We start from the raw sequence: 115,343 nt of genomic DNA, 5'->3' as shown, positions 1-115,343 counted from the left end.
GAAAATCGACGACATACTCGGCACCGCGATACAACTCGGTATGCCCTTTCTGACGACCGAAACCTTTCACCTCAGTCACAGTAATTCCTTGCACACCCATTTCTGATAAAGCTTCTCGGACTTCGTCGAGCTTAAACGGTTTAATAATGGCAGTAATCAGTTTCATGTTGTTCTCTCATTTCAGAAAGTTTTTACAGCGGTCAACAACAGGGTAGTTTTACCGGTAAATTTGCCTGCTGGGGTGACATACAGTTTTTTGTCAGCATTAGTACCGACTGCGGCCAGACTGAAATTCACACCAAAGAATTCTTTCGTGACGCCCACTTTCCAGTCGTTATACGAAGACGCCGAATTATTTTTAATCATCTGGCGACCAACATGCAAGTTCAGGGTATAGGCATCCGGTAACTCAATGTTTGCCCCCAGATCAAGGTAGCCGCTGTTTTTGCTATTCACAAAGCCGAACAGATTTGTAACGGAGTGAGAATACTTCGCGTACACAGGGCCAGTGCCGATCTGTCCATAGATTTCAGTCGTGTTCGCATCAACAAAGCCCGGAACCTTATCCAGACCGTTAGAGAGATAAACGTAGGTCAGGACACCGGCGTCGTAGCTGACATCTTTAGTGATTTCGCCTTTCTTACCGGCGTAAATGTCCCACTCAACATCACCGCTGCCACCGGCATCTTTTACCCATTTAATGGTCGATAACCATGTACCGGCGTAAAAACCGCTAGGATTGTGAGTGTAGTCGGCGCCACCTTGTAACGCAGGATCCAGACGTGTCTGCGCGATACCACGATAACGATATTCACTGGCAACACCAACGTTAAAACTCAATTCATTGTCTGGTTTTGGCTCATCTGCGTAAGCGAAACTGCTTAACAATGTTGCGGTCACTGCAGCGGCGAGTACTGATTTTTTCATTATGCTTCCCCTTGTTTATATATAGTAAACATCGATTTGTATAAGAAACTGGACTGAACTCACTTCATCAACCACCGGTACGCAAAGCCAGAAGATCGTTCGTGGCCTTGCAGGAAATGAACTTCGAAAAGTTACGAACGCTTCACTATTAGCAGAAGTCGTGCCAACTGTACTTTTTCACATACAGCCCACCTGTAGTGCAGTCATGGATGTATAACAATCAGGTATAGGAATACAATCAAATGAATACGCTGGTGGGCACATCCACGGCTTTACGCTATGATTTCTGTTTAATAGCGAAGTGGTAAATAAAATACTGGCGCTCCATCTCGCACCGTTTTGACGCGGGATGCGCAATGTGTTTTATGGCTGCACTTTTTTCGCACTAGTAATGTGCAATCGCAAACTCACTTACAAATACAGGCAGGGATATGATGGATAAGCAAAATTTCTTCAGTGATGTACAGGCAAAAATCAGTCAGGCGCTGGAAAACTCTCCTGCCAAAGACATAGAAAAAAACGTCAAAGCCATCATGACACAGGGTTTCTCTAAACTGGATCTGGTAACCCGGGAAGAATTTGATATACAGGCACAAGTACTGGCCAAGACGCGCAGTAAGCTCGAAGCACTGGAAGCGCGTGTCGCGGCTTTAGAAGCGCAGATAACGGAATAACAGGACGTTCCGGATATGTCGCTGGCGGTTCTTAAAAGTCGCGCACTCAATGGGATGGATGCTCCACAAGTGACGGTGGAAGTCCATCTGGCCAACGGTTTGCCTGCTTTTACCATCGTTGGTCTCCCGGAGACAGAAGTAAAAGAGTCCAAGGACCGCGTCAGGGCAGCATTACAAAATGCCCGTTTTGAGTTTCCGGCAAAGAGAATCACCGTTAATCTTGCTCCGGCAGACTTACCAAAAGAATCCGGCCGTTTCGATTTGCCTATCGCCCTTGGCATTCTGGCCGCATCCGGGCAGATACCCGCAGATGCCCTCGCACAATACGAATTCGCTGGCGAGTTATCACTGTCGGGTGAATTACGGCCCATCCGTGGCGCACTGGCGATGACCTTCGCTATCTGCAAAAGCACGGCTGACGGACATACAAAACCCGCATTTATTTTACCCAGAGCGAATGCCGATGAGGCGGCTTTGGTGACGGAAGCGGCCATTTATCCGGCAGATTCATTGCTTCAGGTTTGCGCTCACTTCGCCGCCATTGACGAAGAAAACAAGCTGCAACGGCATCGCCCGCAGGCTGCAATTCAACGTCGCACCTATCCTGATTTTTCCGAAGTCAAAGGTCAGTTACAGGCAAAACGTGCGCTTGAAGTTGCCGCAGCAGGAAATCATTCTGTGCTGATGGTAGGGCCGCCGGGAACGGGTAAATCTATGCTGGCGGCCCGTTTCCCCGGAATACTGCCATCAATGACAGATCAGGAAGCGCTGGAATCAGCCGCAGTACAATCCCTGACTTCGGGTTTCTCTATCGATAAATGGAAATCGCGCCCTTTTCGTGCACCTCACCATACAGCCTCTGCCGTTGCACTGGTTGGCGGCGGTTGGTGCAATTATCGCTATTTAAGAATTTCACAAAATTAATTAAGAATTATTGCTATTTAAGAAAAATTACTTAATTAACAATTTAATACGCATAAGGGGCATGCCGACATCGGTATATCAGCCAATGGTTGAATAGTGTCAATCGTCACTATTTGTTTGCCATTCTCTTAACAGACGCGCGCTCTGCAATTCGATCTGGTCATTTGATACACCATTTTCCTGAGCAAAACTCTCCATCTTCAGTCCGATCATCTTAAGCAACGCAGCCGCTTCATCTGCGATGGCGTCAAGTCGTAGGAGGAGTTTTTGCGCAATAAGCTCATGGTGAATTGCCCCCCGGCTATCGGTGCGTGACCGATGAACAAGCCAGTTGCGTTCCTCCAATAACGATATGTAGCGTTTCGCCAAATCTGTAGGTAATAAATTGGCTTTTTCCAATTGCTTGATGGTGGCACCAAACGTCTTACTTTGCGCTTTCTCAACCAATGCCTCACCAATACTCCTGCCCATTCCTTTGCTTGCTTGCGTCAGGAGAACAAAATAAATGGCTGTACAGCCCTCTAACTCCTGTAGCTGCCAGAGAGCAAATCCTATCTGCATACAAATCTCTGCCAATCGATCTGCTCGTTGAGTTTTTTCTAGCATGTGAGAACTCCTTATCACATTCATAACGCCGATAATTTACTATCGATAAAATATGTTTTCAATAACAAATATAAAAGCTATCGAATAAATTAAATCGATTAAAAAATATATTTACCAAAAACCAGTGATTTTCTCCTGCAGATACCAATTTCACGTCGCCTTGAAAAAGCAGTCTAGTAAATACGCTGACCTGTTTTGCACATGGTGTGCAATTTCAAGGCTAACTAAGGAGATTTACCATGCACCACGAACTCAATCCTATGCATTTGCTCAAAGCTCGCACAGCAATACTCGACGTCTTCCGTAAAAAGAATATTGCTCCTGAGTCGGTGGTCAATATTCATGCTTTCATGAACGAGAGGACGGTATATACCAATGGTTACTTCAACGAGGCATTACTAAAACTCGAAAAAGACACCTGTATCGAAATACTGATGGGTGGACGATTTTTGCGTTTGACTGATTTAGGTTATGAGGAGGCCAACACAATGTAAGTAAAAAAAGCCCCTGCTATTTTTGAACTGCACCCCAAAAGTTGGACACCCGTCCATACTTTTGGGGTGTTTTCATGAGTAAATATACAAAGCAATTCAAACTACAGGTTATTGAGTGCTATCTGCAGGAGAGCGCTGGCTGCGCTCTGGTAGCCAGGCAGTTTGGCATCGATCATTCCATAGTTCGTCACTGGGTACGCCGGTTTCAGTTGCGTGGTGCCGATGGCTTAGATAAAAAATACAGCCACTACAGTGCCGAATTCAAACTCTCTGTGTTGCAACACATATGGCTCAATCGGCTCTCTTATCAGGAAACAGCCCTGCTGTAGCAGTGTTCTGCTTATCCCGATATTCACGAATAATACCCAACGCTCGGGTAAATTCTTCTTCATAAATATCCTTCGATGACCGCAACATATTCTCGATTACTTGGCGATGGACTTTGTCGCTAGTCTGAAATTCGATGGCACCGAAACGACCAGCAATATCTTCAATCGAGGCTTTACCCCAGGCATCTTCCCCCGTGCCGTCTGGATGCAGCACTAAGCTGTGGAAGTAGCCATTTTCTGCACGTTTGGTTGCGGCAAACTGCCGAGAAAATTTCGTCGCCAATAGGGCAACCGGTGGCAACCCAGTCAGTTCATGCATGGCTTCAGCAAAAGCCGAACAGCGGCCGAAAGTATAACGAGCAGCGTCATACGCAGGAATACATCGCATCGCTCTTTTGGGGATGGCCGCGAGATAAGCGGGATTTTCCTTGATCACTTCCATGGCTGCTGCCACTTTAGTCTCATCCGGCTGGCTCCGTAAAGGCAGTGATGGCAACCTTTCTTCGTTATAATATCGAGTGAGAATTCCACCCATCCCTGTGCCCACTTTATTGGCAATTTTAATGATTGTGCTTTGGTTAAATTCGTAAATCGTTTTGACGCCGCGAACATCAAAAATTTTATCCCGATTATCAGCGACGTAAACTCTTAGCGGCTTGAGTTGATCAATAGAAATTTCTGCGCCTGGCGGAGAGGTCGTCCACCAGTCGACGTGTAGTAACCAACCTGTTATGCGCGCCAATGCAACTGCGAAGTTAACGCAATCGTCAGCTTCCCATTCTTCGATAAGTTGGACTGGAAAATTTTCACTGCGCTTTATTTTTGCCTGCCCCATCTTTTAGTTCCTATCAAGTCTTTAGATGTAACACTATATTCCCATAGCACTTCAAACGCGCGTCGACAATTGGCGCAATTATTACAATTTAAGAAAATGGTTCCTGCTGTAATTTTTAGAAATAAGTGCGAAATAATCCCAATTTTCATGGGAATATGAGAATGAGCACATTTCGACATCCAACTCCAGCAAACCCTCTAGTTCGAAATTTCTCCCAAGTACAAGAGGTATTACTGAAAAGGTGCCAAAATTTGGTACGTACAAATCGAGTTTGGAACGGAATTTTATGGAAATGCTTCTATTTGATCCAGAAATTGAAGAATTTACACAACAACTTTTAACACTCGAATATCGTGATCAAAATAGAAATTTACGCCGTTAGCCACATCAATATATTTATGCGAAATGAAGACCGGGGATCAAAAAAAGAAATTCGAGTCCGCTAACCGTTATCAGAAGGCCGCACAAGCTGTTTTGAAGCGGAATAGAAAGTGGACTTGCCTGCATTCTGGATGTACCAAAAGAAGCATTTATTCCCATGCTATTTCGAAAGCGATCGCTCTCTCGACCATCGCAGAAGAAGAATACCTATCGACTATTGAGTCGCGTCGGCAATATGATACGAAAATTTTGCAATTCGGACTTATAAGTATTAACGAAGCGACCGCTTTTAACGGTTTTTGCGAAAAACATGAGGTACTGTTCTCTGATCTGGACAACTGGGAAATTACTCGAGCAAAGAGCTTACTGATGCAAGCCTACAGGTCAGTCATTTCACGCTGTATCAACGAATCTCGGCTTGCTGAATTAAATGGGGACTGTGACGTTGCACGCGCTATTGAAGACCACGCCGTCGACCAGCCATGGCTGTTAGAGGAAGACGAAAAAAATCTGTTTCTAAGCGACCTAAAGAAATCTGCCGAAGTGCATAAGCGCAGAGCGCGAGCGTTGATGGAATTGCCGACAGAGTTATTGAGAGTCAGGGCGGTCATTGAGGACCGCCCCCTCAACAGTTTTGGTTTTGTCACCACTGAGAAATCGAGCCATTTCGTGACCTTTCGGCGTCTAGAGTTCAGAATCCCTGTTGCGGTGAATTGCTTCATCCCTATGGTTGCAACAGATCGGCAGCTTGACTTTTATTTTTCCGTCATACCATATAAGGATTCCAGTCTGGTCTTTGGTGTCATTCCAAAAAACACTGACTCATCGCTGATCGATATTTTGGATCAACGCTTTTCTTCAGAAGTGGGGGTCCTGGATCTGGTGGAGTCGATCATAGCTTGCAGTAACGAGTGGTACATGAGCCCGTCGGTTCTAGATGAGATGCCGATTGGGAAGCGTGAGGTGTTCCTACAAGATTCTACCTTCCAAACCGAGCAACGTATTTTTGATATCTACGACATGACTCTGTTCGACAATCTGCGGCGAACACTTGGGGAACAGCGGCCAGAACTTAAAGCACAACTACGGCTGGAGAAGATTAATGATATTCCTATACGGGAGATTTTTGAGGTACGTCACAAAAAAATGATCAATAAAATCGAAACGCAGTGCTTGAAATTACTCGATCTGTAACGAAAGTACGCATCTCATCGCACCACCACGATCCTGACTGAATACTCTCATCAAATCAGGCACACGTTCGCATTATAATTTAGTCACCCACTCGCATCGTAAAGTGGTCACCTTGACGCATTTCAAAATGGGCAGCTATTGGTGAAGTTAACGGTATTTTAGAAATACATCAAATTAATTAAGAATCTCGATATTTAAGAAAATAACTGTATTTATTTTAATAAAAATATTTAGCGGCTGTATTACTCGGTGGTGTACTTGACTATGTATTTTCATTTATTTCCACCGGCTGTTCTCGCAAAGCGGACGTTCGACTCCTTCCCGAAGCAGTGATCTGCATAACTCCGCTTCCCGCTAGAACACGGCAAAGTGCTTGGCGTTCCTAGAATCCAGAATTAAAAAGCAGCGTTAGGCAGAGAGGCACAGCGGTTAAATGCACTGATCTTGAAAACCAGCGACAGACGACAAAAAAGCTTTGAATCTGGTGCCTTCTTTGTTTTTGCCAAGCTGAGTTCCTAAGTGCACCATAAGTCATCAATGGAGAATATATTTCGTGTGCTTATTGATATTCAGTAAAGTATTCACATGTAGAATAGTATTGCACGAAAGGAAATAAGGTCTTGCTTGAGGGGAATGGGATGCATGAGACGCTAACGACAATTAATAGGCAATTGGAGCAGGTCATTGCCCAAGTGCGATCCGTAGTTCCGAACGAGGAACCCTTTGGAATTGCGCATGGAAACTGGAGCTTTCCTGGTCTCACACGGGCTGAACTAATCGAAGAGGCGCAGTCCATCTTTGACTTGATCGAGAGTCAAGGTGGAAACGACGTTGGTGACCACGATGCCAGATTGCAGGATTACATCCGTCGCCTTCAGTTCCTTCAGCAACACACCGTTGCCCAGCTATGGGGTAATGCTGGGCAAGCGGTGCCTGCGTACCTCTTTACCCTTCAAGGGCTTCGCAAAGCGCTTGCGCCAGTCCTGACCAATGACGGTCATGCGGATGCCGTAGTCAAACTGAAAAAATTGGCAAACCAGCTTCGTAGCATGGAAGCACGGTTAAATGGGCTGGAACCTCGTACCGTATCCCTTGGCACGATGGTCGAACGCATAGAGCAAGCATACAACGCGGCGGATCAACTGCCTACAGACTTGGAGTCACTGTCCGAGGCGCGGCAAAAAATTGCTGACCTTGTCAAAGATGCGACGCGAGACCAAACCGATGTCCTGCGGATACGAGATGAAGCTGATGAAATCGACAAGCAGCTCAACAAAAGTGCTGAAGACGCAAGAGCGGTGCTTGAGCGCTGCGAAACTGCATACTCTGCCGCAACCAGCGTCGGGCTGGCTGCGGCGTTCAGCGAACGTTCAAACACGTTGTCAACGTCCATGTGGTTCTGGGTTGCTGGATTAGTTATGGCCTTGGCTGCCGGAAGCTATTTTGGCTCAGGCCAACTGCACGCTTTATCGGAACTTTTCAAGGTTCCAAACGCATCCACTTCGGTGATCGTTCTCAACCTACTTCTTTCTGTACTGTCAGTTGGTGCGCCAGTGTGGTTTGCATGGCTCGCAACAAAACAAATTGGACAGCGTTTCAGGCTTGCTGAGGACTACGCATTCAAGGCTTCAATCTCGCGTGCCTACGAAGGATTCCGGCGTGAAGCTGCAAGGTTTGACAAGGACATGGAGGCCAAACTCCTTACATCTGCACTGACCCGCCTCGATGAACTCCCCCTTCGCTTAGTGGAGACAGACAGTCACGGCAGCCCATGGCATGAATTAGCCTCTTCGGATGTTATGAAGAAGGCAATGAAGGTGGTGCCCGGCTTCGCAGAGCAAGTGAAGGACTTGGCGAGCGCGGCAATTATTGCTGTCACTCCTGCCAAAGCCCAGCCGAAGCCAAAAACCAAGACAGCGCCGGAAGAAGAGAGCGAGTAAGCGATTCAAGCCTGCGCTGATGGAAAGTTGATTGCAAAAGATCTGAAATTTAATAATCCCTGCGACTCTCCCCAAATTATTGAATCGATTCGCTTCCTGCCAAAGACGGACTTAGCGATAGTTGGCACTCATAATGAAAATTATCTTGGTGACGGCGAATTGCGCGTCTCAACAAAAATGCCGTTGACCGTGGGGAGATTGTTCAATGAAAGATAACACCTCTAACTTGTCACTCAACCCGGAAACGCGATATAAAGCTGCCGCTTCGCGCCACAATGTTGTGCGCATGCTAGTGCGGCGTTAGACCACTTACTTAGGATAGAGAATGACCGCCACAATTAGCAACATTGAGTCAAGCGAAGACGGCAAGCGCCAAGCCTATCAGAGAATTCAACAAGAAGATCTGGCAGGCTATGTGATCGGCGCCACAGACGCTAGCGGAAATACAATAAAGAAGATTTTCGCCAGAGGAGACGAATATGTAATTTACGAAGTTGAAGAACTTCCGCCAATAGAGTCCATAAAAGTCAGAATCTACACAAAAATTGAAGAAAATGACTTGCCGGTGATGAATTTTCAAAAGGCCAAAGACGCCTTTGATCGGGTAAAGTCAGTAATGTACAAAACTGGCGCTGACTCAAGTTACCGCCAACGCGCAGCTTCCGCGATTGTTTGCGCAATATTGGGTCAAGCAGAGGAAGCTAAAAAACAGTTCGAGAACATAGAAAGGGACGCGAACGAAGACTATCGACATAAAGTTTATGGCCGCCTTTTCTACCTGCTAGGCGCCACCATATTTACTCTCCTTCTTGGGTTCGCATCAGTTGTACTGTATATCTTTCGCGCAGAGCGAGCCCTACTCGACAACCCGCAAATAGCCCAGCTGATCTACGCAATGTCATTTGCAACGCTTGGCGGACTGATATCCGTATCATACAACGCTAAGGAGGTTATTGGTCAACGAGCAATAAGCTACTGGATGTACTCAGTCTATGGCATTGAGCGCCAAATAATTTCCGTTGTGGCAGGAGTCGCCATCTATGTCTTGGTGAAATCTGGAATATTTCTGCCAGCTTTCGCTGAGGGAAAAGGTGGCGCGTTTTTCATGGCTTCAATTTCCTTCCTTTCTGGATTTAGCGAAAAGTTGATTCCAAGCTATATGGAGCGACTTGAGAAATCGGCCTAACTGGCTGGCCAATTTAGTGTCGATAACTTTCAACTGTCGGCTGCCCCCTCCCGCGCTTCGCCGCGGCTTACCCCAGGCGTTAGACGCCTTGATATAGGAGAATCACTTGGTTCCTGACTATCAACAGACAATTAATCGACTTGAAGAAATAATTAACAATGGAAAAGCTGCGCTCAAGAGTGAAACTACGCGAACGGATCCAGATGACCGAAAGAGCACGATCACTGAACTCAACTATCTGAAGTTTCTCCCCTTCCGAGTTGCGTCTCTTAATTTCATAGAAAGGACGCTTGGAAAGGATTCACCATATTTGGAACACTTCCGCCAGCACTGTCAATCAAACCATCGCGTTCATGTCGAGCGTGGTGTCGCACTCTTGGAGGAAGTGAACGCTGAACTTCGGTCCCAATGGCTGTGGTCGGTACGAGGCATTGTCGCATCCGAGTTCTACGCTGACTTTTTGACCATGGCTGACGACCTGCTTGCTGAAGGTCGAAAGGATCCTGCGGCGGTCATAGGCGGAGGTGTGCTGGAGGAACACCTCCGTAGGCTTTGCGGCAAACACTCCATTTCAACAACGCAAGTTCAGCCGGATGGCAAGATTAAGCAACGGAAGGCAGACGCACTTAACGCAGATCTCGCAGCTGCCAACGTCTACGACAAAATGATGCAGAAAATTGTCCTAAGCGCGTTGGGAATCCGGAACGAGGCTGCTCATGGTCATTTTGAAAAATATGACGCGCAACTGGTTGCAACATTCTTGGCTCAGGTTACCGATTTCATCAGAAGAGTCCCGGCGTGACGGCGTCTGACAATCTGTTCAAGGGAAAGTCTAAACATCAGCAGACGCTACGCATATGGCTATCGTCGCTTCGCACGGGCCAATGTTTAGGTGCGGCTTAACCCTGTAGTTATCTCCCATTTTTGCGTTGCAAATGTCTGCTTTGGGGCGAAAGCCACCGATCATATAAAATCATCATTCCAAATTCATATGATCACTCCTGGCGTGTCGGTATCCGACTGAAATCATTGGATTACTGCGGATCAGAATCACTGGCCGCCATTGAACGAGAATGGTTGGCTGGTTTTTACTGGAATACGCACTTGACACTAATTAAGACAAATTACTCAATTAGTAATTGAGTACGCATGGGCGCAAAACATTTGAACCAGTGCTAATTTAAACATTGAGAACAAAAGTTTTCAGCATGACTAAAGCCGGTGACCACGCCACCGTGACGGGAGCACGTTCCTCGATGTTTTTTACTAAAACTATAAGACCCGTCACGGCATCGAGCACTGACACCTTGAGGAATTTTGTTGTCGATACTCTTGGCCGGCGCGTGCACGGTTTGCTGATCAGGCAGTGCAGACAGAACAGTCAGACGGACAAAAAAAGGGGAATAAAATTCCCCTTTTTTTTATTTCAACGCTTTCTATTTTTATGTACCAAAAGGCTATTGCTCGTTTGGACTTTCAATTGTCGAAAATACCCAACCGAGTGAACGCGGTCTCTAATTAGTCTTCAATTATTTACCTTAAAGCGTTCGAAAATACAAATTTCAATCTTAATCTGGTTATTACTATCTAGTACAAAATAGAGCAGTAACTGTTAGGATGAATCCAGTGCTAGCAAACATAGAACGACGCTGGTGAGATGGCTCAGAATCACAGGATACCGTCTATGCGTTATCCTTATGACTAGGAGTAAGTATATGAGTGCCCGATACATTTGTTGGAGTTAATAGATGCTAATTGACCGTCAGTTACCATTTGAGGCAGTCAAGGACGAGTCTCGCGTCTGGGAGGAACTGATAGCGCCGGGATTAAATTTGCCCAAGAATGTTTTCAGTATTTGTCATTACGGATTCATCGAAATGCTCAATAACGTGATTGATCATTCTGTTGCCACGAACGTGTCGATTCGTTGCGACCGTAATGATCTGCAAACGAAATTTGAAATTATTGATGATGGCATCGGTGTGTTTGAAAAACTAAAGTCTCATTTTGACTTGGTGTCCGATGTTCATGCGCTCATGGAACTTGTAAAGGGGAAGCTCACAGTGGCTCCCGAAGTTCACCCGGGTGAAGGCATATTTTTTGCCGGCAAGATGTTTGATCGATTTATGATCGAATCTGGTGGTCTTTCCGTCGTTTTTGAAAATGACACCTGCTCAGTGCATGCTATCGAGAACCAAAGCGGAACACGTTTCAGTATGAAGATCGCCAACAACAGCAACAGAACGACGCATGATGTTTTCTCGCGCTTTAGGGATCCCAACGACCTTACCTTTTGCAAATCCAAATTTTTCATTTCGCTGGCTGCATTCGAGGGCGAGCTGACATCTCGCTCCCAAGCAAAGCGCGTAGTTGCGCGATTTGAGGACTTCAAGGAAGTTGAGCTTGATTTTGCGGCGACAGATGATATCGGACAGGCATTTGCTGATGAGCTTGTTCGGGTATGGCCACTGGCGCATCCCAGCACACGACTGAGGATTGTTAATGCAGGTGAATCGGTCAAAAAAATGCTCAAGCACGTCATGGGTAGGTCGGACCTGCCACAGCCCCAAAATGCTGTTGAAATCAATATCTGCTGACGCGTACTTTCACCGAATTACTTCGCGGTGCCACTGTAGTGAGCCAGTCACGTAAAGTAGCTCTTGCTTCAAAGCATAATTGTCGCTCCGGAAGACCTTCCGTGGCCCGAGAAATTCTAGAATGAAATGTCTCCAAGTATGCCGTTGCTTCGCGGTTTAATCTAAATGACTCTCAATTGACGAAAAAATTTTCGGATCTACCAACTCCTTGAGCTCAACGCCAAGTGCCTCCGCCAACAAGCCCATATTGTCGATTGACACATTTCGAATTCCCCGCTCGACCTCGCTAACATAGGTGCGACTCAGTTCTGAGCGCAATGCCAATTCCTCTTGCGAAATATCTTTTAATCGCCGAAAACGGCGTAGGTTTTGACCGAAGACTTCGCGTGCCGACAAGATTTTTTGTGACTTTTCCATAGTCACTAGAATCGTTTTCTGCGCGCCTACAGTCTACCAACTTAACGGAACACAATAATAACTATAAGTGACATTGTGGCAAATAAGAGCTATATTTCGACTTTTCTTATTTCTCCTTGTCACGGAATTATCTGATTATGGTTAAACCTACAGATCGTCAACATAACATTGGTTTTTTTCTGTATTTTATTGTTTTCATTATTGGAAGGCTCTGCGGATTGTTTTCTCTATTCTTGCTGATCTGCCTTCCGTTTGGTGGGTTCGGCTCATATTGGTTTTTACCCGTCATGTTCATTATTGGTTATATCGTTCTGCTTCGTGGCGAAAGCAAAAAAATTGATCAACGGATAGAAAAGATAGCGGCATTGGTGAACTCGCAATACGGCACTAAATTTCAGTTGGGAAAGTCACTAAGTTTTAGAGGAGCCACTGATATCACTCTATTTGATCTGGAAGCAAAGAAAATGCTACTCGTAAAGATGAATGGTCGGGTTTGGTGGTTAATCGATTTTAAAGAAATCGATACTTGGAAGCTTCACTGGACGGAATCGACGGATAAATCAATGACAGGTAGATACTTGACCAAAGCGAAGGATGCAAAAATTGAATTCTATTTCTTTTGTGCAGAGCAAACACGGCTCAGCATGTCACTCAAAAATATCGACGAAGGTAATTATTGGTCGCATCGCTTATCAGCTCTTGTCCGTTGAAAAGCAATATAAGGAATACTCCAATTATCTGACACTGAATTGGATTTTGAACTGATCAAAATAGCTGTGATCTCCCAAGCTGCAGTCGCCAGAGAATAAAACTGACGCAATTGTTTTTCGTATTAACGTGTGGCGACCTTATTCAATAGCGCGATCGCCACACATGATGTAATACCTATGACTTCTATCGAAAATTTAGTAAATCAGAATTTTTTGCTGCGCTTTAATCGATTACAAGCAGAATTAGACCAAACGCTTACAAATCTATCTCAATCGTATGCGATCACGTTGCAGCAACAAGACCAGTTAATCATGCACCTTGAGGACTGGATCAACAACACAGCCAATCTGCATTCGTTACCTGATCATGATCTCGATATTTTTCAGGAGACCTTATCAATTAACCGTGAAGTCTACCGAATGAAGGTTCTGAGACTGCACAATTTGGAAATTCCAGCACAAGAATCTGACCTTGTACTTCAAGCGATGCGAATGTTCCATAAAAAAGTTTTGGCGGCGACTATGCAATACTCGGGCGAATCGCCACGCGTTTCATGTATAAAGAAATCATTGCATACTGACGATCTACAATTCAGCAAAAATTAACCAACACAATTTTATGCGTATCCTGCCCCTCTCCGATTTACATCTTGAACTGTGGAAAGAGTTCGCACCAAAGATTGATATCGCGATCAGCCGTCCTGATGTGATTATCCTGGCTGGCGACATCCATACAGGTGCTAAAGCAGTGGAATGGGCACACCAAACCTTTGCAGATGTTCCTGTTTTGTATATTCACGGGAATCACGAAGCTTACGGTAAAAATCTCGAAGATGTACAGGTAGAGATCGCAGAAGCCTGCAAGGCGACCGGGCACGTGCATTTCTTAAACGAAGGCGAACTCGTTGTAGATGGCGTTCGTTTTCTTGGTGCCACCATGTGGACGGACTTTGACCTGTTCGGTACCGACACCAGACAAGCTGCGATGCGCGCAGCTGAGGCGGTCATAATGGATTACAAGCGCATTCGTCTGACAAACGTCAGCGATCAGAAGTTAAGAGCAGCCGACACCGCCAAAATGCATGCAACACAAAAACATTGGCTTCAAACGAAATTGGCAGAGAAATTCTCAGGTAAAACGGTAGTCGTTACCCACATGGCACCGTCTACGTTGTCTGTTGCTGAGCGATATGCAAATGACATAGTCTCTGCCGCGTTCGCGTCCAACTTAGATGACCTCGTGAAGCAAGCAGATATGTGGGTGCACGGTCACATGCACAATTCATTTGATTATCAACTGGAAAAATGCAGGGTTGTTTGCAACCCATGTGGATATATGACGCGTGGCGGTGGTGTGGAGAATGGTAGCTTTGATCCGAATCTCGTGGTGGAGATTTAGTGGCTGACAAAAATAACTCAATCGAGCCAAAGTTTGATGAATTGGGGCGGCGGATCTAGTAAATGATTTGAATCGTCACAGTATCGGCAACCAACTCGCTTAATCTTGTTCTATCGGTCTGCGGTAAATGCCACCCCTCTCAATGTGGCCTGTTTTATTGCATCCCAAATCCGGACATTTTTCATCACGCGATTCGATTGCGGTTTTTCCTAGACGCCATATCCAATGAAATTTACTTTTTAGACTCGGCACATGCCAGTTAAGCGATATTTGTGTCGGCGAATATGATAAATGTGTAAATCCTCCCCCAAAAAAATCTGTGGCTATGGTCTTGGGAATGTTGACTTCTCACCTATACAGCGCGATAAAAAATGCTATTAAATTACATACATGCGAAGAGAATTGCATAAAAAATAACTTGAGAAGTTAATATGCAAATTATCATTTTGTCTTCTTAAAAATTTAATTATGCCATATAATTAATTGGGTCTTTGATAAGTTTCTTTAAAGACATATTTTGTCAATTAATTACTAGGAAGGCTAACATGAATTTACGTAATTTGCTTATTGGTATTTCGCTTCTGTCAGGACTCGCTTTTTCGTCCGCACAAGCACAACAGATCAAAGTTATTTATCGAACACAGATTCAGGACAAAGTGGCTTTTGAAACAAACGATATGTACGAAGCAATAAGAGTAGGGGGGAGTAATATACAGTTGGTTATTGCGTGGAGATCTGTTTCTGGAACAGCCGGACCGACTGCACCTGTCTACCGTTGTGTTATACCTAATCGCGGTGGAGAGCACCACTTTGCATCAAGAGATATAAATTGCGAGGGGCAACTAAATGAAGGTATATATGGTGTTGTTTACACGAATCAAGTTCCAGGAACAGTTCCACTCATGAGAGTTTACGCAAACCCAAATCTTGTCGGAGCCAGTAGCCATGCAACTTGGACAAGATATCCAACAGGTCACGCACTGTTTTGGCAAAATTATATAGTTGAGGGTATTTTGGGATACGTTGCTCAAGAAGAAGAGTTTTATTAAAAATTTCACTCTTTTATGTAGCTAGTATAAGACTTAGCAATCTGCATCTTTGTGCATTTTCAATAATGCCATTTCAAATGGTCAAAAAATCTAGGTCGCTACAACACTCAAAAAAATGTTTCGTACATTTGTTTTATGCGAAACATTTTTGCGTCCCACTTGAATCATCGGATAACGATAGCACACCACCTATGATTCCGAATATATTAAAGTAAGGATGAATGTGATTTCAACGACCCACAAGAAGTATTTCTTAACATTTTGCATAACTACATTAATAGGTGCATTGATTTACTTTTCTTTTTTAGATGACACATCTGACACCTTATTAACAAACAATCACGAAGCTAATTCTGCAAATGTGATACCAGCATTCCATCAGGAAACAAATAACATTGGAAAAATTAAGTCTGAAAATACGTGTGTAGAAAATCCCAAAACTTCTTTAATGAACAGCAATGAATTTACAATAATAAAAGATGCACGTAAAAACATTTTAGAATTAAAGGAAATGTTGAAAGCGAACCCAAAAGAGCTTCAATCGATCCTTAATGGTAATGCCCCTCCTAGCAAGTCTGATATATATACATTGGCATTATTTGAAATTGCAGCTAGTTGCTTAAAACTTTCGCTACCAATGGAAGTTTACTCAATTAATCAAGAGACAAAATACGTTCAGTTTACTTCATCACAATGTAACGTTTTTCCAATTGAAACATTAAGTAAGCCCCTATCTTTTCTAACTAAAGAAATCTCAAAGGGATCAACACTTGCAAAAACCTTCTATCTTTTAAACGCCCTTGATTTAGCCCCAATCTACAAAAAAATGCACTCTGCAGAATATGACGCCTACTCGGAGGAAATATTACGGAACGCGGAGCAATATGGATTCGAAGCCGCGAAAGATGGTGCTGTAGAAGCGAATTATGTTATGTCGCGGGCTTATCGACTTGGGGAGTTCGGGAAAAAGGATATCTCAATGGCGGTATCATATTTAATACCTTTAGCAAAGCATAATAAAAATCAAGAAATTACCGAGACATTTAATAAACTGAACTCTCAGTTAAGTAAGTTGGAACAACAAAAAGCCTCGGATTTTGCACTAGGCTGCAAAAATCAAAAGGACAATTTAATTCTTGCCAATCCATTTAATTAAATAACTTACTGTTAATGCAAGTCATTATAATTTGTCATTTTCTAGAAAAATACAAGAATGAAATTATCGGAATATGCTAACTGTCGCGAGAACAACTTTAATCTTATACGGATGATCGCAGCAATTACAGTGCTAATTAATCACTGCTTCCCTCTACTCGGTTACCCAGAACCATTTGGGGAAAAGTTGGGTTTCACTTTAGGTACAGTTGCGGTCGATGTGTTCTTTATCACAAGTGGCTATCTGGTTACCGGAAGCTTGTTTAGAAAAAAAGATGGTGTTGAATATCTCTGTTCGAGAATACTAAGAATCTATCCCGCATTAATTTTTGCTACCTGTTTTTCAGTCTTTGTCATCGGCGCTTGCCTGACAACACTCCCGCTACGTTCATTTTTTTTGGATCCACTTACGCTACATTTTTTATTTTCGGGATCGACAATTATTGCCGGTATAGGAATGCATTTACCCGGGGTGTTTACTGATCGCCCTTTTATTGCTGTCAACGGCTCTCTTTGGACTTTGTTGTATGAAATTAAAGTGTATTTAATACTGTTAATTTTATGGTCTATTTCAACGAAAAAAGAAAATCGATTGATCAGTAAACTATTGTGCTCAAAAAATATTCTGCTAGCGTTGTATTTAGTGTCTGGACTAATGCTGATCACAAAAACAATTTTTGGGCAGGAGATAGGCCATTTAAACCGCTTCATTTTCATTTTTTTCGCTGGTTCAGCGCTCTACAACTTCAGTAGACACATATATTTAAGTAAGTGGATTTTTTTCGCTATATTGTTATGCGCGTCTATTTCATTACTATTTAATAAAGCTATTTTTTCAATTTTCTACCTCATTTGTATACCCTACGCCACTCTTTTTTTCGCATTTGTTCCAACTGGAATTATTCGCAAGTTTAATAATCTAGGTGATTACTCTTACGGGACATACATTTACGCATTCCCTTTTCAGCAATCAATTGCAGCGATCTGCCCTGAAATCTCGGTGACTAAACTAGCACTTTCATCACTTGTAGCTACATTAGTGATGGCTTTTTTTTCTTGGCATTGGATTGAAAAACCCATTTTAGAAAATAAAAATCGATACATATCTAATATCCGAAAAATTTTTTCAAGTTTTAAAATTGGAAAATTTCTTCCTACTAAAGCGAAAAAAAAATAATATAGTTACAATGGCTACAACTCCCCGACACAATTAAACCTTGCATAACGGGAGTTCTTGAGGCAAACGGTTACGTATTGAACAAACGCCACCAAACAATATGTTTGTCACGACAAGAAAATCAAGACAGACTTTAAAGGGGCATTCCATTACCTTGACGCCAATTTAGCCCGCCTCGATCTGGTTGTAAGAAGCTCAAGGTCTTTTCTAGCAACATTAAGGTCCCGTTGTGGGAGCCACGTCTCCATCCAATAGCGAACGAATGCTCTTCGATAGTTCCTGGTTTTGAACGACGTAGAATAGCCCTCCTCTGCCATTCTGACTGCTTCCGCAATTGGTACCGGACAGCACACCTTGTTGATTCATATCCCCAAAAATAGCAAAATCGGATGCGTCATCGGATACACCAATCTTTGCATGATTAAAGTTGGGACCAGCACCGCCTTTTAAACCAATCTTTGTCCCTTCCCACTGACCTGACATTGCGATGGTCACAGGGCCTGGTTGATTTAATGTGTTATCCCAGCAGGCGATTTCTGTACTTGCTGTCGTTGAGTAAATCTTAGGGCGCATCCACCAGGTCGCTGTTTTAATTGGAACTGAACCGAGTAATGAGGACACCATCTGCCATGGTGGTACATGTTTCTTGGACGGTTTAGAAATCAGACCAATGCCACTGGAGAGCTGAAGACGGGTAATCTCCGTGCTGGAAGATCTGACACCCAACCCGCTGACCAGTTGCTGAATGTCATCAGGGCCGCCGTTACGGACGATTTGTGGGTTATTGATATTGGTGACGACACTGGCATTTTTCAGTCCTTTTAAGACGCCAATGACATCCGACTTGGTGAGTTTGACAGAAAAGAAATGTTGGCTGACCTTGATATTGTCATCTTCAACGCATCCTAAGGTATTGCCATCTGTCTTTCTGGGAAACTGCTTACTTCCGGAGGCTGGCCATGAGGGTGTTGAGACCTGCAGTACGACGCCATCTCCATCCTGGTTCCACGCCAGCATTCCTTTTGAATGCCCCCAAGGTGCACCACAACTCTCGCCGCATCCGGCGATCTGTGGATCATCATAAAACTGGTCGTTCCAGACGACATAGTAATAAGCACCGTTATAGAGCTGATCAAACGTCGCTCCTAAGGGATCAGTGACGGTATCGCCAATACACTCACCACCTTTTTTCAAACTGGGGTTTTCGTTTGTTGCATAGACAAATTGCTGACTATAAACATAATCCTGAACGTCTCCACCAAATCGGCACACCCTTTCGGTCGGTGCTTTAGCGCCGCATCCCGGAAATGTTCCAGCGTTAAATTTAAATGCAAACCACCAATTCACTGGATGACCCGCTTCAATGAGTGGGGATGGTGATCCCTGACGTTCAGCGTCCTGGGCATAAGTAATCCCCGAAGCAATCAGAACAAAGGTGGGAAGCAATACCAGCAAGCTGACTTTGGCGCTGTATCGGCGGGCGGTCAGAAGGAAATTCTTTAGCATTTCAGCTCCATTCAATAATGGGAACGATGACAATCTTTTTTTCTAAATTCACTGCTTTCATCTGAACCGTGGAAACAGCAGATTATGTAAATTCCTGGCGGAACCAGTTCGGCATTGCCTGAGGAAGGTGATTCAAAGGGAACACGTGCAGAAGTCGGAACACCATATAGTATTGACAAAAAACTTACCAATACAATTAGTTTTTTTGATAATTTAAATATTGTTGTTAAAACATCTCAAAGGCTATGCGGCATTGAGTTTCGTAACTCTCCTTTCTGATCTTTCAGTTTGAAATTACTTGTACATTTTCAAAAACTGGCCACGCTATTTAAAAACATTTGTTCACTACTAAGTCATTTCGACGTGATTCGTAAGAGGAAAATCTACTTCTTCTTTTCTAATTTCGAATCTTGATAAAAATTCTATTCTTTGCAAACAATTGCAAATTCATCTTGCCTTTTTAATAAATAAATATAACCATTGGTTATTCAATGATTAATTGCTTCGCGCGGCACCAATTCGATTGTTTTTTCGAGGATCAAAAATGCTTAGAAATTTCTTCTTGTTAGTGTCTGTACTGGGCTTTTTGTCCGGTTGCGCGCAGGTTCCCAAGCAGTCGATTGAATTGTCAGCAACTCTTGGGCGAGATCTCACCGAAGTTCAAGCGGCGCATTTAAAACTTGTGGATATCTATTTCGCGAAAATAGAGAGTGACACAAATCATTTTGTTGACAATGTTTATGCTCCATACCAGATACAAAAAACGCTTAGTGAATTTCAAGTGCCGATAACCCGAGCAATCGAAAAAGGTGCAGCTTCAACGAGTAACGTTGAAGCACAAAAAGAGGCAATAGAGTTTCTTTCGATTTATCTGACAGAAGTACGAAATAACATTGAACAATATCGTGCAAAACATCTTGCTCCCATACGTGCACAGCAAAAACTCGTCGTTCAACAATTGAACTCGACTTATTTGAATATGCAACAAGCAAACACTGTTTTGACTGGCTATCTGTCTTCGGTTGTACAAGTGAAGGATATGCAAAATGAGGTGCTTGCAAAGCTCGGAGCTCCAAACCTTCAAAACCAGATATCCACAAATTTGAGCAATACAGCAGAGCAAATTGAAAACTTAAATCAACGTGCTGCATCAGGAAAAGAAAAGGTTGCGGATCTCGTCGCTGAATTCGATAAGTTGAAATCTAAAATTGAGAAAAAATAAGGAGAAATAAGATGAGCGATCTAACTGAATTTCAAAAAGCACTACGAGACAGTTTAAAAAGAAACGAAGAAGTATTTGAAAGCAGTTCTGAAAACAAGAAATACTTAGATGACTTGCTGGGGTTATCAACTGACGAAATTAATAGCGTGGTGCCAAATGGTACAAACTCAAAAACTTACGCGGATCTTATTTCGGTTGTTAAAGAAGCGACTCGCCATAACGTGAGCCAAGCTCAATTAATTGCCTCGATAAAAAAACTTGGAACTGAGACCGTCACACTTGCAAAGCAAGTGAGCTCGCTCGCGGTATTACTGTAAGACTCGCGTTATGGAATATGACACTCATACCATGTCGACGAAAAACTGATATCTATGCTCTTATAAATTTAATTAAGCAATCTTATGCAAATTGATTTCCACAATGCAGTAACGTACGTGGTGGCGCGTCTTGCAGGTTTTTCCCACGATAAAGCACATATTGTTGCGTATAGCGCTCAATACGTCGATGACGCGACCAATGATGGGTACGTAACTTTCGATACGGGAGCGATGTATGCGCGCATCGCATCAGCTCACAAGATGTTGGACTACACGAATTTTGATGCTCTGGCGAACCATCATGCATGGATACCATTTCATTTTCTTCCCGGGAATAATGGACTTCCCAGTGATCAAGGTGGAGATCTCGATTTCATCCAAAAAATTGTATGTCGCCCCAATAGCCATATTGCTCAAGATATGGTTCGAGAATGCATACACCGCAAAGACGATAAAAATGCGCTTCACCGCTTAGGTATCACAATGCACGTGTACGCAGATACATGGGCACACCAAGGTTTCGTAGGTACCGTGCATGAAATTAATAAGACAACTCAATTGAAGAGTATGTCTACCGCGATCTCGACTAATGCGATGATCGCTAAGGTTAAAGATTACTTTTCAAATTTAATTGATCATACAACCGGTAGCTTGGTCGCAAGTGCGTTACCACTCGGGCACGGCACTGTCTTAAGTTATCCAGATCAACCATATCTAAAGTGGAAATACACAAACAGCAATGGTGAAGAAATTATTAGAGATAACCCAAATGATTTTTTAGAAGCCGCCGACCGTATGTGCATTGCCATGAGGAGCTTCATCGCTGGAGATGTGTCCTTGAGTCAATCCGGGTTAGACAGCATCGATAAATCCACGATTAAAAATCTCATTCTTAAAATAGACGACAACGATGGCGATGTACGGCACACTAAATGGGTAAAAGCTATCAAGGATGGTGACTTTAGCTTTGGAAAAAGTGATTTAGCGTACATCGCTAAAGGTGAAAAATCCTGGAAATATCTCGCACTCGGTACCAAAGAAAGCACAGATTCCCCTGGAGAGACGTTTGCGTACGACGCAAGTTTTTTGGACAGCGACTGGAAGCGATTTCATGACGCACTTCAAATGCATCAACTTTATGTCGTACAAAATCTTCTTCCTCGGTACGGTATTTGTGCCGCGTAATTAGAGAATCCACGGCGATAAACACTTCTATAGAAAGGTCATATGCGCCTGATTACTTATATGCTTTTGTTGGTCTACGCGTTGCCAATTTTCTTAATTTCATACGCGGCATACTCTACCGAATGGTTTTCAAGCAGAGAAGGTACTGTCTATGTGGCACATGCAATCTCTGGTCCTTTCTTTAGCCTTTTCCGCGACACCTTTGGCAGCATCATTGTTCCATTAATTACCGCATATTCAATTACAAAGCGGGAAAACGAGATGGAGATTCCCAAAGCGACAATCTGGTTTTTGATGGCGCTTATTATATTTTTTGTGATAGTTACCGGACTCTACGGCATTGTGAAATATAACGAGGAAGGCCTTGCGAATTTTAATGTTGGCACATCTGATATCCCGAAACTTTTTCAAGATGTAATTTTGATGTACGCAAAAGAGACATTAGCCTACATCGCGTTAGTTCTCGGCATTTCTCTTAAAAAATAACATCGCTATGGAGTTAAGATGCGACTCATCTCTTCAATGAAATCAGTTTCCTTATTTTTTGTATGGCCAATATACATTTTAGTATTCAATGCTGTTGGCTTAGTCCACAGCGCGGAAATTAACATTTCGATGGCGGTACATGAGACGGTTGATCCGCGCTTGCTTGATGCCGCGGTAAATGTTCAGATGGGCGCGACCGATCAGACATTACAAAGAAATCAATTCGGAAAATTTCCGTTTAAGTCAAATGTATCCATTAAAGACAATCCGATTCTCAAAATACAAATTACGCCTACCACTAACTATAGACCACGCGAAATATTAATTCCGACATCCACTATGCTCGCGAACAATAATACTAGCTATGATTTTTATTTAGCCAAAAATAGTCCATCATTAACATACGAATATTTGGACAACGGCGTACGTTTTCATGCGAAGGAATTCGATAAAGCTTTTGCATACTATGACGTAGCTTATGCAAATCGAGAGCGAAAAAACGTGATTCGCCAATTCGATATTAAATTAGACTACAACTATGCAGTCAGTGTGGCGAACACTTGCCTGAGATTAGGTTACGCGACATGCGATGATGCACGCGATCTATACAAAAAACTAAAAGAAGATGCGATTTCTCATCGTAATTGGTTTGACAAGGAAAAAATCAATTTAGCGGAATTAGACAAAACGCTAAATGACCTTTCTATTGCCAATATTAATGTCCAATATAAGACTTTTAAAACACTGTTTGATAAGAAAAAATATCTGGATTCTGTCGAAATTGCGACTGACTTATTAGATAAATTCAATTCCGACGAAAGTGGATTTTCTGGTGCCAGGATAACGAAGGACAGACTATTAGAGGATATTGGTGCCGCATATGTACAAGCATCTATGGTTTTGTCACCGGATAATAAATCAGACGACGCAAAAGATTTTCTACAAAAAGCCCACCGATATTATTCAGAAATCTCTGTCAAATCTTCACAAGTGACACGAGATATAAATTACATCAACCAAATTAAGTAATCTATCGAACGCTCCTATGAATATGGCAAATATAGTTTTCTAAATTTGATAATTCCTGCCTCAAAATTAATTGCGGTACTAAATTTGGGTTACGTGTTTTGAGAAAATTCTGCCTATCGTATCTACCGAATTGTCTATCCTAATAGAAATTTACCATCACAGTTTGCTTGGGTCGACTTCGCTAGACTGTAGGGTAGCTTGATGGGACTGGTTTTCGTTAAACGTAATATCTCGGATAAGTGTAGCTGACGTTACCAAGTTCAAGCCGAACTCCAATGGCATATATTGAAATTTAGGCAGTAGTCCCAATATCGACTTTCTTGGTGCGGTACGCGAAAGGGAGGGATCTGCCAATTGTCGGCCGTATATTAAAAACATGCACAGCGGGCCTGCGATAAGGGAATATATGACTAAACGAACTTGGAATGAAGATAAGGCAAAGTCAAGGATCGCGACTCGCCTGAAAGAAGTCAGCAACGTCGTCATCAAGGACTATGTGCGGGACTCGGACCTAACCAGCTTAGCAACCAACGTCGCGTACCGTGTTGACGGTGTTCACCTGTATATTGACATCATCAACATCAACGAGTTGTTGGAAACGACGACCGCCGATGGAGAGCGTGCGCACAAGCGTGCGTTGAGATTCCTCAACAACCACTACCGTGCTGTTCGCAATATTCTTCTGGATGTCGATGCTATTCAGGTTGACTTCCATAACCAGCGTCTGCACGCAGTGTTCGCGAAACCGTACGACGACGAGGCTGCTCGAATTCATAAGGCGGTAGCGACCGCACAGCTCGTGCGTGATGTACTAGCCAAAATCGGTGAAAACGAAGACGATCCTTTGCCCACCGCCAAAACACGCGTGGGGATTGATACCGGTAAGGCCCTAGCTGTGAACAACGGCCGCCGCCGAAGCAGGGAGCCACTGTTCCTTGGTAACGCAGCGAACCAAGCGGCAAAGCGAGCTGGCTATGACACAGGGGTCGAGGGTATCTTCATCACAAACAGCGCACGCACTAAGGTCAGTTGGGATAAGGTACTAAACGACTTCTCGACTGCGCTAACTAACGAACAGATTTCGAAGTCCCAAGAGAAAGCGGATCTCACTGTGACAGTGGACAAAGTCGTCAAAGACTGGGAGATGGATCTCCAGAACAATCCCATAGGCAAGTTCGAGTTTACACGTCACACGCCCCCATATCGCGACCTCGACTTGGAAGAACTGACGCCGCGCAATTCTCGCCGACAGGAAGCCACATCGATCTATGCTGATATCGACGGCTTTACGAGCTATGTTGCAAGCCACATCAATGATGAGGATGGAGCCATTGACGTAGTAAAAGCTCTCCACATTCTGCGTAGTGAGTTAGACGCCGTATTGTATGAGGATTTCGCGGGTAGGAAGGTACGCTTCATCGGCGACTGCATTCACGGTATTCTGGTTGAAGGAACTGCGGCCAACACGGACGACAAAGAAACTACAAAGAATGCGATGATCTGTGCTGCAGCTATGCGCAGCAGTTTCGGCGTTGCGTTAAGGGAGCTTAAGGCCGAAGGCATAGATGTCGGTGATCTCGGTCTTGCCATCGGCCTTGAACACGGTTTTATCGCAGCAACAAGGTTGGGGATGAAAAGCGAGATGATACGCTGCTGTATCAGCCGGTCAGTGCTAGCGTCCGAAGCCGAGCAACTAAGATGCAATGGTCGCCAGACTGCCATCGGCCCGAAATTCAAGGAACATGCACCGCCGCAATTCCAGAATTTGTTCAGAAATGATCGCAGGCATTCCGACTTTGACTTTAACGCGGCCATGGAAGCGTTGAATCCAAAGGATGAAAACAAGAAGGCCTCGGCCTCCGGCTCATTGCTCAAATCTTCTACAGCCGCATCAGCTGGGTTTTCGTTTGGCGCAGCTGCTGAACCTTCGCGGAATCTCGCCGGTTTCTCGTGACGGCTTGGTTTGAGCGGCGTCCACTCCGTTTGGACCACGAGCGCAAAGTACTTGATTCCTTACTTCAGGAAGGATGGGTCAGGTTCATAGACTGGATAACCGACGCTGAGGCAGGTACCGTACACGTCAATATCGACTTTGAAGCCGGTGGGCGGGTCAGGCAAGCTCGTCTCGAGTACCCGTTCATATACCCATCTGCGCCGCCACGGCTAGTACCAAGGGCAGAGGGGCAGCGATGGTCTCTCCACCAGTGGGGCACGGGGGAACTATGCCTGCAGATTCGCGCGGACAACTGGTTGAAGTCGTTTGACGGCGCGGACATACTCCGAAGCGCTCGGTACCTTCTCGATACAGAAAGTATATATGATGAGTCTGGGCGTCCAGGAGTAGTCCCATCCGAGCATCGATTTACAGAAGGCCAATTACTTCGCTGGGAGTATGCAAGACTAGTGTTGAACAATGAGCTATTGGCCGAAGTACAGCATAGGGGTTCCGGCGTCTGGGTGCTGGATATTCAAGCGAACGCTTTCGACAATTCGTGCGTCTGCATAGGTGTAGGCATTTCCGGCTCATCTGAATATGATCGTTGGACGGATCCAACCGTTCCAGGCTCTGTGGGCGTTCCACGTTACGGGATCGGTCGAATTGCAATCGTAGAGCCCGGCGACACAAGGTTTCATGCACTAACCAGCAAGGACATGTCGTGCGACGAGCGCTGGGCAGCTTTTTCGTCGATTCCATTCAACGAATTCGGGATCATTGTCGGCTTGGTTGATGGACGAGTCATTGCCAAGTTTCTTAGTTCCAACAAACATACCCTCAATATCATCAACATTCTCATGGATAAACAACAGCGCTCACCGACGCGCGATGCAGTTTTAGCGAAAAAACGGGTTGCCATACTGGGATGCGGGTCAATGGGCAGCAAGGTTGCCGTGTCTCTGACCCGTATGGGCGTGGCTAACTTCTTTCTAGTCGATTCCGATGTTCTCAAGGAGAGTAATCTCGTCAGGAATGAATTGGACTGGGAGGGAGTCGGCGCTCATAAAAGCGACGCATTGACACAACGGCTGAAGCGTATCAATGCGCAGGTCAAAGTTAAACAGTGGATCAATCAACTGGGAGGGCAGACTTCGATTGACACATTAACGGCCTGTTTGGCGACTCTAAAAGAGTGCGACATAATCATCGAGACAACCGGCAGCGGACAAGGGTTTGTTTATGCCAGTTCGGTATCGGAGGACGAAGGCATTCCCATGGTATGGGGACGAGTGTTTGGCGGAGGTTTCGGCGGCTACATCGCACGGAGTCGCCCGGGGATCGAAGCATCGGCGTTGGACGTGCGTGACGCTATTTATCGGTGGTTCCAGACTCCTGGTTTCCCCGAACCTCCTGCCGACACAGGGATTGACTACGCTGCTGCTCCGGACGACCAAGCACCCTTGATCGCGGATGATGCAGATGTATCCGTTATTTCAGCACATCTCACCCAATTCACAGCCGACGCGTTGAGGGATGCGGCGGAGTCAGAATATCCACATTCAGTGTATGTCATTGGTCTGCGCAAAGAATGGGTATTCGAGCAACCCTTCGACACCCGGCCAATCGATGTGTCAAATGTCAGGACCAGTGACATTGCTAAAGAATATGAAGAGGACAGACTTGGGCAGTTTGGCGAGACCGGGCCATGATTAACGTCGTCCTTAACAGTCACTGTATCCGCCTACTAAGGAGTGAACTCCTCATCGCCGGATCGAATGAGATTGGTGGTGTCATGGCTGCAGAACAGGTCGGAGACGGGAGTTTCATAGTTGTTGACTTGTCCGTGCAACGCAACGGTACGAGCTCTCACTTTGTACGTGACCCTGTTCCGCACCGGGAGTTCATCAGAAGCTTCCATGAGCGAATGGGAAACCAGCCAGAGCGCTTCAATTATCTGGGCGAATGGCACTCGCACCCGAATTACTTGGCAACTCCGAGCGACGAAGATTTCAGCCAAATGCAGAAACTTGTCGAAGACGAAGAGCAAAATTCCACATTCTTAGCGCTAATGGTTGTTAAACTTAATATGGGTAAATTACTTCGGGGTTCTATATACGGATTCCGGCCAGGGTGCCGTTTTGTACGTGGCCAGTTGCAAGGCATTGAGGAAGGGGCCGTTGAAGAAGAATATGTCCCTTTGACATTAAGTTTTAAGAGACATTGAGGAAAAATATGACATTGATTGATCGATTTCAAGACAAGGCTATTCTTATCGAAGCCTTACTGGCGCAAGTAATCGTACAAGGTAACCTTGAAGTGGCTAAAGCTCTTGCTGAGTCGGGTCAAGTAGTTGAGTTCGCTGCTGGCGAGGTGCTCATTCGCGAGAATGCAACAGACCGAGACATGTATTTCCTGCTGTTTGGAAGAGTGGGACTCTCGGTCAAGGGTAAATACATTTATGACAGGGAGAGGAATGTGGCTGTTGGAGAGATGTCCGCGGTGAATCCATTCATCACACGCAGCGCAACAATTACAGCCACGGAGCAGACCATCACGTTGAAGGTTTCTCCAGAAAATCTCGATCAAATTGCACGAGAGCATCCATGTGTGTACCGACTTATCGCTGCGGAACTTGCGTCTCGCCTACTCCAGCGCAATTCCCTTATCCGCCCACCTAATACTCGACCTCGTGTGTTCTTCATCAGCTCAAAGGAGAGCCTCGTCGTTGCAAAGGCAATCCGCCATGGGCTAAGACACATGGTTGCGGATTCTCTACTCTGGTCGGATGAGGACATGTTCCCACCAGGCTCCTATCCGCTGGAGGTGCTCGAACGAGAGGTAGATCAGGCAGACTTCGGAGTAGCCATCGCACACCCGGATGACATTGTTCGTTCAAGACGTAATCAGTCGGCAGCCCCGCGCGACAACGTCATCTTCGAGCTCGGTTTTTTCATGTCCCGGCTCGGCCGCCACCGCACGTTCCTGCTGGTGCCTCAGATGGATGCCGACCTTAAGCTCCCATCAGATTTCAAGGGACTGACACCCATCATGTATCCGCCAGTCACAGGCAAACCTGGTGAAGTTACCGGTCAACTACTGCACGCCCCAATCTATGAGCTCGAACAGAAAATTCAGCAGCTGGGTTGTCGTGAACGGTAAGTCTTCAAGTTGCGTGCTCCGCGACGGACACCTGCAATTTCCCAGCTATTTCTGCACAGGTCTGACTACTATACATGCCTCGGCGTTTTTCATATTCAAGGTTTGATGGGAGCGTCGATGTATATAAAAATAAATCCAGTTGCCAACCCATCGGCTACAGCAAAGGCAGGACAAGGTTTTCGAATTTGTCTACATGCTTAATCAAAAACAGCTATACGTACTCCGAAAGATTGAGTTTAATAACAATGAGGCATGCGTTTGAAAATGTGCCTAATATTGATCATGCACACTAAATAATCTTTAAATTACATCCCCTAACAATAGCGAAGCCACCATCAAGAACCGAGCAGTGAAGAGTTTGCAAACATTTTCCATGGTCATGGTTGGCTGCATCAACTTTAATTTTTCTTTAAAAGTAGCAATTCAGAAAAAATAGGAATAACAATTGATCGATGATAAATTTTTACCAGAAATAGAAAAGCGTGTTCATCGCCGATGGGAATTTCTATCGAATCTAACAAATACTAATGCGGTCGAGGGCTTAAAGTACTTAACTTTGGTTCACTTAGGTGGCATGGGAGCAGTTCTCAGCTATATGGGAGCAACAAAATCGACCAACCTCGCACTGGTATTAGCCTTCTTTTCATTCTTCGTTGGTGCAACAAGCGTTGGACTGACCTACTACCTTCGGGCGATTCACTATTCTCGCCTATTGAAAGGCTGGAACTCAGATACGAAAACCATGTTTTCGTCGGAAGAGATGACTTGGGAAATGGTACGTTTGAACGATGCTAAACGAACGCAGGCAACCGATTGGGCACTGCGTTTCGCTCTTCTCTCGTTAGTATGTTTTACTTTTGGAGGAGTAACGGCGTTTTTCGGTGTATTAAATCAGATTCGATAATTGTCAAAGTTAGCTACATTTTTATCAGTTTGCTTATGGGAAAAGTGAAATTCATGAAATTGCTGCTGTCATACTTCAACAAGGGATTGCTTGTAACACGTTAATACATATCGTTGGCGATACTGATGATGTCATTTTCCAATATTTTTATTGGTAGTTTAATCAGTCATGCTCCGTCAAAAAAAAAAGTAAAGAAAAGCTTAATTTTTATCACAGATAATACTTAAGAGAACTTCCGCCAGCAATTGCGGATTATCTGCTTCTTTTGCTGAAATCAGGTGGTTCACGCCAATAGAATCCGCATCGTCAATTGGACAAATACCTGCAAAGTGCCTTGCCATAATCCAAAGCGAAAATAGCGACCAGCATTGTTCAGATCTACGCCTTAGAACATCCGGCATGCCGACGATGATGGCAGCAGGCTCGTTCTGCTCACATGACGGGGATTCATAAGTAAGCAAAAGAAACTCTCTCGGCTGGTCGCCATTTCCAACAGAGAGTTGGACACCTGCCATGATGGGGTATTTATGCTGAGCCAACGGCCCAACATACTTGATCTGCTTAAAAGGCTCAACCGTTATTGGCAACAGGCCAGGGAGTGGGGCAAGGCAGGCATCTATAGCATGATTACTTCGCAGGACTCCTATCGCCTCCAATATTGCGATCTGCCCTGACTTGGAATTTTCCATGCTCTGCTCTGGAGCCGCCGAAATATCAACATTTCTGTAGGGTCCACTAGTTTCTCTCGGTCCCACTGCCAACAAAGGATTTTTTGTACTTCCAACAGAAGCGACCACGGGATTTGACATTTTTCGACGAATTAATTTACCACTTAGATCCGGAAATGCTTCAAGACCCTCTTCGAAATTAATTGTCGCAGTTGCCCAGGTTGACTTGACAGCGCCCTCATTCAATTCACCATCGCCCGTATTGCTCGTCGCATGTCGGCGAGGCTGGGCACTACTTGGAGACACCATTCCTTTTGAGTTGGATCTTTTTTCGCTTGGATGAAGTTCATAGAACAGGGATCGAAAAGGAAAGGGGTAAGTGCAAGACAGCAGTCGGTCCACGACAAAGACGTCATAACCTGACGCCTTGACCCACCGTCCTACCGCCGAGAGTGTAGTGCGCCCCACGAATGGAAATTTAGTGGCCGGATAGTGTGGAGCCCCATTCGCTGCCGCACTTACTCCTGATTTGACAATCCAATTTGCGGCACTCGCCGCATGACGGTCCAGCGCAATACGCGCGACGGTCGCTGCTGCTATTCCTGGGATTCCCGGTGAAAGTCTTACGTGTGCTACGCCCATTAAGTTTGTTTTCGCAGATTCGTAAAGATCGTGTCCGCTTATCGGACCAGAAAACAAACGAGCAAGGAGCGCGCCGCTTGATCCGAAATAAAACCGAATCAACTCCATACAAGGTATTAATATGAATGTCTTCTCATCAATACGAACACGCGCTGCATACGCCCCTGTATGTCGACGATGCGAACAATACTGGTCAAACGGGAGCAGAAAGCAAATTTCGTCGTCTACGGCAACAGGTAATCCTACTGGTTTTACATCAACTGTTTCGCTGTTGATCTCAACATTTGAAAAACTCAGCTGCTCGCCGTCGCCACCATTTACGCGTCGCCCGTATTGCCACATATCCCCAATTCGCAGCAAACGAAGGTAGGCAACAGGAATAGTCAGTTCAACCTGAGTAAAACCTTCGCCAACACGCGTATCATGCAAAGACGACCGAATTGAAACCACAACGTTGACAGAAGGAGTTGCTGCGGCCTTTAGGCTCCGTGACACAACATTACCGATCCAGTCGATTCGAAAATAAGCGCTCCCGAGATCTTTCAAAGCTTTGAGTACAATCGGCATATTCAAAAAAATACAGAAAGGTTTTCGTAAATATGGTTCGGAGCAAATACGAACCATATATTGAACATCCAATAATCGCGGTAAAAATAATGCCAATATAAGATGCGTCGATACCATTTAGCACGTCAGTCGAACAATGGCATCGCTTCCAATAGCCAGGTATTTCTTTCGCCTCGCTCAGGCGTAAATAAACATGGGTAGATGTTCAGCTCCCGTATCGCACAATTCAGACGATACGGCCAGTCGCACAGTAACCAAAATGCCGCCTCCAGGAGGCGCGCTCTTTCCCATATTGGCCGATCATCGAACTTGTTGACGCGGCGATTGATCTGCCGCGTCTCGTGAGGTCTGATCTGCTCTTGAACCCAGTCATATAACTCACCGGTACGGCGTGATGAGCCAATGCGATTGCACAGTAGGTAGAGCACGTCGAAAAAAGTTTGCGCCGATTCGAAGGTACGCTCATGCAAGAAGGCACTGTGTCGAAAGTGACTAAATATGGCTGCCTGTGCAGCTAGCATCGCTTGCTGGTCAGCCCAGTCATAGGTTTGTGCGCCGGCCCAACTCAAGTTGAAGCAACAGCGAAAACAATTGACGGTAGGAGGATACCCGCGGCGATGTCGATGCCCCAGTTCTGCACGATGAAACATCACAGGTGCTTTACAATTGGGACAAGCATCCAACATCAAAACATGGTGGTGATCACACTCAACGTAGAAGGACAGCCGCCAGCACCGCCTAAAGTACGGTACATCCGAACGCAAGCATAGTGGACAGAATTGCAGGCCGTGTCTGCGAGTACGGTGATACATCCCAAGCGGCAAAATCCAGCGCGTATTACCAAAAGGATTGTGTTTTGCATAGAGATAGTCACCGTAAGGCCTCAGCGTCAGTCGCAATAGATCTGCTGGTACTTGACCTGTCACTTCGGCAAGTGCGTCGATCGCCTGTTGACTCGCCAGCTTATCTTGATCTCGCGCCCAAAAAGAACTGGGATAGCCGAAAAGACGATCCGCAAGTGTCTGCACCTTTAATCCATTCGAATGTGATAGACGCGTAAACCAATGTGTAAAGAGCTCATCTGGAAGCGGCTGAGGATGGATTGGCAACTGACGTCCGGTCAAACCATAAATTCTGGTCATAATGAATTTAAAGATCGACGATATCGGTGATCTCTTCGCCAATACATTGCATGATTTCCTCTTCGGAAATCAGTTCATTACCGGATTTGATAGCAGTAATGGCAGCCTTATTCAATAAATCAGATACGTTTCCGGTAACACCTAACGTCGCACGATGAATAAGAGAGGCGAGACTAGATTCATCTAGTGCAGAAGGTCGTCGTAACGGCAATAGCATTTCGAATCCCGCGAGCAGCTCCATGAAATCCTCATCATCCTTGAATCGCTTTAACGGCAATGGCTTGAGCCTGCTAGAAATTTGTTCGTCTGAGCGCACGGCATTGATTGCTTCGGCAGTACCAGCAGCTACGATTGGACGCCTCAATTCATTCATCAAATATTTGATGGAATTCATGCCCTTTCTCTGCGATGTTGCACTACCTTCTAATAGATTGTGGATTTCATCAACAATGATAATCCGGCACCCTACAGTTTGAACCAGGCTGATCGCGTCGGCACGCACTTGATGTGGTTTGGCATTCGAAGACGGGACAGCGTTCAGTTTTCTCAGTATCTCGGGGTAAATACCTTCCTTAGCCGTATCTGGATATTGGATCGACAGGACTGGCACGACTGCAGCTGGGCCATCTGGGTTATCAGTGGCACGGTGATTTTTCATGAACTGATCGAGGATAGCGCTCTTTCCCATCAAAGACCGACCGATGATCAATCTACCCTGTGGTCGTACGGAATCTTCCATGCGATAAAGAGTTTCAAGTTCATTTAGGATTTCTTCAGCACGGCGATGCACGACAAAACGATCTTGTTCGATGTATTTGATTCGCCTTTCGTTTGATTGCTCCGCCATCCGAGCAACATTGGGATGGAGATGGGGGTAACGCTCTTCACGTGTCATCTTTATGTATCCCTTCTAATATATCGTTTGGAACTGGTGCCTCTCTAACCAGACTTTTCAACCTAGCTAGGCGAGTTGGATCTAGCCCTTGTTTTTTGACCTGAGTGCCAACAGATGGCTTCGGTGCGGGAGGAGGCTGCACTAGAGCAGTTCGTTCACGACGCGTTGCTTTTTCAATTTCGCGCCGGGTCTGTTTGGTCTTTTTCACCGATTCTTCCACCATTTCCAGCCGACGGATCTTGCTCTGATAGCGCTCTTCCTTGAATTCCTCCGCTGGGTTGCCGCGCCGGCGCTTGCGCGCGTCGTTTTCCCATTTGCTGATAGGTGACTTGCGCAGATCGGCAAACGGTACCTCTATATAGGCGGATGTAGAGTCGTCGTAGAGCCAAATTTTTGATATGTTGCGCGGATCGTAGCGTACCTCAAACTTGCGATCAGATAACGGCTTAGTGAGGTCGATACTGTCGCTCAGGAGGGTCAGAGCCCCGCTGTAGTATTCCTCGCCCAGGATTTTGACTTGCCCTTGGCGCACTGTGCGCATCTCGAATGGCATCAGAGACAGCCGCAAGGATAATTCTTCGATGGGTCGTTCAGGCAGTCCTCTAGGCGGCATAACGTCCCCTTCAAAAATCCCCTTACGCCAGCGCTGCAAAGGCGTCATCTTGTTCATGCCATCCCCAGAATGTTCATCCAAGTGGTAGTCATTGACGAGGAAGTCCGCGAAAAGACGGTCAAATTCCGCCAGTGTCATGACTGCCCGCCCCTCGGAGTCGTATTCCGCCCGTTCGGTAGGATTAGAGAATTTAGTGCCAGGCAAGCTCTTGATCTCGAACATGAAAGTACGGAACGCGCTTTCGACGTGGCCGCCGAAATTGGGACCGCCGACCGGCCGATTGCGGATATTAAAACGGTATTTGCGCCTGGCGCCATGCATCATGCGGCCATTCAAATCTCCGCCATTGTCGACATGAATGAGGTCTGGGAAGCCCCAGCAAGGCCATTCTCCGGAGACACCCAGGTCGCGCAAGTATTTTTCTTTCGGAAGGAAGGCGTGTGCCAATGCCATGCCGGTCGACAACGTGGACGGCGCCTCAAATGTCACGTAGTAACCCAAGATCATTCGGCTATACGTATCGATCACGATGGTCAGCCAAGCATCACCGATCGGCTGGCGATCGATCTCGTCGACGAAACAGATTTGGCAGGGTGTGTGGTCGACCTGGACAATGGCGAGAGGGTAGTCGTTACCGGGTAAATGGCCGGCCTTGGGCCGATACTGATCGCGCACCTGGTTCTTACGGCCCTGGAGCTGCAGGCGATTTTTGAGTGGGGTACGTTGCTCGATGTTGTAGATGGTCGACTGGCTAATTTCCGACAAACCAAGCTCCCGGCATTTGCCATTGAGGAGCTCCGTGACCTCCCTCATCGACTTGGGTGTTTCAACAAAACGGTATTTCCTGAGATACTCATCGATTAGGCCGAACACTTCCTTGGGCAGCCTTTTGACGCCGACGTCGGCGCGCACACTGCGATGCAAAGCATCGGCGCTGTTGCTTTGCTGGAGAATTTTGAGGCGGCGGTAGGCGCTTGGCGTGCTATAGCCGAATCGCTCGGCCATCTCGGCGATCAGCTTCCGCCTGTCTTGCCGTGGTGCCGCAAGCACCGTTTGCGCGAACTGGAATTCATCCGAGGTGGATACGCTCGCTTGTTTTTGTGCATCCGACAAATCGTGTTCGACAGGTTGAACTCGTAATTGGCGTTGTTTGAGCCGGACTGCGTACGTGCTGGTTGCTGGCGAGATTGGAGGTGACGTCTCAACGTCAGCCGTTTGAGCTGGGGGATTGGCTGGCCATTCGACCACTTTCAGGTCAGCGATCGACAAATATTCCCTGCGGTTGTCCACAACACGCTCCGCCAGAACCCTGTCGAAGCCTTCAATCCAGACGATGCGCCACTGCGCGTTTGCGCAGTTGACTATGACACCTTCACGAAGAGGGAGGCTGGTTACCTGCATCAATTGAAGTCAGGATCGTCTGTAAGGTAAGGCGTTTCGTTAAATCGACGTGAATCTGTTGGGTTGCAATTAATCGATAGCAATTCGGAAATATTTTAGCGCGAGATTCCAAATCTTGGGCAAATTTTTTAACAAATTCCTCCAGACTGATCGCCCCCTCCTGCTTCAAGCAAGCCAGCATTTGTGCATCGATCTGGCTGGCCGGCGTGTGCTCCAGGTAACGCATCAGGAACTTGGCATTGTCGAGATAGGGAGTACGGATCTCGCGCTCGTACACAACGGAAAATTCCCAGCCGCGCATTGCCGCAAGGCGCGAGGCGGCAGCCCATTTGAGTTTATTTTCTGCTGCATTTTCGGTGCGAGGAGGATATGGGCGATCTTTCTTATTGTCCTCGTCGAGATCCGGTTTGATCTCGCATAGCTTTGAGGGCAGATCCCTGGATTCGGCCAGGTCCTTGCGGAAATGAACCAACACATCGGGGGTATAGGTACGCATCTTGCCCGTCCCGTCTTCCCAATCCACATTGACCGACTGCGTCTCGATACGCTCGCTGTCGACCAGGCGGTTGAAACGCATCAGGACCAGAAAATCTTCTTCCAGCGTCGACTCGAATTGCTGGTCGTCCGGGGTGGTACCGGTGACTTTGACAGGGCTGCGGGTGATTTTTCGGGTGGGCATTTTCTTCCGTCAAGAGATGATCCTAAAATTTCCGACTCATTCTAGACGGAATCTTGTAATACAATTTTCATTGCGCGAAAATAAACTTGGGTGAGCCATGGAAATTTTCATCACAGCTATGCACCACCGTTTCAAGGACGAGGCGCTCGAATCGCGCATGCTGATGGAGGATATCTGTGACTTGTTTGCTTTCTCATCAGACAGTATCGTTACGTGACGTGGCTTTTTGATAATAAGATATATGAAGAGCAAAGAATATAAACAATCGAGCTATCCCAAGGGCTCCGAATGGCGGAGGTGGGATCTGCACGTTCACACTCCAGAAAGTAAGCTCGGGACATCTTTCAAGGGCGTTTCCTGGGACGAATATCTGGATGCGCTCGAGAAGGCGTCAATTGAAGACGAAATTGCCGCTATTGGCGTGACCGATTACATGACGATTGACGGATACGAAAGAGTCCTTGCAGCCCGCAACGACAACGCGGCACCACGTTTAGGGTCGGTTCGCTTGGTACTTCCGAATATCGAGCTTCGCGTCATGCCAATGACGAAGGACGGGAAGGCGCTGAATGTGCACGTGTTGGTTGATCCGTCCGACCCGCAGCATGTAACTAAAATAAAGGACGCATTTCGTCAATTGCGATACGAGAACGGCGGTCAGACGTACGGCTGTCATCGCGACGAGCTCGTTCGTTTCGGTAAAACGTTGAAACCGGAACTGAATGACGACGACGCGTACGCTCACGGAATTTCTCAGTTCAAGCCGTCGTATGAAAGCTTGATGAAATGGTTGAGATCGGAGAAGTGGTTACGCGAAAACTGCCTGATCGGCGTCGCGAACGGGAAGGACGGTATCAGCGGGCTTCCAACGGATGGATTCTCTGCGACGCGCGACGAATTGTTAAGATTCACCGATTTCGTTTTTTCGGGGAACCCAAATGATCGTCAATACTACCTCGGACAGAAAGCGGGCGATTCCCCTGAGAATATCGTCAAGCAATACGGAGGGTTGAAGCCTTGTCTTCACGGAAGCGATGCACACGAAACAGGGAAATTATTCAAACCTGACGAGGATCGCTTTTGTTGGATAAAGTCGGATCCGACGTTCGAAGGGTTGCGGCAGGTCCTTTGGGAGCCGGAATCGCGCGTGCATATCGGCAAGGTGAGCCCCGGACAAGTCGACGTAAGCAAGGTGATATCGAGCCTGGAGATCGCGGACGCGAATGGTTGGTTCGAGGCAGGAGACATCCCTCTCAATCCTGGCCTCGTGGCGATCATCGGCGAGAAAGGCTCAGGAAAGACGGCCGTCGCCGATCTGGTTGCCTTCGCTTGCGGCGCGCCTTTGAATGACTCCTCTCAGGCTTCCTTCGTGACGAAGGCGCGATTGCATCTTGGCGGCGTGAAACCCGAGGTCACGTGGGGATCGACCGCAAAGACTTTCGGCGTTCTCATCAACTCGCCACACGACGTCGCGCGCCCGTTAGTGAGATATCTATCGCAGGACTTCGTCGAACGTCTTTGTTCCTCTGATACCCAAGGCGCCGATTTACAGAAGGAAATCGAGGAAGTCGTCTTCTCGTATCTGAACGACGCGCAAAAGGAGGGTTCCTCTTCGTTCGAGGATTTGCGATCATCACGCGAATCGGCGTCTCAGGCGAGACGCGAGAAGTTCCGAGGGGATTTGGCGACCCTGCATAAGGAGATCGAACGGCTCCAAGATGCCATCGCGCAAAAGCCCGCGAAGATCGCACAAAAGAAGCAGGTCTCAGGCGAAATCGAAGAATTGCAAAAACAACTCCCTACCGTGACCGCGCATGCCGATCAGGTAATCCTCGGAAAGCTCGCCATCGAACGAATATCGCTCGCGAGCGCCGAGCGAGAGCGTAACGCCAAGAACAAACGACGAAGATCGTACGAGCGCGTTCTCTCGGAATACGACTCGATCAAGGCGAACGTCGGAAGTCAGATCGATGCGTTGTTCGAATCATCGGAACTCGATGGCCTTGAAGAGAATACGCGCGCGCGATTCAAGCCTCAATGGGATGCCACTATCGAAACCGACTTAAAAAAGGCCGTTGAGGCCCTTAGTTCGGAAATCAGGGCGATACAAGGGGACGAGAGCGCGATCGCTCCCAACGGAACGGCGATCTTCGACATCACCGCTCGCATCAATTCTTTGAATGAATTCGTGTCACAAGACGACGTGAACAAGAAACGTCTGGTCGAATTACAGCGGCAGATAGGCGAGAAAACCTCTGTCGTCGAACGCTTGACCAAGGAGATCGAAGAGCTCGAAGGTGGTATGAGCAAGTTGCTCGATAAAAAAGAAAAGGACCGGTTGGATTGCTACACGAACTTCTTCGCTTCTTTGATGGAAGACGAGAAAGGGCTGGTAGAACTCTATGCCCCAATGAAGAAGAAGCTCGAGGCCCTGGGTCAACACATGATGTTCGAACTATCGGTCGGTTATCGCGTCGATCATAAGCCGTGGTTGGAAAAGGCTTCGCGCTTCTACGACTCTCGTAAGAGCCACTCTTCGCAAACACGAGACGAGATCGAAAAACTCGTACTCGAGTCGATGATACCGGCGTGGAAGAGCGGCGACCTCGCCAAGATCGGCGAGACTTTCACGAAGTTCGCGAGCGCAGTCGATCCGGTGCGATTCATGTCGAGGTGCGCCGCTCCACGCTTGAAGCTCGTGGATTTATACGACTGGATGTTCTCCGTCGACCATGTCGAAATCACGTACAAGATACGTTACGGCGGAACGGAGCTGGAATATCTTTCACCGGGTACGAGAGGTATCGCTCTTTTGGTGCTTTATCTCCTCATGGACGAAGACGATAGTCGCCCGCTCGTGATTGATCAGCCAGAAGGGAATCTAGACAATTCATCCGTGTACGAGCAGCTCGTGCCGTACATTCGTAGAGCCAAAGAGAAGCGACAGATCATCCTCGTCACGCATAACCCGAATCTGGTCGTTGCGACCGACGCGGAGCAGGTGATCGTGGCGACCGCGTTGCGCCGCGACGATCAAACTTATCCGCGAATCAGCTATCGATCCGGGTCCTTGGAACACGTCGGAAACGCGGATGAGCCTGGGATGCGCGACGCGGTGTGCATTTTGCTCGAAGGAGGAGCGCGCGCTTTTCAAGAGCGCGAGGCACGCTACTCGCTTCCGAATGCCTGATCCGAACGCCGTTAATCAATGTCACGGCGAATGAAGAAGCCCCGGCTACTCCATCCTCGTAGTCGGGGCCGTTTGCTGCAAAAAAAAACATCTCTAAAGTCGCACACAAAGACACAAGCAAGGAAAGTGTGAAAAGGGGCTCCAAGCAGACAGTTCTCAACAACCCTGGAATAGCATTGCTTGGCCAGGAGATATAACTCCTGGCCACCAGTCGATTTTCTTAAATAATTTTGCGAAATTCTTAAATAGCGATAATTTGACCAGCGGTGGCACGCCACGTCCTGGCGAAATTTCACTGGCTCATCAGGGCGTTTTATTTCTTGATGAGCTTCCCGAGTTCGATCGGCGCGTTCTCGAAGTGCTGCGGGAACCGCTGGAATCTGGGCACATTACTATTTCCCGCGCTGCCCGGCAAGCGGATTTTCCAGCCCGTTTTCAGCTGATCGCCGCCATGAATCCTTGTCCCTGCGGCTACTTCGGCCACAGTAATGGCAAATGCCGTTGCACGCCGGACAATATTGCTCGTTATCAGGATAAAATTTCTGGCCCTTTACTTGACCGCATCGATTTGCAGATTCAGGTCGCGGCATTACCGCACGAGGATCTGTTGAAACAAGCGACAGGAGAATCCAGCCCGGTGGTGGCGCAACGTGTCGAAGCCGCATTTGAGCGCCAGCAACGACGTCAGGGCAAGGTCAACAATTTACTCACCACGACAGAAATCGATACTTACTGCCGCCCGGACAGCAGTGCAGATCAGTTACTGAAAAATGCCATGAGTAAATTTAACTGGTCAGCCCGCGCCTATCATCGCGTATTGAAAGTAGCACGTACCATCGCCGATCTGGCCGGTGCAGATCACATCAGTTCGGCCCATGTCGCGGAAGCAATACAGTACCGGCGGGCATTACGCGAGCATTGACTATAAACATCCATTGAAAAAGCCGATGCCATGACCAGATAGTGCCCATATCGCTTATTTCAGGAGAAAACGATGTCGCCACAAGAAATGCAGGTTCTGCAAAATTTTCTCGCCCAGCTGGTTCAGGTACAAGGCGTCGCCAAAGACCCGCAAGCCGCCAGCCTGATCAGCGAGGCAATCAGCAAGCAGCCGGATGCAAGCTACTTATTAGTACAACGGGCCTTATTACTGGAACAGGCTCTGGCAAATGCAAACAGTCAGATTGCCAGCCTGCAGGCAGATTTGCGTGAGCAACAAGCACTCAATGCGACACAAAATCCGACGACACCCACACAATTTCTCGATCCTGCCGCAAGTAATTGGGGCAACAGTGCCAGCAGTCGCCCGCTAAACATTCCATCCAATACCAGCACCTCAGTCACTGGCGCACCTTTAGCGGCCTATCCGGCGATGGCCGCCGTGCCTGTCAGCGAGCCAACTGCCGTTGCCACAGCGCCTGCAAGCAGTTTTTTCGGTAATACTAGCGGTAGCATGCTGGGAACCGTAGCCGCAACAGCCGCGAGTGTGGCTGCGGGAGCCTTTTTGTTTCAGGGCATCAGCCATCTGATGAATGGCAATTCGCATCAGACAATGGCAGACAACTCCTCAACGGCCAATCTCAACAATGCTGACGGCGGGCTGCTCCCTGGCTATTTTGAGCAGGATCAGGCCGACAGTTCGCCACTGGAAAGTCTGCCTGACGAGAGTGACGACGTCATCTGACCTGTTACTCTTAATGAGGTAACGCTCACACTCGGTTGCATTTCGTCACTCGCAGGTCATCCAATTGCCGGACAATCCGTTGTATGCTGATGGCCATCGATAGTGCCCGGAGAAGTGACTTCCATGTTGAGCGACTCACCTTTACAGCGTCTGCTGGCTTTAAGCCCGGTTTTCATCCTCATTTTCGCAATGTCAGGATGCACGACGTCACCCGCGCCAAACAAGATAACGGATGCCGGGCCATCCAGATTTCTTCCTCCCAGCAGCAATACTTTTGCGAAAGCGAACGTCCAGCCAGAGCTGCTGCTCAACCGGCTGACCTGGGGTAGTAACTTCTCTACTTATCAACAATTGCAAGCGGTTGGCATGGACAAGTTCCTCGATCAGCAACTCCGTGGACGGGCCAGCGTCGTGCCGCCAACAGTGCAGGCGCAAATCAGCGCGATGACGATTTCTCAGCAACCGATAGAGAGTATCGTCAGGGAGCTGGAGCATAAACGCATCGTCGCCGAACAGCAAAAGGGCACCGATGACAGCCTGCGGAAAGAGTATCAGCAAGAGTTGAACCGTCTGGCCAAAGAAGCTGCAACACGCTCGCTTTTACGCGATATCTATTCACCGAATCAGTTGCAGGAACAAATGACCTGGTTCTGGATGAATCATTTCAACATCCACGCAGGCAAACATAATCTGAGGGCCATGGTCGGCGATTTTGAGGAACACGCGATACGCCCGCATGCTCTGGGTAATTTCCGCGAATTACTCAAAGCCACCGTGTATCACCCGGCGATGTTGCGCTACCTCGATAACGAACATAATGCAAATGGTCGCATTAACGAAAACTATGCCCGTGAATTAATGGAATTACACACGATGGGCGTCAATAGTGGCTATACCCAGAAAGACGTGCAAGAACTGGCGCGGGTGCTTACTGGCGTCGGTGTTAATCTGGGCACAGACACACCAAGACTTAAAGCCGAATTAAGTAAATTTTATCTGCGTAAGGGTTTGTTTGAATTCAATCCGCAGCGACACGACTTTGGCAACAAGCAGATATTAGGTAACAACATCAAAGGTCGCGGTATCAATGAAGTTGAGGAAACACTGACATTGCTGAGCAGGCAACCAGCTACGGCGCGCTTTATCAGCCGGAAACTGGCGACGTATTTCGTCTCTGACACGCCGTCAGAAAACCTGATACAAGCGATGGCTAACAGCTTTCTGCAAAGCGATGGCGATATTCCCGTCACCTTGCGCACGATGTTTGACTCACAGGAATTTATTGCTTCCTTAGGACGCAAATTCAAAGATCCTGTGCACTACGCTGTTTCCTCCATGCGGCTTGCGTACGACGGGAGTTGCATCGTCAATGCAGCTCCGATCATCAACTGGCTCAACATGATGGGGCAGCCATTCAACGGCAGGCAGACGCCGGACGGATACGCCATGACAGAAAGTGCCTGGGCAAGCCCCGGACAAATGACAGTCCGCTTTGATGTCGCCCGCAGTATCTCCTATGGCACGCCTGCACTCTTCAAAACAGATCTGCAGATTTCAGCAGAAAAACCGCGTACACCGGCCATTGCAAGCTCGCTGTATGTCAAAAACTGGGTGCAGACATTCAGCAAGGACACACAACAGACATTACAACAGGCAGCCACACCCGCAGAGTGGAGTACCTTATTTCTCGCCTCACCGGAAATGATGCGCCGTTAGTAAATAAACGCGGGGACAGCGATCGACAACTGACCATATGATGAACAAGCAGACCGGATGAAAATCAACATGAATCGTCGCCAATTATTGCAGTGCCTGGCTAGCATGGCTGCGTTGCCGGGTATCACTTACAGTAGTCAGTTACTTGCGGCACCGGCTACGCAAAACCGTCTGTTGCTGGTATTTTTACGTGGCGCTTACGATGCCAGCAATTTTTTGGTGCCGACGGCCAGTGATTTTTATTATGAATCCCGTCCGACCATTGCAATCAGACGCCCCGGCAACGAACCAGGCGGTGCTATCGCATTGAATGCCGACTGGGGCTTACATCCGGCATTGCGCGACACGCTCTACCCCATGTATCAGAGTAAGGAAATCGCCTTTATTCCTTTTGCCGGTATCGACGATGTATCGCGCAGTCATTTTGAAACGCAGGACAGCATAGAACTCGGGCAAGCACTCAATACCACCCGGAATTTTCATTCTGGCTTTTTGAACCGCCTGGCAGCCGTAATAAATGGCGGGAAAAATGACGGAAAATCTGCACCGGCAATGGCATTTACTGATCAACTGCCACTTATTCTGCAAGGTAATGTACAAGTCGGGAATACAGCATTAAAAAGCATTGCGAAATCCGGTCTGAACGAACATCAGAATCAGCTGATAGAACAAATGTATCGTAAGACCGCGCTGGCGCAGCAAGTCAATGAAGGCTTCGCCGTTCGCCAGGAAGTGGTGAAAGAGATGCAGGAAGAAATGAACGCCGCCAACCGCAATGCGATCAGCACTAAAGGATTTGAACTGGAAGCGCAGCGCATTGCCAGAATGATGCGGGAAAAATATGCACTAGGATTTATTGATGTCGGTGGCTGGGATACCCATGTGAATCAGGGTGCAGAAACAGGCGTGCTGGCAAATAAGTTCGAGGAACTCGGACGTGGTCTGCTCGCCTACAAAAATGCCATGGGCGACCAGTGGTGTAACACGACTGTCGTTGTGATCAGCGAATTCGGACGTACGTTCCGTGAAAATGGAAAACGTGGCACTGACCACGGGCATGGCAGCGTTTATTGGGTGCTAGGTGGAGGCATACGTGGAGGCCAGATTTCCGGGGAGCAGATACAACTGACACCCAGCCAGTTATTTCAAAATCGCGACTATCCGGTATTGAATGAATATCGTGCCGTACTTGGCGGTCTGTTCAGTCGTATATATGGACTCAATCCCCGGCAACTCGACACCGTTTTCAATGGAATCAAAGGACTGGACTTAGGTTTGATATAAGCGATTGCGACGCCGCCACAATCGGCAAATCAATGTAAAAATGAGCACCGCCGCCCTGCTCAGGGGGCAAGTTATAAAAACCTATTTCACCGTGCATTTGCTGAATAATCACTTTGGAAATCGCCAATCCCAGACCGGTTCCGCCTTTAGCTCTCGTATCAGACGAATCTGCCTGAGAAAATTTCTTAAAGATTCTGTCTCTGAAGTTTTCCGGCACGCCGCCGCCCTGATCGGTAACCAATACACGTACCGAACAAGCGCTGACGACTAACGCAATAACACGCACGACACCACCTTCCGGTGAGTATTTGCAGGCATTCGAGATCAGATTAGCGAGTACCTGCTGGAAACGTCCCTGATCGACATTAATTTCAATGGGCCGTATTCTTGGCAAATCCACATCTATTTCCAGCCGGACGCCGCGCCCCTCTGCAATACTTTGATTTTGTTGCACAGCAAGTTCGAGCAAGCTGAGTAAATTCAGGCGTTCAAATGCGAAATCCATTTTCCCGGCCTCAATTTTCTGAATATCAAGTAAATCATTGATCAGGCGCGTCAGACTTTCACTATTTTTATGCGCCATCAAAATCAAAGGCTGCAGCTTTTCTGGTATTGATCCTGCCGCCCCTCCGACCAATAATCCAAGAGCGCCGCGAATCGCTGTCAAAGGCGTGCGTAATTCATGGCTGACCGTAGAAATGAATTCATTCTTCATGCGATCTATTTTGCGACGCTCAGAAATGTCACGCACGATAGTAATCAGCTTACGTTTTCCAGCCAGACTATATTCACTGATCGACAGTTCAGCCGGAAACAAGCTGCCATCTCTGCGCAGGCGCTCCGTTTCTATACGCAAACGCCTTGTTTGCTGGAAATCGTCGTTATTGATCGCAATTTCCAGCATATCGAGCTTGCCATCGGGTGAGAACAAATGATTTGCCTTGCCCACCACCTCCTCGGACGAATACCCATAGATGGCAACAGCAGCAGGATTAATGGCTTCGACAATGCCGGTATCATCCGTCATCACAATACCATCAGCAGCATTCTGAAAAATCGCCTGCAAGCGGTCGGATGATTCTTTTAGTGCTTTCTGCTGTTCCGTCAGATTTTGCAACAGTCTGGTCTGGTTCCGGTTAATAACATCAGCCTCACGTTTCAGCTCCGTCATCACCTGCATATCACTTTCTTTTTGTATGAATAACTGTATCAATACACGAAATGCAGCGATCACGGCGGCAATGGCAGCAACAGTCACTATAGCAACCGCCAGGCTGATCGCATGCCAATCAGATAAATACAGATTTTCATCCACAGAAAAATAAACAATCAATGGATATTTCTCAAGATATTGGATAGCCGTTATGCTGGGCTTCCCATATTCAAGAGCGGAAGTATCGGAGGTGATCACAAGCGATTTTCTATCGTCTGCATCGATACTGCGATGGTGAATGCTGGCTGCAGCGTGCTTCGTTCCCATGACTGCTTCAGTGTCCGGCCAGCGGGCCAGGTAAGTAAAATCGTCTCTCAGCAGTGAAATGGAGACATGACCATCAACGTTCAGTTTTTCATAAAATTTAGTGTAAAACTTCGGTGAGATGCCGATGATGGCAACGCCAATAAACTCACCATCACTGCCAGTCAGGCGATGGCTGAGAAAAAATATCCAGTCGCCAGTTGTTTTGCTGCGCACCGGATTACTGAGATAAATTCCCTGCGTAGGATGATCGCGCTGCACCTGGAAATAGTCGCGATCAGCAAGGTTATAGGCGGGTGACGGAAAATTTCTGGACGTACTGATGACATTCCCATTGACGTCGAGAATAGAAATGACCTCAATCGCCGGAAACAGGGCAACCTTTTCTTTCAGAAACTGATGGAAATCGTAGGTGCCAAGTTTGGATGACAGGTATTCTGCGCTGATACTCCAACGGTCTTGTATTCGTTCAGCGATATTACCCAGGGCAGTGTAAGCAAAATCCATCTGCTGACTGGTATTTTCTGCCAACACAACGCTGAAGGTTTCGGTCTGCTTTTCCCACTTATGTATTTCTTGCAAACGCAGCGTCCAGACAAATACGCCGGCAGCAAGCACAATTGCCACCACCAGACTGATTGCAAATGTTTTAGCAATACGACTGGTATGTAGTCCCGTTTGTATCATGTTGAAAATCAGTCTTAATCATGTTGGAAATTCAAAAATCGAATCTCAGCTCGGGCAAATTCAGCTCTGCAATGCGCGCATTAAAACAAAAACGTTCATCCATACCTTGCATAACTTACCTGGAATCTGAAATTTGTGAAATGATAGGCTGTCTAAATTGGCAATTTATCCTATTCAATGGGAAAGTACCATGATCAAGCGGATTTTTTTATTTCTCATCATTGTCCTGCTAAGTTTAGTTCTGGTCATTGGCGTAAATACGCTGCGTCAGTCTTCCAGACAAATACCGGTACAACCAGCAGCCATAGTCAAGCTTGACGAACAGGCGGCAGCGCAACGTCTGGCAAGTGCCTTGCGTCTGCCAACAATAGCAAATGCCGACAAAGTGCAAACGCAATCAGCGGCGTTTAACGCGTTACATGCCTTACTGGAAAAGTCCTTTCCTTTGGTTCATGCAAAATTACAACGCGATATCGTCGCGGAACATAGTCTGCTGTATCGCTGGCAAGGCACGGATACCAATGCCAGACCGATATTGCTGATGGCGCATCAGGATGTCGTACCGGTAGCACCCGGCACAGAGCACTTGTGGCAACAACCGCCATTTGCAGGCGAGATAAAAGATGGTTTCATCTGGGGACGCGGTGCGTGGGACGATAAGGGCAATTTGTTTGCCATGATGGAAGCGATAGAAACAGCGCTCGCTTCCGGCTTTCAGCCTCGCCAGACAATTTATCTGGCCTTCGGGCATGACGAAGAAGTCGGCGGTCTGCATGGTGCGAAAGCGATTGCGGCATTGTTAGAAAGCCGGAACATCCGCTTCGAGTTCATACTGGATGAAGGAATGCTGGTCACCGAGGGTATATTAAAAGGTCTGGACCAGTCTGCTGCACTGATAGGCGTTGCCGAAAAAGGTTATGCCAGCATGCAGCTGAGTCTGGATGCCACGCCCGGTCATTCATCTATGCCGCCACAAAAAACAGCCATAGGTATGATGAGCAACGCGCTGAGCAAACTCGAACAACATCAGTTGCCAGCCAATATTCGTGGCATCGCACTCGATATGTTTGAAACAATAGCGCCTGAAATGCACGGTCTGAACCGCGTCTTATTATCTAATTTGTGGTTATTCGCACCGCTGGTACAACATGAACTTGAAAAAAGCGCCAGCACCAACGCAACACTGAGAACGACCACCGCACTGACGATGGTTCGTGCCGGGAACAAAGATAATGTCCTACCCGGACAAATTCAGGCAACCGTGAATTTCCGTACCTTACCGGGTGATACTCAGACCAGTGTGATGGAACACATCAAAACCACCATCGGTAATGATGCTATCCGCATCAACTCACTCAACGGGAATTCTGAACCATCCAGAGTGTCACCAGTAAATTCTGACGCATACCGGATGCTGCACAAGACCATACGTGAAGTCTTCGCCAATACCATCGTCGCGCCAGGCTTAATGCTGGGCGCAACAGACTCAAGACATTTCGAAAAACTGAGTCCGAATATATTTAAATTTTCACCAGTCAGGGCAACTAGTGAGGATTTACCACGTTTTCATGGAACAAATGAACGCATCTCTGTTAAAAATTACCTAGAAATGGTACGGTTTTATCACCAGCTTTTAATTAATAACAGTAAATCATCCATGGAAAAGGAGAAGACAAAATGAGGAATCCCATTTTTACTAAGAGTCTGGTATCTGGCTTACTGCTGTGCAGCGCATCCAGCTGGGCAGCCGTCACGCCATGCGAAGCGATCATGGACAAAATCAATGCCAAGTTAGAAGGCAAAGGTGTTAGTGATTACGCTCTCAAAGTCGTACCAAAAGATACAGAAACCAAGTTGCGCGTCGTCGGTGTCTGTGAAGGTGGCAGCAAAAAAATCATTTACCAAAAACAGAAAACCAAGAAAAAAACTGAAGAATAAACCGTCTCTTCTATTCGTCTATAGCTGCTTCACACAGTAATGAGCTAAGCCAGAGTATGTCATCAGTGCCGATGTCTGCTCTGGCGATAAAGCTGTCACTTCAACAAAACCCTGCTTTTGCCAGAACGCTTTCGTACTTTGCACTGAGACCAGATGCATTGTCGTCCAACCTGCACTGAGAGCGTATGCTTGCGCATGTTCGACCAGACGCACGCCTACGCCGCGTCCATGCATCGCCGTACCAACGGCCAGATCGTGCAGATACAGACTATCGGCTTCCCTTGCAGGGTCAAAATCACTGCCAAGAGATGAAATCTTCCCGCTGCTTGAAGGATAAGTCATCAGATATGCACAGACACCCACTTCCGCATCGTCCACAACCCAGCAGGTATCGGGCGCCGCTCTCAGTCGCGCATGAAAAATGCTCTCAGCCTCGACCATCGCACTCACATAGGCCTGCGTCTGCACCTCGAATACCGCAGCGATATCCTGTTCACGCATCAAACGAATTTGTAATGACATGCGACGCCAAGCTATTTTTTTGATTTGGCAGACGCGGATTCCGAAGCAGACGCAGACTCTGAGGCACTGGCATCGTCTTTAACAGGCGGCGCGTTTGACGCAATTTCTGGTTTGACGTTGTCTATCTTGTTTTCACGCATATAGTCGTTCATCTCTTTCCATCCGGCGTACACGGACGATCGGGCGGCATCGGGATTGAGCGCATAGCAGTCTTCAATCGCACGCCCGGCATGCCGACAAGCGCTGCCGGTAGCACGCGCATCGGATTCCTTTTGTGCCGCTTCTTTCGCCGGATCGGCAATGCCCAGACGTTCGCATGCACTCAACAAAAATAAAGGAAACAAAGCCAACAGGACGGAATGACGAAGCGACATCGCAGCACCAATGAAGAAGGAGAAAATCGTAAGCTTCATCACCATCTGACGAAGCAGTTTTATCGTTCTCTATGATACCCCACTGTCATCACAAAACCATAGAGATCTATCCGATGGTAAAAGCATGCACTTTGTTGTGTTTGTGCCGATATGTCCTTTAACAATATCAAAGCTACTATGATGTCAGCTTGATTGAATAAGCGAGATCTTTTGATGAGTGTGGCAAGATGGTAGGCGGCGTCCTCGCTGCTCTGGGTGCAGGTTTATTGTGGGGTCTGGTCTTTATCACGCCCTTGTTATTGCCGGATTATCCCGGCGTGGTGCTTTCATTTGGCCGCTATCTGGCATTTGGCCTGATCGCACTGATTCCGGCATGGTTTGACCGACGCCGTATTCTTAGCCTCAGCAAAACTGACTGGTACAGCGCACTGAAACTGGCAGCAGTCGGCAATATCATTTATTACGCTGCGCTGGCCAGTGCGATTCAGCTTGCCGATGCGCCGCTGCCAACCATGCTCATCGGCACCTTGCCAGTCATGATCGCGGTCTTTGCGAACTGGTCACCACATCATCCGTCCGAATCAATCGCCTGGAAAAAACTCGTGCTGCCGCTATTGCTGATTTTTTGCGGCATCATGCTGGTCAACAGCGAAGAATTGCGTCATCTTGATGCCCAACGCTCGATCAGCGATTACGTGAAAGGTGCAGGCCTGGCATTGATTGCCGTCACTGCATGGACCTGGTATCCGATCATGAACAGCCGGTATTTGAAGAATCATCCACAAATTCAATCCGGCACCTGGGCAACTGCACAAGGATTAGCAACACTGCCGCTCGCCCTGTGTGGTTTTCTGCTCTACGGAATGGTTCAGACGATGCAGCCAACGCCAGTCTATGATTTTCCATTCGGCAGCAGCCCCGGTAAATTTATCGTCGGTATGCTGACACTGGGATTACTGGCATCCTGGCTGGGCACGCTGTTATGGAACCAGGCAAGTCAAAAATTAGCCACCAGCCTCAGCGGTCAGTTGATTGTGTTTGAGACTCTGGCGGCGCTTTTGTACGCATTCATTCTGCGTCAGACTGTTCCTGCTCCGCAGATACTCCTGGGAGTATTATTACTTTGCCTTGGTGTCGCCTCTGCTTTACGCGGGTTTCAGAGTAAGCAGGAGTGATACTCCCCCTATTTCTATTATTTGCCAGTGAAACTATGTTGACTAAAAAAATCCTGAGCACTGCCGCGATACTGATGCTCCTGGCATGCAGCCCGCAGTTTGACTGGCGCGAAGTCCGCGGCAACGATGCACCTTTCCGTGTCCTGATGCCTGCAAAACCTGCTAGTTTCGGCCGGGACATGCAACTCGCCGGGCTGACGCTGAACATGCAGATGACCGCCGCCGATGCAGCAGGCGTCAATTTTGCAGTCGGCAGTGTCAGACTGGATGATCCCGGCAAAGCTGGTGTCGTGGCAGAAGCAATGAAAGATGGGATGCTGAAAAACATACATGGGCAGATCACGCAAGCGGCCAGCAGCCCCGACGGTATCGTTGAAATGCAGGGAAAATTGCCCGATGGCGAAGTAGTCACTATGGCCGCTCGCTTCATCATACGCGGACCACGGGTATATCAGGTGATTGCGATTGGTCCGGCAAAAAAACTGAAACAGGACGTCATCGATACTTACATGAGTTCATTCAAAACCGACTGAAGCACAAACCACAAAAATCAGGCAATTGCGATTATGATAGCTTCAGCAACGTTCCCTATCATCCGCCATTGTTTCCCGGCATCGTTTTACACTGTAATACCATGCCTTACGTGAACACTGTGTCTGACAAAACCGCCCTGATACCCCAAAAAGGAGACCCCATGCTGATCACATTCAAATCAAAAGCGGCCGCAGAAATCGTCATGTACAAGGAACATGCACGACGTATTCTCGACCTGCTGCACAAGGATGTCGAACAAGGCATCATCACAACCGCTGAATTACCCGCAGCTATCGCCAGCATCGAAGCCGCCATTGCTGAGAGCAAAATCCACTCCGTTTCCACTGAAGTCGCACATGATGTCAACACGCATCAAAATGAGAACGACGACGAACATGAAAAGCCAGCAACGGTATCGTTCGCCACACGGGCATTTCCTTTACTCGACATGCTGCAGGCTGCACAAAAAATGCAAAAAGACGTGGTCTGGGGTGTCTGATTCATGACGGCTCATATCGAAAACACCCGGGAATTTGATTTAACGACGCAAGATGGCACCCGCCTGTTCGTCCGCGACTGGCCGCTCTCCCCCAATGGCGATCAGTTGCCGCCAGGCGTGCTACTGATGCACGGCCTGGGCGAACACTGCGGCCGCTATGCGCACATTGCCCGGTTTTTTAATGCCCTTGGTTTTGCTGTCCGCACTTATGACCATCGTGGTCATGGCAAATCCTCTGGCAATGCCGGAGATGTCCCTGACGACGACGCGATATTGAGAGATGCGCAAACCATCATTCAGGATTTCAGTCAGCAACTGGCGGCACCGCCTATTCTGCTGGGACATAGTATGGGAGGCTTATTCGCTGCCCGTTTTGTCGCCGCGAATCTGGCACCGGTCAGGGCGCTGATACTTTCATCTCCTGCTCTGGCAATACGTATGTCCGGTTTTGAGCAACAACTAGCCAAAGTGGCACTGGCGCTGTTTCCCGGAACAGGGCTGCCGAATGGACTGAAAACCCGCTATCTGTCACATGATGCCGAAGTGGTTCAGGCATATCAGAATGATGCGCTGGTACACCCTAAAATCAGTGCCCGTCTGCTGCGCAGCATGCAGGCAGCAATCGCTTTTACCCATCAGCATGTCAGCAATATTGCTGTTCCGGTGTTGCTATTGGTCGCCGAAGACGACCATCTGGTTGATCCGGATGGCAGCCGCCGTTTCGAAAAGGGCGTCGTCCCAACATTGATGACCGCGCATTATTACGATGGCTTTTATCACGAAATTTTTAACGAGCTTGATGCAACGCCAGTCTTTGATGATCTGCGTACATGGCTGGAACAACGACATCTGACGCCGCTCACAGCAACGTCCCATGTAACAGGAACCTGAGCCACCAACTGAATCACCAGGAAATAAATATGGAACAATTTGGCATCATTCATTTTGGGTTATTTTGTCTGGCAGTGATGTTGCTCAATGCAACGCCCGGGCCTGATACCGCCTATATCGTCGGGCGCAGCATCGCTCAGGGTCGCACTGCCGGTCTCATTTCCGCACTCGGCATCTCGGTTGGCTGTCTGTTTCACGCGTTCGCATCTGCATTCGGGCTGACCGCAATCATTGCCACCTCGGCGCTGGCATTCACCATCATTAAACTGGCGGGTGGCGCCTATCTGATTTACCTGGGTGTCAGAATGTTGTTCAGCAAACCGGCAGTCTTGATTGCACGTTCAACCGAACCGGAACGCCGCCCGCTGCAGAAAATTTTCTGGCAAGCGGTACTCACCAATATTCTCAACCCGAAAGTAGTGCTGTTTTTTCTGTCGTTTTTCCCGCAATTTGTCTCAACCGATGCAAATCACAAAACCTCTGCATTTCTGCTGCTCGGCGCAACCTTTGTCCTGATGAGTACGCTCTGGAATAGCGGCACCGCCTTTCTGGCTGGTACACTAGCGCGCCGCGCAAGTCAGAATCCCCGCTACAAACTCTGGCTGGAGCGCTTTGTCGGAACAGCATTTGTCAGTCTGGGAATCAAATTGCTACTCACCAAACATTAATATGCAAGAACAACCAAGAAAAATCCTCGGCAAACCTGCCATCAAACTGGCTCGTACAGTCGCTGCGGCACCTGAAGCTCAGCCACAAGCGCCAATGCTGGAGCTGAAGCCGGATTCACTGGCTTTCAGCCTTTCCGGCGCTGCGCAGGCGGTGGCCTATGTACTCGAAGGCATGGCGTTACCACAAGCATTGGCAAAAGTTTTTTTACAAACCAATGCATTGCCGCAAGCGCGTGGCGCGATACAGGATATTTCTTACCGGACGATGCGTCAGGTCGGGCGCGTTGACGCGCTGCTGAAAGCCATGACAAATAAAGCGCCAGAACCAGCATTGTTGTACGGCTTGCTCTGCTGCGCCCTGACTTTGCTGGTGAAAAATGAAGGCGAAGATGCGCCGTACGAGGATTTTGTCGTGGTTGATCAGGCCGTCACCGCCGCCAGCGCCAATGCTCACATGGTCTTTGCCAAAGGCATGGTGAACGCTGTATTACGCCGCTATCTGCGTGAAAAAGAAGAATTACTCAAGCTCGTCATGAAGCAACCTGCGGCGGTCTGGAATTATCCGCAGTGGTGGGTAGACCAGACCAAAGCAGCCTATCCGGATAACTGGCAAGCGATTTTAACGACCGGCAACCATGCACCGCCGCTGACCTTACGCGTGAATCGCCGGATCACCAGCACCGCCGCCTATTTGCAATTACTAGCGGAACAGCAGATTGAAGCCTCACAAATCGGGCCGTTTGCGGTACGTCTGGCCAAGCCTTTGCCAGTCAACAGCATTCCGGGCTTCGAAGATGGCATGGTATCGGTGCAGGATGCGGCAGCGCAACTCGCCGCGCCACTGTTGGATGTGCAAGACGGAATGCGGGTGCTCGATGCCTGCGCGGCACCGGGCGGCAAAACCTGCCACGTGCTGGAACTGGCCGACGTCAATCTGCTGGCGCTGGATATCGATCCTTTGCGCGTCAAACGCATTCAGGAAAATCTGAGCAGACTTAAGTTATCTGCGACCATCAAAGAAGGCGATGCCAGCCGTTCGGGATGGTGGGATAACAAAGCGTTTGACCGGATACTTGCCGATGTCCCCTGTACCGCCTCAGGCGTAGTACGCCGTCATCCGGATAGCCGCTGGTTACGCCGCAAAACCGATACCGCGCAGCTCGCGGCTTTATCGTCACGCATACTCGACAATCTGTGGCGCATGCTGGCACCCGGCGGCAAAATGCTGATGGTCACCTGCTCTATCTGGCCTGCTGAGTCGGAGGCGCAAGCTGCCGCATTTGCTGCCCGGCATGGCGCCATCCGTCTCGATGCACCAGGCCAATTATTGCCAACCATGGCGAATCCGTCCGATGCAAACAACGAACACGACGGTTTGTTCTATGCCTTGTTTCAAAAACCCGGGCAAAGCTAACGGAAAACACGAGCTTCAAGTTATCATTGGGGCTACGATTTTTATTTCCTGATTGCATGCTCCTTCGTCTGAACGATCACCTACGCCGCTTAGCGCTGACACTTGTGTTAGCGCTATTGGCGTTGCTCATAGTTCCGACTGTGCATGCGGCGGAAGCTGAAGTCACCTCAGCCAGAATCGAAGCAAGCGATGAGGGCTATCGTCTGGCAGCCAGCTTTTCGTTTGAACTCAGCCATGCGCTGACCGACGCAATCGCCAAAGAAATCCCCATCTCATTCACCACCGAAGTCGAGCTGACCCGTCCCCGCTGGTACTGGTTTGATGAAAAGACCATACGCGCAGTACAGACTGTCCGCATCGGCTACAACCCCTGGACACGACAATACACCGCCACCATCAATCAGGGTTTACAGCAAAATTTTGCCACGCTCGAAGATGCACTCGCGCTGGTATTGCGGCCACGACGCTGGATCGTCGCCGACAAAGGCACGCTGACTGCCGGTGCAGTCTATAACGTTGCCGTCAAACTGAAACTCGATCTGAGTTATCTGCCCAAGACTTTCCTGATTACCTCGCTCAATAACAGCGACTGGCGTTTTTCCTCAGACTGGAAACGCTTTACCTTCAAGGCTGAAGACAAGTGACAAGATTTTTGCGGTATGCCTTGATTATCGGCGGTGCTCTGATGAGTATCCTGCTGTTTTTACTGACTACCGCTTCTGAAAATTCCGCTAATTTTGAGCCCTACTATGGCTGGCTGCTTGGTGCCAATGCCGTCGTTGCCTCCGCTTTATTGCTGCTGATTTCCGCTTTGGTATGGCGTTTATTCAGTCGTTTCCGCAGCCGTGAATTCGGTTCCAAACTGATGACGAGGCTGGTATTGCTGTTTGCGCTGGTGGGCATACTGCCGGGCTCAGTCATCTATGCGGTGTCCGTCACCTTCGTGTCGCGCTCGATAGAATCCTGGTTTGACGTCAAAGTAGAGTCTGCTCTGGATTCCGGCAAGAATCTCGGTCTGGCGGCGCTCGATTTTCTGCTGGCCGATCTGCAGGCAAAAGCGCGTGAAATGGCGAGCGAGTTATCAACGCCGTCAGACACGCCTTTATCCATCAAGTTATCGCGTCTGCGCGAACGGGCGCTGGTGCAGGAAGCCACGATTGTTAACAGCCGCGGCAGGCTGGTTGCCACCGCCAGCCAGAATTTTGGACGGCTGGTACCGGAACTCCCGACCGCCGACATGCTGAGGCAAGCACGTAATTCGCGCATCTTTGCCGCCATCGACGAAAAAATTAATACGCCGGACCCCGCCGAGGTGAATAAAAATGCCGGGTTGAGCGACGCAAAACGTCCGATTCTTCCGCAAGAAAACAATAAAACCCTGCGTTCGCGCGTTGTCATACAGTTGCAGGCAAGTGATATGGCGCTGTCCTTGCAGCGGGAAACCTATTTTCTGCAATTGATACAACCGGTTCCGGCAAATCTGGCAGCGCACGCCGAAGCACTGCGCAATGCGTCAACGGAATATCAGCTGCGTTCGCTGGGTCGGGGCAGCCTGAAAACCATGTATATTTTTACGCTGACACTGACCCTGTTACTGGCTATTTTTGCCGCCATTGCCAGTGCCTTCCTGATTTCTGGTGAGCTTGCGCGTCCCTTGCTGTTGCTGGCGGAAGGAACGAAAGCAGTCACCGAAGGTGATTTTTCACCGCGCCCTATCGTCACCAGTACGGATGAACTGGGCAGCCTGACGAAATCGTTTAACACCATGACGCGCCAGTTATTCGATGCCCGTGCCGCCGTCGAAAAAAACCGCAGTGAACTGGAAAATGCCAAGGCCTATCTGGAATCGGTGCTGGCCAATATGTCGGCAGGTGTGATGGTGCTGGATCAGGCTGGCCACTTGGTCACTTGCAATGAATCCGTCGAACGCATACTGCAACGGCCATTAGAAGCAGAGATTGGTCAGCCACTGGCGGATATCAATGGCATGCATGATTTTGCCGACGCCATCGACAAAGCCTTTTCAGAACAACATGCGCAATCAGCAGCCGGTGGTAAAGAGCAGCAGGAACACTGGCAACAACAAATTGAAGTGCCCCGCCCTGATGCAGTCAAAACAGCGGAGCCAGCCTCAGGTGCGATGCCAAATGACGATAAACAGACGATTACTTTGCTCGCCCGTGGCTCACATTTGCCGGTCGGCGCGGGCAACGGTTATGTCATCGTGTTTGATGACATCAGCAATATTATCTCTGCCCAGCGCTCGATCGCCTGGGGCGAAGTGGCGCGACGGCTGGCGCACGAAATTAAAAATCCGCTGACGCCGATACAACTATCTGCAGAACGTCTGCAAATGAAATTGCAGGATAAGCTCAATGAAGCGGATGTCGCCATTCTGAATAAGAGTACAACGACCATAGTGAATCAGGTGTCATCGATGAAGCGCATGGTCGATGATTTCCGCGATTATGCAAAAACCCCGCCCGCAGTATTGTCGCAGCTTGATCTCGGTGAACTGATCGATGAAGTGCTGCATCTGTATCTGGCGGGCGATGACCGCGATATCATCCGCCTGCATCTGGCACCGGATTTACCGAAAATTATGGGCGATGCTACGCAACTGCGCCAAGTCATCCATAACCTGTTGCAAAATGCACAGGATGCCGTTGCCGATCAGCCGCAGTCCGATGTGCCGCCACGCATTGATGTGATCACCGAAGTCGTCCATTACAACAGCAAAGCGCAGGATGTCTGCAGCGCAGTGAAGCTGTCAATTATCGATAACGGCCCCGGATTTTCCAGCAAAATTCTGGCGCGCGCATTCGAACCTTATGCGACATCGAAACCACGCGGAACCGGATTAGGACTTGCCATGGTGAAAAAAATCATCGACGAACACGGTGGTCGTATCGATATTCAGAATCGCAGTGATACAAACGGTGCAAAAGTAGCGATTTTGCTGTTAAAGTTAGCACCGGACTCAAAAACAGCATGAACAGGCTGATTTCCATTCGACATTAACGAAGATTAATGCGGAAGAGTAATGCGGAAATAAGAAAGAAAAAAACCACAAGGGCAGTAATAGGGTAGATTTATGGCAAATATTCTGGTCGTAGATGATGAAATGGGTATCCGGGAATTACTCTCGGAAATTCTGGGAGATGAGGGACACGTGGTGCAACTCGCGGAAAACGCGCAGCAGGCACGACTGGCCCGACAGGAAGCAAAACCCGATCTGGTGCTGTTGGATATCTGGATGCCGGATACCGACGGCGTCACCTTACTTAAAGAGTGGCAGCGCGACGGTTTGCTGACCATGCCGGTGATCATGATGTCCGGTCACGCGACCATTGATACCGCCGTCGAGGCAACCCGTATCGGTGCGCTGAACTTTCTGGAAAAGCCAATTGCTCTGCAAAAACTGCTCAAAGCCGTGCAACAAGGGCTGACCCGTACACCTGAGCCTGTACGTCCGGCAGCGCCAGCGTTGCGCGTCATCAGCAGCGATCACAACCATCCCAGCCTGACTCAGGGCGGCATACAGGCAAGCAGCGGCACCTTTGAATCGCGCCAGTTCAATACCGCTCCTGCCGCAGCAAGTGCGCCGGCAAATCAATTCGCCAGTCTGTCGTTTGATTTACCTTTACGCGAAGCCAGAGATGCGTTTGAACGGATTTATTTTGAATATCATTTAAATCGTGAAGGCGGCAGCATGACGCGGGTTGCCGAAAAGACCGGCCTTGAACGCACCCACCTCTACCGCAAACTCAAACAACTCGGTGTCGAGTCCGTCAAATACGCCAAACGCGGCGAATAATCTGCAAACTGCCGTGCCGCTGACGCTCGTCAGCGGTGGCAGCTATCGCCAGCGGGAAGCTCAGATCGCTGCCTGTATCGACCATGATCAGAAGCATGATAAAAGCATCGACCGCGTCGCCGTCCTGCTGGAAGGTTTGCCTGAGGGCGATCTGCTGCTGAGCGATACCCAACAACTCCATTTACAAAGAATTGCCCCCGGCTGTTTTTGCTGTATCGGCAATCTGACCATGCGGGTCAGCCTCAACCGGGCGCTCCGGCAACGGCCACAACACATTTATCTCGGCGTTGCCAGTAGTGAGCATCTCGCCAATCTCAGGCTGACGTTACAACAAGCACCCTATGACCAGTTACTGACAACAGACGAATTTATTTCCATGTAAATTTCCTGAATAAACTAAAAATAAACTAAAGCTATTCATCGCGGCACCGTAACCTCTATCAGGCAGCACGTTTTTTGCTTACTTCTGGGACTTGCGCAAAGTTGTCCCGGCAAGGCGTGACGACGAAGGCAGTACGAATAGTACGGCTAGGAGCCATAACACCGCTGGGGCGACTTTGCGCAAGTCCTAACTTGAAATTTGCTGCTAACAGCACCATGTCCGGTTTATATGAGGAAGTCATTTCTCCAGCCAGAAAGGATGCAAAATGAATCTTATTTATAACAGTGAAAATTACAGCGTCGTTGAATACAGTGAAGATGCGGAGCACGAAGCTCTGCGTTTTGGCGGCTACGAAATTACCGACAAAGCAGTACGTCGTGAATGGTTTATCGGTGGTCCGCAGGCGCTGAATTTCCGGCATGGTGTCACCGAGCTGATCGCGAGCGAACCCAGCATAGAAGAGATCGACGATTTTCTAGGTCAGTTTGATGGCTATATGCGGCAAAGCGTTCTGCTGCACTGACCCACCGTAATATCCACCCATCAATACACGGCATCAGTTGCCGTGTATATCCATACTACGGCAAGCTGCTATCTTGCTGTTTTTGCTGTTCAGCGCCACTCAATAACCTGGTCATGCCTATTAACTCTCATACAAGCTGGCTGGAAAGTCTGCAAGCGCTGCCAGAGAATGCGCCTGCGATCCTGATCACGGTCACGGCAGCTAAAGGCTCGACGCCGCGCGGCACTGGCACGCGCATGCTGGTCACGGCGCAGCACCAGTACGACACGATAGGCGGTGGTCATCTCGAATGGAAAGCCATTGCGCATGCCCGTCTGTGGCTGGCGGAAAGCGCTGAGCATAACGCCGCCGCCCGGCATCTCGATCTGGCGCTTGGCCCCAGTCTCGGTCAATGTTGTGGCGGCGCGGTCAGCATCATGCTCGAACGCACCGATAGCTGGACGACCGAACAAAAGCTGGCGCGCTATGCGGAATTTCAACAACAGCAAGCGCAATTACCGCATCTGTACCTGTTCGGTGCCGGTCATGTCGGTAGTGCGCTGGTCAATGTATTACAGCAAACCCCTTGCCGCATCACCTGGGTCGATGAACGCGACCATTTGTTTCCAGCGCATTTACCACTATCGGTACAAACGGAAGCCACTGACTGCCCCGAAGCTGTCGTTGTTCACGCCGAAGCAGGCGCTTACTTTCTCGTCATGACCCATCACCACGGTCTGGATTTGCTGCTGAGCGAACATATCTTGCGTAAGAATGATGTCGCATGGTTCGGTCTGATCGGCTCACAAACCAAACGCGCCCGCTTTGAACACCGTTTGCGCGAGCGCCAGATAAGCGCCGCCCGGCTGGCGACGATGGTCTGTCCGGCCGGTATTGACGGCATCACTGGCAAAGAACCCGGCGTCATCGCCATTGCCATTGCGGCACAGTTATTGCAACTCTGGGCGAAGACACCTACACTGCCGGACTTCGCCTCTATCACTCACACAGCGGAATAAACAGCATGAGTAACTCTTTACACGACTTTATCCGCGGCTTGCCGAAAGCCGAACTCCATTTACACATCGAAGGCTCGCTGGAGCCGGAAATGATGTTCGAGCTTGCCCGGAAAAACGGCGTCAGCCTGCCGTATGCCAGCGTCGAAGAAGTCCGTGCCGCCTACGACTTTGAAGACCTGCAATCATTTCTGAACCTGTATTACGCCGGTGCCGCAGTCTTGCAGACCGAACAGGATTTCTTCGATCTGACCCATGCTTACATACAGCGCGCCCGCGCCGACCATGTCTGCCACGTCGAATTATTTTTCGACCCACAAACCCACACCGAACGCGGCATCGCGATAGCAACCGTATTTGCCGGCATTGCCCGTGCCTTGCGCGAAGCAAAAGCGGCGGACGGTTTTTCCGGCAGCATGATACTGTGTTTCCTGCGGCATCTGAGTGAAGAAAGTGCGCTGGCGACGCTGGAAGCCGCATTGCCGCTGCGTGAAGCCTATGCCGACGTGTGGACCGGTGTCGGTCTCGATTCGGCCGAAGTCGGCAATCCGCCGGAAAAATTCGCCCATGTGTTTACGATCGCCCAGGCGATGGGTTTCCGGCTGGTCGCCCATGCGGGTGAAGAAGGCCCGCCAGCGTATATCCACAGCGCGCTGGATGTGCTGGAAGTGGAACGTATCGACCACGGTGTACGAGCAGAAGAAGACCCGGCGCTGATGCAGCGTTTAAAAGCCAGCCGTATCCCGCTGACAGTTTGCCCGCTGTCGAATCTCAAATTATGCGTCGTGAAGGATATGCGCGAGCACAATCTGGCGCGCATGCTGCGTGATGGCTTGTGTGTGACGATCAATTCGGATGACCCGGCCTATTTCGGCGGCTATATGAACGCGAATTTCATCGCCACCGCCGATGCGCTGGCATTGAGCCGCGAAGAACTGGTGCAACTGGCGCGGAATAGTTTTGAAGCATCCTTCGTATCTGATGCACAGAAACAAATCTGGTACGACGCACTCGATGCCTATCTGGAAAACGCTTAAAAATCGCCTGAAAACGCCAAAAAAACAGTGAAAAATGGGGAGTATGTGCAAAAACTGCCTTTATCTCCCTATAAACAAAGGGCTTTAAAATATACTGGTGGGAGTATATTTAGAGCCCTGAACGCCTCCAAACCATTATTTCCGACTCGCATTGCGTGCCCGGACAAATAATTTTAGCTGGCAAAAGCTGTGCTCTCCTTTCAGTCCGACAAGGCTGGCCTGCATCAACACCACGCTAATTAGCTCACCGTCCGGGTGGATATATTGATAAAATGCGTCGCCCGGACCGATGTCCGCATGCTTTTCTGAGACAGCGCCAAGGCATCTGTGGACGCTGCACCTCACGCCTGTTTTTATGGAATCCCTATGCAAATCCCCCCACTCGGCACGTTGATCAAAGATGAAGAAAATGACTGGCTGATCAGCGACGCGTTCAACATCGCGGCTTTTAACAATACGGCATGTGAATTTCTGATTGAAGGCTACGAAGTCGATCCGCATCCGCAGGATTTTTCTGATGCGATCAGCAATTTCATCACGCTCAGCAGTGCCGCGCTGAAGGCCGCAGAAACCCCGGTTTTTAACTATTACCTCGATTGGGCACGCCTGGCCAAAGCCGAAGGCCAGCCCTGCGTAGAAATCACCGAACCAGCAGATATCTGGCAGCATATTCAGTTCGGCAATGAGGCGCTGGTTTGCCGCCGCAGCAATGGCGATCAGGCGGTTTATGTGTTGTTTGAATGCGATTGCGACTGGAATCAGGAAGACGGTTTGCAGATCGTTTTCAAACACGGCAATCAGGTCAGCAAGGTCGGCCCGTTTGATGATTTTTTAAGTAATGAAGATGTGTATGGCTTGCCGGAACTCGATAAAGTGATTTATCAAAGCCCGGGTTAAATATGGCACGCAGCAGGCTTGCTGCAAAATCGCGTCACCATAAAAAAAACCGCGTGATTCATGCGGTTTTTTGTTTCATGCCTGACGACTGAACATCAGAAACGGTGACGGATACCGGCAGCAACGCTGGTTGCACGGTCAGCCGTGTTGAGTTTGTCGCTCATCACTAATGCGTAGACATCAGTACGTTTGGACAAATTGTAGTCATAACCTGCGGAGAAAGTATCACGCTTCAGATCCGCACCAACCAGGCTGCCTGTACGTTTAGTATTCGCAAACGCCAGCAAAATGTCGCCGCCGCCAGCCGGTGCTTTCACGCCCAGACTGTAAGTTTTGTCATCCAGTGATTTCGGGCTGGTCGTGTCATCTTTGCTCGAAGAATACGTCGCAAACAGTTTTGCTACTGTCAGGTCATAGCTACCGGCAACAAAGTAAGTTTTCTGATTATTGATCGACGCATAATTCACAGGCGCTGCTGTTGCATCCACAATCGCGCCACCACTGAGCGGATTGCTGACCTGCACCTGATGATAGTAAGCACCCAAAGCAAGTGGACCATTGAAATACAAGGCATTGATACCGACGTTTTTAGTACCTGTACTGCCTGCTTTTTCACCGAACTGGTAATGCACATTCGCACTCAGACCATCAAAATTCGGTGTCGTGTAAACGATCTCGTTACTCCAGCCAGAGTCTCCTGCGGCGGAATTGGCCCAGGTGCGGGCAGCATAATTACCGCTGGAAACCCAGGTGTGTAATACCAATGGCGAGAAGCTGAAAGAATCGCCGAACGGATTGAAAATCACGGTAGGTAAAAAGCTTGGTGCCAGACCGCGACCCAGCGACACTTTACCGAAAGAGCCGGACAAACCAACGTTCGCATCGCGCGAAAACATGGTGTCACCGCTGAAACGGCCAGAGGCGCCAGTATCTGCCTGCAAGAAACTGGTCAATGCAAAATCAGCTTTCAAACCGCCGCCCAGATCTTCAACACCTTTGAAACCGACCCACGATGTCGTCATACCGCCACTGTTAACTGCAGCCTGACGACCACTGTCGCCACTGTATTTAACGGAACCCAGAGTCACGTCGAGCAAACCTTCGACGGACACCTGTGATTGTGCAGATGCACCGCCAGCAAGCAGACAAGACACTGCCAACACCATACTTTTCAATTGAAATTTCATCGGTTTTCCTTGATTGATGTGATAAAAAATTGTTTCGTATGCGGTTACCGGCAATCAGCGTCGCGTCCTGTACAGTGTGTCTGCTGTGTATTCAGGTGCTGATGAGATCAGCCAGCCGGAATTCCCCGATACGGATAATCTGTTCTATGCATTCCCGCATTTCGTCGGCGCGACTGGCTGCCAGACGTTGCGTGAAGTTGCGGATAATACTTTGCCGGTCATGATTGCGTACAGCGATGATGAACGGAAAGCCGAATTTTTCCTTATATTCGGCATTTAAACGTTGTAACTGCGCAAATTCTTCCGCGCTGCACTGGGTCAGGCCAGCACCACTTTGTTCACGACTGGACTCTGCCGTCAGCTCGCCACGTATCGCTGCTTTTCCCGCTAATTCAGGATGGGCGCGGATCAGTTTCAACTGTGCACTTTCCGCCGCAGTTCTGACTGCATCCGCCATCGCCTGGTGTAAGGCTACCCTGCTGGCAAATGGCCGCTGCGCGACAACCGCTTCAGCCACCCACGGCGAGTGTTCAAAAATACCGCCCAGAACATCGACAAACGCCTGCGCAGAACAAAGGTTCAATTCATCTAAACTGTAAGTCTTGCTCATGCTGCGGCTCCCTCTGTTCCTACGGCTCCTGCAGCTTGTGGCTGGTAAGGATGCGTCTTCATCCAGTGCTGCGCGATATCGATGCGGCGGCAAATCCATACCTTGTCGTGTGCCTGTATGTAATCCAGAAAACGCTGCAAAGCGCGGAACCGCCCAGGCCTGCCTAACAAGCGGCAATGCATGCCCACCGACAGCATTTTCGGCGCATTGTCGCCATCCGGATCACCTTCTGCATACAGCACATCAAAACTATCTTTTAAATACGTATAAAAATGATCGGCAGTATTGAACCCCTGCGGCGTGGCAAAACGCATGTCATTACTGTCCAGCGTGTACGGCACCACCAGATGCGGTTGCTGCTCGCCTGCGCTGGTGCTGACTTCAGTCCAGAATGGCAAATCATCGCCGTAGTAATCGGCGTCATAAGTAAAGCCGCCATGCTCAACCAGCAAGCGCCGCGTATTCGGCGAATCACGCCCGGTGTACCATCCCAGCGGCGCGGTGCCTGTCAGATCACGCATGATCTGCACTGCCTGCTGCATATGTTCGCGCTCGATTGCCTCATCCAGATTCTGGTAATGTATCCAGCGCAAACCATGACAGGCAATTTCATGTCCGAGCGCGCTAAATGCCTGCGTCAGTTCAGGATGCCGCTGCAACGCCATCGCCACGCCGAATACCGTCAGCGGCAATCCGCGTTTTTCAAACTCGCGCAAAATCCGCCAGACACCAGCACGCGAACCGTATTCGTAAATCGACTCCATCGACATGTGCCGCGCTTCATATGCTGCCGCACCGACGATTTCTGATAAAAACTGTTCCGATGCCTTGTCGCCATGCAGCACGCAGTTTTCACCGCCTTCTTCGTAATTCAGAACAAATTGCACCGCAATTCTTGCCTGACCCGGCCATTGCGCATGTGGTACCTGCGCTCCGTAGCCGATCAGGTCGCGTGGATAAGCTGCTGTCATACTCATAAATTAGTTGCTCCGTGAATGCCCGAGAACGGCTTTTAAATCAAAACCCTTGCCAGCATTTTTCGGCGTGCGACAGGCACACTGATGCAAATGTTGTGCCATTGCGTGCAAGGCTGCTTTTTTATCCTGACGCTCCAATGCCGCCAACACCTGAAAATGCTCATCAAATGAACAGGGGCGCGTCGTTACCACTTCCTTATTCGAAATCATCAGCGTCGTGCGCGAAACGAGGCGGCGCAGCATATCGACCAGTAAATCATTGCCGCTCAGACGCGCGAGTGCGATATGAAAATCAGCCGACAGACGTATCCATTGTGGCCGGTCGCCACTTTCATAGGCGTCCCGTTCACGCTCGACCATGCGCCGCAGTTCAGCAATCGCGCTGGCATCAGCGTGCTGCAAAACTTTTTCCAGCGCCATCTGTTCCAGCGTCTGGCGCAATTCAAACATGTCGTGCGCCTCTTTTTCGCCCGGGCTGGCAATAAACGCACCACGGTTGGGCTCCAGATCGACCAGCCCGTCGGCCGCCAACTGGCTTAATACTTTACGCACCCCGTGTCTGGCCATCTGATAAATCTGGCTCAGAGATTGCTCAGTCAATTTAGTCCGCGCCGGCAAACGGTGATCCATGATCGCATCATAAATATCGCGATACATGTGGTCTTCCTTCTCTGCCAGTGTCGATGTGCGGCGTGTTTCAGATGAATTCATGCTGAGTGAAGAATAAAAATAGTGAGGCATATTTAATCACGATTGTCGACAATATTAAATATACCGCAGTATTATTTACGAAATCACTTACATAAATAGCTGTTTTTATTCGATTTTATTTATTTTTATTTGACAGGCTTAAATTATGGCAATTAAGATTGTCGACAATATTTTCAAATCAATGAAACAAGACTTACGCAATTTGTCCCGGCAAGACATAGCTACGAAGCCGGGGCTGCTCTGCGTAAGTCCTATGAAATAAGGATCACATGGGACGCCTGACCACACATGTACTCGACACCGCCCACGGCAAGCCCGGGCGAGGTATCAGCATTGCGCTGTATCGTGTCAGCCCGCAGCAACGCAGTTTGCTGTGTGAGCGCGTCACCAATGCCGATGGACGCTGCGATCAGCCCTTGTTGGAAGATAGCGCCATGCAAACCGGCACCTATGAACTTGATTTCGACATCGGCACTTATTTCGCTGGTTTGGTACCTGATCTGCCGCAACCAGCGTTTCTGAGTATCGTGACTTTGCGGTTTTCTATCGCCGATGCCAGTGCGCATTATCACGTGCCGCTGGTCGCAACGCCGTGGAGTTACTCGACCTATCGTGGTAGTTAAGGTGGCAGCGAAGGTGAGAAATAAGACACAAGACGCAATAAATTTCGGGTAATGCTGACCCTGCCTCTGTATCTAAAAAAATAATCTGGAAAAAAAATGGAAGCATATTTATTTGACTGGGCAAATCTGTTGCTGCGCTGGCTGCATGTCATCGTCGCAATTGCCTGGATAGGTTCATCTTTTTATTTCGTCTGGCTGGATAACCATCTGACTGCGCCAAGTGATCCGCAACTCAGGGCACAAGGCGTGGGCGGCGAATTATGGGCGGTACATGGCGGCGGCTTTTACAATCCGCAAAAATATCTGGGCGCCCCACCGAAATTGCCGGAACATCTGCACTGGTTTTACTGGGAGTCTTACAGCACCTGGCTGTCGGGATTTAGCCTGTTTTTGCTGGTATATATTTTTAATGCCCGCACTTATCTGATCGACCCGTCTGTTGCCAATCTCACACCTGCAGTTGCAATCGCAGCGGCCTTAGGTTTTCTGGCACTCGGCTGGCTGGTGTATGACTTGTTGTGTCGCTTATTAGGTAAGAATGAAAAACTGTTGTCAGCATTGATTGTCGCTTACGTCATCGCCGCCGCCTGGGCTGCCTGCCATTTATTTTCCGGTCGTGCTGCCTTTCTGATTACCGGCGCGATGATCGCGACCATCATGAGTGCGAACGTGTTTTTCTGGATTATTCCGGGACAGCGCAAAGTCGTGGCGGCGATGAAAGCAGGAGCTCCGGTTGACCCGGTGCACGGTCAGCGCGGTAAACAACGCAGTGTGCACAACACCTACTTCACACTGCCAGTGCTGTTTGCAATGCTGTCGAATCATTACAGCATGACGTATAACCACGCGCAAAACTGGCTGGTGCTGGTCTTGATCATGATCGTCGGCGTTCTGGTGCGGCAGTTTTTTATTCTGCGTCATAAAGGCAAAACCAGCCCCATTTATCCGCTGCTGGCCATTGTCATCCTCGCTGCGCTGGCTGCGTGGATGGCACCAAAGTCCGCGCCTGTCAGCAGCACAAAGGAATCACCGGCAGCGCAGTTTGCCCAGGTTCAGCAAGTAGTGCAGGCACGCTGCATACAATGTCATGCAGAACACCCAACGCTGATGGAATTTCCCGCTAAAGGACTCATGCTGGATAAACCTGAGCAGATCAAGGCGGCATCGCAACTAATTTATCAACAAGTGGTGCAACAAAAGCTGATGCCGCTGGGAAATCTGACGCATATCACCGACGAAGAACGCGCTGTCATCGCGCGCTGGGTAGAAAACGATACGGCCAATATGGCTGGCACAAAATAATCGAGAAAGACACACTATGGCCATCATCACGCTCGACCCGAATGCTCCTGAATTTACCCGCCGCTATCCGAATCTCGCTGACCCACGCCTGGGCGCCAAAACACTAGCCTGCAGCGATGATTTTTTTGCCGAGATGGCGCGCATGTTGAATCCTGAACCCGCTGTCTTCATTACCGGCAAGTACGATACCAATGGCAAATGGATGGATGGCTGGGAATCCCGTCGCAAACGAGTCAATGGTCATGACTGGTGCGTGTTGAAACTTGGTCGCGCCGGGATACTCAAAGGCGTCGATATCGATACCAGCCATTTCACCGGCAATTACCCGCCTGCCGCCGCAATTGAAGGCGCATTTCTCGCCAGTGGCGAACCTGATGACCAGACCGTTTGGCAAGAAGTGCTGCCATCCGTGAACCTGCAAGGCAACAGCCATCATTATCACGAGATCAGCAGTACGCAAGTTTTTACACACTTGCGTCTGAATATTTATCCGGACGGCGGCGTCGCCCGTTTGCGCGTGTATGCACAACCGGAAAACGACTGGGCAAACGCTGATCCGCATGCGCTGCACGATCTGATTGCGATGGAAAATGGCGGCTATATTGTGGCAACGAACAACCAGCATTTTGGGCTGGCATCCAATCTGCTGATGCCGGGACGCGGCGTGAATATGGGCGACGGCTGGGAAACGCGACGCCGCCGCGAGCCTGGCAATGACTGGTGCATCATCGCACTGGCACACGCCGGTATCGTGCAAAAAATCGAAGTCGATACCTGCCATTTCAAAGGCAACTATCCAGACAGCTGTTCGATACAGGCCGCATCTATGGCGGGCGGCACGGACACTTCGCTGATCACGCAATCGATGTTCTGGCCTACGCTGTTACCGCAACAAAAGCTGCAGATGGATCATCAACATTATTTTGCTGAAGAGCTGCAGTCGCTGGGGCCTATCACCCATATTCGTCTGAATATTTTCCCGGACGGCGGCGTCTCGCGTTTGCGTCTGTTGAGTAAAATCGCCTGACAACCTTCACCAAATCACAACGCCAACGACATGAAAAAACTTAGCATTTCCCCTCTGACACGGGCGGCGTTTGCGCCGTTTGGCGAAGTAATCATGACGGATGGCGCGCGCCATTACCCGATTAATCAGGGCACTACCGAGCGTTTTCATGCCCTCGCCTGCGCTGACACGCACAGTGAAAACGGACAGACCATACTCAGCCTGTTTCGCGCGCAGCCACGCCAACTGCCGCTGCCAATCACCATTATGGAAAGGCATCCGCTAGGCAGTCAGGCATTTGTCCCGCTGACACAAAATGAGGAAGACGAATATCTGGTCGTTGTCGCACCGGCGGGGGAATTTGATGAAAACAAGATGCAGGCTTTTTTGTGCAAAGGCTTGCAAGGCGTGAATTACGCTAAAGGCGTCTGGCATCACCCGCTGATCGCCCTGCATAAAGTCAGCGACTTCATCGTCATGGATCGCATCGGCCACGGTCACAACTGCGATGAAATCACGCTGGATGGCAGTTGGGTACTCGCCTGAGAGTTTCACACACCGCGCATTAAATCAACATTCGCAAGCGCCCTGCGCTATTCCTTTCGCGCATCAGAGGGAAGTACAAACAAAAACGCAGGCAAAAAAATAGCCCGCTAATAGCGGGCTTAAATCCAAACCTTAGGAGGTGTTGGAGGAGACGGGTGCAACTATATCGCACCGCAACAAATACGCAAACGACTATTTTTGCATATCAAACATTCACAAATCAGATATCTGAAAACGATAACAAATTACCTAGAAGAAATCTTATTTCAAATTTTTATCGTTTCTATTGAATTTTTTAATGCTTACCGGAAAAAGGACAAAAAAAACCCGCGACCTTGCGGTTGCGGGTTAAATCCAAACCTTAGGAGGTGTTGGAGGAGACAGGTGTAACTTTACTGCAGTGCAGCAAACATGTCTGCTTTATTTTCGATATATCAATCATCACCGCAAAGAATATCTGCGCACCATGCTCTGCGAATGTCTGTTGAAGATGTTTTCTTATACCGACTATGCATGCGGGTGAATGAAAAAATCAGCACAACACGACCTTCGCGGCTCAAGATCAGGCAGTGGCCTTGGCGTCTGAACGACTCAGGAACACTTTCCTTGTTTTTATTCAAATTCCACGTCAGTGCTGATGCCCGCCTCTGTGGAATCTGGTATCGTTCTCTCTGATGTGCTTGCTGCAGACGATGCAGCGACTTCACGTCGAAAAATTAAATTGCGTCCTGCTGCAGCTCACTATCCATCCCGATACCAGCCAGCACATCTGCAACGCAATCCGGAGACTCGTATGAAACTGATAGATCCTATTGTTCAATTCCAGGCAGAAATTCAACAAATCCGCCGTGATATTCACGCTCACCCTGAGCTTTGTTACGAAGAACACCGCACCGCAGACGTCATTACGCGCCAGTTGCAACAGTGGGGCATTCCAGTTGTTTCGGGTTTAGGTGGCACTGGCGTTCTGGGCATCATTAAGAACGGTAACAGCACGCGGGCGATTGGTTTGCGCGCCGACATGGATGCCTTGCCTATGCAGGAAATCAACAGCTTCCCGCACCGCTCGCAGCATGAAGGAAAAATGCATGCCTGCGGGCATGACGGGCATACCGCGATGCTGCTGGGTGCCGCACATTATCTGGCGCAACACCGCAATTTCGACGGCACGGTATATCTGATTTTTCAACCGGCAGAAGAAGGCGGCGGTGGCGCGTCGGCAATGATCAACGATGGCCTGTTTGAAAAATATCCTATGGAAGCAGTGTTCGGCATGCATAACTGGCCGGGCATTCCAGCAGGCTCGTTCGGGCTGACACCGGGGCCGATGATGGCCTCATCAAATGAATTTTATGTCACGGTCAAAGGTAAAGGCGCGCATGCAGCGCAACCGCACAAGGGCATCGACCCTATCATGATCGCGATACAGATTGCGCAGAGCTGGCAAACCATCGTCAGCCGTAACGCCAGCCCGCTGGAATCAGTGGTGCTGTCGGTCACGCAGATTCACGCGGGCAGCGCCACCAATGTGATTCCTGACGATGCTCAGCTGGTCGGCACCGTGCGGGCCTTCAGCAATGACATGATTGATCTGGTTGAACAACGCATGCGGGCGATTGCCACACACACTGCAGCGGCGTTTGATGCCGAGATTGATTTTGAATTCCGGCGCAATTATCCGCCACTGATTAACCATCCGGTGGAAACTGCATTTGCAGCGGAAGTGTTACGTTCTGTGGTCGGTGACGAGCGCGTGAATGCGCAGACCGAACCGACTATGGGCGCGGAAGATTTTGCGTTCATGCTGCAAGCGAAACCGGGTTGTTATGTCTTCATCGGCAACGGCGAAGGTGATCATCGCGATGCCGGTCATGGTCTGGGCCCCTGTAATCTGCATAATCCCAGTTACGACTTCAATGATGATTTGCTGCCGATCGGCGCGACTTACTGGGTCAGGCTGGCAGAAACCTACTTGAAAAAAGCCACCGACGCAGCCATCTGAGACAGCAGACAAGCTACAATTTCAACCTTCATAACCGGACACGATTTCACATGGCAGACGAAAAAGACAATAACGACGTACAACGCAGCCCTTTCCTCGAAGAGAAAGCATTTAAATCCCGCACCGTGCTGGTTTTCGGCACCATCAACGATAAACTTGCGGCCGATGTCAGCAAGCGCCTGATCGCGCTGGCGGCCGAGTCAAAAGACCCAATTACTTTGCTGGTTTCTTCGCCAGGCGGTCATGTTGAATCCGGCGACGTGATTCATGACATGATTAAATTCATCGATGTGCCAGTGAATATGGTTGGTACTGGTTGGGTAGGCAGCGCTGCCGTCAGCGTTTTCCTGTCGGTGCCAAAAGAACGCCGTGTCTGTTTGCCGAACACTCGTTTCCTGATTCATCAACCCAGCGGCGGCTGCGGTGGTCAGGCAACAGATATTGCGATTCAGGCGCGCGAAATCGTCAAAGTGCGTGAACGTATCTCGGCATTGATTGCACGCGAATCCGGTCAGACGCTGGAACGCGTGACGAATGATATTGACCGTGATTACTGGATGAGCGCAGAAGAAGCGCTGGAATATGGTCTGATTTCACGCACCATCATCAAACAAAGCGACATCGCTTAATTGCCATTCATCCTGATTCCTGTATTTCAGGGCTTAATTCGGGGGTAAATATACTCCCCCCAGTATATTTTGAAGCCCTTTAAACATAAGGACATGAGCGGTGAATACTAAAAAAGCAGGGGGGAGTATATGCTCCACCCTGCTTTTTTTATGCCACGGCTATGCCTGCCAGTACAAGACTAAGCAACATCAAAACTCTTCCCACTCTGCTGTGTCGCCTGCTTTCTCAACTGCTTTCGCTGCTCGCTGCGGACTTTGCCGGACACTGACTGGCGCAGATTTGATTGCCGTGCTGTTCGTTTCCTTTTTGCCCGGCTTTGCCATCGTCTTTTTTGTCGCGTCAGCAGTATTGCGATTCACCAGCATTGCAGATGCGTTCAACGCCGCCGTCTGGCTCTGATCTAATTTAAACACGCTGACGACACTGCTGAGTTTTTCTGCCTGCCCCTGCAATCCGGCAGCAGCAGCGGCGGCTTCTTCGACCAGAGCCGCATTTTGCTGCGTCAGCGTATCCATATTGGTAATCGCATCATTGATCTGCGCAATACCAGCGCTTTGCTCGTGACCGGCGGCCGTAATCTCGTTGATCATGTCGCTGACGCGCCGCACGCTGGCGACCACTTCGCTCATTGTGTCGCCCGCCTGATCCACCAGCCGCGTACCTTGTGCAACTTTATCGACGGAATCGTTGATCAGCTCTTTGATTTCTTTCGCCGCACTGGCAGACCGTTGCGCCAGATTGCGCACTTCCGACGCGACCACCGCAAAGCCGCGTCCCTGCTCACCGGCGCGCGCCGCCTCCACCGCAGCATTGAGCGCCAGAATATTCGTCTGGAATGCGATGCCATCAATCACACCGATGATGTCAACGATCTTGCGTGAGGACTCGTTGATCGAGCCCATCGTCTGCACCACTTGCGAAACAACGTCGCCACCTCTTTGCGCTACGGCCGAGGCAGAATCCGATAACTGATTCGCCTGGCGCGCATTGTCTGCATTGTGATGAATCGTCGAAGTGATTTCTTCCATCGAGGACGCGGTTTCTTCGAGCGAACTTGCCTGACTTTCAGTGCGCCCCGACAGATCAAGATTACCTTGCGCGATTTCTGTCGCCGCAATGGTGATGTGATCCGTCCCCTGCCGCACTTCGCTGACCACCTTCAGCAAGTTATCGTTCATGTCTTTTAAGGCTTGCAACAGCATGCCGGTTTCGTCTTTACTGCTGGCTTCAATGTGACTGGTCAGATCACCGGACGCTACTGTCTGCGCGACTTTTACCGCATTCATCAGTGGCCGTGATACCAGACGGGCAATCCAGAAAGACAATGCCAGCCCCAGCACAACGCAGATTGCCAGCACCACTAAAATCAGCGAACGCGCCGTTTCATAAACCTGCGTGCTATGTTCATAGGCAGCGATACCGCCATCAGATTGAATTTTCACCATCTTATCGACATGATCGCGCAACCGCGTATTCACTTTTGATGAGGTGGTGCGTAGCAGGCTGACGGCTTCCGTCTGATTACCGGCTTTGGCGGCGGCAATCATCTTATCGGTGATCTGCAAATAGTCCGCCATCAGCTTTGCATATTCATCGTAATTCGCCTTCTCTGCCGCATTCGTCATCATGCGGCTGTAATCCGCTTCGATCTCGCGCAATCCGCTAATCGCTTCCTTTGTTCTGGTAACGTATTTTTCAACTTCCTCGGGATTTTCCGCAAACACCATTTGCGCCTCTTGCGAGCGTATGCGCGAGACACGTTCCTTGATGCCCATCGCCGCTTTGACGCTGGGCATCCAGTTCTCACCCAGATCTCTGGCTGCTGTGTTGACCTGAGCAAGTTCAGTCACAGAAAAAATGCCGATGAAAATTGTGATCAACAACAAACAGAGCGAACTGATTAAGAGCTTGACAGATATTTTCAGATCATAAAAAAACGACATAGCTTACTCCGGAAGTAATGTTGATATGGCACGCAACAAATGCGGATTGCATCTGCTGCGATGAATCAGTACAACGGAAAATGCAGGTCAGGTGCGGCAACGGCAGATGAACGGCAGACAAAAAACACAACTTTTCGCCTGGCACATCGGTGGAACATATTTGTATTGCGGGACAATTTCATGTGAAGCTCCGGAACAGGATCAGACATCACAATTGCGACAAATATTGAAAAGACTTTTTGTGAGATTTGGAAAAAATAACGACGGAATAAAAAGAACGCGATACGCTCCAGCGCTTTTTCAACACACAGAAAAGAGACTAACTGTTAGTGACTAAAAAAGCAAAAGGGGAAAAGCAACTATGCTTTTCCCCTTTTTCAGTTTAGACGACGATTATTGCAAGGTAGTAATAACCTTGACAGTAGAATCGACCGCTGATTTTTCGATATAGCCAATTCCGGTAGGATTAGCCGCAATCGCTTTTTTCACTTCTGCAGCAGACTGGTACTCTTTTGGTGCAGCGGCCTTACCCGTAAACACCAGCTTGGACCAAATCGATTTCACTTCAGATAAATCTTTACCGGCTACTTTTTTATAGAAGTCAGCGCGTACCGGTGAATTTTCTGGCAGATCAACCGGTGTAAACATCAATGATTTTCCCAAAAAGAACTGTGATGCCTGTGCTGCCGTCATCGCTGTCGCCGGGTTCGCCGGATTCACGATCACGACGATATCGGAGGCACTCACACTCGCTGCAACAGAGGAAAACGCTGCGACGAGCATGACTTTTTTCAAAAATGTTGTCATCGCCATCTCCTCAGAATACAAAATCAACTGCAGCAGCAAACACGTTTACCGGGCCTTTAAAGCCTGGTTTGGCGTTGATAAATACGCCATTGCCGTTATCTGGAGACATGCGATCAAATTGCACTTTTAATGCAGCCGATTTATGGAAATCCCAGCGCACGCCTATGCTATTGCTGGTCTGAATCGGAGAAGCTGAAGCCAGTGCATTGGCACCTGCTGTGTAAGCCAGCAAAGGACCGGATGTCGGTGTTCCGGCAACCGTTCTGGCGCTATCCTGTTTTGCAGAAGCATGCACAAAATACGGCAGGAAACTGCCTGTACGGTAACCAAACATGGTGTACCACGAAGTCGTGTCAGCAACAGCCAGACTACCGGATTTACGCTTACCGTATTCAGCCTGCACAACGACGTTTTTCCAATCTACGCCTAAGCCCAGAGAAGTAAACGAAGCTTTAGTGTCCTGTACCGCAATCGCATTCGCTGCACTGGTGTAGCCATATTTATTCAGGCCGCTGACCAGTGTGTTCAGATTGACAGAATTATCAACAGACACGTTTGTATCAACACGACCAAAACGCACCGTGAACGGGCCGTTTTCCAATGTCACGTTGAAGCTGGAGAGTTTTTTAAATTTCGCTTTGTAGCCAGGGCTTTCATTCTCTGTCACACCGTAGGCCAGTTGCGAAGAAATGTTAGTTTCACCAACAGCGGTCTGATAAGTCGCATCGACACCATCAATGCTTTCCAGCAAAACCTGGGTGTACATCTCAACTGGTGGACGCAGCATGGTGTTGGCATAGCCAACATTGCGATAATCAGAAATCATGTACACAGGCAAGCCCATGCGGCCAACGCGCACGCTCAACTGATCATTCACTTTGGCTTTGGCAAATGCCCATGCCAGCTCTGCGCCAAAATTATCGGTGACGTTTTTACGTACCAGCCCCTGGCCAGTAAAAGACAACCAGTCAGTCGCTTTTGCAGTTACCTGAATCCCGAAATTGGAATCCACGCCTGTTTTTGCGCCTGTTGTCACACCGGCTAATTGATTCGGGCGCGCAAATTCTGCATCCGACGTATTAGTGCGTGTCAGAGCCGCAGTACCAAAGCCGCTGATCGTTACATTAGAACTGTCGTCAGCCCATGCAGCGGATGCTGCGACTGACATTGCCACTAAGGCAGTTAAAGTTTTTAATTTCATGTTTCCTCCTCGTAATAAAATAATTCTAGCCTTCAGAATTATTTCCACAAAGAAGCAAAAATGATGGAAATTAGCTAATAATCGCACCAATTTAGCGCCACGATTTATCACAAACATCGAAAATATAGATTTTTTCCCTATGGTGAAGAACGGTTCAGATGGCTTAAACAGAGATGCCGGAAAAACAAAAAAGCCGATTAGAGCGATATTTCCATTTCACGATTTCTTACAAATCCGTTGCTTAATCTCTACACAGAAAACGAGAAATAAGCCACGGATTTGAAAGTAAAAACGCTGAGCGAATGTTGATCAGAAATCAGCGCTGACAGACAAGCTCCAGCTGCGTGCAGGCTGGAAAGTATATTGATCGAAAGCGACGCCTTTGCTATTGGCTGAGACAGCAGTCACATCCTGTTGATCAAACAGATTATTGATTCCTAACTGCGCCTTGACGTTTTTGACCAATGAGCCAACGGCTTTCCAGCGATAACCTATCGTCAGATCTGTCGTCAGGTAAGACGGTATTTTGTAAGCAGCTGGCTCGCCGTCTTTTGCATATTGCGTACCGACATTTTTTGCGATCAGCGAACCGTACAAACCGTTCGCTTTGTACAAAAGACCAAACGCACTGGTTGTCTCCGGTGCTTTTGCCACTTGCAGACCCGTGTCTTTGGCTTTTGCACTGTTGAGAGAAGCATTGGCATGTACAGAGAAGCCATTACCGACGTAATACGTGGCTGCTGCCTCGATACCTTTGTAAACGACACCGCCCTGGTTGTAATACACAAGATCGTTGCCGCTGCCGGTAGACGCAATCTTATTATCAAAGTCGATGTAGTAAATGTCGGCATCCAGCGTCAGGTTACGCGACTGATGCACAGTACCCAGCTGATAATTCGTTGATGTCTGCGCTTTCGGCGTACTCAGATTCGGGTTATTCACATAAAACATGGACAGATCAGGCACCAGAAAACCTTTGGCAATCTGCGCATACGCAGACCATTCTTTATTCACACTGTAATTCGCAGTCAGGAATGGCAACGTCGATGTGTAGGTCTGTTCAGCATTCGTCGCGATACGTGTGCCCTGATTCACAGAGGCATCAATTTCGCGTTTGAAATGCATGTATTTCACACCCGGTGTGATCGTTAAATCTGGGGCTGCATTCCATTCAAATTCAACAAAGGGCTGATACTGCTTCCACGAAGAACGCTGTTCGTAAGACACGCTTTTCGGTGCGCTTGATTCTTTAGGATTCGGCAAGCCCAGAGTCCAGTCCAGATCATAGGTATGGCGATTGGTATTTGAACTTTCCAGCCAAACACCGGCGCGCAATAAACCAGCATCAAATTGATTGGTGGCTTTGAAAATATCGCCGTTGACACGATACGCATTGAGCTTGTTGTAACCCGGAACATTCTTATTACCGGCAGCACCGACTTTGGTGCCATTCACTGTTGCGCCACTGGCATCCTGACCGGAATAAGTATCGTTGTTATACGAATAGGTATAGAGCGTATTGTCGATATTCCAGCCAGCAAACTTCGATTGCAAACGGATGTAGTCAAAATCCGTCGTTTTGTAGTTGAAGTTATAGCCGTAATAATTCTGGCTCGTCGGATCGTTGTTCAGGGCATAGTTTTTACCGAACTGGGCCACCTGATTCAAAGTCACACCGCCTTTATCCGGGACATAGCTGTTGATCTTGTTATAGGTGGAAAACACCGTCAGCACGGTATCCTGAGCAAGATTGCGCTGGAATTTGAACTGATAATTGTCTTCGGTGACGCTGCTGTAAGTCAGGTAACCGTCGGATGTCAGACGCGAAGCATTAAACATCATCTGCGCATTGCCAAAACCCGACAACATACCGCTATCGACCTGCGCACCATACATGCGGGTATTCCAAGAGCCAAATGTCGAATACGGTGTGAAATTAAAATCCGCCGACAATTCTTTAGAGAACAAATTGATAGAACCGCCGAAAGTGGCTTGTCCCAGATTGCTGGCATTGCCCGGGCCGCGCTCGATCACCATGCCGCCGATGATGCGTGCCGGGAAATAAGACGTGGAATGATGCGTAGGATTATTCGTATCACCAAAAGGGATACCGTCATACGTCATGTTGTATTCGCCGTCCTGAAAACCACGCAACGTAACTTTGGATTCGGCAAGACCAGGACCATTGGCAGACACGCCGGAACCCACACTCGGCGCAATCCGCGCGACGGCATTGAAATCAGCCAGATCGGTCACCGATTGCTCAATAAAAGTCGCAGTAATAATCGATTGTGGCTGTGTCGCTTTCAGTGAGCTTTGTACCGGAGCACGATTGCCGACACTCGAACCACTGATCACAACCCTTGATTTGATCGCTTCCGCGTCCAGCGCTGAATCAGATTCAACAGTACTTTCAGCCTTAACCACTGACTGCGCCTGAGCGTGGTGCGCAACCATCATCGTGATGGCGAACACGACCTGGGCTGACATCCGTTTGCGTGTCAATTGTGGTCGGGATTGCTGCTGGGATTGCTGCTTAATTTGTTGCGATTTCCGGGACATCATCTTGCCTTCCATTGAACTTGGTGGGTAGAAAACTCACAAGTCTAGGCAGGCGGTATGACGTCAGGATGAATTTAGCTGACAGTCAGATGACATGACAACAGAATGACGGTATCCGGCTTTATATTCCGTTTCATATCCCGTTTTATATTGATACCGTCTTTTCTCGTTGCGCTGAACGGTGGTGTTATTGGAAAGATTGGCACTGGGTTTTCTTGCCCTGAGTACGGCATTCGGTAATCAGCTTACCGTTCTTATTCCATGCCTGCATTTTCCAGGATTGCGATTCACGTTCCATCACCATGAAACCAACGTCATTGGAATTACTGAAATGTGCAATTTCAGTTGCGCCATAAGGTGTGGTTCCCGCTGGTAAAACAGCTGGCAGCGGCGAATCGAGCGAAGAGCCGCCATTGCCTGAAACAAACTGCACCGGATGATCCGTGTTAAATGTCAGCGCCTCGAACAAATGGACATGCCCTGCCAGAGTTGCCTGTACTTTGGAAGGAAACAGACGCGTCGAATTAACCTCATTCATCACTCCCTGCAAGGCGGCGTTGCCGGGCCAGATCGTTAATCCACCCTCTTTATTCCTTCCCGCACCCAGACCAAGAATAGGATGGTGATTGATGAAAATATTAAAGTCGGCTGCGTCAGACAACTGATTCACCGTCTTGAATTGCTCCATGTAAACCTGATACGGCACATCATTTTTGCCTAGCGCTTTGTTCGGTACTTTAGACGAATCAAACACGATCAGTTGCGCAGCTTCTTGCCCGACGCGCCCTAACGGTACCGCGTAAGGCGGACTGTAATCACCACTGGCGTCGTCGCGTTCAGCATTACAATCACGTCCGCTTTGCAAAGGACGGGGGTCAAGGAAGCGCCACCAGCCTTGCCCGGCGCGGATGCAGGTTTCATGGTTGCCACGCACCATCACCCAAGGTGCAGCTTTCAATAAAGCCTGTGCCGGATCGAAAAAATCTGCTTTCCAGGTATCCCAGCCATAACCCCAGGGGCTGCCAGCACAATCTTTATTCCCTTCCGGGCAGGCATTCTCGCGGTAATGATAATCACCGACATGAATCACCAGATCCGGCTTTGTTTTGGCGGCAGCTTCCACCATTGATCTGAAAGCCCATTTCTCGCTATCGCTACATGACTGAAAATAGTTATCCGCCAGTTTCAGACGGCAACCGGTATCGCCAATCACGACAATTTTTTTTGCGACAGGCTGCGGCAACGGCAACTCGCGCCCACCAACACGGGCAGACGTGGTTGTTGGCGATAATGTCGCCTCGCAAGTCAGCACCGGAAATGCGGACGGTTTAGAATCGTTCGCACTACTTGCGGTCTTGCGTTGCGGGATAGTCGCGGCGTCGGCACGCGCGTTCATCATTTGCGCTTTACCATCTTGCGTCAACACCGGACAAACAGTATCCGTGGTCACCACACGTACCACTGCTTGCCCCTGTTCACCAAGCACAGTCCATGCTTGTTGCAGGCCATCTTGTTGCGCAGACAGTTGGGGAGCCGTACTACAGGCGGATAAAGTCAGAACAGTTGCGACCGGCAATACCAACACAGACGACAATACAGAACGAATGGAACAGGTAGTCATTTTTCCTCACACTATTTTTAATCTGGGGCCATGCTAATCATTGGATGTGTCGGCAATATGAATTGCTTTTTCTGTGCGCAACAACTATTTATTTCACGCCCACTGCCGCATACGCGAGACGCTTGAAATCAAATGAAAACGGATGCCAGAAACTCATTAATCTTTGCGTCATCAGTATTCCCGCAATATTGCGGCGGGGGTTGATCCACCAGTGCGTACCGGCGATACCGCCCCATTCAAATTCACTTTCCGAACCGACCGGGTCGATGGACGAGGCGCGCAACGTCACCGCACCACCAAATCCGAAACCCTTGCCCGGCACATCACCGACACCCGGGAAACCTATGCCCGCGCCCGCTGGCAACTGATTCTGCATCATCAGATGCATGGTTTCCGGTTTCAGTAAATGATCACCGTCCGGCATAAAGCTGCGCATCAGCACCAGCATATCGTGCATGCTCGATACCAGCCCACCGCCGCCGGACAAACGCGGCACCGGCTTAGTAAACGCACCGGGATACGGTGATTTATCCAGTCTGCGCAAACCGCGCTGCAATACATTCGCCGGATCAGCACCGCCGTAATAAGCGGTCAGTCTGTGCAGTTTATTTTCTGGAACATAAAAACCTGTGTCATCCATGCCCAGCGGATTGAGTATCCGCAAACGCAGGAACTGATCGAAATCCCTGCCACTGACCACCTCGACCACGCGCGATAACACATCGGTGGCGATCGAATACTGCCAGGCTTCACCGGGGTGAAAACTCAACGGTAGTTCCTCCAGAATATCGATCATTTCCGCCAGCGTCTGAAAAGCATTCAGCACTTTGCGTTCGTTATAGGCTTTGTACATCAGGCTGCCATGATCGAGCAATCCGTAACTCAAACCAGACGTGTGATTCAGCAAATGACGGATAGTGATCGATGAACGTGCTGGTTCGGTATCGTCAAGACTGTTCGCGCCAGCCTTCAACACGCGACGCTTGCCTAACTGCGGCAAATAATTTTCCAGCGGATCATCGAGTGCGATTTTTCCATCCTCGATTAACAGCATGATCGCCATCGAGGTGATCAGCTTGGTATTCGAAAAAACCCGGAACAAATGATCACCACGCAAGGGAGTCTGGTTCTCAATGTCGGCCCAACCGGCGTGGTGTTCATGTACCAGATCATGTCCGACCAGCACCGCCGTTGATACCCCCGCCAGTATCTGACGGTCCACATATTGCTGCATTGTTGAATTTACTTCACCGAAATCGTAGGTCATATCGTTTATGATGGTTTTTCTGTTTGCTGAATTCTGTTAAGTGGCACTTGCGAGTTGCAATCCGAAGTGCTGTTGTCCGTCGAACCGCCATCTTACTACTCAACACTATGCCGATCTCATCCCCACGCGAATTTCTGAACTCTCTGTATCAGGCAGCGGTCGATGCCGTCAGTGCAGAAAAATGTCTGCCTGCCTTTCTGCCCGAGCCGCCACGTCATGGTCGCACCATCGTTATCGGCGCAGGCAAAGGCGCTGCGGCCATGGCTCACACCGTTGAGCAACACTGGAAAAGCGAATTATCGGGGCTGGTCGTCACGCGTTATGGTCATGGCGTCCCCTGCCAGAAAATTGAGGTCATCGAAGCCGCACATCCCGTCCCCGATAGCGCCGGGCAGCAAGCAGCAGCGCGGATTTTACACATGGTGCAGGGTTTAACAAAAGACGATCTGGTGCTGTGCCTGATTTCCGGCGGTGGCTCTGCTTTACTGGCTCTGCCCGCAGAAGGCATCACGCTGGAACAAAAACAAGCCATCAACAAAGCGCTGTTGAAAAGTGGCGCGGCCATCAGCGAAATGAATTGCGTGCGCAAACATCTGTCCGCAATTAAAGGTGGCAGATTAGGATTAGCCTGCGCACCGGCAAGAGTCATCACCTTGATGATTTCGGATGTGCCGGGCGATGACCCCGCCATCATTGCCAGCGGCCCGACGCTGCCGGACGACACCACCTGTGCCGATGCGCTCGCTATTTTGCGCAAATACGCGATTGCGATTCCTGACAATATCGAAACCCATCTGCAGTCCGGGCAGGGAGAAACACCAAAATCCAGCGACCCACGTTTTGCCCGCCACGAACACCACATCATCGCAACCGCACAGCATGCGCTGGATGCTGCGGCGTATCACGCCAGAACCATGGGCATCGCAGCGCATATCTTATCGGACGGCATCGAAGGCGAAGCGCGTGATATCGGCCAGATGCATGCCGCGCTGGCGCTGCAAGTCGCCCGTAAAAGCCAGCCGTTTCCACGGCCTTGCGTCATTTTATCCGGCGGCGAAACCACGGTAACCGTACGCGGTAATGGCCGCGGTGGTCGTAATGCAGAATTTTTACTCAGTCTTGCCATTACGCTCAACGGCCACCCAAACATTTATGCACTGGCCTGCGATACGGACGGCATCGATGGCTCGGAAGACAATGCCGGTGCCTGCTATGAGCCCGCATCTGCGCAGCGGGCAATGACACTCAATTTATCGCCGAAAAAAATGTTAGAGAACAATGATGGCTACGGCTATTTTTCCGCTCTGGGCGATTTGATCGTCAGCGGGCCAACACGCACGAATGTCAATGATTTCAGAGTAATTTTGGTTTTGTGAATGCGGCAGTCGCATTTATAATGTCGGCCGAATACTCAACATGCGGTTTTCATGATAATTCCTGCACAACAAGCCTCTTAATCTGAGGGCATTGTTCTTGCTTAAAGCTAGTGTTAATTAAGCATTCCTGATGTAGTTAATGATGCAGTAACAATGAGATAACGAGCAACAGATGGCGGGCAGGATATTGGTTAAATACGTGGATAAATAAGGGCGTCCACTCCATGCCAACCCGACGTCTGCTTGTCCCGTCATTCGTCATTGATCAGGATTTATAAAAACCACACCCATGTTCACCAGCACTCCAGCCGTTTTTTCCATAGAAAGGTCATTGTGACTTCTATCGCAGCACCGCTATCGTCGAGGTTAGCACTGTCTGATATCTGTAAAAGCTATCCCTCTGTCGTCGCCAACGATCATATCAATCTCAGCGTTGCTCCCGGCGAAATCCATGCGGTACTGGGCGAGAACGGTGCGGGTAAATCAACGCTGATGAAAATCATTTTCGGCGCGGTCAAGCCCGACTCTGGCAAAGTGCTGTGGAATGGTCAGGAAGTGAAAGTAGCAACGCCACAAGATGCGCGCAAACTCGGCATCTCCATGGTGTTTCAGCATTTCTCTCTGTTTGATACGTTAACCGTGACAGAGAATATCGCCCTCGGCCTGGATGCCGGGACAGATATGACGAAGCTGGCAGAACAAATCCGCCAGACTGGTGAAAACTATGGCCTAGAGCTGGAACCACACCGGCATGTTCACACCTTATCGGTCGGTGAACGTCAGCGCGTGGAAATTGTGCGTGCCCTGCTGACGCATCCGCAATTATTAATTCTGGATGAACCAACCTCAGTCCTGACGCCGCAAGCAGTACAAAAATTATTTATCACCCTGCGCAAAATTGCAGCAGAAGGCTGCAGCATTTTATATATCAGCCATAAGCTCGATGAAATCCGTGAACTGTGCCATTCGGCGACCGTGATGCGCATGGGCAAAGTGACAGGCCATTGCGATCCGCGCGAGGAAACAGCAGCCAGCCTGTCGCGCATGATGATCGGCGACGCCGTTCAGCATCACCCGCATGATGCAAGCATACAAAAAGGACCATTGCGACTGCAGATAGAGCGACTCAGCCTGCCGAAAGCGCATGCATTTGCGACGGCATTAGAGCAGATTGACCTGAGCTTGTTTGGCGGTGAAATCGTTGGTATCGCGGGGGTTTCCGGTAATGGTCAGCAGGAGTTACTGGCGGCCTTGTCCGGTGAAGACCGCCGTCCGGCGGCGCAGATGATACAACTCAAAGGCAAAGCTGTCGGCCGTTACGGCCCGGAAGCACGGCGCGAACTGGGACAAAGTCTGGTGCCAGAAGAACGCCTGGGGCGTGGCGCAGTACCCGAACTCAGCCTGACGGATAACATGCTGTTGTCGCAGCAAAAAGCGCCTTTTGTACGCCACGGTATGATCAATTTTAAACACACGATACAAGCTGCCAGCGACATCATCGGCCGTTTTCGCGTGAAAGCCTCAGGGCCCGCGGCAGCCGCACGCAGTTTATCCGGTGGGAATTTGCAGAAATTTATTGTCGGTCGCGAAATTATGCGGCATCCCGATGTGTTCATCGTCGCACAACCGACGTGGGGCGTGGATGTCGGCGCTGCCGCCCAGATTCACGGTGAAATACGTCAGTTGAAACAGGCAGGCTGCGCGGTGCTGGTGATTTCCGAAGAATTAGATGAATTATTTGAGTTGTGCGATCGCATGTATGTTATTGCCAAAGGGCGTTTGTCACCCTCGGTGGCAACGACAGACGCCAGCAGAGAACAGATAGGATTATGGATGAGCGGTTTATGGGAAGATCAGGCGACAGCTAAGCAAGAGGCCGAGCATGTTTAAACTGGAATTACGTCCTGCCTCTTCACGGGTGATGGCTTATTTCTCACCGGTATTCGCCCTGTTGCTGACGGTCTTTTTTGGTGGCCTGCTGTTTCTCGCGCTCGGTAAAAATCCGCTGACCGCCTTGCAGGTATTTTTGCTGGAACCTTTACGTAACGCATCGACCATCGCTGATTTATTACTAAAAACCACGCCACTGGTGCTGTGCGCGCTGGGCCTGTCGGTCTGTTACCGCGCGAATATCTGGAATATCGGTGCCGAAGGTCAGTTGATTGCTGGCGGCCTTGCCGCTGGTGCCACGATTTTGTTTTTTGATCAGGGCACACCTGGCATTTCGAATATTTCCGGCGGTCTGGTGTTGTTACTGGCAACGCTGGCGGGTATTGCCGGTGGTGCCGCATGGGCATCTGTCACCGCCTTATTGCGCGACCGTTTTAATGCGAATGAAATTCTGGTGTCGCTGATGCTGACCTATATCGCGCAGTTATTGCTGATGTATGCAGTCAACGGCCCGTTGAAAGATCCGAACGGAATGAACTTTCCGCAATCAAAAGTTTTTTCCAGCGAATTTCTGTTGCCACATATCTTCCATGGCAGTCGTTTACATATAGGCTTTCTGGTGATGCTGGTTGCCAGCGGCGGCATGGCGATTTTTATCTATCGCAGTTTTGCGGGTTTTCGCTTAACCGTCGGTGGGCTCGCACCGCTGGCCGCCCGTTATGCCGGTTTTTCCAGTCGCAAGGCTTTATGGACTTCGCTGTTGATTTCCGGCGGATTCGCGGGCATGGCTGGTGCATTTGAAGTCGCCGGCCCTATCGGTCAGGTGCTGCCGTCGATTTCGCCCGGATATGGCTTTGCCGCCATTATCGTTGCCTTCATCGGTCGCTTAAATCCTATCGGCACCATTTTTGGCGGACTGGTGCTGTCTCTGTTTTACCTCGGTGGTGAAATGGCGCAGTCGCGTCTCGGTCTGCCCTCAGCGATTACCGGCCTGTTTCAGGGCATGCTGTTATTCATGTTGCTGGCCTGTGACACCTTAATCAATTACCGCCTGCGCTGGAAGAAATAAGCATGGAAAATTTTGCTGCTCTGATTGCTGCGTCAATCAATTCTGGTACACCACTGCTGATCGCTGCCTTGGGTTTGCTGATCAATGAACGCGCAGGTGTGCTCAATCTTGGTGCCGAAGGCATGATGCTGGTCGCTGCGATTGTCGGCTTTGCGGTTGCTCATCAGACCAATGTCCCGGCACTTGGTTTTGTCGCAGGTGCGCTTGCAGGAATGCTGATGTCCAGCCTGTTTGCATGGCTGACACTGGTACTGACCACCAACCAGGTAGCGACGGGTCTGGCATTATCGATTTTTGGTGCCGGACTATCGGCGTTTATCGGGCAATCTTTCGTCGGGCAATCCTTACCAGCGGGCGCGCATGATATTCCATTTTTATCGGAATTGCCGTTTCTCGGTAAGGCGTTATTTGACCAGCACTGGGCCGTGTATTTCAGCCTGTTGTTATGTGTCGGCATCATCTGGTTCTTATATCGCACCCGCGCCGGGCTGGTGTTGCGCGCCGTTGGTGAATCACCGGAATCTGCGCATGCTCTCGGATATCCAGTCAGAAAAATCCGCTACGGTGCGCTGTTATTCAGCGGTGCCTGCTGCGGTATTGCAGGCGCCTATCTGTCGGTAGTCTACACACCAATGTGGGTGGAAGGTCTGGTCGCAGGACGCGGCTGGATTGCCCTTGCACTGACCACGTTCGCCACCTGGCGTCCGGCACGCGTCTTGCTGGGTTCCTTACTGTTTGGCAGCGTGACTATCCTGCAGTTTCATTTTCAGGCGATCGGTATTGCGGTTCCTTCACAAATTTTATCGACACTACCTTATGCAGCAACGATACTTGTGTTGGTACTGATTTCACGTAATCCGGATTGGATACGCCTGAATATGCCAGCATCACTGGGAAAACCTTTCCGCCCCTGAACCGGACAGATGGTTCACGCTGTACCGTTTTCTGAAAACCTTATTTTTTGTTCACCGAAGGAAGCTCATTATGAAAATTTCCCGTAGAAAAACACTGGTGGCAGCAATGTCACTGGCGGTCTTTGGCCTTGCCGCTTGCGGCAAAAAAGAAGAAGCAAAACCTGAAGCGGCACCAGCTAGTACGGTTGCCGCAACGTCAGCAGCTGAACCTTTAAAAGTCGGCTTCATCTATGTTGGCCCAGTCGGCGACGCAGGCTGGACTTATGCCCACGATGCGGCACGCAAACAGGTCGAAGCTAAATTCGGCGACAAAGTAAAAACCACGTTTGTCGAAAATGTACCGGAGAGCGCTGCTGACGCTGAACGCGTAATTCGCGATCTGGCAACACAAGGTAACAAGGTGATTTTCGGCACCACCTTCGGTTACATGGAAGCGATGCTGAAAGTCGCGAAAGATTTTCCTGATGTGAAATTTGAACACGCAACAGGCTACAAAACGGCAGACAATCTTGCGCAATACGATGTCCGTACTTATGAAGGCGCTTATCTGGCGGGTATCGCTGCCGGTAAATTGAGCAAATCCGGCAAACTGGGCGTGGTCGCTTCCGTACCAATTCCAGAAGTGCTGCGTAACATCAACGCATTTACTCTTGGTGCACGTGCCGTGAATCCTAAAGCAACGACCAAGGTTGTATGGGTTAACAAATGGTTTGATCCGGGCAAAGAACGCGAAGCAGCAACGACACTGGTTGGTCAGGGTGTTGATGTACTGATGCAAAACACTGATTCTGCTGCAGTTGTACAGACAGCAGAAGAAAAAGGTGTGGTGGCTTTCGGCTGGGATAGCGACATGACCAAATTCGGTCCGAAAGCGCATGCTGCAGCGTCGGTGATCGACTGGAGCGGCTACTACATCAAGCGCGTTGGCGAAGCGATGGAAGGCAAATGGAAATCAGAAACCACCTGGTGGGGTCTGAAAGAAAACATGATAGACCTGAAAGCATTCAATGCGAATTTATCCGATGATGTGAAAAAACTCATCGCTGAAAAACGTCAGGGTGTGATTGATGGCACAGCGCCAATCTGGAAAGGTCCGATCAAAGACAACACAGGCAAAGAAGTGCTGGGTAAAGATGTCGTTGCTGACGACAAGTTCCTGCACGAAATCAAGTTCTATGTTGAAGGCGTGGATGGCAAAGTACCAGGCTGATCTGCTTCTGCTCACATAGTCAAATAAAAACGTCGCCCGGTGCTACACCCGGCGACGTTTTTTTATCTGCGCCCCGTCTCAGGCGTAGACTTCACCGGCGGCCTCGGCCACTATACGGCGCAGCCATTGCACTTCAGCTGCCGCATGTACCCGCTCGTGCCACAACATGAAGAACTGCATCTTTGGCATCGCAATCGGCATCGCTAATATTTCTATCGGCCAGTCTTTCGCACACTGAACAGCAAAGCTGCGGCTGGTGGTGAAAACCAAATCCGTTTTCGACAAGATGTACGGCACCATGCCGAAATACGGTATGGTCATCTGTATCTTACGTTTCAGTCCCTGCTCCGCCAGCGCCGTATCAATAATGCTGCGGTGCCCCATCATGTAAGGCGTCGGTGCCAGATGTGCCATTTCCAGATAATATTTCAGCGACAATCCTTTGCCGACAACGGGATGCTTGCGATTCACCATGCAAACGACGTCGTCTTCAAACAACTGCGCGATATGCAAATGCGGCGGTAAATCAGGCCAGTTACCGATCACGCAATCCAGCTCTCCACTTTCCAGCGCGGCGGCATAATCAAAACCGGCATTCAGTGCATGCACAACCAGAACTGCGTGAGGTGCAAGTTCTCTTACTTTTTCCATCACCAGAGGAATCAGTAACACACTGAGATAATCAGGCGCACCGAGATGAAATACCCGTTCGCTGGTCGCCGCGACAAATGCCGGTGGTGGGCTGGCAATGCTTTCCAGCAGACTCAGCCCCTGACGCGCCAATAGCAGTAACTCCTGCCCGCGTTCGGTCGGCGTCATGCCATTTTTACCGCGCACCAGAATTGCATCGCCGGTGATATCCCGTAAACGTTTCAGCATATTGCTGATGGCGGGCTGCGATTGCCCCAGTTTCATTGCGGTACGCGTGACGCTGCGTTCGCTCAGCAAGGTATGCAATACCCGCAGCAAATTCGCGTCGAGCTGATCAACCGGGCGCCCGCTCATGCCAGTAACTCCGTCAGCACCTTGCCGTCGACAAACACTTTCATTTCTCCAGGGGCAAACTGCGTCCAAATTTCGTCGCTGGTCAGCGGTTCGGTGACAATCACCGCCACTCTGTCATCCGGTGTGGTGACCTCAGCAAAATCAACCGTTACCTGCTCATCCGATAAATTCGCCGTCGTGAACGGATACTGCCGGATGATGTAATGTAGTTTGGTTGAACAATGAGTAAACAATGCCTCACCGTTTGAGAGCATCATATTGAATGTACCAAATGCGGCAATTTCGCTGGCAATCCCGCGCAGAAACGAAGTCAGCTCGGGCAATGCCGGTAAAGCCCCTCCAAACCGGCGGCGCATTTGCTGCAGGATGTAGCAAAATGCACGTTCACTATCAGTCGTCCCCACCGGTAAAAAACTGCCATCGAGTTCAGGTGCAAATTCTTTCAGGTCGCCATTATGGGCAAATACCCAATAACGTCCCCAGCATTCACGCACAAACGGATGGCAGTTTTCCAGCATGACTTCACCTTGTGTCGCCTTACGGATATGTGCAATCACATTTTTTGACTGGATCGGTAAACGTTTGATCAGATCAGCCACCGGTGAGCTGACGGCGGGCTGATGATCGACAAAATGACGTACACCATTGCCCTCAAAAAAAGCGATGCCCCAGCCATCTTTATGCTCGTCGGTACGTCCGCCGCGCGTCGCAAAACCCGTGAAACTGAACACGATGTCGGTCGGGGTATTGCAGTTCATTCCTAATAATTGACACATGATGCAAACAGAAAAATTCGGTATCCGCACACCTTAACATAGGCATACTTATTTATGCTCCCGGGCGATGTATATTCAGACTGCGATTGTCAGCTTGCTGCTAACAAGTGTTAGTAGATTTCAACAGCGCAGCAAGAAGCTGCAACAGTGATCCAACTGATCAGATAGTTTCCTCTATGATAAGGAAAAAGATTAAAATAAACATGTATTTACTTCTACATAAAGAACAACAAACTTACCGTTTCTATCCATCCTGAAATACAGACACCTGAAGCAAAGCATGATCAATACATTCGGTATCAGTGCGGTTTTGTCAGCCATTCCTGAGCTGAAATCGGTCGCCCCTGCGAACTATCCGCGCTTGCTGGCAGAAGCAGAAAAGACGTCCTTTTCTACACAATGGAGCCATTGGCGAGCCGTCTTTGTCGGCATCCTGGTCTGTATTTTTTATATTTTTCCGTCAACAACCTCGTCTGGCGGTTCGTTCATGTTGCAGACATTTGTCCAAGTAGGATTTGCATGGATCATATTGTTTTTGTGCGACTACTTTTATTTGCGCATACTCAGAAATGCGGTGCTGGTGGAATTAAACAAAGTGGTGTGATGCTGCCCGTCGTCATCGACAGCGAGCATATTCAGTCAACCGGTATTCATCACTACCACGTCCTATTGGCAAAGCGCTCTGCCAGAAAATCCAGTAAAGCCCTTACCGCTGGCGACAAATGTTTGCGTGACGGGTATAGCGCATAGATAGACATGTCGGGCAATTGCCATTCGGGCAGCACCACTTGCAGACTTCCGTCTTCCAGATGCGGTTTTGCCAGATAAACAGGTTGCAGCGCAATCCCCCCGCCTGCCTGCGCAGCGCACAACAATGCGCTTGCTTCATTGGCGCTGAAATAGCTGCTGATTCTGACGGATACCAGTTCCTCCCCGCGCCTGAGAGTCCACACACTTTTACCAAAATTGGCATAGCTGAGGCCACGGTGTGCCGCCAGTTCGGCTGGTGTCTGTGGCATACCATGAGCACGAAGATACGCGGGAGACGCAACCAGAACTGAAGAGCACGGTGCCAGTACCCGCCCTATCAGACTGGGATCAGGTTCAGCGCTGATGCGAATAGCCAGATCTATGCGGGCATCGACCAGATTCAGCGCGCCTTCACTGATGTTCAGATCAATTTTTAGCTGCGGATAGCGTTTCAAAAATTCCACAATCGCTGCCGCGATCTGCGCATAGGCAAATGACATGCTGCAAGTAATGCGCAACTGCCCCCTCAATTCGCCTTCGTGGCTGCCGGTTTCTTCTTCCATGTTTTCCATCAGCGCCATCATTTGCTCACTGCGCCGTAAACAGTTTTCACCGGCATCGGTCAGCGTCACGCGTCGCGTCGTCCGTTGCAGCAGACGTGCGCCCAGCCATTGTTCGAGCTCACTGACGTAGCGCGTGACCATCGCACGCGACATATCGAGCTTGTCAGCAGTTGCCGTAAAACTGCCACTCTTTGCCACCTCGGTAAACACTTGCATTGCAATCAGTCTATCCATCATTAGCTCATTTTATGAAACAGTTATGCGCACTTTAGCGTATTTATCTGTACAAATACTGAAACTATAGTAGCTACCTGTACTGCAAAACAGTTTTTTTAATCCTCAACAGGAGTTCACCATGATCCGCACATCCATCGTCGCCGCATCTCTCGCCATCGCTTTCACCTCTGCACACGCAGCACAACCGCTGCAAGTGAAGGTGTACAACGCGGACGGCAATAGTTTTAACGTTAATTCAACCCTGGTGTATGGCGAGAAAGATGCGATGGTCATTGACGCCGGCTTTACCCGCGCAGACGCACTGCGTATTGCCGCCAATGTACTCGATAGTGGAAAACAATTGACGACCATCTATGTCAGTCAGGCTGATCCCGATTACTACTTTGGTGTGGAAACGCTGAAAGAAATATTTCCTCAGGCTGACGTCGTAACGACTCCGGCTGTGCTGGAGAAGCTGATGCCGAAACTAGCAGGTAAAGTCGCATTCTGGGGACCTAAAATGGGCGCAAATGCACCGCGCAAACCAGTGGTACCGCGAGCATTGTCAGGTAATACGCTGACGCTGGAAGGGCAAACCATTGAGATCCGCGGCACACAAGGCGTACTGGCGCACCGCCCGTATACCTGGATTCCGTCCATTAAAGCCATTGTCGGTAACATCGGTGTTTTCGGTCAGATGCATGTCTGGACAGCAGACACACAAACCGCAGCAGAGCGTGCCGCCTGGGTCGCACAACTGGATGAAATGGCGGCGCTGAAACCTGAAATCGTCGTGCCCAGCCACATGCAATCAGGAACAAAAATCGATATCAGCGACATCACGTTCACTAAAGATTATCTGCAAACATTTGAGAAAAAACTCGCGACCAGCAGCAATAGTGCAGAGCTGATCAATGCAATGAAGCAGGCCTATCCGCAGATCAGCGCTGGTAGTATGTCGCTGGACATCGGCGCCAAGGTCAACAAAGGCGAAATGAAGTGGTAAGGAGAATGCAACATGAAAACGACAATCACCTATTTGTTTGATCCCTTGTGTGGCTGGTGTTACGGTGCGGCACCGATGATAGGAAAGCTGAGCGAACAAAGCGATATCACGCTGGTGCTGGCACCATCAGGCCTGTTTTCGGACAGCGGCGGACGCGTCTTGGATGCGGCGTTTGCTGGTTACGCATGGTCAAATGATCAGCGTATCGAAAAACTCACAGGACAACGCTTTACTCCGGAATACCGCTCGCACATTCTGAGTAAGCCGGGTAGCCGGTTCAATTCGGCAGCAGCAACCATGGCGCTCAGCGCGGTTGCGATGAGCGCACCGGAAAGGGAACTCGACGCACTCAGGCTGTTACAGGAAGCCCGTTATCTGTACGCACAGGACACCTGCGATTGGTCTGTCGTGACCACCGTTTTACGCAATAACAATTTTAATCGTGCTGCAGACAATCTGACATCACCCGACGATGCCCTGCGCGACCGTCACCGGAAGCGTATCCGCAACGCACAGGAAATGATGCACAGTTTCGGCGTACAAGGAGTACCGGCGTTGATTATCAGCGATGGACAGAGTAGCCGTCTGCTCAGAAGTAATGCACTGTACACCAGCTTTGATACCCTGCTCAGCGACATTGCGGCAGTGTGACGCAAATCATTCCGCTCATCACCATAAAAAAAGCTGACCGTTTGGTCAGCTTTTTTAGCTTTGTATCAGAACAAATTACCCCAACACGGCGATTACAGATCATTCTGCCGTCAAGAACTGTCGGTCTACTTTCCTATACAGAAACGCGAGAAAATCACACCCAGCAAATCGTCCGACGTGAATTCACCGGTGATGCTGTTGAGGCGATCTTGTGTCAGGCGCAGTTCTTCGGCGAATAAATCCAGCGACTGATCATTTTGCGCGGCGTATTCAGCCGCATTTTGCAGATGTTCATGTGCTTGCTTCAACGCAATCAGATGCCGTTCGCGGGCCAGATATAAGGATTCACCCGTCTGCTGCCAACCAGCGATGCGCAATAACTCCTTGCGCAACAGATCGATGCCGATATGCTCAGAGGCGGACAGATAAATATGCGTCGCATCATCCATAGAATCAACGCTGGCATGATGACCAGAGAGATCAATCTTATTCCAGACGCGAATCACCGGAACACCATCAGGAAAGCGGGCGACAATGGCTTCGTCAGCGCGGGTCGGGCCGCGGCTGGCATCCAGCAGATGCAAAATCACATCGGCCTTTTCAACCTCAGCCCAGGTGCGCTCAATGCCAATACGCTCAACCGTATCAATGGCATTCACGATGCCGCCCGGCTCTGCATCATCATGCTCATGCCGGATACCTGCGGTGTCGATGATATTCAACGGTATGCCTTCGATGTGGATGGTTTCCGTCACTTTATCGCGGGTCGTGCCGGCAATCGGTGTGACGATTGCCACATCATCACCAGCCAGCGAATTAAGTAAAGAAGATTTACCGACATTAGGCTGCCCGGCCAGCACCACATTCAAACCCTGACGCAGTAATGCGCCCTGCGCGGCCTGTTCGAACACTTTTTGCAAAGCGCTCTGTATCACCGATAGCTGACCTCGTGCATTTGATTTTTCGAGAAAATCGATTTCTTCCTCAGGAAAATCCAGTGTCGCCTCGACCAACATACGCAGATGCACGACCTTCTCCACCAAGGCATGAATCACTTTAGAAAATGCGCCGGACAAGGATTGCGAAGCCGATTTCGCAGCAGCTTCGGTCGATGCTTCAATCAGATCGGAGACGGCCTCTGCCTGCGCCAGATCGAGTTTGTCATTCAAAAAAGCGCGTTGTGTGAATTCACCCGGCTCTGCCAAGCGCAGACCAGATTCTTTACCAGCTTCCAGACAGCGACTCAGTAACATTTGCATGACGACCGGGCCGCCATGTCCTTGCAACTCAATCACGTCTTCGCCGGTATACGAATGCGGCGCTTTGAAATACAGCGCGATGCCCTGATCAATGACCGTGCCATCCGCTTGCGTAAAAGGCAGATAAGTTGCGTGACGGGGTTTTAACTGGATGCTGCCAAACAACGCTGTCATTACGGCAGCCAGATTTTTACCGGAAATCCGCACAACTCCGATGCCTCCGCGTCCGGGGGCAGTGGCAATGGCGGCGATGGGAATAGGATCGTAAGTCATGTTGAAATTCTATCTGTGCTTGCACTCTTCAAGTGCAGAATTGTCTGAATAGCTGTGACTGAAATGCGACAAGCTGAAGGTACGTCTTGCAGCCTGAACATCGTTGCAGCGATAAAAAAAGCCCGCACGACGCGGGCTTTTTTCTGGTGTGACGTTAAGCCTTGTGCTCAGGTGGAATCAATTTATTGTTGATCACCCATTGCTGACCTATCGACAGAATATTATTCACGACCCAGTACAGTACCAGACCGGATGGGAAGAAGAAGAACATGACGGAAAATGCTAACGGCATGAACATCATCATCTTCGCCTGCATAGGATCTGCTGGTGCCGGATTGAGCTTGGTTGTGATGTACATCGAGATCGCATAAATCACCGGCAAAATGAACAGCGGATCAGGTGCGGTCAGATCAGTGATCCAGCCCATCCACGGCGCGCCGCGCATTTCCACACTGGCTTGCAATACCCAGTACAGGGCCAGGAAAATCGGCATCTGGATCAGGATAGGGAAGCAGCCGCCAAGCGGATTGATCTTCTCAGTTTTGTACAACTCCATCATCGCCTGATTCATTTTTTGCGGATCGTTTTTATAACGCTCGCGCACTGCCTGCATCTTCGGTGTAACCACTTTCATTTTCGCCATACTGCGATAGCCAGCCGCTGACAATGGGAACAAGGCCAGTTTGATTGCAATAGTGAAGGCAACGATAGTCCAGCCCCAGTTACCAATCAGACCGTGTATCAACTCCATCAGACCAAACAATGGTTTAGCGATAATTGCCAGGATGCCGTAGTCTTTCACCAGCTCTAAACCTGGAGCAATTTTTTCTAATGTGGCAGTCGATTGCGGACCAGAATATAAAACAGCATCACTAGATTTGCTTGCACCCGGAGCGATACTACCCAGCGGCAATACTGTGCTGACTGAGAAGACATTCTCTTTCACTTGTTCCGTACGGAACTCACGCGCCCCCTTGTCGTGCGGTACAAATGCAGAAACAAAGAAATGCTGTATCACTGCAACCCAGCCGTTATCGGCTGATTTCGCATGGCTGTTGTTGCTGCTGCCGGCCAGTTCTTTTTCCGCTTTATGAATTTTTTCAAAATCCAGTTTCTGGAATTTTTCAGCATCGGTATAGATTGCCGGTGCATAAAATTCACTTGGGCCGGTGAACATCGAGCCGCCATCTGGTTTTGTGCCATCGTGAATTAACTGCAAGTACAGTGATGGAGTAATCGCCGCTGTGCTGTTGTTGCTGACCGTATGTTGAACGCCGACTGCGTAATCACCTTTTTTGAAGGTAAAGGTTTTCGTCAGTTTCACACCATTCTGTTCTGACTCCAGCACCAATTGAACGCTGCTATCTGCATCCAGCGTACGTTTGCCTGGTTTCGCAACAAACACAGATTTATGGTTAGGAAACGCACCGTTGATCAGGCCAGTCTGCGCCAGATAAATCCGCTTGTCACCCGCATCAAACAGAACAACATTTTTGTGATTTTCTGTCTTTTCTTTCAAGCCAACGGCTTCCAGAAACGGCGTGTAGAAATGCTCGTGTTTAGCGTCCTCTTTGTATTTCAACAATTCAAGACGTCGAACCTCACCACCCAGCGTGTCGATATCGGCTTTCATCACGTCAGTCGTGATCGTGATGATCTCGCTCTTGACAGGAGCAACGGCAGGGTTATTCGCAGAGACCGGAGCGCCATTTGCACTGACTGCCGGTGTTGGTGCGGCCACAGCGGAGGCAGAAGCCGGAGCATTGGCATTTTTACTTTGCTGCGTGGTCGCGGAAGGAAAAAACATGGACGATTTGCCATTGTGGCGCATCCAGTTGTCCCACAGGAGCAACAGCGACATAGAGAAAATAACCCACAGGACGGTACGTTTGATATCCATTTGTGTATGTCAGGAAAGGTGTGAGGAATGACCAGTGTCGCCAGTATGATCGTGGCAACACTTGTCGGATGTGGGGACGGTCTTATTTTTTTCACCGGCAGGTGGAACATTATCCACGCCACCAGGATGCCAGGGATGACATTTGCACAGGCGTTTGCCGGCTAAATAACTTCCCTTAACGGCACCATGCAGCTGAATCGCCTCTGCTGCATATTCAGAACAACTGGGGTAAAAACGACAATTCTGCCCCAACATAGGACTGATTGCGTACTTATAAAAGCGTAGCAACAGGAGCAGCAGTGTTTTCATATCAGCCAGCCTTACAAGCAGGCGCAGCGAACAGACGCACGATTTCCGCCCGCAGCTCACGTTTGAGCTGGGCAGTTGTCGCAGGACCGTCTTTGCTGTTCACTGGTCTGGATAAGCGCACAATACAATCCACGTTTTGCAACGCTGAGCACCGGAAGATCTCACGCGTGACGCGCTTGATCGTGTTGCGTGTCACCGCCCGGGGCGCAAAGCGCTTGGCAGCAACAACACCCAGACGAGCGTGCGGCAAATCATTGGTTCTGGCATACAGCACAAAATGCGGCGTTTTTTGTACGGGGCGCAAACGAAAAACGGATGAAAACTCATCCGTTTTAACGATGCGACGAACGCGGGCAAAATCTGCACCGCCTGCATCTGCCTGAACTGGGTCAGTTAAATGATTGATCATGCGATTTCAGCCAGAGCTGCCGCAGACCAACAATTTAAAATCAAGCTGCCAGGCGTTTACGGCCTTTGGCACGGCGTGCGTTCAGAACAGCGCGGCCACCGCGGGTTGCCATACGTGCGCGGAAACCGTGGGTGCGCTTGCGGCGAACGACGGAAGGTTGGTAAGTACGTTTCATGTTGGTCTCGCTATTTGAGCAATAAAAAAAATCGGAATTACGGGTAAAGGCTTGCGTTTAATTGACGTCAGGCTTTTCACCTTTACTGCCCCAAAACCGCTGCTCATGGCTTGTTGCATGTCGTAAAAACGATGCACCATCCAATAAAAGAGGGTAGGGAACCCTGAATTAGACACCATTTTTAGCTTACGTGTCAATCACTTAGCACAAAATTTAATCAAAGCCCGTTTACGTACGGTCGTGCGTAGGGAAGAATAAATTTAATCTCAAGGCTGTGGATAACTCTTGCAGTCGCGGTTAAAATAGAGGATTAGCGCGGCACCGGTTTATGCCTTTAAGGCAACTTTTTTGATCTGACTCAGATACAATGAGTTCAAAAAGGATAAAAGAAACTGTTGCGAAATTCGTCTGCGTTCACTCAACTACAAGCGCCGTTCCGGCTTCCGGATGGCAGACTGATTTCGCAATCGCTTCATAGATTCGGCACCGCGCATTTGCATTTTATACATTAAAGTCATACATGGAAAATTTCTGGCAAGCCTGTTCGTCCCAACTTGAGCAAGAGCTTCCACCGCAACAATACAGCGCCTGGATCAAACCTCTCGTACCGCTCGACTTCGAAGAAGGCAAGCTGCGCATTGCTGCGCCCAACCGTTTTAAACTCGACTGGGTCAAAGCCCAGTTTGCTAACCGCATTTCAGAATTAGCCAATCAATACTGGGACGATGAAGTAGAAGTGCAGTTTGTACTTGATCCGCGTGGCGGCAAAAAGCCAGCCACACCCGCACCTCGAAGCAACGGTAGCGATGGTGATCATTCCACGGCCAATGTCGAAATTGTCCAAGAAGCTGTGGCTGCGCCAGAAGCATCACCAAGACGCGATCTGAGCCGCATCAATGTAGAACTGACTTTCGATAGTTTCGTTACTGGTAAAGCGAATCAACTGGCACGCGCCGCAGCGATACAGGTGGCGAATAATCCGGGCGTATCTTACAACCCGCTGTTTCTGTATGGCGGCGTCGGGCTCGGTAAGACGCATTTGATTCATGCGATAGGTAACCAGATTCTGGTAGACAACCCGAACGCGAAAATCCGCTACATCCACGCTGAGCAATATGTACGCGACGTTGTCACGGCATATCAGCGCAAGGGTTTTGATGAATTCAAACGCTATTACCATTCGCTTGATCTGCTGCTGATCGATGATATTCAATTCTTTGGCGGTAAAAGCCGTACGCAGGAAGAGTTTTTCTATGCGTTTGAAGCACTGATCGCCGCGAAAAAACAGATCATCATCACCAGTGATACTTATCCAAAAGAAATCACTGGGATGGATGACCGCCTGATTTCGCGTTTTGACTCTGGTCTGACGGTCGCCATTGAACCACCGGAACTGGAAATGCGGGTCGCGATTCTGCTCAAAAAAGCGCATTCCGAAGGTGTGCATTTTTCAGACGACGTCGCGTTTTTCGTTGCCAAGCATCTGCGCTCAAATGTGCGTGAGCTGGAAGGCGCACTGCGCAAGATTCTTGCTTACTCCCGCTTCCATGGCAAAGAAATCACGATCGATGTTGTGAAAGAAGCGCTGAAAGATTTGTTGTCGGTGCAAAACCGACAGATTTCCGTAGAAAACATCCAGAAAACCGTGGCTGACTTTTTCAATATCAAAGTCGCCGATATGTATTCTAAAAAACGTCCGGCCAATATCGCCAGACCGCGCCAGATTGCGATGTATCTGGCAAAAGAACTGACGCAAAAGAGTTTGCCTGAAATTGGTGAATTATTTGGCGGACGCGATCACACCACAGTCTTGCATGCAGTACGCAAGATCACGGCTGATCGCGCGAAAAACCCTGAGTGCAACCACGAGCTGCATGTGTTGGAACAAACGCTCAAGGGCTGATCACTGAAGCTTGAAAGTCTGGTCGGGCTAAAATAACCGAACCATCATGATGCAGAAGTGATAGCAGCAATCAAAGTATAAAGGCCTCGCCCACTTTTCGGGTCAGGCGTGAGTTTTTAAGTAGTCAGGCAGTACATAAAAAGTAATAAGAGACGAAGCAGATAAAGTCACGGGCAGAAAGCAGATCGCAAAACAAGATGCAGCAACGTGCGAGATGCGACTGCCAGTGAACTTAACTGAGGCGCCCACAAATCAGGTCCCTTATCAACAACATAAGTGAGGATATTCAAATGCAATTGGTTAAAACCCACCGGGATACCCTGCTCCGGCCTTTGCAAATTGTGAGTGGTATTGTCGAGCGTCGGCACACATTGCCGATTTTGGCCAATATCCTCATTCGCAAAGATGGCGAACAAGTGTCGTTCCTCTCGACAGACATCGAGGTGCAGATCACGACCAAAGCAGAAATCGGCTCTGGCGGCGAGAACGTTGCCACCACAGTCGCTGCGCGTAAATTGCTGGACATCTTGCGCGCCCTGCCGGATGACAATGATGTTGTCTTGAAACTGGATAACAAGCGCATGAGCGTGCAATCGGGCAAATCCCGTTTCTCGTTGCAGACGCTGGCAGCAGAAGAATTTCCTACAGTGGCGCAGGCTGAGCACTTCAATGCCAGCGTGAACCTGCCACAAAAGACACTGAAGCACTTGTTCAACATGGTGCATTTCTCCATGGCGCAACAAGATATCCGTTATTACCTGAATGGTCTGTTGCTGGTGGTCGACGGCAAGAACGTCATCGCCGTTGCCACTGATGGTCACCGTCTGGCGTATTGCCAGGTCGAAGTCGAACAAGAATTTCCACGCCACGAAGTCATCATTCCGCGCAAAACCATCATTGAATTGCAGCGCTTGCTGGAAGACAAAGATGATCCTGTGCAGATCGACATCGCGAATAACCAGGTCAAACTGACGTTTGCCGATATCGAGTTGATTTCTAAACTGGTCGAAGGCAAATTCCCTGACTTCAACCGCGTGATTCCTAAAGGTTACAAAAACAATTTCACTCTGGGTCGTGAACAATTGCTGCGCTCTTTACAACGCGCCGCGATCATGACCAGCGACAAGTTTAAAGGCGTGCGCTGCGTCATCATCCCTGGCAGCATGCAGATCTTGTCGACCAATGCCGATCAGGAAGAAGCGATGGAAGAAATTGAAATCGACTACGGTGGTGATAACGTCGATATCGGTTTCAATGTCAGTTATCTGCTGGATGTATTGAATAACCTGAAGTGCGAGCAAGTCAACATTGCTTTGGGCGATTCAAATTCATCTGCACTGATCACCATTCCTGACAACACCGACTTTAAATACGTCGTGATGCCAATGCGAATCTGATTTGCTCTGCCCCTTCTTCTGTCCGCAGAAGAAGGGTTGGGGATGAAAGCACCGTCATCACGCCGCATCCTGCGCAGTCTTGCTGATCCGCGTTTCGCTCTGCCTTCACCCCGCCCTCTTACACCTACGCAAGAGGGAGTTAACACCCTTGAACACGCAGTAAACACAACAGAAGGTAGCCATGTCCGATAACAACCAAGACAATACTCCAGCCCAAGCCGCCAGTTCAGCGCAATACGGCGCATCCTCCATCCAGATTCTGGAAGGCCTGGAAGCCGTGCGTAAGCGCCCCGGCATGTACATTGGCGATACCTCGGACGGCACCGGCTTGCATCATCTGGTATTCGAAGTTTTAGATAACTCGATTGACGAATCGCTGGCAGGACACTGTACCGAGATCAACGTTGCGATTCACACCGACAATTCCATCTCCATTACCGATAACGGTCGCGGCATTCCGACCGGCATCAAATGGGACGATAAGCACGAACCAAAACGCAGCGCCGCCGAAATCGTCATGACCGAATTGCATGCAGGTGGTAAATTCGATCAGAACTCGTACAAAGTATCCGGTGGTTTGCATGGTGTCGGTGTTTCCTGCGTGAATGGCTTGTCCAAATTACTGAAGCTGACGATACGCCGCGATGGCAAAGTTCACACCATGGAATTTGTCCGTGGTGTTCCGCAAAACCGTGAACTTGAAACGGTTGATGGTGTTCTCACTTCCCCGATCAAAGTCATCGGTGACACTGACAAACGCGGCACCGAAGTCCATTTCTGGGCAGATGAAGAAATCTTCACGCATGTTGAATTTCATTACGAGATCCTCGCAAAACGTATCCGCGAACTCTCATTCCTGAATAACGGCGTACGCATCAAACTGAATGATCACCGCACCGGCAAAGAAGAATTATTTGCCTTTGAAGGTGGCACCCGTGGTTTCGTTGAATACATCAACAAAAATAAATCGGTCTTGCATCCAACCATTTTCCAGGCAACTGGCGAAAAAATGTCGGATCAGGGCACCAACATCACTGTGGACGTTTCCATGCAATGGAACGATGCCTACAACGAACAAGTGCTGTGTTTCACCAATAATATTCCGCAACGCGACGGCGGAACGCATCTGACCGGTTTGCGTGCAGCGATGACGCGCGTGATCAATAAATATATCGACGAACACGAATACGCAAAGAAAGCCAAAGTCGAAGTCACCGGCGATGATATGCGCGAAGGCTTAACCTGCGTCTTGTCCGTCAAAGTACCTGAACCAAAATTCAGCTCGCAGACAAAAGATAAGCTGGTGTCTTCCGAAGTGCGCGGCCCTGTCGAAGAAATCGTCACCAAAACATTGACAGATTATCTGGCTGAAAAACCAAACGATGCCAAAATTATTTGCGGCAAAATCGTTGAAGCATCGCGCGCCCGCGAAGCGGCCCGCAAAGCCCGCGAACTGACCCGCCGCAAAGGTGTGATGGATGGTTTAGGCTTATCTTCCAAACTCGCCGACTGCCAGGAAAAAGACCCTGCCCTGTGCGAACTGTATATCGTCGAAGGTGACTCTGCGGGGGGCTCTGCGAAGCAAGGCCGTGATCGTAAATTCCAGGCGATTTTGCCATTGCGCGGTAAAGTGCTGAACGTAGAAAAAGCCCGCTTTGAAAAAATGCTGTCGAGCGAACAGATCACCACCCTGATCGCCACCCTCGGCACATCCATCGGCCCTGACGAATTCAACGCCGATAAATTACGTTATCACCGCATCATCATCATGACCGATGCCGACGTTGACGGCGCCCACATCCGCACCTTGCTGCTGACCCTGTTCTATCGCCAGATGCCACAACTGGTCGAACGCGGCCACATCTACATCGCGCAACCACCACTCTACAAAGTCAAAGCAGGCCGCGATGAACGCTACCTCAAAGACGATGCCGAAGAAGCGCAATACATGATGACCGTGGCACTGACCAACGCATCGCTGATACCAAGCACAGGCGCAGCGCCTATCACTGGCGACGCACTGGCCGAATTGGTACGTCAATACAATCTGGCCAATGCCATCATGACGCGCCTGACGCGCCTGATCGACCGCGCCGCACTGACAGCGATCATGACTGGTGTCACCCTGAATTTTGAGAGCGCAGAAAGCACCGAACAAACTGCTCAGCAAATGACCAACACCATCAATGACCCGGCGATCAAAGTGGTCGCCATCAACGATGATGTCAATGGCACCCGCACCCTGCGTGTAGAACGCCTGCATCATGGCAATATCAAAGTCAGCAATATCGAATCTGATTTCGTTGTCAGCGCCGATTACAAAGTATTGGAAAACGCGGCTGCCACATTTAAAGGCTTGTTAGGCGAAGGCGCGTTCATCCGCCGTGGTGAAGGCGAACGCGTCAAGGAAATCGCTGTGCAGGATTTCCACCACGCCATGCTGTGGCTGCGCGAAGAAGCCGAACGCGGCGTCTCCAAACAACGCTACAAAGGTCTGGGCGAAATGAACCCTAGCCAACTCTGGGAAACCACCATGGATCCAACCGTACGCCGCCTGCTGAAAGTGCAAATCGAAGACGCGATTGCAGCGGATCAGATCTTTACGACTTTAATGGGCGATGATGTTGAACCGCGTCGCGCGTTTATTGAGTCGAATGCTTTGCGGGCTGGGAATATTGACGTTTGATGTGACCGATATATAGCTTTTTTGCAAAAAAAACGCCGCAAATTAGCGGCGTTTTTTCTTACTTACCAATGCTCACCTAAATGTGCCAACTTGATTATTTTTCGCCTATATTTCGATGAGTATTTAAGACCGAAATATGCACGATTATATTTTTTTGGACTTAATTTTTGACCTCTATCATTGTGATTTAATTTCAAATGATATTCGCAATTAACTTCCTCGTATTTGCCAACTTCGTCATCTGAAGGGAAGCAATAAGTTTTCTTGTTCTTGGCTTGCCGCGTACATTCAAGGTGATGTCCAAGTCGCGATGAAGTCTCTCTTATGACAATTAAATCTTCTTCATTACTTTCAGGCTTATTCGAGATAAGATGATAAGCCTGATTTAGAGTATTAAAAGCATGACTAAACTGATCTAAATAGTCATCGTAAGTTCCAGATTTGATCGTAGTTAAAGTTTTAGAAAAATCCTCGTGAAACTGAAGATGCTCATAAATATTCTTTGCCCTTTCAACAAATTGAAACTCATTTTTAACGCCAAATTTAAATTTTTTTGAATTTTTACTGCAAACATCAAAATAATTCGCCACATGTAAATCAGAGCTTACGCCAACCCAAAAATTTTCTGTTGCAAATGCGTAATTGTAGGGGCCTTCATCATTACAGCTTTCCAACAATGTATTCAACATTTCAGCGGTATCACGATAAGACTTTCCCGCACCAATAAGTATTTCAATCTCATGCAGCCAAAAATTAATAACGCTATCGTCATAATTCGCAAGATCATAAAGTTGCTCAAAAAGTGATTTTCCACTCACTTCATACTCTAAAAAATCTTTCGCGAATTCCAAATTATTTCGCTGTGAAAGCTTAAAACTCTCAATACCCTTTTGAAATTTACTGAAAATTTCATCAAATCTAGTTGCATCAGCACCATCTTCAAATTTTGGAAAACTATGTATTGAGCCTAAAGAGGTAGAAGTCATCATATATTTCTAACCTCCTCCCCTTTCATAATTGAGCGAATGTCTTGTGCTTGCTGGTCAAAAAACCCACTTGGCCAGCTAGACAATTCACCCTTTTTACCAATTGATATCTCTGTTAAATCTGCTTTCCCATCAGATGCAGAAACAAAACAGACTTTAAATTGTCCGTCAATATACTCATTTCGCAAACGAGCGATAACTCTAATCCCATTTAATAAATGGTCACTATGTGTTTCAACAATCACTTGCACCCCTGCCAATGCAGATAAAGCTATTAAACGCCCCAAATAGCTTTGCCCTCTCGGATGCAGATGTGCTTCAGGGTTTTCAATAACTACTAAGCCTTTCGGTTTTGTGACTAAGAGCGCTGTAACTATGCCAAGTGCATAACTAAGACCAAAACCCATATTGATTGGCTTTGTCTGCAATGTGGAATTTCGTGTGCTAAAAGTTGCATGACTAATGCGCGCGCCTTCTACCAAAATAGGCGATACACTGAACCCTGGCGAAATTTCTGACATCCAAAATTCGATATTCTTAAGGATATTGTAATTTTCTGAATCCGGATGCATACGCGCATCTAACGCGTCTTTAGGAAATACTCGCCGATCATTATTTAGTAATTTGTATATAACCTCGATAGTGTATTCCCCTCTGGGGCCAACCCAATCGATAATGTCATTATTTTCATTTAGCCTAAAACTATTTCTCGGCCCAAATCTTTCAGCCTCTAAAAATTGGAATCCAACCTGGGAAAAATACCATTCACCTAACGTCGCTTGGGCACGTTGCTCTACATTTGATTGCAATTTATTGCCCAATAAGGTTTGGTCATCTACACTTGCAAAGCCATAACCAAACTGAACTGCTACGGCATCAACTGAAAAATCTAGCACTACCGCCATGTGCTCATCGCCTTCATTCACAGCATCAGTCGAGTGAATGTCTTTATAAGAACCTAGGTTAACCAATTCACCGTTTAAATGAACGTAGTCTTGAAATTTAGATTGAAAAGGTACAGCTAGTGCTTGAATGGCAGTGCTTTTACCCACCGAATTGTTGCCGCAAAAAATCGTTAACGACGAAAAACCTATTTCTAGATCTCGATAACATTTAAAATTTTCTAATTTTATTGAATTAAGCATTCGTTTCCCGTTTAATCAAAGGACTAAAAACCACGTTGACCCCGGTAGAAATTTTAATAATATTGATGAGCGCATCAAATCGGTACAGCACTGTTACTCTCTTACTAGTGGATTGGGAAATCGCATAAGCAAATCCCCTCCCTTTCTCGCTGTATACTGAGGAAGTCCAAACTGCGTATTCAATGGATTCATTTTCTACTGCCTCAAAAAAATTACTAACAAATTTTGCTTTATGAGCTCGAATTACTTCCATTTGGTCCACAGTCAAATTTGAAAAAACTGCTGTAATCAATTCAAAAAGCGGTTTACTCAATGGTTCAGACTTCCCAGAGTTGACATTTTTCCTAAATGTTGCGTCGCCAAAAATTTCTTTTGCGAACAGTAATGAATCTGCAAACTTCGTCGCCAATTTACTCAATAAAAGAGATTTTTTTACATCTTCAATTTCCCCATCATCACTCACCTCCAGAGATTCTTCATTTAATATTTTCATCGCTTTTCGCAGAAAATCGTCATAGGTTTTTTCGTTGTACGATTTAAAACCCATCAACATAAATGCAATCGCGCCTAAACAAAGCTCAAGATCTTTTTGTCGCTTCTTATTAACTACACCATTAGTTGCAATTTTAAATTGCGGAGAATTCGCAAGTAATCTTAAAAATTGAACGCTGGTCCCGAGGTGTAGAGCATTGCGTATTTCCTGTTCGCTGAGCGGAACACCGTATGTATTGATACGGTGAAACAATTCAATCACAGCTTCCTCACTCCCCTCACTTGCATCAATGATATAGGCTGTAATTTCTGATTCTTTTAACTTTCTAGCCTCAGCTCGGCTGAGCGCCGAGAATTTCTTCCCGTTAAGTGTTGGAATTTTTTCGAGATCAGTAAGTGTAAATTTATCAGAGATAAAATCTTGAATTGTCGAAAGCCGCTGCAATCCATCAATTACAACCCAGTTTCCATCACGTTTTTCACCAAAATAGAATACTGGAAGCGGCAGTCCCATTAAAATGGATTCAATGAGCTTTGACTTCATCTTCGGAAGCCAAATTCTTTCACTGCGTTGATAGGCAGGCTGCATTTCAATTTCATGAAATTGCAACCGCTCATAAAGCAAGGTCAGGGTAGGTGTTTGTCGCCTAAAAACAGGCTGATGAACATAGCTCTCTGCGCGAATTTCATCATCCAAAGATTCGTCAGTGATGTCAGATTCTTTTTCAATACCTGTAAACAAAGGCAAATCTGCCAACTCATCAAGTTTGGTGTCTTGCAATAGTGAAATTTCGGATTTGTTGTAAACCTTTGACTTTGACCCGTAATATTTCTCATCCAGAGACACTATAGCCTCTGCAATATCAGAATGTATAGATTGAAATGCAAAAGCAATATTTTCAAGCTCAGGTAAAAATTTCTCATTTGAAAATCGTTTGGCAAGAAATTTAATCTTTTCTTCCAACAACAGTACATTAGTTTTAAGGGTAAACGCTGTTTTTCCAATGTTGAACGACCGCTGCGTGTCAATCTGCTTCTTTAATATTGGTTGATCCGCTGCAAGAACTTCTTTTTGTGTACCAAGTTCATGAGTCTCACTCAGTCGAAATAGTAAATGTTTCTTGTCTGCATATTTAAAATATTCAATGTTGGGCAAATATGACAACACTGTTTCTGGCTGATTTCGACTAGAGCCTGCCCCGTATAGTGCCTGGTCAACGTTAGCGTAGCCATTTAAAATCAACTGCGTCCAAATCTCTTCTAATTCTTTGAACGATCGACTTTTTTGCTTCGACTCACCGTCTATTTGTAAATAATATTTTTCTTGTGACCGATCAAAATTAGAAATGACTATTGGCGAGGTAGTTGGGTTAATTGGCTGGAGTAATTTTCCAGTCAATTTTTCTATTTGGTCTAAGGCGTCAGCGAATTGCATATATGACAAACAATTAATTAGTGTTATTTATATCCTAACATGCAATTCGCAAATAATCTTATTTCTTAGGTGTCTCAAAATTGGTCACAAATGAAAAGATTTCTTTGGCAATGGCTAAGGCCAAAAGATAAGGGACTCCATTTCCAATCGTTTTAAACATATTGGACAATGTCATGGTTGGAGGAAGTACAAATTCTTTTGGTAAAGATTGAATTGCTAGCGCCTCTGCCGCGCTTAATCTACGTTCTTTATATGGATGCAAATGCACTTCATTGTTTCCATATGCTGCAGTAGGTGAATAGCGCCAGCGATGTAAGCGTTTAAATGATTTTTTTGCGTCATCCCCTTCTCCAATTGTCTTAAACCTTGAAAGCGCCTGTCTGGGCGTGAAGTGATGTGATGCATTTGGATGCTGGTCAACTACATTTTTCTTAAACCAATATTCAACAGTTAATGATTCAAATTCAACGACTGAGAACGGTATTGATCTATTTGAATCAACACTAAATGATTCTTGTTTTGGCCATAGATCTTTATTCAAAACTGTATTCTTATCAAATTTTATGTCTCTTCCCCATTTGAATTTATTTTCGAGTTCATCATCGTTCGATATATTGAACGCATCTTGTTTTACACCGAACATTAAAATTCTGTCTCTGTCCTGAGGTGCGCCAAATTCAATACTGTTTGTCAGTCTGTCAGTGAGTATGTATCCTGCATCACGCAACGCTGATTTCATTTCTTCGTAAAAGGCACGGTGCCTAGCAGTACGCCATAAACCTTTTACATTCTCAAAGAGAAAGAAATCTGGAGTATTTTTAAGAATACAATCAACGTACACCTTAGTCAGACGCCCATTTTCACCAGTTGATCCTTTGTTTTTTCCTGCGACTGAAAAATCTGGACATGGCGGCCCACCAATAAAACCTACGGAAGCCTTATCTTTAGCATTGTTCACTAAATCAGATAGAACCTTAGATTTGTCACCATCAACAAACGCTTCTATTGAGTCAGTAAAATATCCGTAACTAGGAATATCCAGCTTCATCAACTGGCGAGAATATTTATGTGCCTCAATAAATGGTTTGTGAAATTCATTTACGAAGCAAACATCAAATCCAGAATTCTCAAAACCCAAATCAAGAAATCCACTTCCAGAAAAAAAAGAAAATATCATCGGTTTTTCTTTCATCTTTTTTTCCAGGTCCAAAGGTTCTTTATTCATATTCACAATTTACGTAACATATTAATATTAAAGAGGTTTTTATCTTATACTTGCACCTCTTTACGAGGATGAATGTTACAGTAGATATTCCGTTCTATAAACGAAGAACTAGAAACAGTTTGTGAACTGCTCTGCAATTTAGCAAAGAGCTATGGCATTTATTTCATATGGCTGACGTTCATTCCATAACAACACACTAAAAAAAATGCGGCCAATTAAGTAACAAAGCACGTAGCCAGAAATTCTGATGCGCAAAGGGCTTCATACTGGGGGCTTCCGCTATCGATTCCATGATAAAGATTTGCCTGACCAGCCAAAATGTTATAAGGCAGCGATATAAATCAACGGCTGTATCTGGCACGGCCACCGCTGCCATCTGTCGAAAATACCTCAAACCAGAACGGCATTCTGGTTGGCTAAGATCTCCGACAATATCGCGCGGGATCAACGTCACCAGACTCAGTTGCTGGCATCTGAATGGCGTTATGCGGTTATCTGGGAATGTGCTCTCAAAGGAAAAACCCGACTCAGGCAGGATTATCTGATCGACTGTTTGGAAGAGTGGATCATTGACAGCAATTCAAAGAGCCTTGAACTCAGCGGAGTCACTGTTAAGTAAGCTGAAAACCGCTTTCTTCGCGTCACTTCTTGCACTTTCTGGTGAGTAGCTTAGTCCGCAATCGAGCTCGGTCTGATTCCGGCTCACTGACCAGACGTACCCACCCCGAAAATGGTCTGGATCAGGCTCTATCCATATAATCATGTCGTCAATCACTTCCTCAATATATCCGGTCATTCTATTCTCCAACAAATGTGATAGTTAATCTGGTTGTTTGAGTTTAGATCTTCAATATGAGATGGTCTACGGACGATGAGTCACATTATTTCATTCTGACTGAATTAGTATGTCTGGCAGCATCAATATCGACATGCTGTTTCAAGCGAGTCAGATGCACACACATAAAATCCGGCATTCTGCCTACCCTTGCTGACCCTGCTATGATGGCGCGGGTTTTGGGTTCATCACGCGCCCAAAGCAGCCAATTTTTTAGTTCCGCTTTTATTCGCTTTCAGGAGACAACATGCCTCAACTTAAACTGACCTATTTCGATTTTCATGGTGGCCGTGGTGAGCCCGTGCGGCTGGCGTTAGCGCTGGGCGGGGTGGCGTTTGAGGATCATCGTTTCAGCTATCCTGAATTTGCCGACGTGCGCAAAGCGACGCCGTTCGGGCAGGTGCCTGTGCTAGAGGTGGATGGTGTACAACTGACGCAATGTGATGCGATCCTGCGTTATGCGGGCAAGCTGGCGGGTCTGTATCCGCAAGACGCTTTGCAGGCTTTGTACTGCGACGAGGTGAGCTTTGTCGTGGAAGAAGCGGGTATCAGGATGGGGCCGACTTATCGTATGACGGGTGAAGAGCAAAAGGCAGCGCGTCTGGCCTTGGTGAATGGTTCTATGCCGGTTTATCTGCGCTGGCTGGAGCAGCGTTTGCTGGCGCAAGGCGGCGAATACTTTGCTGATGGCAGGCTAACGATCGCCGATCTGAAGGTGTTTGTGGATATTCGTAGTTTGAATGCTGGTCGTCTGGATCATGTGCCAACCGATCTGGTGGCGCAGGTAGCACCGGCGCTGAATGCGCATAATCAGCGCATCGCGGCCTTGCCTGCGGTGCAGGCGTATTACGCGAAATTTGCTCAATAAAGCGGCAGTAAAAATCAAAAAGTACGGCAACCAGCCGAATGACATCAGCGAGACTGTGTATTGATCAGGTCTGCAGGCTGAAATGCTGCCAGTAGGCGCATGGAATCTCAGACATTGAACGCAGACTCAGATTTTCGTGCGATTTTTTGCCGCCTCTTTTTCCGCTTCAAAAAAAACAGCCGGTATCAACACCGGCTGTTTTTTTATGCGTCAGCGTATTGCTTAACGGCTGTTCTGTTTGCAGGTAAAACTGGTCGTGGTCACTTTATCGACATTACCCTGACCACAAGTAGCGATGGCTTGCTGCGACATCACGCTGATTTGTTTGCCAGCTTCGACTGTGTTTTCGCTGACAGAAATACAGGCGCTTAAACTGGCAACGATGGCGACCAGACTCAGGATATGCAGGAATTTTTTCATAGTCTCACTCTCAGGTTGATTTAATTTGGCAAAGCAGACATGTCGTTGGTCGCTTCGTCATTTGATAGACCGGCATGCTGTTGCTTGGTTCCCTGCATGCCAGAGGGAGTGGCAGGCCATCACCACTGTTTGAGCTTAACGTTTCAACAACCCATCCGGCTGACTTTCACGGCGTATCTGTTTCCGGTGATAACAAAGACGCAGCTATTGCGCCTGAAAGAAGCACGTGGTGCTACTTTTGCCAGCAACCGGGTTTGTAAATGAGCCGCAGTTGTGGCGTTATTTGTAGGCATGTTTTGCTTCATTTTGTATCATGAAGCTAAGAAAACGTGCAGAAACTTGGAAATCCGATAAAACCGCCTGCCTTCACAGGCGTTTGCCTGCCCCAAATCGCACAGAAAACGTGAAACATCTGGACGCAGCGTGTACCATTGAATATTCTTATCTATTTCCATGGTACAAGTGTTCTGCGTGCGGCGATTGACGCTGCGCTGAGTTCCCGGTAACACTGCCACGCAGAGGAGAAAATCATGTCTGGCTTCGCCCTGTCACCGCAAACATACTTGCGAGAACCGATGGCAAACCTGCTTAGCCGTATCACCCTGTTTCGTGTGGTATTTACCAGCGAAGCGCGACGGCACGACATTACTCCCAGCGCTGGGCGAAACGATGTGTCTGCGAATGTGTCAGCCAACGTATTGGTCATAGCGCATCGGCGACTGCGCGGACAAAATAACAATAGATAACAATCATTTCAAGAAACCTAATTCAGGAGTTGGTCATGAGTAACGAAGAAAAAAGAGTTGTCTACGGAACAGAAGATCTGTTGACCAGTTTATGCAATTCGGTCACGCGAGTACTGAACGTAGCGACGCAAAGCAAGATTCATTACTCTGCGATGGTGCAAAGAATTACCAAAATCGGTCTGAAGCCGGATATCGGTTGTTTCGTCTTATTTGACGGTGGATTTTCCGGTTTGGTAGTGCTGAATTTTGCTGGCAACGCCGCGTTGGAAATTTACGAAAAATACATGCTCAGCATGGGCATGCCGAAATCAGAACTCGCCTCGTCGTTCAGCTCGGATGAAGTGTCAAATATCCTCGGCGAACTGATGAATCAGATCGTCGGTGATTTTACCGGCAAAATACGCCGGGAACTGCAAACCAACATCACCCAGAATCAGCCAAAAATGCTGGTGCTGAATAAGCAGGTGATGTTGAGCGTGGATACGCCGCTGGATCGCCCTGAAATCCGCCGCGTGTCGTTTTTCACTGAAAACAATAATATTTTCTATCTCGAACTCGCGATTGATCGCACGGAATTCATTAAATTGCATGATTTTGATTCCAGTGAAATCATCGATCCGGATGCCTTGCTGGATATGGAACAAGCCGATCTGAGCAAAGCAGCGCCAGCAGCCGCCGCACCGGTGGTGGATGACGAAAGCGATGAACTGTTACGTTCGTTGGGCATGTAAGCACCGGCGTCTGTGGCTGATCTGCGCCTGATCAACGCAACAGCTGGTTTGAAAAATAAAGAACGTCACGTAACGATATGGCTTACGTGGCGTTTTTTATCGGCAAAACGCATTTTCAGCCAATTTGCTGAAAACACCCCCTAATGTTCATGCGGGTTTCCAAGGCATACCCCTGTATCCCCGCATAGATATTGGCTGTTGGCAGCATCACCCGGCAGAAGTCCATTTAATACGGGGTTTGCAATGTCACGTCGCTCATGCCAAGATACGCGCCCTGTCTGAATGATGAACGAGCGGCAATCGTCTGTCGCACCTGAGTTTCCCTGATGAATACCAATCACCCACCGCATGCTGTCTCCCGCTTACGTACTGCCCGTCTGGCACGCAGCACGCGACCGTTTCTGGCGCGCGGCGGGCCGCATGGCGAGCGTTGCGGCGGCTGCCGCCTGATACTCAGCCATTGCATCTGCGCGCTGCGTCCTGTAGTGCCGACGCGTGCCGGTGTGTGCCTGATCATGGCAGAACATGAAGCACTCAAGCCTAGTAACACGGGTTGGCTGATCGCCGATGTGGTACCCGATACGATGGCATTTGGCTGGGCTCGTACGGAAGTGGATACGGCTTTACTGGCGGTGCTGGCGGATCCGCAATGGCAGCCATATGTGGTGTTTCCCGGTGAATTTGTGGCGCCAGAGCGTGTGATCACGCAATTACTGCCGGAACAAAACGCTTCAGATTCCAGCGAACCCGCAGCCGCAATCTCAAAGAAACGACCGCTGTTCATTTTGCTCGATGCAACCTGGCCGGAAGCCCGCAAAATATTCAAAAAAAGCCCGTATCTGGAACAGTTTCCTGTGCTGAGTCTGTTGCCGGAACAATTGTCACGCTACCGTTTGCGCCGCTCGCGCCGTGATGAACATTTGTGCACATCGGAAGTCGCCGGTTTATGCCTGCAACTGGCGGGCGATGTATTCGCCGCGCAAACGCTCGAAGCGTATCTGGATGTGTTCAGTGAACATTATCTGCGCGCCAAACAGCAATTGAAGGTCGACTGGGACGACGAGTTCCATCAGCGTTTGCGGGCCTTAGCAGCATCGGTAGCATCAACGCCCCAAGCCTGATGACACGATAAAGCTGGCGCGAAATATCCGTCGCTGACAGCAAAATCGACAGCAGCATTGAACAGACTGCGCATCTGGTGGATAATTCGGCCTATGAACGATACTACACAACTCCCCCCATTACCGGATCGCCTGTCGGTTGATCCGCGCAGCCCTTACTACGTCGCCGCCGTGTTTGAACACGAAGTGGGCATCAAGCTCAACGGTAAAGAGCGTCTGGACGTCGAAGAATATTGCATCAGCGAAGGCTGGATCAGCGTGCCAGCGGGCAAGGCGCGTGACCGTAAAGGCAATCCGCTGATGATCAAAGTCAAAGGTCAGGTCGAAGCGTTTTATCGCTGATATCGGCTGCTCAGACGCCACTCTGACGATGGCGTCTGTATCTATCATTACTGCAACTCAAATGAAAAAGTCCCTGTATTCATGCGCTGGTCAGGCCATTTTTGCGCCACAAAGCGCATGAACACAGCAGGCTGGCATCGACTGATGTCATTGTTTTTACTGGCATCGGTCATAACGCTGACTGCCACCGCCTATGCAAATGCAGATGAGCAGACGTTTCCTGTCAGGCTCAGTCGCAACGAACATCTGTTGTTAGAGAAACTGGTCTGTGGCGATCCATTCGGTGTCGGCGTTGCAGAGATTGATGCGCGCGCTTTCAGCGCTCAGGCGGACAAGGCAAATTACGCCGATGTGAAATGCCGTCCGCATGCGCAGCTCAAGACCCAGCCTTTATATTACGTTGCCCAATGCGGGCGCGATGGCAAACAATGGAGTTGTGGCGCGGCAGAGGTGGAAACAATCGTGCCACTGAAAGCGCGCAAGCTGATTGTGCGACCAGGGACAGTGCCACCGCAACGCGCAACGGAAGCAATACAAACCATCAATACCTACGGATATTTTCAGGCGAAATCGCTCGATGCAGCGCTGCAATCGACCTGCAATATGGGCATGGGTGACACAGCGGATCTGGTTGAAATTTCTTGTCGGCGCTGGTCGATCACGGTGTCATTCTGGTGCCCGCAGAAATCACCACAATCGCCCTGCCCACGTGTGATTTATATGGGAGAACGCTGAGTGTTTTTGCTCAGAATAGCGTAGCCTGTGCCGTTGTCAGTAAGGCTTAATCGAGCGCGTTTGCTTTCATGATGCGGTTTAATTCACCGTTACGCACAAGTTTGCTGAAGGCATTATCGATCTGTGCCATCACTTCTTTGGGAACCATTTTTCCACCCGCTATATACGCTGGGCTGGGGTCGAGAATGACGGGCAACAACCGGATATCCGGATGGCTTTTTGGAGAGTAGGCACCGCTCTTAAAAAAAGAATCGCGGTGATAAAAAAATCTGCCGCGACCTGCTTCCAGTTTGATCAGATTCTGTTCGGCGGTCGGTGTGCCGCTATCGAGGATAATGCCTAACTGCTGCAAGCGTTCGACCTCGGCATGCCCTTGCATGATCAGCACTTTGCCAGCCTTGCCCAATTTTTTCACGTCGTTCCAGTTATTCACAACAACATCATCACCGACTCTGACTGCCAGCCGATAGCCCGTCGTGTGCAAACCCTGTTTCAGAAACTGCATACCGGCAGCTTCGCGCGACGCATTCTTTCTGGCGCCACAGATAATGTCACGCCGCCCTGCACTGAGCTCATATTCGATACGGCGTATCGGCATAGGATCGTCATCCAGCACAAAATGCAACTGCGGATCAATTGCCTCTATCGCACGATAGACGTCAACACATGGTCCTTTCCAGCCGCTTTCAGTTTTCACGTTATATGGCGCAGCACTTTCCCATATCGCTACGCGTAAATCCGTTGCAGATGCTTGCCATGCGCAAAACAATCCAAGTAAGCAAAACACTTGTTTCTTCATACATTGAAGTCGGTCAGTGGCGATAAATATTGAACTCACATTTAACCACATCTTGACCGCATCCCCGTGCGCAAGAAACCACGATACACGCGTTTATTTCGTTTTCGATCTGTAAGAAGAATTTTGTGATACAGGCTCGACCAAAAAAGAGAATTAAAGTTAACAAATTCATTCGTGTCAGATATTCTTTAGTCAACCAGGATAAATCTGTTGATCACTACGGTACGCAAAATCAGACTCAAATCTGAGTATCGTTGCCGAATCATTTTCTAGCATTCCCTTTTCACCATTGAGTAATTTTCTTCCAATATTTTATGACGCCATATTTGTTTTCATTCCAACACAAGCTGACGCTCATATTTTTAGTGGCGATACTCAGTGCGAGTGGTGCGTTTTCGCAAACGCTGGAACAGCAATCCGCCGAGCTGGATAACATTGCAAACGCCGCGACTGAAACAACATCGACTAAAGCAATCGCAATGGCAAATGCTTTCGATCGCCTTATGCTTCCGTTTCTGGATGCAGAAAAAATAAAATTAACCACGCCATCTGATTTAAAAATTCTTTTTCGCGCGGCAGACATGACCGCTTTTTATACCGCTGAAACGAAATATGTAGAATATCTGCAGCGTATTTCCGAGGTGTCAGAAGAGCGCAAACTGATCACTGAAGAACACTATAC

General features: G+C 48.6%; 108 protein-coding genes and 2 pseudogenes (2 of these 110 only partly in view). 70 read left to right on the top strand and 40 right to left on the bottom strand.

Annotation, left to right across the window (positions count from 1 at the left end):
* Both Undi14_RS01540 and Undi14_RS01535 read right to left on the bottom strand, forming a co-directional pair.
* A protein-coding gene (locus Undi14_RS01540; protein ID WP_186883931.1) for a P-II family nitrogen regulator crosses the window boundary here: on the bottom strand, window positions 1-166 show its 5' portion. The gene continues 173 nt to the left of window position 1, outside the view; 166 of the gene's 339 nt are visible here — the first part of the coding sequence; the start codon lies at window positions 164-166; the stop codon falls past the left edge of the window.
* A gap of 14 nt (window positions 167-180) precedes the next feature.
* A complete protein-coding gene (locus Undi14_RS01535; protein ID WP_186883932.1) occupies window positions 181-927 on the bottom strand; it encodes a TorF family putative porin in 747 nt (248 codons plus the stop codon).
* Window positions 928-1,361: 434 nt separating this feature from the next.
* Between Undi14_RS01535 and Undi14_RS01530 the strand changes: the two genes are divergently transcribed.
* Window positions 1,362-1,601, top strand: a complete 240-nt coding sequence (locus tag Undi14_RS01530) for an accessory factor UbiK family protein (RefSeq protein WP_186884197.1) — start codon at window positions 1,362-1,364, stop codon at window positions 1,599-1,601.
* 15 nt (window positions 1,602-1,616) lie between these two features.
* Window positions 1,617-2,486 (top strand): annotated as a pseudogene (locus Undi14_RS01525) (YifB family Mg chelatase-like AAA ATPase); the annotation flags it as partial.
* Window positions 2,487-2,624: 138 nt separating this feature from the next.
* On the opposite strand, the gene Undi14_RS01520 reads toward Undi14_RS01525, so the two are convergent.
* On the bottom strand, window positions 2,625-3,131 hold the full coding sequence (locus tag Undi14_RS01520) for a hypothetical protein (protein ID WP_200177665.1): 507 nt from the start codon (window positions 3,129-3,131) through the stop codon (window positions 2,625-2,627).
* A 239-nt stretch (window positions 3,132-3,370) separates the two neighbouring features.
* Here Undi14_RS01520 and Undi14_RS01515 point away from each other — a divergent pair, with 239 nt between their 5' ends.
* A complete protein-coding gene (locus Undi14_RS01515; RefSeq protein WP_200177664.1) occupies window positions 3,371-3,625 on the top strand; it encodes a hypothetical protein in 255 nt (84 codons plus the stop codon).
* 74 nt (window positions 3,626-3,699) lie between these two features.
* A complete protein-coding gene (locus Undi14_RS01510) occupies window positions 3,700-3,954 on the top strand; it encodes a helix-turn-helix domain-containing protein (protein WP_162019761.1) in 255 nt (84 codons plus the stop codon).
* On the opposite strand, the gene Undi14_RS01505 is transcribed toward Undi14_RS01510, so the two are convergent.
* A complete protein-coding gene (locus tag Undi14_RS01505) occupies window positions 3,917-4,789 on the bottom strand; it encodes a hypothetical protein (protein ID WP_200177663.1) in 873 nt (290 codons plus the stop codon). The two genes, Undi14_RS01510 and Undi14_RS01505, sit on opposite strands and share 38 nt — an antisense overlap.
* 405 nt (window positions 4,790-5,194) lie before the next feature.
* Here Undi14_RS01505 and Undi14_RS01500 point away from each other — a divergent pair, with 405 nt between their 5' ends.
* The 4 genes from Undi14_RS01500 to Undi14_RS01485 all read left to right on the top strand — a co-directional run bounded on the left by Undi14_RS01500 (window position 5,195) and on the right by Undi14_RS01485 (window position 10,292).
* Window positions 5,195-6,364, top strand: coding sequence for a hypothetical protein (locus Undi14_RS01500; protein ID WP_200177662.1), 1,170 nt, complete (start codon window positions 5,195-5,197; stop codon window positions 6,362-6,364).
* 638 nt (window positions 6,365-7,002) lie between these two features.
* Entirely contained in the window at window positions 7,003-8,304 is a 1,302-nt protein-coding gene (locus Undi14_RS01495; RefSeq protein WP_200177661.1) for a hypothetical protein, read from the top strand.
* Window positions 8,305-8,629: 325 nt separating this feature from the next.
* Window positions 8,630-9,490 carry a hypothetical protein gene (locus Undi14_RS01490; protein ID WP_200177660.1) on the top strand — a complete coding sequence of 287 codons (861 nt, stop codon included), beginning with the start codon at window positions 8,630-8,632 and terminating at the stop codon, window positions 9,488-9,490.
* A gap of 106 nt (window positions 9,491-9,596) precedes the next feature.
* The gene (locus tag Undi14_RS01485; RefSeq protein ID WP_200177659.1) at window positions 9,597-10,292 is read left to right on the top strand and encodes a hypothetical protein; all 696 of its coding nucleotides are present in this window, start codon (window positions 9,597-9,599) and stop codon (window positions 10,290-10,292) included.
* A 373-nt stretch (window positions 10,293-10,665) separates the two neighbouring features.
* On the opposite strand, the pseudogene Undi14_RS01480 reads toward Undi14_RS01485, so the two are convergent.
* A pseudogene (locus Undi14_RS01480) lies at window positions 10,666-10,851 on the bottom strand (DUF3761 domain-containing protein); the annotation flags it as partial.
* 387 nt (window positions 10,852-11,238) lie between these two features.
* On the opposite strand from Undi14_RS01480, the gene Undi14_RS01475 reads away from it, so the two are divergent.
* The gene (locus tag Undi14_RS01475) at window positions 11,239-12,087 is read left to right on the top strand and encodes an STAS-like domain-containing protein (protein WP_200177658.1); all 849 of its coding nucleotides are present in this window, start codon (window positions 11,239-11,241) and stop codon (window positions 12,085-12,087) included.
* 156 nt (window positions 12,088-12,243) lie between these two features.
* Here the strand turns inward: Undi14_RS01475 and Undi14_RS01470 are convergent, their stop codons facing one another.
* Window positions 12,244-12,504 carry a helix-turn-helix domain-containing protein gene (locus Undi14_RS01470; protein WP_200177657.1) on the bottom strand — a complete coding sequence of 87 codons (261 nt, stop codon included), beginning with the start codon at window positions 12,502-12,504 and terminating at the stop codon, window positions 12,244-12,246.
* A 137-nt stretch (window positions 12,505-12,641) separates the two neighbouring features.
* Between Undi14_RS01470 and Undi14_RS01465 the strand changes: the two genes are divergently transcribed.
* The 6 genes from Undi14_RS01465 (at window position 12,642) to Undi14_RS01440 (ending at window position 17,994) form a co-directional block, all read left to right on the top strand.
* Entirely contained in the window at window positions 12,642-13,214 is a 573-nt protein-coding gene (locus tag Undi14_RS01465; RefSeq protein ID WP_200177656.1) for a hypothetical protein, read from the top strand.
* 177 nt (window positions 13,215-13,391) lie between these two features.
* Window positions 13,392-13,820, top strand: a complete 429-nt coding sequence (locus Undi14_RS01460) for a hypothetical protein (RefSeq protein ID WP_200177655.1) — start codon at window positions 13,392-13,394, stop codon at window positions 13,818-13,820.
* 13 nt (window positions 13,821-13,833) lie between these two features.
* A complete protein-coding gene (locus Undi14_RS01455; protein WP_200177654.1) occupies window positions 13,834-14,613 on the top strand; it encodes a metallophosphoesterase in 780 nt (259 codons plus the stop codon).
* 545 nt (window positions 14,614-15,158) lie between these two features.
* Window positions 15,159-15,662, top strand: coding sequence for a hypothetical protein (locus Undi14_RS01450; RefSeq protein ID WP_200177653.1), 504 nt, complete (start codon window positions 15,159-15,161; stop codon window positions 15,660-15,662).
* Window positions 15,663-15,885: 223 nt separating this feature from the next.
* Window positions 15,886-16,818, top strand: coding sequence for a hypothetical protein (locus Undi14_RS01445; RefSeq protein ID WP_200177652.1), 933 nt, complete (start codon window positions 15,886-15,888; stop codon window positions 16,816-16,818).
* A 57-nt stretch (window positions 16,819-16,875) separates the two neighbouring features.
* Window positions 16,876-17,994 carry an acyltransferase gene (locus tag Undi14_RS01440; protein WP_200177651.1) on the top strand — a complete coding sequence of 373 codons (1,119 nt, stop codon included), beginning with the start codon at window positions 16,876-16,878 and terminating at the stop codon, window positions 17,992-17,994.
* A 216-nt stretch (window positions 17,995-18,210) separates the two neighbouring features.
* On the opposite strand, the gene Undi14_RS01435 is transcribed toward Undi14_RS01440, so the two are convergent.
* Complete coding sequence (locus Undi14_RS01435; protein WP_200177650.1) at window positions 18,211-19,500, bottom strand: deoxyribonuclease II family protein; 1,290 nt, start codon at window positions 19,498-19,500, stop codon at window positions 18,211-18,213.
* A gap of 544 nt (window positions 19,501-20,044) precedes the next feature.
* On the opposite strand from Undi14_RS01435, the gene Undi14_RS01430 reads away from it, so the two are divergent.
* The 10 genes from Undi14_RS01430 to Undi14_RS01385 all read left to right on the top strand — a co-directional run bounded on the left by Undi14_RS01430 (window position 20,045) and on the right by Undi14_RS01385 (window position 29,738).
* Complete coding sequence (locus tag Undi14_RS01430) at window positions 20,045-20,722, top strand: hypothetical protein (protein WP_200177649.1); 678 nt, start codon at window positions 20,045-20,047, stop codon at window positions 20,720-20,722.
* A gap of 11 nt (window positions 20,723-20,733) precedes the next feature.
* Complete coding sequence (locus Undi14_RS01425) at window positions 20,734-21,039, top strand: hypothetical protein (protein ID WP_200177648.1); 306 nt, start codon at window positions 20,734-20,736, stop codon at window positions 21,037-21,039.
* A gap of 84 nt (window positions 21,040-21,123) precedes the next feature.
* Window positions 21,124-22,224, top strand: a complete 1,101-nt coding sequence (locus Undi14_RS01420) for a DUF6765 family protein (protein ID WP_200177647.1) — start codon at window positions 21,124-21,126, stop codon at window positions 22,222-22,224.
* 42 nt (window positions 22,225-22,266) lie between these two features.
* Window positions 22,267-22,710: a hypothetical protein gene (locus tag Undi14_RS01415; protein WP_200177646.1), complete on the top strand. Its 444-nt coding sequence runs from the start codon at window positions 22,267-22,269 to the stop codon at window positions 22,708-22,710.
* 18 nt (window positions 22,711-22,728) lie between these two features.
* Complete coding sequence (locus tag Undi14_RS01410) at window positions 22,729-23,739, top strand: hypothetical protein (RefSeq protein WP_200177645.1); 1,011 nt, start codon at window positions 22,729-22,731, stop codon at window positions 23,737-23,739.
* A gap of 406 nt (window positions 23,740-24,145) precedes the next feature.
* Window positions 24,146-25,693, top strand: coding sequence for an adenylate/guanylate cyclase domain-containing protein (locus Undi14_RS01405; RefSeq protein WP_200177644.1), 1,548 nt, complete (start codon window positions 24,146-24,148; stop codon window positions 25,691-25,693).
* Window positions 25,694-26,196: 503 nt separating this feature from the next.
* Window positions 26,197-27,384, top strand: coding sequence for a ThiF family adenylyltransferase (locus Undi14_RS01400; protein WP_200177643.1), 1,188 nt, complete (start codon window positions 26,197-26,199; stop codon window positions 27,382-27,384).
* Window positions 27,381-27,899: a Mov34/MPN/PAD-1 family protein gene (locus tag Undi14_RS01395; RefSeq protein ID WP_200177642.1), complete on the top strand. Its 519-nt coding sequence runs from the start codon at window positions 27,381-27,383 to the stop codon at window positions 27,897-27,899. Before Undi14_RS01400 ends, Undi14_RS01395 begins: the two co-directional genes overlap by 4 nt.
* An 8-nt stretch (window positions 27,900-27,907) precedes the next feature.
* A complete protein-coding gene (locus Undi14_RS01390) occupies window positions 27,908-28,834 on the top strand; it encodes a TIR domain-containing protein (protein ID WP_200177641.1) in 927 nt (308 codons plus the stop codon).
* A 445-nt stretch (window positions 28,835-29,279) separates the two neighbouring features.
* Window positions 29,280-29,738: a hypothetical protein gene (locus Undi14_RS01385; RefSeq protein WP_200177640.1), complete on the top strand. Its 459-nt coding sequence runs from the start codon at window positions 29,280-29,282 to the stop codon at window positions 29,736-29,738.
* 200 nt (window positions 29,739-29,938) lie between these two features.
* Here Undi14_RS01385 and Undi14_RS01380 read toward each other — a convergent pair whose 3' ends face one another.
* The 5 genes from Undi14_RS01380 to Undi14_RS01360 are packed head-to-tail and all read right to left on the bottom strand — an operon-like array spanning window position 29,939 to window position 36,345.
* Entirely contained in the window at window positions 29,939-31,732 is a 1,794-nt protein-coding gene (locus Undi14_RS01380; protein WP_200177639.1) for a hypothetical protein, read from the bottom strand.
* A gap of 8 nt (window positions 31,733-31,740) precedes the next feature.
* A complete protein-coding gene (locus Undi14_RS01375) occupies window positions 31,741-32,757 on the bottom strand; it encodes a TniQ family protein (RefSeq protein WP_200177638.1) in 1,017 nt (338 codons plus the stop codon).
* 7 nt (window positions 32,758-32,764) lie between these two features.
* Complete coding sequence (locus Undi14_RS01370) at window positions 32,765-33,652, bottom strand: TniB family NTP-binding protein (protein ID WP_200177637.1); 888 nt, start codon at window positions 33,650-33,652, stop codon at window positions 32,765-32,767.
* The gene (locus Undi14_RS01365) at window positions 33,642-35,666 is read right to left on the bottom strand and encodes a Mu transposase C-terminal domain-containing protein (RefSeq protein ID WP_234030403.1); all 2,025 of its coding nucleotides are present in this window, start codon (window positions 35,664-35,666) and stop codon (window positions 33,642-33,644) included. Before Undi14_RS01365 ends, Undi14_RS01370 begins: the two co-directional genes overlap by 11 nt.
* Complete coding sequence (locus Undi14_RS01360; protein WP_200177635.1) at window positions 35,638-36,345, bottom strand: TnsA endonuclease N-terminal domain-containing protein; 708 nt, start codon at window positions 36,343-36,345, stop codon at window positions 35,638-35,640. Before Undi14_RS01360 ends, Undi14_RS01365 begins: the two co-directional genes overlap by 29 nt.
* A gap of 241 nt (window positions 36,346-36,586) precedes the next feature.
* Between Undi14_RS01360 and Undi14_RS01355 the strand changes: the two genes are divergently transcribed.
* The 5 genes from Undi14_RS01355 to Undi14_RS01335 all read left to right on the top strand — a co-directional run bounded on the left by Undi14_RS01355 (window position 36,587) and on the right by Undi14_RS01335 (window position 44,219).
* On the top strand, window positions 36,587-39,535 hold the full coding sequence (locus Undi14_RS01355; RefSeq protein ID WP_200177634.1) for a TrlF family AAA-like ATPase: 2,949 nt from the start codon (window positions 36,587-36,589) through the stop codon (window positions 39,533-39,535).
* Window positions 39,536-39,710: 175 nt separating this feature from the next.
* Complete coding sequence (locus Undi14_RS01350) at window positions 39,711-40,457, top strand: ATP-binding protein (protein WP_200178156.1); 747 nt, start codon at window positions 39,711-39,713, stop codon at window positions 40,455-40,457.
* Between the two features lie 72 nt (window positions 40,458-40,529).
* Window positions 40,530-41,219: a DUF2076 domain-containing protein gene (locus Undi14_RS01345; RefSeq protein WP_200177633.1), complete on the top strand. Its 690-nt coding sequence runs from the start codon at window positions 40,530-40,532 to the stop codon at window positions 41,217-41,219.
* A 123-nt stretch (window positions 41,220-41,342) separates the two neighbouring features.
* Window positions 41,343-42,935, top strand: a complete 1,593-nt coding sequence (locus Undi14_RS01340) for a DUF1800 domain-containing protein (protein ID WP_234030358.1) — start codon at window positions 41,343-41,345, stop codon at window positions 42,933-42,935.
* Between the two features lie 69 nt (window positions 42,936-43,004).
* Window positions 43,005-44,219 carry a DUF1501 domain-containing protein gene (locus Undi14_RS01335; protein ID WP_200177632.1) on the top strand — a complete coding sequence of 405 codons (1,215 nt, stop codon included), beginning with the start codon at window positions 43,005-43,007 and terminating at the stop codon, window positions 44,217-44,219.
* On the opposite strand, the gene Undi14_RS01330 is transcribed toward Undi14_RS01335, so the two are convergent.
* The gene (locus tag Undi14_RS01330; RefSeq protein WP_200177631.1) at window positions 44,191-46,383 is read right to left on the bottom strand and encodes an ATP-binding protein; all 2,193 of its coding nucleotides are present in this window, start codon (window positions 46,381-46,383) and stop codon (window positions 44,191-44,193) included. The genes Undi14_RS01335 and Undi14_RS01330 overlap by 29 nt on opposite strands.
* A 190-nt stretch (window positions 46,384-46,573) precedes the next feature.
* Here Undi14_RS01330 and Undi14_RS01325 point away from each other — a divergent pair, with 190 nt between their 5' ends.
* Window positions 46,574-48,064, top strand: coding sequence for a M20 family peptidase (locus Undi14_RS01325; protein WP_200177630.1), 1,491 nt, complete (start codon window positions 46,574-46,576; stop codon window positions 48,062-48,064).
* Entirely contained in the window at window positions 48,061-48,321 is a 261-nt protein-coding gene (locus Undi14_RS01320; RefSeq protein ID WP_200177629.1) for a DUF1161 domain-containing protein, read from the top strand. Before Undi14_RS01325 ends, Undi14_RS01320 begins: the two co-directional genes overlap by 4 nt.
* An 18-nt stretch (window positions 48,322-48,339) precedes the next feature.
* On the opposite strand, the gene Undi14_RS01315 is transcribed toward Undi14_RS01320, so the two are convergent.
* Complete coding sequence (locus Undi14_RS01315; RefSeq protein ID WP_200177628.1) at window positions 48,340-48,843, bottom strand: GNAT family N-acetyltransferase; 504 nt, start codon at window positions 48,841-48,843, stop codon at window positions 48,340-48,342.
* Between the two features lie 11 nt (window positions 48,844-48,854).
* Window positions 48,855-49,256 carry a hypothetical protein gene (locus Undi14_RS01310; RefSeq protein ID WP_223826780.1) on the bottom strand — a complete coding sequence of 134 codons (402 nt, stop codon included), beginning with the start codon at window positions 49,254-49,256 and terminating at the stop codon, window positions 48,855-48,857.
* Window positions 49,257-49,444: 188 nt separating this feature from the next.
* On the opposite strand from Undi14_RS01310, the gene Undi14_RS01305 reads away from it, so the two are divergent.
* The 10 genes from Undi14_RS01305 to Undi14_RS01260 all read left to right on the top strand — a co-directional run bounded on the left by Undi14_RS01305 (window position 49,445) and on the right by Undi14_RS01260 (window position 58,597).
* Complete coding sequence (locus tag Undi14_RS01305) at window positions 49,445-50,392, top strand: DMT family transporter (protein ID WP_200177627.1); 948 nt, start codon at window positions 49,445-49,447, stop codon at window positions 50,390-50,392.
* Between the two features lie 35 nt (window positions 50,393-50,427).
* The gene (locus Undi14_RS01300; RefSeq protein ID WP_200177626.1) at window positions 50,428-50,925 is read left to right on the top strand and encodes a hypothetical protein; all 498 of its coding nucleotides are present in this window, start codon (window positions 50,428-50,430) and stop codon (window positions 50,923-50,925) included.
* 161 nt (window positions 50,926-51,086) lie between these two features.
* A complete protein-coding gene (locus Undi14_RS01295; RefSeq protein WP_200177625.1) occupies window positions 51,087-51,425 on the top strand; it encodes a DUF1840 domain-containing protein in 339 nt (112 codons plus the stop codon).
* A 3-nt stretch (window positions 51,426-51,428) separates the two neighbouring features.
* The gene (locus Undi14_RS01290; RefSeq protein WP_200177624.1) at window positions 51,429-52,316 is read left to right on the top strand and encodes an alpha/beta hydrolase; all 888 of its coding nucleotides are present in this window, start codon (window positions 51,429-51,431) and stop codon (window positions 52,314-52,316) included.
* A gap of 29 nt (window positions 52,317-52,345) precedes the next feature.
* Window positions 52,346-52,984 carry a LysE family translocator gene (locus tag Undi14_RS01285; RefSeq protein WP_200177623.1) on the top strand — a complete coding sequence of 213 codons (639 nt, stop codon included), beginning with the start codon at window positions 52,346-52,348 and terminating at the stop codon, window positions 52,982-52,984.
* Window position 52,985: 1 nt separating this feature from the next.
* Complete coding sequence (rsmB, locus tag Undi14_RS01280; RefSeq protein ID WP_200177622.1) at window positions 52,986-54,398, top strand: 16S rRNA (cytosine(967)-C(5))-methyltransferase RsmB; 1,413 nt, start codon at window positions 52,986-52,988, stop codon at window positions 54,396-54,398.
* Window positions 54,399-54,454: 56 nt separating this feature from the next.
* A complete protein-coding gene (locus Undi14_RS01275; protein ID WP_190476784.1) occupies window positions 54,455-55,042 on the top strand; it encodes a DUF4390 domain-containing protein in 588 nt (195 codons plus the stop codon).
* Entirely contained in the window at window positions 55,039-57,393 is a 2,355-nt protein-coding gene (locus Undi14_RS01270; RefSeq protein ID WP_200177621.1) for an ATP-binding protein, read from the top strand. The genes Undi14_RS01275 and Undi14_RS01270 overlap by 4 nt, the downstream gene beginning before the upstream one ends.
* Before the next feature lie 99 nt (window positions 57,394-57,492).
* Window positions 57,493-58,215, top strand: coding sequence for a response regulator (locus Undi14_RS01265; protein ID WP_190476782.1), 723 nt, complete (start codon window positions 57,493-57,495; stop codon window positions 58,213-58,215).
* The gene (locus tag Undi14_RS01260) at window positions 58,178-58,597 is read left to right on the top strand and encodes a GTPase (protein ID WP_370589856.1); all 420 of its coding nucleotides are present in this window, start codon (window positions 58,178-58,180) and stop codon (window positions 58,595-58,597) included. Before Undi14_RS01265 ends, Undi14_RS01260 begins: the two co-directional genes overlap by 38 nt.
* 58 nt (window positions 58,598-58,655) lie before the next feature.
* Here the strand turns inward: Undi14_RS01260 and Undi14_RS01255 are convergent, their stop codons facing one another.
* Entirely contained in the window at window positions 58,656-58,838 is a 183-nt protein-coding gene (locus tag Undi14_RS01255) for a hypothetical protein (protein WP_200177619.1), read from the bottom strand.
* Between the two features lie 24 nt (window positions 58,839-58,862).
* Here Undi14_RS01255 and Undi14_RS01250 point away from each other — a divergent pair, with 24 nt between their 5' ends.
* The 4 genes from Undi14_RS01250 to Undi14_RS01235 all read left to right on the top strand — a co-directional run bounded on the left by Undi14_RS01250 (window position 58,863) and on the right by Undi14_RS01235 (window position 62,049).
* On the top strand, window positions 58,863-59,120 hold the full coding sequence (locus tag Undi14_RS01250) for a DUF3567 domain-containing protein (RefSeq protein WP_186883964.1): 258 nt from the start codon (window positions 58,863-58,865) through the stop codon (window positions 59,118-59,120).
* Between the two features lie 113 nt (window positions 59,121-59,233).
* Window positions 59,234-60,118 carry a xanthine dehydrogenase accessory protein XdhC gene (gene xdhC / locus Undi14_RS01245; RefSeq protein WP_200177618.1) on the top strand — a complete coding sequence of 295 codons (885 nt, stop codon included), beginning with the start codon at window positions 59,234-59,236 and terminating at the stop codon, window positions 60,116-60,118.
* Between the two features lie 5 nt (window positions 60,119-60,123).
* On the top strand, window positions 60,124-61,152 hold the full coding sequence (locus Undi14_RS01240) for an adenosine deaminase (RefSeq protein ID WP_186896091.1): 1,029 nt from the start codon (window positions 60,124-60,126) through the stop codon (window positions 61,150-61,152).
* Between the two features lie 366 nt (window positions 61,153-61,518).
* Window positions 61,519-62,049 carry a hypothetical protein gene (locus Undi14_RS01235; protein ID WP_200177617.1) on the top strand — a complete coding sequence of 177 codons (531 nt, stop codon included), beginning with the start codon at window positions 61,519-61,521 and terminating at the stop codon, window positions 62,047-62,049.
* 95 nt (window positions 62,050-62,144) lie between these two features.
* On the opposite strand, the gene Undi14_RS01230 is transcribed toward Undi14_RS01235, so the two are convergent.
* From Undi14_RS01230 to Undi14_RS01215, 4 genes are all read right to left on the bottom strand, one after another.
* The gene (locus Undi14_RS01230; protein WP_200177616.1) at window positions 62,145-63,236 is read right to left on the bottom strand and encodes a porin; all 1,092 of its coding nucleotides are present in this window, start codon (window positions 63,234-63,236) and stop codon (window positions 62,145-62,147) included.
* A gap of 91 nt (window positions 63,237-63,327) precedes the next feature.
* The gene (uraD, locus tag Undi14_RS01225) at window positions 63,328-63,846 is read right to left on the bottom strand and encodes a 2-oxo-4-hydroxy-4-carboxy-5-ureidoimidazoline decarboxylase (RefSeq protein WP_200177615.1); all 519 of its coding nucleotides are present in this window, start codon (window positions 63,844-63,846) and stop codon (window positions 63,328-63,330) included.
* Complete coding sequence (gene puuE, locus Undi14_RS01220; RefSeq protein ID WP_234030356.1) at window positions 63,843-64,823, bottom strand: allantoinase PuuE; 981 nt, start codon at window positions 64,821-64,823, stop codon at window positions 63,843-63,845. Before puuE ends, uraD begins: the two co-directional genes overlap by 4 nt.
* 3 nt (window positions 64,824-64,826) lie before the next feature.
* On the bottom strand, window positions 64,827-65,534 hold the full coding sequence (locus Undi14_RS01215; RefSeq protein WP_200177614.1) for a GntR family transcriptional regulator: 708 nt from the start codon (window positions 65,532-65,534) through the stop codon (window positions 64,827-64,829).
* A 269-nt stretch (window positions 65,535-65,803) separates the two neighbouring features.
* Here Undi14_RS01215 and uraH point away from each other — a divergent pair, with 269 nt between their 5' ends.
* From uraH to Undi14_RS01185, 6 genes are all read left to right on the top strand, one after another.
* Complete coding sequence (gene uraH, locus Undi14_RS01210; protein ID WP_200177613.1) at window positions 65,804-66,157, top strand: hydroxyisourate hydrolase; 354 nt, start codon at window positions 65,804-65,806, stop codon at window positions 66,155-66,157.
* A 96-nt stretch (window positions 66,158-66,253) separates the two neighbouring features.
* Window positions 66,254-67,459, top strand: a complete 1,206-nt coding sequence (locus Undi14_RS01205) for a urate hydroxylase PuuD (RefSeq protein ID WP_200177612.1) — start codon at window positions 66,254-66,256, stop codon at window positions 67,457-67,459.
* 16 nt (window positions 67,460-67,475) lie between these two features.
* A complete protein-coding gene (alc, locus tag Undi14_RS01200; protein ID WP_200177611.1) occupies window positions 67,476-68,486 on the top strand; it encodes an allantoicase in 1,011 nt (336 codons plus the stop codon).
* Between the two features lie 30 nt (window positions 68,487-68,516).
* Window positions 68,517-69,011, top strand: a complete 495-nt coding sequence (locus tag Undi14_RS01195) for an ureidoglycolate lyase (RefSeq protein WP_200177610.1) — start codon at window positions 68,517-68,519, stop codon at window positions 69,009-69,011.
* Window positions 69,012-69,804: 793 nt separating this feature from the next.
* Window positions 69,805-71,013 carry a M20 aminoacylase family protein gene (locus Undi14_RS01190; RefSeq protein WP_200177609.1) on the top strand — a complete coding sequence of 403 codons (1,209 nt, stop codon included), beginning with the start codon at window positions 69,805-69,807 and terminating at the stop codon, window positions 71,011-71,013.
* A gap of 50 nt (window positions 71,014-71,063) precedes the next feature.
* The gene (locus Undi14_RS01185) at window positions 71,064-71,642 is read left to right on the top strand and encodes an ATP-dependent Clp protease proteolytic subunit (protein ID WP_186883976.1); all 579 of its coding nucleotides are present in this window, start codon (window positions 71,064-71,066) and stop codon (window positions 71,640-71,642) included.
* A 189-nt stretch (window positions 71,643-71,831) separates the two neighbouring features.
* Here the strand turns inward: Undi14_RS01185 and Undi14_RS18435 are convergent, their stop codons facing one another.
* From Undi14_RS18435 to Undi14_RS01155, 6 genes are all read right to left on the bottom strand, one after another.
* Window positions 71,832-73,586: a methyl-accepting chemotaxis protein gene (locus Undi14_RS18435; protein WP_200177608.1), complete on the bottom strand. Its 1,755-nt coding sequence runs from the start codon at window positions 73,584-73,586 to the stop codon at window positions 71,832-71,834.
* Between the two features lie 393 nt (window positions 73,587-73,979).
* Window positions 73,980-74,393 (bottom strand): hypothetical protein, encoded by a 414-nt coding sequence (locus Undi14_RS01175; protein WP_234030355.1) that lies wholly within the window; start codon window positions 74,391-74,393, stop codon window positions 73,980-73,982.
* 10 nt (window positions 74,394-74,403) lie between these two features.
* On the bottom strand, window positions 74,404-75,594 hold the full coding sequence (locus Undi14_RS01170) for a hypothetical protein (protein WP_186883979.1): 1,191 nt from the start codon (window positions 75,592-75,594) through the stop codon (window positions 74,404-74,406).
* A gap of 309 nt (window positions 75,595-75,903) precedes the next feature.
* Window positions 75,904-78,159: a TonB-dependent receptor gene (locus tag Undi14_RS01165; protein WP_200177607.1), complete on the bottom strand. Its 2,256-nt coding sequence runs from the start codon at window positions 78,157-78,159 to the stop codon at window positions 75,904-75,906.
* A gap of 184 nt (window positions 78,160-78,343) precedes the next feature.
* Complete coding sequence (locus Undi14_RS01160; protein WP_200177606.1) at window positions 78,344-79,777, bottom strand: metallophosphoesterase; 1,434 nt, start codon at window positions 79,775-79,777, stop codon at window positions 78,344-78,346.
* Between the two features lie 88 nt (window positions 79,778-79,865).
* Window positions 79,866-81,044 carry a serine hydrolase gene (locus Undi14_RS01155; protein WP_200177605.1) on the bottom strand — a complete coding sequence of 393 codons (1,179 nt, stop codon included), beginning with the start codon at window positions 81,042-81,044 and terminating at the stop codon, window positions 79,866-79,868.
* A gap of 107 nt (window positions 81,045-81,151) precedes the next feature.
* On the opposite strand from Undi14_RS01155, the gene Undi14_RS01150 reads away from it, so the two are divergent.
* The 5 genes from Undi14_RS01150 (at window position 81,152) to Undi14_RS01130 (ending at window position 87,503) form a co-directional block, all read left to right on the top strand.
* Complete coding sequence (locus tag Undi14_RS01150; protein WP_200177604.1) at window positions 81,152-82,420, top strand: glycerate kinase; 1,269 nt, start codon at window positions 81,152-81,154, stop codon at window positions 82,418-82,420.
* A 342-nt stretch (window positions 82,421-82,762) separates the two neighbouring features.
* Complete coding sequence (locus tag Undi14_RS01145) at window positions 82,763-84,310, top strand: ABC transporter ATP-binding protein (RefSeq protein ID WP_370589885.1); 1,548 nt, start codon at window positions 82,763-82,765, stop codon at window positions 84,308-84,310.
* Complete coding sequence (locus Undi14_RS01140) at window positions 84,303-85,379, top strand: ABC transporter permease (RefSeq protein WP_186896078.1); 1,077 nt, start codon at window positions 84,303-84,305, stop codon at window positions 85,377-85,379. Before Undi14_RS01145 ends, Undi14_RS01140 begins: the two co-directional genes overlap by 8 nt.
* Window positions 85,380-85,381: 2 nt before the next feature.
* Window positions 85,382-86,293 (top strand): ABC transporter permease, encoded by a 912-nt coding sequence (locus Undi14_RS01135; protein WP_200177603.1) that lies wholly within the window; start codon window positions 85,382-85,384, stop codon window positions 86,291-86,293.
* A 70-nt stretch (window positions 86,294-86,363) separates the two neighbouring features.
* Window positions 86,364-87,503, top strand: a complete 1,140-nt coding sequence (locus tag Undi14_RS01130) for a BMP family ABC transporter substrate-binding protein (protein ID WP_200177602.1) — start codon at window positions 86,364-86,366, stop codon at window positions 87,501-87,503.
* A 78-nt stretch (window positions 87,504-87,581) separates the two neighbouring features.
* Here Undi14_RS01130 and Undi14_RS01125 read toward each other — a convergent pair whose 3' ends face one another.
* Both Undi14_RS01125 and Undi14_RS01120 read right to left on the bottom strand, forming a co-directional pair.
* Window positions 87,582-88,508 (bottom strand): LysR family transcriptional regulator, encoded by a 927-nt coding sequence (locus Undi14_RS01125; protein WP_200177601.1) that lies wholly within the window; start codon window positions 88,506-88,508, stop codon window positions 87,582-87,584.
* On the bottom strand, window positions 88,505-89,284 hold the full coding sequence (locus tag Undi14_RS01120; RefSeq protein WP_200177600.1) for a class II glutamine amidotransferase: 780 nt from the start codon (window positions 89,282-89,284) through the stop codon (window positions 88,505-88,507). The genes Undi14_RS01125 and Undi14_RS01120 overlap by 4 nt, the downstream gene beginning before the upstream one ends.
* 280 nt (window positions 89,285-89,564) lie before the next feature.
* Between Undi14_RS01120 and Undi14_RS01115 the strand changes: the two genes are divergently transcribed.
* A complete protein-coding gene (locus Undi14_RS01115; RefSeq protein ID WP_200177599.1) occupies window positions 89,565-89,888 on the top strand; it encodes a hypothetical protein in 324 nt (107 codons plus the stop codon).
* A 52-nt stretch (window positions 89,889-89,940) separates the two neighbouring features.
* Here Undi14_RS01115 and Undi14_RS01110 read toward each other — a convergent pair whose 3' ends face one another.
* Window positions 89,941-90,831 (bottom strand): LysR family transcriptional regulator, encoded by an 891-nt coding sequence (locus Undi14_RS01110; protein WP_200177598.1) that lies wholly within the window; start codon window positions 90,829-90,831, stop codon window positions 89,941-89,943.
* 121 nt (window positions 90,832-90,952) lie between these two features.
* Here Undi14_RS01110 and Undi14_RS01105 point away from each other — a divergent pair, with 121 nt between their 5' ends.
* Together Undi14_RS01105 and Undi14_RS01100 are read left to right on the top strand one after the other, a co-directional pair.
* Window positions 90,953-91,819: an MBL fold metallo-hydrolase gene (locus Undi14_RS01105; RefSeq protein ID WP_200177597.1), complete on the top strand. Its 867-nt coding sequence runs from the start codon at window positions 90,953-90,955 to the stop codon at window positions 91,817-91,819.
* 12 nt (window positions 91,820-91,831) lie between these two features.
* On the top strand, window positions 91,832-92,470 hold the full coding sequence (locus Undi14_RS01100) for a DsbA family protein (protein ID WP_200177596.1): 639 nt from the start codon (window positions 91,832-91,834) through the stop codon (window positions 92,468-92,470).
* Window positions 92,471-92,595: 125 nt separating this feature from the next.
* On the opposite strand, the gene mnmE is transcribed toward Undi14_RS01100, so the two are convergent.
* From mnmE to rpmH, 5 genes are all read right to left on the bottom strand, one after another.
* Window positions 92,596-94,002: a tRNA uridine-5-carboxymethylaminomethyl(34) synthesis GTPase MnmE gene (gene mnmE / locus Undi14_RS01095; protein ID WP_200177595.1), complete on the bottom strand. Its 1,407-nt coding sequence runs from the start codon at window positions 94,000-94,002 to the stop codon at window positions 92,596-92,598.
* Window positions 94,003-94,156: 154 nt separating this feature from the next.
* Window positions 94,157-95,902: a membrane protein insertase YidC gene (gene yidC, locus Undi14_RS01090; protein ID WP_200177594.1), complete on the bottom strand. Its 1,746-nt coding sequence runs from the start codon at window positions 95,900-95,902 to the stop codon at window positions 94,157-94,159.
* Between the two features lie 9 nt (window positions 95,903-95,911).
* Window positions 95,912-96,211, bottom strand: a complete 300-nt coding sequence (gene yidD / locus Undi14_RS01085) for a membrane protein insertion efficiency factor YidD (RefSeq protein WP_186896068.1) — start codon at window positions 96,209-96,211, stop codon at window positions 95,912-95,914.
* Window position 96,212: 1 nt separating this feature from the next.
* Window positions 96,213-96,620 (bottom strand): ribonuclease P protein component, encoded by a 408-nt coding sequence (gene rnpA, locus Undi14_RS01080; RefSeq protein WP_186883995.1) that lies wholly within the window; start codon window positions 96,618-96,620, stop codon window positions 96,213-96,215.
* Between the two features lie 40 nt (window positions 96,621-96,660).
* Window positions 96,661-96,795, bottom strand: coding sequence for a 50S ribosomal protein L34 (rpmH, locus tag Undi14_RS01075; protein ID WP_061535510.1), 135 nt, complete (start codon window positions 96,793-96,795; stop codon window positions 96,661-96,663).
* Between the two features lie 520 nt (window positions 96,796-97,315).
* Between rpmH and dnaA the strand changes: the two genes are divergently transcribed.
* The 3 genes from dnaA to gyrB all read left to right on the top strand — a co-directional run bounded on the left by dnaA (window position 97,316) and on the right by gyrB (window position 102,781).
* Window positions 97,316-98,698, top strand: a complete 1,383-nt coding sequence (gene dnaA / locus Undi14_RS01070) for a chromosomal replication initiator protein DnaA (RefSeq protein WP_200177593.1) — start codon at window positions 97,316-97,318, stop codon at window positions 98,696-98,698.
* Between the two features lie 290 nt (window positions 98,699-98,988).
* A complete protein-coding gene (gene dnaN / locus Undi14_RS01065) occupies window positions 98,989-100,095 on the top strand; it encodes a DNA polymerase III subunit beta (RefSeq protein WP_200177592.1) in 1,107 nt (368 codons plus the stop codon).
* Window positions 100,096-100,276: 181 nt separating this feature from the next.
* A complete protein-coding gene (gyrB, locus tag Undi14_RS01060) occupies window positions 100,277-102,781 on the top strand; it encodes a DNA topoisomerase (ATP-hydrolyzing) subunit B (protein WP_200177591.1) in 2,505 nt (834 codons plus the stop codon).
* 62 nt (window positions 102,782-102,843) lie between these two features.
* Here the strand turns inward: gyrB and Undi14_RS01055 are convergent, their stop codons facing one another.
* The 4 genes from Undi14_RS01055 to Undi14_RS01040 are packed head-to-tail and all read right to left on the bottom strand — an operon-like array spanning window position 102,844 to window position 108,064.
* A complete protein-coding gene (locus Undi14_RS01055) occupies window positions 102,844-103,770 on the bottom strand; it encodes a hypothetical protein (protein WP_200177590.1) in 927 nt (308 codons plus the stop codon).
* Window positions 103,767-104,912 (bottom strand): DUF3696 domain-containing protein, encoded by a 1,146-nt coding sequence (locus Undi14_RS01050; protein ID WP_200177589.1) that lies wholly within the window; start codon window positions 104,910-104,912, stop codon window positions 103,767-103,769. The genes Undi14_RS01055 and Undi14_RS01050 overlap by 4 nt, the downstream gene beginning before the upstream one ends.
* Complete coding sequence (locus Undi14_RS01045; protein ID WP_200177588.1) at window positions 104,905-106,839, bottom strand: DUF262 domain-containing protein; 1,935 nt, start codon at window positions 106,837-106,839, stop codon at window positions 104,905-104,907. The genes Undi14_RS01050 and Undi14_RS01045 overlap by 8 nt, the downstream gene beginning before the upstream one ends.
* Window positions 106,840-106,897: 58 nt before the next feature.
* The gene (locus tag Undi14_RS01040; RefSeq protein ID WP_200177587.1) at window positions 106,898-108,064 is read right to left on the bottom strand and encodes a DNA cytosine methyltransferase; all 1,167 of its coding nucleotides are present in this window, start codon (window positions 108,062-108,064) and stop codon (window positions 106,898-106,900) included.
* 412 nt (window positions 108,065-108,476) lie between these two features.
* Between Undi14_RS01040 and Undi14_RS01035 the strand changes: the two genes are divergently transcribed.
* Window positions 108,477-108,683, top strand: coding sequence for a hypothetical protein (locus Undi14_RS01035; RefSeq protein WP_200177586.1), 207 nt, complete (start codon window positions 108,477-108,479; stop codon window positions 108,681-108,683).
* Window positions 108,684-109,146: 463 nt separating this feature from the next.
* Entirely contained in the window at window positions 109,147-109,767 is a 621-nt protein-coding gene (locus Undi14_RS01030; protein WP_200177585.1) for a glutathione S-transferase, read from the top strand.
* Window positions 109,768-109,989: 222 nt separating this feature from the next.
* Here Undi14_RS01030 and Undi14_RS01025 read toward each other — a convergent pair whose 3' ends face one another.
* Entirely contained in the window at window positions 109,990-110,187 is a 198-nt protein-coding gene (locus Undi14_RS01025) for a hypothetical protein (protein ID WP_200177584.1), read from the bottom strand.
* A gap of 781 nt (window positions 110,188-110,968) precedes the next feature.
* On the opposite strand from Undi14_RS01025, the gene Undi14_RS01015 reads away from it, so the two are divergent.
* The 4 genes from Undi14_RS01015 (at window position 110,969) to Undi14_RS01000 (ending at window position 113,862) form a co-directional block, all read left to right on the top strand.
* Entirely contained in the window at window positions 110,969-111,664 is a 696-nt protein-coding gene (locus Undi14_RS01015) for a DUF3334 family protein (RefSeq protein ID WP_186884006.1), read from the top strand.
* A 326-nt stretch (window positions 111,665-111,990) separates the two neighbouring features.
* Window positions 111,991-112,785 (top strand): tRNA-uridine aminocarboxypropyltransferase, encoded by a 795-nt coding sequence (locus Undi14_RS01010; RefSeq protein WP_200177582.1) that lies wholly within the window; start codon window positions 111,991-111,993, stop codon window positions 112,783-112,785.
* A gap of 93 nt (window positions 112,786-112,878) precedes the next feature.
* Window positions 112,879-113,127 (top strand): DUF3297 family protein, encoded by a 249-nt coding sequence (locus Undi14_RS01005; protein ID WP_200177581.1) that lies wholly within the window; start codon window positions 112,879-112,881, stop codon window positions 113,125-113,127.
* Between the two features lie 117 nt (window positions 113,128-113,244).
* A complete protein-coding gene (locus Undi14_RS01000) occupies window positions 113,245-113,862 on the top strand; it encodes a hypothetical protein (protein WP_200177580.1) in 618 nt (205 codons plus the stop codon).
* Between the two features lie 46 nt (window positions 113,863-113,908).
* Here the strand turns inward: Undi14_RS01000 and Undi14_RS00995 are convergent, their stop codons facing one another.
* Entirely contained in the window at window positions 113,909-114,661 is a 753-nt protein-coding gene (locus tag Undi14_RS00995; RefSeq protein WP_200177579.1) for an ABC transporter substrate-binding protein, read from the bottom strand.
* A 314-nt stretch (window positions 114,662-114,975) separates the two neighbouring features.
* Here Undi14_RS00995 and Undi14_RS00990 point away from each other — a divergent pair, with 314 nt between their 5' ends.
* On the top strand, window positions 114,976-115,343 hold the start of the coding sequence (locus Undi14_RS00990; RefSeq protein WP_200177578.1) for a hypothetical protein. Its footprint extends 550 nt past the window's final position; the window shows 368 of its 918 coding nt (coding positions 1-368); it begins with the start codon at window positions 114,976-114,978; the stop codon falls past the right edge of the window.

Source organism: Undibacterium sp. 14-3-2, assembly GCF_016595265.1.
GTDB classification, from domain to species: domain Bacteria; phylum Pseudomonadota; class Gammaproteobacteria; order Burkholderiales; family Burkholderiaceae_D; genus Undibacterium; species Undibacterium aquatile.
The sequence above is the reverse complement of the archived record's forward strand: the minus strand, read 5'-3'. Positions and strand labels throughout refer to the sequence as shown.

What these genes read in the sequence shown, in the direction of transcription:
- yidD (WP_186896068.1), bottom strand. Translation starts at nt 96,211, where the DNA reads ATGAAAACACTGCTGCTCCTGTTGCTACGCTTTTATAAGTACGCAATC.
- Undi14_RS01045 (WP_200177588.1), bottom strand. Translation starts at nt 106,839, where the DNA reads ATGCAATTCGCTGACGCCTTAGACCAAATAGAAAAATTGACTGGAAAA.
- Undi14_RS01440 (WP_200177651.1), top strand. Translation starts at nt 16,876, where the DNA reads ATGAAATTATCGGAATATGCTAACTGTCGCGAGAACAACTTTAATCTT.
- Undi14_RS01380 (WP_200177639.1), bottom strand. Translation starts at nt 31,732, where the DNA reads ATGGTATCGACGCATCTTATATTGGCATTATTTTTACCGCGATTATTG.
- Undi14_RS01340 (WP_234030358.1), top strand. Translation starts at nt 41,343, where the DNA reads ATGTTGAGCGACTCACCTTTACAGCGTCTGCTGGCTTTAAGCCCGGTT.
- Undi14_RS01530 (WP_186884197.1), top strand. Translation starts at nt 1,362, where the DNA reads ATGGATAAGCAAAATTTCTTCAGTGATGTACAGGCAAAAATCAGTCAG.
- Undi14_RS01295 (WP_200177625.1), top strand. Translation starts at nt 51,087, where the DNA reads ATGCTGATCACATTCAAATCAAAAGCGGCCGCAGAAATCGTCATGTAC.
- Undi14_RS01275 (WP_190476784.1), top strand. Translation starts at nt 54,455, where the DNA reads ATGCTCCTTCGTCTGAACGATCACCTACGCCGCTTAGCGCTGACACTT.
- Undi14_RS01030 (WP_200177585.1), top strand. Translation starts at nt 109,147, where the DNA reads ATGCCTCAACTTAAACTGACCTATTTCGATTTTCATGGTGGCCGTGGT.
- Undi14_RS01100 (WP_200177596.1), top strand. Translation starts at nt 91,832, where the DNA reads ATGAAAACGACAATCACCTATTTGTTTGATCCCTTGTGTGGCTGGTGT.
- Undi14_RS01310 (WP_223826780.1), bottom strand. Translation starts at nt 49,256, where the DNA reads ATGAAGCTTACGATTTTCTCCTTCTTCATTGGTGCTGCGATGTCGCTT.
- rnpA (WP_186883995.1), bottom strand. Translation starts at nt 96,620, where the DNA reads ATGATCAATCATTTAACTGACCCAGTTCAGGCAGATGCAGGCGGTGCA.
- Undi14_RS01495 (WP_200177661.1), top strand. Translation starts at nt 7,003, where the DNA reads ATGCATGAGACGCTAACGACAATTAATAGGCAATTGGAGCAGGTCATT.
- Undi14_RS01015 (WP_186884006.1), top strand. Translation starts at nt 110,969, where the DNA reads ATGAGTAACGAAGAAAAAAGAGTTGTCTACGGAACAGAAGATCTGTTG.
- Undi14_RS01240 (WP_186896091.1), top strand. Translation starts at nt 60,124, where the DNA reads ATGAGTAACTCTTTACACGACTTTATCCGCGGCTTGCCGAAAGCCGAA.
- Undi14_RS01005 (WP_200177581.1), top strand. Translation starts at nt 112,879, where the DNA reads ATGAACGATACTACACAACTCCCCCCATTACCGGATCGCCTGTCGGTT.
- Undi14_RS01150 (WP_200177604.1), top strand. Translation starts at nt 81,152, where the DNA reads ATGCCGATCTCATCCCCACGCGAATTTCTGAACTCTCTGTATCAGGCA.
- gyrB (WP_200177591.1), top strand. Translation starts at nt 100,277, where the DNA reads ATGTCCGATAACAACCAAGACAATACTCCAGCCCAAGCCGCCAGTTCA.
- Undi14_RS01115 (WP_200177599.1), top strand. Translation starts at nt 89,565, where the DNA reads ATGATCAATACATTCGGTATCAGTGCGGTTTTGTCAGCCATTCCTGAG.
- Undi14_RS01255 (WP_200177619.1), bottom strand. Translation starts at nt 58,838, where the DNA reads ATGACTTCCTCATATAAACCGGACATGGTGCTGTTAGCAGCAAATTTC.
- Undi14_RS01170 (WP_186883979.1), bottom strand. Translation starts at nt 75,594, where the DNA reads ATGAAATTAAAAACTTTAACTGCCTTAGTGGCAATGTCAGTCGCAGCA.
- Undi14_RS01395 (WP_200177642.1), top strand. Translation starts at nt 27,381, where the DNA reads ATGATTAACGTCGTCCTTAACAGTCACTGTATCCGCCTACTAAGGAGT.
- Undi14_RS01110 (WP_200177598.1), bottom strand. Translation starts at nt 90,831, where the DNA reads ATGGATAGACTGATTGCAATGCAAGTGTTTACCGAGGTGGCAAAGAGT.
- alc (WP_200177611.1), top strand. Translation starts at nt 67,476, where the DNA reads ATGGCCATCATCACGCTCGACCCGAATGCTCCTGAATTTACCCGCCGC.
- Undi14_RS01465 (WP_200177656.1), top strand. Translation starts at nt 12,642, where the DNA reads ATGGTTAAACCTACAGATCGTCAACATAACATTGGTTTTTTTCTGTAT.
- Undi14_RS18435 (WP_200177608.1), bottom strand. Translation starts at nt 73,586, where the DNA reads ATGTCGTTTTTTTATGATCTGAAAATATCTGTCAAGCTCTTAATCAGT.
- rsmB (WP_200177622.1), top strand. Translation starts at nt 52,986, where the DNA reads ATGCAAGAACAACCAAGAAAAATCCTCGGCAAACCTGCCATCAAACTG.
- Undi14_RS01290 (WP_200177624.1), top strand. Translation starts at nt 51,429, where the DNA reads ATGACGGCTCATATCGAAAACACCCGGGAATTTGATTTAACGACGCAA.
- Undi14_RS01365 (WP_234030403.1), bottom strand. Translation starts at nt 35,666, where the DNA reads ATGCAGGTAACCAGCCTCCCTCTTCGTGAAGGTGTCATAGTCAACTGC.
- Undi14_RS01025 (WP_200177584.1), bottom strand. Translation starts at nt 110,187, where the DNA reads ATGAAAAAATTCCTGCATATCCTGAGTCTGGTCGCCATCGTTGCCAGT.
- Undi14_RS01450 (WP_200177653.1), top strand. Translation starts at nt 15,159, where the DNA reads ATGAATTTACGTAATTTGCTTATTGGTATTTCGCTTCTGTCAGGACTC.
- Undi14_RS01360 (WP_200177635.1), bottom strand. Translation starts at nt 36,345, where the DNA reads ATGCCCACCCGAAAAATCACCCGCAGCCCTGTCAAAGTCACCGGTACC.
- Undi14_RS01055 (WP_200177590.1), bottom strand. Translation starts at nt 103,770, where the DNA reads ATGATGACTTCTACCTCTTTAGGCTCAATACATAGTTTTCCAAAATTT.
- Undi14_RS01155 (WP_200177605.1), bottom strand. Translation starts at nt 81,044, where the DNA reads ATGACCTACGATTTCGGTGAAGTAAATTCAACAATGCAGCAATATGTG.
- Undi14_RS01265 (WP_190476782.1), top strand. Translation starts at nt 57,493, where the DNA reads ATGGCAAATATTCTGGTCGTAGATGATGAAATGGGTATCCGGGAATTA.
- Undi14_RS01415 (WP_200177646.1), top strand. Translation starts at nt 22,267, where the DNA reads ATGCGCCTGATTACTTATATGCTTTTGTTGGTCTACGCGTTGCCAATT.
- Undi14_RS01215 (WP_200177614.1), bottom strand. Translation starts at nt 65,534, where the DNA reads ATGAATTCATCTGAAACACGCCGCACATCGACACTGGCAGAGAAGGAA.
- Undi14_RS01320 (WP_200177629.1), top strand. Translation starts at nt 48,061, where the DNA reads ATGAGGAATCCCATTTTTACTAAGAGTCTGGTATCTGGCTTACTGCTG.
- Undi14_RS01160 (WP_200177606.1), bottom strand. Translation starts at nt 79,777, where the DNA reads ATGACTACCTGTTCCATTCGTTCTGTATTGTCGTCTGTGTTGGTATTG.
- Undi14_RS01285 (WP_200177623.1), top strand. Translation starts at nt 52,346, where the DNA reads ATGGAACAATTTGGCATCATTCATTTTGGGTTATTTTGTCTGGCAGTG.
- Undi14_RS01325 (WP_200177630.1), top strand. Translation starts at nt 46,574, where the DNA reads ATGATCAAGCGGATTTTTTTATTTCTCATCATTGTCCTGCTAAGTTTA.
- uraD (WP_200177615.1), bottom strand. Translation starts at nt 63,846, where the DNA reads ATGAGCAAGACTTACAGTTTAGATGAATTGAACCTTTGTTCTGCGCAG.
- Undi14_RS01355 (WP_200177634.1), top strand. Translation starts at nt 36,587, where the DNA reads ATGAAGAGCAAAGAATATAAACAATCGAGCTATCCCAAGGGCTCCGAA.
- Undi14_RS01510 (WP_162019761.1), top strand. Translation starts at nt 3,700, where the DNA reads ATGAGTAAATATACAAAGCAATTCAAACTACAGGTTATTGAGTGCTAT.
- Undi14_RS01470 (WP_200177657.1), bottom strand. Translation starts at nt 12,504, where the DNA reads ATGGAAAAGTCACAAAAAATCTTGTCGGCACGCGAAGTCTTCGGTCAA.
- Undi14_RS01420 (WP_200177647.1), top strand. Translation starts at nt 21,124, where the DNA reads ATGCAAATTGATTTCCACAATGCAGTAACGTACGTGGTGGCGCGTCTT.
- Undi14_RS01390 (WP_200177641.1), top strand. Translation starts at nt 27,908, where the DNA reads ATGACATTGATTGATCGATTTCAAGACAAGGCTATTCTTATCGAAGCC.
- Undi14_RS01135 (WP_200177603.1), top strand. Translation starts at nt 85,382, where the DNA reads ATGGAAAATTTTGCTGCTCTGATTGCTGCGTCAATCAATTCTGGTACA.
- Undi14_RS01490 (WP_200177660.1), top strand. Translation starts at nt 8,630, where the DNA reads ATGACCGCCACAATTAGCAACATTGAGTCAAGCGAAGACGGCAAGCGC.
- Undi14_RS01195 (WP_200177610.1), top strand. Translation starts at nt 68,517, where the DNA reads ATGAAAAAACTTAGCATTTCCCCTCTGACACGGGCGGCGTTTGCGCCG.
- Undi14_RS01000 (WP_200177580.1), top strand. Translation starts at nt 113,245, where the DNA reads ATGAACACAGCAGGCTGGCATCGACTGATGTCATTGTTTTTACTGGCA.
- Undi14_RS01185 (WP_186883976.1), top strand. Translation starts at nt 71,064, where the DNA reads ATGGCAGACGAAAAAGACAATAACGACGTACAACGCAGCCCTTTCCTC.
- yidC (WP_200177594.1), bottom strand. Translation starts at nt 95,902, where the DNA reads ATGGATATCAAACGTACCGTCCTGTGGGTTATTTTCTCTATGTCGCTG.
- Undi14_RS01330 (WP_200177631.1), bottom strand. Translation starts at nt 46,383, where the DNA reads ATGATACAAACGGGACTACATACCAGTCGTATTGCTAAAACATTTGCA.
- Undi14_RS01120 (WP_200177600.1), bottom strand. Translation starts at nt 89,284, where the DNA reads ATGTGTCAATTATTAGGAATGAACTGCAATACCCCGACCGACATCGTG.
- Undi14_RS01430 (WP_200177649.1), top strand. Translation starts at nt 20,045, where the DNA reads ATGCTTAGAAATTTCTTCTTGTTAGTGTCTGTACTGGGCTTTTTGTCC.
- Undi14_RS01125 (WP_200177601.1), bottom strand. Translation starts at nt 88,508, where the DNA reads ATGAGCGGGCGCCCGGTTGATCAGCTCGACGCGAATTTGCTGCGGGTA.
- Undi14_RS01205 (WP_200177612.1), top strand. Translation starts at nt 66,254, where the DNA reads ATGGAAGCATATTTATTTGACTGGGCAAATCTGTTGCTGCGCTGGCTG.
- Undi14_RS01175 (WP_234030355.1), bottom strand. Translation starts at nt 74,393, where the DNA reads ATGACAACATTTTTGAAAAAAGTCATGCTCGTCGCAGCGTTTTCCTCT.
- rpmH (WP_061535510.1), bottom strand. Translation starts at nt 96,795, where the DNA reads ATGAAACGTACTTACCAACCTTCCGTCGTTCGCCGCAAGCGCACCCAC.
- Undi14_RS01305 (WP_200177627.1), top strand. Translation starts at nt 49,445, where the DNA reads ATGGTAGGCGGCGTCCTCGCTGCTCTGGGTGCAGGTTTATTGTGGGGT.
- Undi14_RS01050 (WP_200177589.1), bottom strand. Translation starts at nt 104,912, where the DNA reads ATGCTTAATTCAATAAAATTAGAAAATTTTAAATGTTATCGAGATCTA.
- Undi14_RS01010 (WP_200177582.1), top strand. Translation starts at nt 111,991, where the DNA reads ATGAATACCAATCACCCACCGCATGCTGTCTCCCGCTTACGTACTGCC.
- Undi14_RS01140 (WP_186896078.1), top strand. Translation starts at nt 84,303, where the DNA reads ATGTTTAAACTGGAATTACGTCCTGCCTCTTCACGGGTGATGGCTTAT.
- Undi14_RS01190 (WP_200177609.1), top strand. Translation starts at nt 69,805, where the DNA reads ATGAAACTGATAGATCCTATTGTTCAATTCCAGGCAGAAATTCAACAA.
- Undi14_RS01370 (WP_200177637.1), bottom strand. Translation starts at nt 33,652, where the DNA reads ATGACACGTGAAGAGCGTTACCCCCATCTCCATCCCAATGTTGCTCGG.
- Undi14_RS01230 (WP_200177616.1), bottom strand. Translation starts at nt 63,236, where the DNA reads ATGAAATTTCAATTGAAAAGTATGGTGTTGGCAGTGTCTTGTCTGCTT.
- Undi14_RS01520 (WP_200177665.1), bottom strand. Translation starts at nt 3,131, where the DNA reads ATGCTAGAAAAAACTCAACGAGCAGATCGATTGGCAGAGATTTGTATG.
- Undi14_RS01460 (WP_200177655.1), top strand. Translation starts at nt 13,392, where the DNA reads ATGACTTCTATCGAAAATTTAGTAAATCAGAATTTTTTGCTGCGCTTT.
- Undi14_RS01425 (WP_200177648.1), top strand. Translation starts at nt 20,734, where the DNA reads ATGAGCGATCTAACTGAATTTCAAAAAGCACTACGAGACAGTTTAAAA.
- Undi14_RS01165 (WP_200177607.1), bottom strand. Translation starts at nt 78,159, where the DNA reads ATGATGTCCCGGAAATCGCAACAAATTAAGCAGCAATCCCAGCAGCAA.
- uraH (WP_200177613.1), top strand. Translation starts at nt 65,804, where the DNA reads ATGGGACGCCTGACCACACATGTACTCGACACCGCCCACGGCAAGCCC.
- Undi14_RS01435 (WP_200177650.1), bottom strand. Translation starts at nt 19,500, where the DNA reads ATGCTAAAGAATTTCCTTCTGACCGCCCGCCGATACAGCGCCAAAGTC.
- Undi14_RS01410 (WP_200177645.1), top strand. Translation starts at nt 22,729, where the DNA reads ATGCGACTCATCTCTTCAATGAAATCAGTTTCCTTATTTTTTGTATGG.
- Undi14_RS01335 (WP_200177632.1), top strand. Translation starts at nt 43,005, where the DNA reads ATGAATCGTCGCCAATTATTGCAGTGCCTGGCTAGCATGGCTGCGTTG.
- Undi14_RS01535 (WP_186883932.1), bottom strand. Translation starts at nt 927, where the DNA reads ATGAAAAAATCAGTACTCGCCGCTGCAGTGACCGCAACATTGTTAAGC.
- mnmE (WP_200177595.1), bottom strand. Translation starts at nt 94,002, where the DNA reads ATGACTTACGATCCTATTCCCATCGCCGCCATTGCCACTGCCCCCGGA.
- xdhC (WP_200177618.1), top strand. Translation starts at nt 59,234, where the DNA reads ATGCCTATTAACTCTCATACAAGCTGGCTGGAAAGTCTGCAAGCGCTG.
- Undi14_RS01300 (WP_200177626.1), top strand. Translation starts at nt 50,428, where the DNA reads ATGTTGACTAAAAAAATCCTGAGCACTGCCGCGATACTGATGCTCCTG.
- Undi14_RS01475 (WP_200177658.1), top strand. Translation starts at nt 11,239, where the DNA reads ATGCTAATTGACCGTCAGTTACCATTTGAGGCAGTCAAGGACGAGTCT.
- Undi14_RS01105 (WP_200177597.1), top strand. Translation starts at nt 90,953, where the DNA reads ATGATCCGCACATCCATCGTCGCCGCATCTCTCGCCATCGCTTTCACC.
- Undi14_RS01505 (WP_200177663.1), bottom strand. Translation starts at nt 4,789, where the DNA reads ATGGGGCAGGCAAAAATAAAGCGCAGTGAAAATTTTCCAGTCCAACTT.
- Undi14_RS01515 (WP_200177664.1), top strand. Translation starts at nt 3,371, where the DNA reads ATGCACCACGAACTCAATCCTATGCATTTGCTCAAAGCTCGCACAGCA.
- Undi14_RS00995 (WP_200177579.1), bottom strand. Translation starts at nt 114,661, where the DNA reads ATGAAGAAACAAGTGTTTTGCTTACTTGGATTGTTTTGCGCATGGCAA.
- Undi14_RS01455 (WP_200177654.1), top strand. Translation starts at nt 13,834, where the DNA reads ATGCGTATCCTGCCCCTCTCCGATTTACATCTTGAACTGTGGAAAGAG.
- puuE (WP_234030356.1), bottom strand. Translation starts at nt 64,823, where the DNA reads ATGAGTATGACAGCAGCTTATCCACGCGACCTGATCGGCTACGGAGCG.
- Undi14_RS01250 (WP_186883964.1), top strand. Translation starts at nt 58,863, where the DNA reads ATGAATCTTATTTATAACAGTGAAAATTACAGCGTCGTTGAATACAGT.
- Undi14_RS01130 (WP_200177602.1), top strand. Translation starts at nt 86,364, where the DNA reads ATGAAAATTTCCCGTAGAAAAACACTGGTGGCAGCAATGTCACTGGCG.
- Undi14_RS01235 (WP_200177617.1), top strand. Translation starts at nt 61,519, where the DNA reads ATGCAAATCCCCCCACTCGGCACGTTGATCAAAGATGAAGAAAATGAC.
- Undi14_RS01345 (WP_200177633.1), top strand. Translation starts at nt 40,530, where the DNA reads ATGTCGCCACAAGAAATGCAGGTTCTGCAAAATTTTCTCGCCCAGCTG.
- Undi14_RS01040 (WP_200177587.1), bottom strand. Translation starts at nt 108,064, where the DNA reads ATGAATAAAGAACCTTTGGACCTGGAAAAAAAGATGAAAGAAAAACCG.
- dnaA (WP_200177593.1), top strand. Translation starts at nt 97,316, where the DNA reads ATGGAAAATTTCTGGCAAGCCTGTTCGTCCCAACTTGAGCAAGAGCTT.
- Undi14_RS01315 (WP_200177628.1), bottom strand. Translation starts at nt 48,843, where the DNA reads ATGTCATTACAAATTCGTTTGATGCGTGAACAGGATATCGCTGCGGTA.
- dnaN (WP_200177592.1), top strand. Translation starts at nt 98,989, where the DNA reads ATGCAATTGGTTAAAACCCACCGGGATACCCTGCTCCGGCCTTTGCAA.
- Undi14_RS01500 (WP_200177662.1), top strand. Translation starts at nt 5,195, where the DNA reads ATGAAGACCGGGGATCAAAAAAAGAAATTCGAGTCCGCTAACCGTTAT.
- Undi14_RS01375 (WP_200177638.1), bottom strand. Translation starts at nt 32,757, where the DNA reads ATGACCAGAATTTATGGTTTGACCGGACGTCAGTTGCCAATCCATCCT.
- Undi14_RS01405 (WP_200177644.1), top strand. Translation starts at nt 24,146, where the DNA reads ATGACTAAACGAACTTGGAATGAAGATAAGGCAAAGTCAAGGATCGCG.